Below are 112300 nucleotides of genomic sequence, written 5' to 3'. Positions count from 1 at the left end.
CAAGGGGAAAGTGATGGAAGAGTTCCACAAGGTTCGCAGGCTACCGCCCTACGTGTTCGAGCAGGTCAATCGGCTCAAGGCGGCGGCGCGAGCGGGTGGGGCCGACATCATCGATCTCGGCATGGGCAATCCCGATCTTCCGACGCCCAAGGCGATCGTCGACAAGCTGGTCGACGTCGTCCGCGACCCGCGCACCCATCGTTATTCATCCTCGCGCGGCATTCCCGGCCTGCGCCGGGCGCAAGCCAATTATTACGGACGCCGCTTCGGCGTGAAGCTCGATCCCGAGCGCCAGGTCGTCGCCACGCTCGGCTCCAAGGAAGGCTTCGCCAACATGGCGCAGGCGATCACCGCGCCTGGCGACGTCATCTTGTGCCCGAACCCGACCTATCCGATCCATGCCTTCGGCTTCATCATGTCCGGCGGCGTCATCCGCTCCATGCAGGTCGAGCCTGACGCAGGGTTCATCCCGGCGCTCGAGCGCGCCGTGAAGCATTCGATCCCGAAGCCGCTGGCGCTGATCATGAACTACCCGTCGAACCCGACGGCCTATGTCGCGACGCTCGACTTCTACAAGGACGTCGTCGCCTACGCGAAGAAGAACGACATCATCATTCTCTCGGATCTCGCTTATGCCGAGATCTATTTCGATGGCGCGCCGCCGCCATCGATCCTGCAGGTGCCGGGCGCGATGGACATCGCGGTCGAGTTCACGTCGATGTCGAAGACCTTCTCCATGCCCGGCTGGCGCATGGGCTTCGCCGTCGGCAACGAGCGCCTCATTGCAGCGCTGACGCGGGTAAAATCCTATCTCGACTACGGCGCCTTCACCCCGATCCAGGTGGCGGCGACGGCGGCGCTCAACGGCGACGGCGCGGAAGTCGATGAGGTGAGGTCCATCTATCATCGCCGCCGCGACGTCATGGTTGACGCGTTCGCGCGGGCCGGCTGGGAAATTCCCGCGCCTGCGGCGACGATGTTCGCCTGGGCGCCGATACCTCCCGCCTTCCGCCACCTCGGCTCGCTCGAATTCTCGAAACTTCTGGTCGAGCATGCCGACGTTGCCGTCGCGCCGGGCATCGGCTTTGGCGAGCACGGCGACGATTATGTCCGCATCGCGCTGGTCGAGAACGAGCACCGCATCCGCCAGGCTGCGCGCAGCATAAAGCGTTTTCTCGGCTCCGCCGGGCAGACGCCCGACAACGTCGTCGCGCTGAATGCGCGCCGTTGACTTCATTTGAACTGAGACTTTGGAACGGGGTGCCTGGGGCATGAGCGAAGCATTGCGTGTGGGAATAGCCGGTCTCGGCACGGTGGGCGCCAGCGTGGCGCGGGTCCTGGCCGAAAAGGCAGCCGAGCTCACCCGCCAGTGCGGCCGCCCCGTGACCGTCACCGCAGTCTCCGCGCGCGACCGCACCCGCGACCGTGGTGTCGAAATGTCGGGCATGTCGTGGTTCGACGATCCGGTCGAGCTCGCGACGAGCAATGGCATCGACGTCTTCGTCGAGCTCATCGGCGGCGACGAGGGGCCGGCGCACGACAGCGTCAAGGCCGCGCTCCAGGCCGGCCGCCATGTCGTCACTGCCAACAAGGCGCTGCTGGCGCGTCACGGTCTCGCGCTTGCCGCCATCGCCGAGGAAAAGGGCGTGCTCCTGAACTACGAGGCGGCTGTCGCCGGCGGCATCCCGGTCATCAAGACGATGCGCGAAGCCATGGCCGGCAACACCGTCTCGCGCGTCTTCGGCATCCTCAACGGCACCTGCAACTACATCCTGACGCGGATGGAGGACGAAGGAATCTCGTTCGAGGATTGCCTCGCCGACGCGCAGCGCCTCGGTTACGCAGAAGCCGACCCCACCTTCGACATCGAGGGCAACGACACGGCGCACAAGCTGTCGATCCTCACCAGCCTCGCCTTCGGCACGCAGATCGCGGCCGACGACATCTATCTCGAGGGCATCTCCAACATCACCCAGGCCGACATTCGCGCCGCTTCCGAGCTCGGCTATCGCATCAAGCTGCTCGGCGTCGCCCAGCGCACCGAAAGCGGCATCGAACAGCGCGTCCACCCAACCATGGTGCCCACCGCCTCCGTCATCGCCCAGGTCCACGGCGTCACCAATGCGGTGGCCATCGAGACCGACATCCTCGGCGAGCTTCTTCTGTCGGGGCCGGGAGCGGGGGGCAACGCTACCGCCTCGGCCGTGATCGGGGACATCGCCGACATCGCCAAGAGCCGACCCGGTTTCCAGCACGGTCCGGTCTTCGGCCGCCCGGTGAAGGAGCTCTCGCCCTATACCCGCGCCCAGATGCGCAGCCACGAAGGCGGCTATTTCATCCGCCTCACGGTTCACGACCGCATCGGCGTCTTTGCGGCGATCGCGCGGCGCATGGCCGAGAACGAGATATCGCTGGAATCCATCGTCCAGCACGCCAACGGCGCCAATGGCAGCGAGCAGAAGACGGTCATTCTCGTCACCCACGAGACCACCGAAGCCGCCGTCCGCGAAGCCGTCGACGGCATCACCCAGGACGGCCATCTTATCGACAAGCCGCAGGTCATTCGCATCGAGCGCGCAGGCTAGACTAGCACCAGCGCTTCAGGTCAGGCCGGCGTCGCGGATATCCTTCATCCGTGCCCGGCTGACCGGCAGTTTTTCCCCATTGCGCATTTCCAGTGTCATCCGCTCGCCGCTCCGCTCGACCCTTGCGACCGCATGGCGCGCGACCCAGTGCGAGCGGTGTATCTGCAGACCGTCGATGCCCTGCGTTTCTGCGATGGCGTCGGAAAGGCGCAGCAGCAACAGGTGCGAACCTTTGTCGGTGACCACTTCGACGTAGTGGTCCTGCATTGAAAGGTGGGACAGCGTGCCGCGCAGATGCGCCGGCAGCCTGTCCATCAGCGCGGCTCTTGCACGCTCTGGATTGCCCGCTGGCGTCACGTCGCCGGCCAGTCGCTTGGAAAACAGCGCGATCGTTCCGGACGCGACCGCAGCGACCACCGACACGTTGACCACCAGTATCCAGTACCCGATGACGCTCGCCTCGAACACCCAGCGGTTGATCAGCCACACGACGCCGGCCACCGGCGGACCGCTCAGCGCCCCGAGCAGCGCGAATGCGAGCGGGTGCGGGCGCTCGCGAAACAGCAGGCCCTCAAGCACCACCACCGTGCCGAAGCCGGTGAAATAGGTCGCAACCACCACGAGGCTCCAAAAGCCGAGCCTGCCGGGCAATGCAAGCGCCTCGTAGGTGCCGAACGGTCCCGCGAGGCCCAGCACGATCGACGCGCTGGCCAGCGCCCACCACATCAGCGGCGACGATGCGTTCCGGCGCAATTCGCGCATCGTGAATTGCAGAAGCCTGTCCTTCACGAATGCTACCCGTCTGCTCGCGAAATCCCGTTTGAACAAAGGCGCTCGTCCCTGCCAGGTCAAGCGCGCATTCCGCTTCGCGCAGCTTGTCCGCAAGCCTCTGACCCAAGACCGCAGGAGACCCGCCATGACCCTCACGCCGCTTCTGGAAGCGTCCTTCGCCATCAAGCTTCACGTTCTGGCCGCCACACTGGCCTTCCTGCTCGGCGGACTGGTGCTCTTTCGCCGCAAGGGTGGTCCGTATCATCGGCTTGCGGGACGCGTCTGGGTCGGGCTCATGCTCGTGGTGGCGCTGTCCTCCTTCTTCATCCACATGATCCGCCTGGTCGGCCCGTGGAGCCCGATCCACCTCCTGTCGATCGCAACGCTCTGGTATCTTTATCGCGGGGTTCAGGCCGCGCGTCAGAAACGCATCCCTCACCATCGCGGCATCATGCAGGGGCTCTTTCTCGGCGCGCTCGTCGGCGCCGGCCTGTTCACCTTCCTGCCGGGACGCATCATGCACGAGGTTTTTTTCGGCGGATCGCAGCCCTGGATCGGCGTGGGTGTGGCCGCCGCTCTCGTCGTCGCGGTGGCGTTACTCCTCTGCAAGATGCTGCGCGACAGCAGCCTGTTATCCCGCTTTGCGCGAGCCCGCTGAGGCGTGCCCGCGACCACCGGTTCATTCAATCGATTCATGTTCGTTGGACCGTCGATTTCGGCTGTTGCGACACTTGCCCGCCAGAGCCGCCTTTGACACAAGGAGACGCTTCCAATCGAAGAAAAGTCTCCTTGCAGGAATATCCGCCATGGCAAAAAGCGCATCGCCCGGTCTCGACCGCATCCTGACCCTCGAACTGGTTCGCGTCACCGAGCGCGCCGCGGTGGCTGCGGCACGGTTGCGCGGGCGCGGCGACGAGAAGGCGGCCGACCAGGTCGCCGTGGACGCGATGCGCTCCGAACTGAACCGCCTGCCGATCAAGGGTACGGTGGTGATCGGCGAGGGCGAGCGCGACGAAGCGCCGATGCTCTATATCGGTGAAGAAGTCGGCACTGGCGACGGACCGGGCGTCGACATCGCGCTCGACCCGCTGGAGGGCACGACTATCTGCGCCAAGAACCTGCCCAATTCGCTGGCCGTCATCGCCATCGCTGAGAAAGGCAGCCTTCTCTACGCACCGGACGTCTACATGGACAAGATCGCAGTCGGCCCCGGCTATCCCGCAGGTGTCGTCGACATCGATGCGCCCGCGCAGGAGAACATCGAGAACCTGGCCAAGGCGAAGGGTGTTCCGATCGCCGAGATCACCGCCTGCATCCTCGACCGGCCGCGCCATGCCCGCCTCATCGAGGCGGTGCGTGCCACGGGTGCCTCGATCCGGCTGATCGGCGATGGCGATGTCGCCGGCATCATCCACACCACCGATCCTGACGAGACCGGCATCGACATCTACCTTGGCACCGGCGGCGCGCCGGAAGGCGTTCTCGCCGCCGCGGCGCTGCGCTGCATCGGCGGGCAAATGCAGGGGCGTCTGCTCCTCAACAGCGAAGACAAGGTCGCCCGTGCCGCCAAGATGGGAATTTCCGATCCCAACAAGGTCTACGCGATGGACGAGATGGCGCGCGGCGACGTGCTTTTCGCGGCGACCGGCGTCACCGACGGCAACATGCTTGCCGGCGTCAAGTTCGGCCGCGATTCTATCCAGACCCACACCATCGTCATGCGCTCGTCCTCCGGCACGGTGCGTGAGATCAAGGCCCGCCACCAGGACCTGGACAAGTTCTGAGCAGGTCGATGGCAAGAGTGGTCCGCATTGCCGAACTGGAAATCGATCCAAGGCACGCCGACAGCTATCGCGCTCTGCTGTCGGAAGAGATCGAAGCCTCGGTTCGGCTGGAGCCGGGCGTGCTCTTTCTCTTTGCGATGTCGGTAAAAGGCAGTCCGCACTGCATACGCGTGGTGGAGGGGTATGCCGATCAGGCAGCCTACGAAGCGCACCTTCTCACGCCCCACTTCCTGACATACAAGACCCAGACTGCCGACATGGTCCTTTCGCTTCGGCTGATCGAAACAGACCCGATACTGCTGAAGGCCAAGGATGGCCGGTATTCCGGCTGAGGCCTATCCAAAGCTGCTGCGGGAACCTACCTTCGCGGTTCTGAACCTGGGACCGAAATGACCGAAAAGCGCTACTTTCTTGACGTGAGACAGTCGGCGACCGGACTTGCCTGGGCACACCGGCTCGACCCGCGCCAGGAGAATGCCGCGCTGGCCATCGCTCAGGGCCACGGCGTGCCGGACATCGTCGCGCGTGTGCTCGCCGGGCGCGGCGTCGGCCAGGACGATGCCGCGCGCTTCCTCGATCCGACGATCCGCGACCTGCTCCCCGATCCTCGATCGCTCACCGACATGGACGCCGCCGCCGCCCGCATCGCCGACGCCGTCATGCGGCGCGAGAAGGTTGCGATCTTCGGCGACTACGACGTCGACGGCGCGGCATCGTCCGCGCTGATGAAGCGCTTCTTCGCCCACTACGGCGTTGAGGCGGAGATCTACATTCCCGATCGCATCTTCGAAGGCTACGGCCCCAATCCGGACGCCATGCGTGACCTCGTGTCTCGTGGCGCGAGCCTCATCGTCACGGTCGACTGCGGCACCAACAGCGCGCCTTCCGTCGCTGCGGCCAACGAAGCGGGCGCGCAGGTCGTCGTTCTCGACCATCACCAGGTTGGAGGGCCGCTCCCCGACGCCGTCGCCATCGTGAACCCGAATCGCGAGGACGATCTGTCGGGGCAGGGACATCTGTGCGCCGCCGGGGTCGTCTTCGTGACGCTCGTGCGCGTCACCAGCGTGCTGCGCGAGCGCGGCGGGCCGGCACCTTCTGCCGACCTGCTCGGCTGGCTCGACCTCGTCGCGCTCGCAACGGTGTGCGACGTCGTCCCGCTAACCGGCGTCAATCGCGCCTTTGTCGTCAAGGGGCTGTTGGCGATGCGCCGGCTTGGCAATGCCGGCCTTGCAGCGCTGGCGCGCGTTTCACGCATCGGCGAGCCGCTCAACCCCTACCATTTGAGCTTCATCCTCGGCCCCCGCATCAACGCCGGCGGCCGCATCGGCGATGCCGCGCTCGGCAGCCGGCTTCTGGCCAGCGACGACGCGCTGGAGGCGCGCCAGATCGCCGAGACGCTCGACCGTCTCAACCAGGAGCGCCAGGCCATGGAGCACGTCATGCTGGCCGAAGCCCGCGCGGAAGCCGATGCCGAGCTTGCCGCCGGTGACGGGCCGTCCGTCATCGTCACCGCCAGCGACACCTGGCACGCCGGCATCGTCGGCTTGCTGGCCGCGCGGTTGAAGGAGCATGCGCGTCGGCCGGCCTTTGCCATATCGTTCGGCGCCAACGGCGTCGGCTCGGGTTCGGGGCGGTCGATACCCGGTTTCGATCTCGGCCGCATGGTACGTGCCGCGGTCGACAAGGGCCTGCTCGTCAAGGGTGGTGGCCATGCGATGGCGGCCGGCATCACCATCGAGCGCGACAAGCTTGGCGCCGTGCGCGCATTCTTCGAGGATTGGGCCTCGGCCGAGATCACCCGGCTTCGTCACGAGGAGTGTCTGGAGATCGACGCGGCGCTGTCCGCCGATGGCGCCACGTTCGAGCTTCTCGATGCGCTGGAAAGTGCCGGCCCGTTCGGATCCGGTCATCCCCAGCCGATCCTCGCGCTTCCGCGCCACACGCTGGCCGACGCGCGCCAGGTCGGCGCGAATCACCTCCGCCTCGAGCTGCGCTCGCAGACCGGTGCGCGTCTCCAGGCCATGGCCTTTCGCGCTGTCGATACCGACCTCGGCCACTTCCTCTACGCCAATCGCGGTCGCGCCATTCACCTTGTGGGCAACCTGTCCGCAAACTGGTGGAACGGTGCGCGATCGGCCCAGTTCCGCGTCGTCGACGCCGCACCCGCGCTCTGATCCTATTGTCGCGCCGAGTTGTTGGTCCAGTGCGCTCGCGCCGCTGGACTCGCCCTCGCCACAGGCATATCCCGGCAACTGATGGGAGGACATGCAATCTCCGGCTGTGTCGGAGGACAAGAAGCGAAAGATCGAATCATGTCCGAAAGAACCGCAGGATCAGGCTGGGCTCCCTGGCCCGTTTGGCTGGTCGTCCTGCTGATGGTCGTCGGTGGAGCCTATCTCCTCTATGGCGGCATTCAGCTCATTTCACTTGGAGGCTCGTGGTACTTCGCACCCACCGGTGCGGGCCTCGTCATTTCCGCGTTGCTGCTGGCGCGCCGCAACCTGCTGGGCCTCTATCTCTTCGTCCTGATTTTCCTCGCCACCATAGTCTGGGCGCTGTGGGAAGTCGGACTTTCATTCTGGCCGCTCGTGTCTCGCCTCGTGGCGCCCGCGGTGCTCGGCATACTGGTGTTCCTGTGTGCCCCGACGCTTGCGCGGGGCGGCGCCCGCCTCGGTTGGACACCGGCGCTCGTCGTCAGCGCATTGCTGGCGGTCGGCCTTGCCGCGACCGGCTATCGCGCCTTCCAGCCGGTACCGTTCGTCGCCGCGATCTCCGCGCCGGAGATCGTTGCCGAAGTCCAGCCCCCGGCGGACTGGCTCCACTATGGCCGAACTCCCAACGGAACGCGCTATTCCCCGGATACGCAGATCACGCCGGAAAACGTCGCCAGCCTCGAGGTCGCATGGACCTTCCGCCATGGCGATGTCCCGATCGATCCGACCGGCAGCGGCGCGCAGGACCAGAACACGCCGCTCCAAATCGGCGACACGATCTACGCCTGCACCGTTCGCAACGTCGTTCACGCGCTTGACGCCGATACTGGCGAACAGCGCTGGAGCTTCGATCCCGAGGCGTCCTCGCCATTCTGGCAGCGCTGCCGCAGCGTCGGCTATTACGAATCGACGGGCGAGGTTTCCGCCGGTCTCCAGGCGATCCGCGATCAGGAGGCAGCCGAACAGGCGGCACTCCAGGACGGCGAGGACGCAGCCGCCACCGGAGATGAAACCGGTGAGGCGGGAGACGAACCCGCCGTGGCTCAGGCGCCGACGACCGAGCCCGAGGCCCCGGCTGACCAGGCTCAGTCGACCGAAGAGGCGATCTGCCAGCGGCGCATCGTGCTCGGCACGATCGACGCGCGCCTGATCCAGCTCGACGCCGACACCGGCGCGCTCTGCCCGCAATTCGGTGACAACGGTACGGTCGATCTCAAGGTCGGCATGGGCGACGTTCGCCCGGGCTTCTACTTCCAGACCTCTGCGCCCACCGTTGCCGAAGGCATCATCATCATCGGCGGCTGGGTGGTCGACAACGTCGCCGTCGGCGAGCCCTCGGGTGTCGTGCGCGGCTTCGATGCGGAGACGGGCGAACTCGTCTGGGCCTGGGACCTCGGCAACCCGGACATCACGCGCTTTCCGCCGGAAGGAGAGACCTATACGCGCGGCACGCCCAACGTCTGGACGACACCCGCCTTCGACGCGGAACTCGGCCTCGTCTATCTGCCGACCGGCAATGCGACGCCGGATTTCTATGGCGCACACCGCACCGAACTGGATGAGGAATACACAGCCACCGTCGTGGCGCTCGATATCCAGACCGGCCGCGAACGCTGGCATTTCCGCACGGTCAATCACGATCTGTGGGACTACGACCTGCCAGCCCAGCCGGCGCTCTACGACATTCCCGACGGCAATGGCGGCACGATCCCGGCGCTGATCCAGACCACCAAGCGTGGCCAGATCTTCGTGCTGGACCGCGCCACCGGCGAACCGGTCTACGATGTCGAGGAGCGGGCGGTGCCGCAGGGTGCGGTCGAGGGCGACTGGACGGCTGAAACGCAGCCTTACTCGGTTGGCATGCCGGCGATCGGCGCCGAGCCTCTTACCGAGGCGCGCATGTGGGGCACCACGCCGTTCGATCAGCTCTACTGCCGAATCGAGTTCCGCAAGCTGCGCTATGACGGCGACTTCACGCCGCCGGGGCTCGACCCGTCGCTGCAATGGCCGGGGTTCTACGGCGGCATGAACTGGGGAAGCTCGTCGATCCACGAGCCGAGCGGTTATCTGGTCTTCAACGACACGCGCTCTCCGCATCGGATCCAGCTCGTGCCGCGTGAGCAGGCCGACGCCGAGGATGCAAGCGGCTCGCATGAGGGTCTGTCCGGCCAGCTCGGAACGCCATACGGTGCATCGAAGGTCACCTTCATGTCGCCGCTTGGCGTGCCGTGTCAGGAGCCTCCCTACGGCACGCTGACGGCGATCGATCTGAAGACCCAGACCGTCGCGTGGCAGGTGCCTCTCGGCACGGTCGAAGACAACGGGCCCTTCGGCATCAAGATGCATGTGCCCATGCCGACCGGCATGCCGACCGTCGGCGGCCCGGTCACCACCGCCTCGGGCCTGATCTTCTATGCGGGGACGCTCGACTACAATATCCGGGCGTTTGACCTGGCCACCGGCAAGGAGGTCTGGAAGCACCGGCTTCCTGTCGGCGCGCAGACGACACCGCTCGTCTACACGTCGCCGGAGACCGGGCGCGAATACGTTGTCGTCTCGGCAGGTGGCGCCCGCACGTCGCCGGAACGTGGCGACTACCTCATCGCCTTCGCTCTTCCGCAATAGGCGCTAAATAGACGAAGCCCGCGATCACTGGATCGCGGGCTTCGCTTGTCAGGTAACGCTGGACTATCCCAGCACCGTCTGCAGTCGCTCGAGATCGGCGAGATGAACCTTCGTCACCTCGTAGCCGATGCGAATCGCTTCGTCTGCGCGGTGAAACTCCGTCAGTCCGATATGGCCGAGCTTTGGCAGCAGTGAAAGGTCTGGCGGGTCGCCTGCCATGCGCGCCCGCGATATCCGATCCTGGATGATGTTGAAGGCCTCGACCATCACGCCGGTGATGCCGAGCCGCGCCTCGCGCTCGCTCGGTCCCTTGTCGACCACCAGTTCAGCGGACGAGTCCGGAGCATCCGCGCTGTGCTTGATCACCGCCGCGCGGCCGAAGAGGTCGTAGTGCAGGTTGACCGCCACCACCAGCGGCTGCTCGTGCGCCCGGCACACCGACACCGGCACGGGGTTGACCAGCGCGCCGTCGACCAGCACGCGCTTGTTGCACAGCACCGGCTCGAACACGCCCGGCAGCGCGTAGGATGCGCGCATGGCGTTGATCAGCGAGCCGCTGGAGAGCCAGATTTCATGGCCGGTGCGGATTTCCGCCGCCACGCAGACGAAAGGCTTTGGCAGGTCGGCGAAGGTCAGGCCCGCCATGTGCTCCTGCATCCGCGCCGTCAGCTTCATGCCGCCCAGCAGCCCGTTGCCGCCGAAGCTCAAATCCATGAGGCCGAACATGCGGCGCTTGGTCAGCGAGCGCGCGAAATCCTCCAGTTCGTCGAGCTTGCCGGCCAGGTAGCATCCGCCCACCAGCGCGCCGATCGAGGTGCCGGCGATCATGTCGATTTCGATACCCGCCTCGTCGAGCGCCCGCAGCACGCCGATATGCGACCAGCCGCGTGCCGCTCCACCGCCAAGCGCCAATGCGATGCCGGATTTCCGCGGCGGCTTTTTTTCGTGAATGACCGGATCGGCGGGAAGGTCTCCTCCGTTCCCGCCTTCATGCCTGCTGCGCAAGGACGCCCATTCAAGCATCGTCAATACTCCCTATCCCCGTGCGCACCATACACGGCCGGTCGTATCGAAATGATGAATCCTTGTGCAGTCGGCCGGCAGGCCCTTCAGGCCTTGTCTCCGTAAACCGTTGATGGATCGAACTGCGGTCTCGTGCCGTCGTCGACAAGTCTTGCTTCCCCATCCTGCAAGATGATCGTCCTGTAAAAGCAGGAACGCCGCCCAGTGTGACAGGTTGCATCATGCCCGGCAACTTCGACCTTGAGCCAGACCGCGTCCTGGTCGCAGTCGGTGCGCATCTCGACGACGCGCTGCAGGTTGCCGGACGTCTCGCCTTTCTTCCACAGCGTGCCGCGCGAACGCGACCAGTAGTGGGCGATGCCCGTTTCGAGCGTCAGGCCGAGAGCCGTCGCGTTCATGTGCGCCACCATCAGCAGCGTGCCGTCGCGGGCGTCGGTGACGATTGCGGTCACGAGCCCGTCGCGGTCGAAGCGCGGCGAAAATGCCGCCCCTTCCTCGAGCTGGCCCTTGTCCGCGGGCGGAGCGGGGAATTCCATCGGGATGTTCGTCCTCAGGCGGCGAAGCCGCGCAGCATCATCAGGAACCGCGCCTGCTCTTCGGGATGGTCCTTGAACGAGCCCGTAAAGGTGGTCGTCAGCGTCGTCGACCCCTGCTTGCGAATGCCGCGCATGGCCATGCACATGTGCTCGGCCTCGATCATCACCGCGACGCCGCGCGGGTTCAGCACCGTCTGGATGACGTCGGCGATCTGCGCCGTCATTGCTTCCTGGGTCTGCAGGCGATGGGCGAAGATATCGACGGTACGCGCGATCTTCGACAGGCCGACGACCTTGCCGTCGGGCAGGTAGGCGACATGCGCCTTTCCGATGATAGGCACCATGTGGTGCTCGCAATGCGAATGGAACTGGATGTCCTTGACCAGCACGAGATCGTCATAGCCCTGGACTTCCTCGAAGGTGCGCCCGAGTTCCGCCGCCGGGTCCTGGTCGTATCCCCCGAACATCTCGCGATAGGCGCGGGCAACGCGTGTCGGCGTGTCGACGAGCCCCTCGCGGTCAGGATTGTCGCCGGTCCAGCGCAACAGTGTGCGCACGGCGGCCTCGACCTCTTCTTGCGAAGGGCGCTGGGCAGGCGGCGTGCCGGCGGGTTCGGTCTGCGTGTTGTCCGCGCGCGGCGGAAAGGTCTTGACGACAGCGTCCATGAAAGGCGTCTCCCGTAGTCCCTTTCTACGAAGGGACGAGTTGAACGGACCACAGCCTTTCTCGGAAATTTCGGCCATGAAAAGGCATTTCCGGAAGCGGCGTGCATTCCTCCCGCGCGCCTCGTTCTGCTCGACTTGTAGCATGCGGGATCAGCCCATTATATAAGGGGCGATGCGATGATTGGAAGACACGGAAACGGCAATCGTTTCTCTTTGAGCGCCGCTAGGTTGGAATGCCATGATCAACGATGTCTACAACGCGAAAATTCTCGGTTTTGCAGGAAATATCGGCTGTCTCGGTCGCCTGGACGACGCCGATGCCTCCGCGACCGCGCATTCGAAGCTGTGTGGCTCAACCGTCACGGTCGACATCCGCATGGACGGCGACGTGGTCACCGGCTTTGCCCATGACGTGAAAGCCTGCGCGCTCGGCCAGGCGTCCTCTGCCATTATGGCCGAACATGTCGTCGGCGCGACCGGGCAGGAACTGCGCGAAGTCCGCGAGGCGATGCTGAAGATGCTCAAGGAAAACGGCGCCCCGCCGCAAGGCCGCTTCGAGGACCTCAAATATCTGGAGCCCGTGCGCGACTACAAGGCGCGGCACGCCTCCACCATGCTGACCTTCGATGCTGTCGTCGACGCCATCGGCCAGGTCGAGAAGAAGCGCTCCGGCCAGGCGGCATGATCGCGAAATAGCGCGAAATGGCCCATAAGAGCCGCAACTTCTCCGGCGCATGGCCGAGGACGCCCGGCCGCATCGCGGGCACCGCGCTCGTGCGGCTCTATCAGCTCACCCTGTCCGGCTTCATCGGCAATTCCTGTCGCCATTTCCCCACCTGCTCGGAATACGCCTACGAGGCGATTGCGCGCCACGGGCTATGGGCCGGTGGTTTCATGGGTCTATTCCGCGTCCTCAGATGCGGACCTGGCGGCACTCATGGCATCGATCTGGTGCCAGAAAGGCTGGCCGAACAGTACCGCTGGTATATGCCCTGGCGATACTGGTCGATTTCTTCGAAGCGCGACTGATACCGGTTGACGCAGGGACATCGACACTTGCCCACTGGCTCTTGTGTTGGCACATTGCACCAGAACGCTACCAAGAGAGGGGAAAGCGCCATGGCTCACAAGTTCGAAATCTACAAGGACAAGTCCGGAGAGTTCCGGGTTCGCTTCAAGTACAACAGCGAGGTCATGTTCTCCACGGAAGGCTACGCCTCCAAGGCGAGCGCCCAGAACGCCATCGATTCGATCAAGAAGAATGGCCCCGAGGCACCCGTCGAGGACAATTCCTGACCGTCCGTCCGGCCTGATCGACAGGCAGCTTCGTCCGCACGCCTTCACAGGGACCTTTACGCTCGGCGTTGGTGCGTTTAAGACTGCGCGCCGCCGCCGGGCCCTCATACGTTCCCGCGGCCATCACAATGCAACCACCCGCGCTCGTAGGCGGGACTGGATGAAGAGGACGCATCATGGCCAACGCCATTTCCCTGACATTCCCCGACAATTCGGTTCGTGAGTATCCCGCCGGCAGCACCGGCCGCGACATCGCCGAATCCATCTCCAAGTCGCTTTCCAAGAAGGCTGTCGCGATCGCGATCGACGGCGAACTGCGTGATCTCGCCGATCCCGCCTCGTCTGGCCGCATCGAGATCGTCACTCGTGACGATCCACGCGCGCTGGAGCTGATTCGCCACGACACCGCCCATGTGCTGGCGGAAGCCGTGCAGGAACTTTGGCCCGGCACCCAGGTGACGATCGGCCCGGTGATCGAGAACGGCTTCTATTACGACTTCGCCCGCAACGAGCCGTTCACCCCGGACGATTTCCCTGCCATCGAAAAGAAGATGCGCGAGATCATCGCGCGCAACCAGCCTTTCACCAGGGAGGTCTGGGACCGCGACCGTGCCAAGAAGGTCTTTTCCGACAAGGGCGAGAGCTACAAGGTCGAGCTGATCGACGCCATCCCGCAAGGCCAGGACCTGAAGATCTACTATCAGGGCGACTGGTTCGACCTGTGCCGTGGTCCGCACATGGCTTCGACCGGGCAGATCGGCAGCGCCTTCAAGCTGATGAAGGTCGCCGGTGCCTATTGGCGCGGCGATGCCAACAATCCGATGCTGACGCGCATCTACGGCACCGCCTGGGCGTCGCAGGAGCAGCTCGACCAGTATCTCCACATGCTGGAGGAGGCCGAGAAACGCGACCATCGCCGCCTTGGGCGCGAGATGGACCTGTTCCATTTCCAGGAGGAGGGGCCGGGCGTCGTCTTCTGGCATGCCAAGGGCTGGAAGATGTTCCAGAACCTGATCTCCTACATGCGGCGCAGGCTTGGCGACGACTACCAGGAGGTCAACGCCCCGCAGGTGCTCGACAAGGCGCTGTGGGAGACGTCGGGCCACTGGGGCTGGTACCAGGAGAACATGTTCGCGGTGAAATCCGCCCATGCCTTCACCCATCCCGACGACGAGGAGGCCGACCAGCGGGTCTTCGCGCTGAAGCCGATGAACTGCCCGGGTCACGTCCAGATCTTCAAGCATGGCTTGAAGTCCTACCGCGATCTGCCGATCCGGCTTGCGGAATTTGGCAATGTGCACCGTTACGAGCCGTCAGGCGCCCTGCACGGGTTGATGCGCGTGCGCGGCTTCACCCAGGACGATGCGCACATCTTCTGCACCGAGGACCAGCTTGAGGCCGAGATCCTCAAGATCAACGACCTCATGATGTCGGTCTACAAGGATTTCGGCTTCGACGAGGTGGTGATCAAGCTCGCCACGCGTCCGGAAAAGCGTGTCGGCACCGACGCCATGTGGGACCATGCCGAGGATATCCTCAAGCGTGCGCTGGAGCGCATGGCGCGCGAGGACAATCGCATCAAGACCGGCATCAACGAGGGCGAGGGCACGTTCTACGGCCCGAAGTTCGAGTACACCTTGCGCGACGCAATCGGCCGCGAATGGCAATGCGGCACGACGCAGGTCGACTTCAACCTGCCGGAGCGGTTCGGCGCCTTCTATATCGGTGCTGATTCGGAAAAGAAGCAGCCGGTGATGATCCATCGCGCCATCGTCGGCTCGCTGGAGCGCTTCCTCGGCATCCTGATCGAGAGCCATGCGGGGCATTTCCCTCTGTGGTTCGCGCCGCTGCAGGTCGTGGTCGCCACGATCACCTCGGACGCGGACGACTACGCCAAAAGCGTCGTCGCGAGGCTCAAGGCCGCCGGCCTGACGGCCCAGCTCGACCTGCGCAACGAGAAGATCAACTACAAGGTGCGCGAGCATTCGCTCGCCAAGGTGCCGGTCATTCTCGTCTGCGGCCGCCGCGAGGCGGAGGAGGGCACCGTCAACATGCGTCGCTTCGGCTCCCGCGACCAGGAGTCGATGACGTTGCAGGCCGCGCTCACCGCGCTTGCCGAGGAGGCGACGCCGCCCGACCAGCAACGCGTCGAGGCGCTGCCGGCAATCTGACGCCTGGCGGGCGGGTGGTTCTCCATCCGCCCGTTCACACGAGTGTCATGAACCTGCGTCATCGCTTGCTCATGAAGCTCCTGTTCCGCCGCGCACCGAGCCACGTTCCGGACCTGTCCTACGCCAACGCGAACCAGCCGCCGTTGAAGCGCTGGGTCATACGCTCCATAGAAGGCGTGTCCGGGCGCCGCCGCTTCATGAAGCTCTATGACACATGGCGGCGCGAGATCGTGCCGTCGCGCGACCGCGTGTTTTCCCGCATGCTCGCCCTGCTCGGGATCACGGTGCGCACCCATGGCGCCTGGCCGCCCGCCAATCTTCCCGACTGTCCGCTGGTGATGATTGCAAACCACCCGTTCGGCATCGGCGATGGCATTGCCATTCTGTCGCTCGCAGAGCAGTTGGGGCGCCCGTTCAAGGTGATGATCCACGCCGACCTGCTGCGCGTTCCCGAGATTCGCGACTATTCGCTTCCCGTCGATTTTTCCGAAACGCGGGAAGCGACGAAGAACAATCTGGCGGTCCGCCATGAGGCGGTGCGACTGCTCAGGGAGGGCGTCACCATCGTCATCTTCCCGTCCGGCGGGGTTGCCACCGCGCCCAAAGGCTTCGGCGCGGCGGAAGATCTGCCGTGGAAGCTGTTTCCGGCCAAGCTGGTCCAGGAGACCCGGGCCTCGGTCATTCCGGTGCATTTTTCCGGTCAGAACGGGCCGCTGTTCCACTTGGTCAGCCGTTTCTCGATCACCCTGCGCCTGTCGCTGCTGATCCGCGAGTTCGCGCGGCTCGCTGGCCGGTCGATCGACGTGACGCCGGGCGCCGTCATCTCCTGGGAAGACCTGGCGCGCGAGGACGGCCGCCATGCGCTCACCCGGCGCCTGCACCGCGCCGTGTTCGATCTGGCGTGTCCGGCCAAACGGCCGCCACGGCTTGGATTTCTTCGCAAGGTGGTGCAGGTCGCGCCGCGCAGGGCTGCGTGAAGCAAGCGTTCAGTCGAGTGCCGCGTCGTCGGCCTCGTTCTCCGTGGCCAGCACCTCGACGTCCTGGTTGCGGCCTGCGACTACCTTGAAGTCGCGCTGGTAGATGCGGTCGCGGTTCTTGGCGACGATGGCGTAGTCGCCTTCCGACAGGACCATCGAGGCAAACGCGCCGACGCTTTCGCGCACGATATCGCCCGAATCCGTCAGCACCGCCCATGACGTGTCGGCGATCGCCTCGCCGCCATTCTCGCGCACGAGCTTCAGCGTGAGCTGGGCGGCCCTGTGCTCCACCGTCGCCTCGGTCAGCTTGCCGGCTTCCACGCGAATGTCGGAGCGGATCACGGCGTTGACCGCGCCGTAATTCGACACGACGTGATATGTGCCGGAATTCAGCCGCACGACGGCGCCTGGCTTGACGTTGGGAATGATCAGCGCGCGATCGCCATTGATGTCCGGTTCCGCTTCGTAGATGGCGAAGCGCAGCTTGTCGCGCGGGATGCGCTGGCCGCCGGAAATCACCGCGTCGAGCTTCATGCCGCCGGCATCGAGCACCATTGATTCGGAACGCGACTGGGAGCCGATGGTGATCCGCTTGGTCGCGCCGGCACGACCGAACGAGGCGTGCACCAGATAGCTTCCGGGTTCGAGGTCGAAGACGCCCGACCCGCCTTGCGCCGAGGCCACCAGCGGCAATTTGCCGTCCTGGTCGGGCACTGGCTTGAAAACCCGCCACACGAGGCCGCGTGTGATGTCGGGACCTTCCTCGGTCAGGCGTGCCGAAAGCGTGATCTCGCCATTGCCGGCGGTTGCCAGCGGACGCTGCACGCTTGGTGGCGCATAGCTTGAAATGCCAGGAACTTTCAGGGATTCGATCGGATCGGCCGCGTCCTGCGCGCCGGCTGGGCCGGACGCGATGCCCAGCAGCGCCATGCTGGCTGCCAGTGTGAACGGTCTGGCTCTTGATTTCGCCCCTGTCATGGCTTGCTTTGAAGCCCAGACCGGTGGCAATTTCAAGGCGCAAAAGCGCAGGCCTTCAGCTTCGCGCAAGCAAGGCATCCGGCTTTCCGTCGGTACCAATTCCTCCAAGCCGGCCCGGGAGCCTCCATTGTCTTCATCCGTCATCGATTTTCTGCTCGCGCGCAAATCCGCGCCCATTGCCGAACTCAGGCAGCCAGGCCCCTCGCAAGACGAGATCCGCACGCTTCTGACCGTCGCCACCCGTGTGCCCGATCACGGCATGCTCGCCCCGTGGCGCTTCATCCTCTATCGCGGCGACGCCCGCATCCGCGCGGGCGAGCTCCTGGCTGCGCGCGCGGCAGAGCGCGAGGGCGAACTGAGCGAGGCCCGCCGCCAGCAGGAGCTGACGCGCTTTTCGCGCGCGCCGCTGGTGATAGGCGTGGTCTCGAACCCGCGCGAGCATCCCAAGATCCCGCAATGGGAAATGGTCCTGTCGGGCGCAGCCGCCGCCATGAACCTGGTGCTGGCCGCCAATGCGCTCGGCTACGGCGCCAACTGGATCACCAACTGGTATTCCGATGACGAGGAGGGACGCCGCATCCTCGGCCTTGCCCCGCACGAGCGCGTCATCGGCTTCGTCCATATCGGCACCCATGAAGGCGTGCCGTTCGAGCGCCCGCGCCCGGACATCGACGCCCTCGTCACCGACTACACCGGACCTTTTGAAGGATAAGCCAATGTTCTACGAACCCTCCAAGGGCCATGGCCTGCCGCACGACCCTTTTAAGGCCATCGTCGCCCCGCGCCCGATCGGATGGATCTCGACGATGTCGGCCGGCGGCGCGCACAATCTCGCGCCCTATTCGTTCTTCAACGCGCTCAGCACCCATCCGCATCTCGTGATGTTCTCGTCCGAAAGCGAGAAGGACAGCGTCACCTTCGCCCGCGAGACCGGCGAGTTCGTCTGCAACCTCGTCGGCAGCGCGCTGGTCGACAAGATGAACGCGTCGTCTGTCGATGCCCCGCGCGGCACGTCGGAATTCGACTATGCCGGCCTTGAGATGGAGCCTTCGCGCCTCGTCGCCCCGCCGCGCGTGCGCGGCGCGCTCGCCGCGCTCGAATGCAAGGTCACCGACATCATCCAGCCCAAGGGCCTCGACGGCCAGACCGGCGACCGCTTCGTCGTCTTCGGCGAGGTCGTGGGCGTCTATATGGACGAAGCGGCGATGACCGACGGCCTGTTCGACATCGTCAAGGCCGGCACCGTCTCCCGCCTCGGCTACATGGACTACGCCGCCGTGACCGAGACCTTCCAGATGCGCCGCCCGAAATGGGAGGGGTGACGGATGGGTTGGGTCGATAGCGCTGAGACCGACGGATTTCGAACCGGGCGTGGGCGCAATTGGCAATGAATGCTTTGGCACCGAAGCGTGCCCAACCGGCTAGATGGCTTCGTCGAAGGCGGAGCGTGCGGTCCTGATCGCGGCGTGACTGAGGTCCGCCCAACGGATGAGGACGGCCAGCGGCTCGAGGATCGTCTCGCCAAGCGGCGTCAGACGGTATTCGACACTTGGCGGCTTGGTCGGATAGACGGCTCTGGCGACCAGGCCATCGCGTTCCAGATCGCGCAGCGTCTGCGTCAGCATCCGCTTGGAAATGTCCGGGATTGCACGTTGCACGGCGCTGAAGCGGTGCGGGCCCTCGGCCAATGTGCCAAGGATCAGCGTCGACCACTTGTCGCCGATCCGGTCGAGGACATCGCGCACCGGACAATCCGCGTCGGACGACCATTGCGGTCGTTTTCCCGAGGAACCCGGAGCGGCGGCTCGTGGCTGTGGCGTGGTTACCTTTGCCTCACCATGTCCCAAAATTCTGCCTCCTTCACATCGGCGCTGGTCTCACATAGTTACCTTGTATCTGAAATGAACCGCAAGGAAGAACGACAATGTCCGATCTGCAAACAATCTTCGTCACCGGCGCAACAGGGCACCTTGGCGGCTTGGTCATTGATGCGTTGCTCGAGACGCGCCCCGCCAGCGCGATCGTCGCGGGCGTGCGCGATCCCGCCAAACCGTCTGCCATTGCACTGCGCGACAAGGGCGTCGCTGTTCGCGTTACCGACTATGACCGACCGGAGACGCTGGCGAGCGCGCTCGAGGGCATCGATCGGATGCTCCTGATCTCCAGCAGCGAGAACGGCAAGCGCAAGGTGCAGCACCGCAACGTCATCTCCGCTGCCAGGCATGCCGGTGTCGGCCTGATCGCCTACACCAGCATCCTTCATGCCGACACATCCCCGCTGCTTCTTGCCGAAGAGCACCGCGACACTGAGGCCGCCCTGGCGGAATCGGGCGTGCCTTACGTCCTGCTGCGCAATGGCTGGTACACCGAGGTCTTCACCTGGCGGCTGCCGATGGCTGTGGAGCAGGGAACGCTCATCGGCGCTGCGGGCGAGGGGCGCATCTCGTCGGCGGCCCGTGCCGACTATGCGGAGGCTGCGGCCAGCGTGCTGGTGGGCGGCGACCATGCCGGGCGGACCTACGAGCTGGCGGGCGATGCCGCCTTCACGCTGGAAGAGCTGGTCGCCGTGGTGAGCGAGGCGTCGGGCCAGCCGATGACCTACGAGAACCTGACACCGGATGATTTCAAGCAGGCGGTTCTGAGCGCTGGCTTGCCTGAAATGGTCGCGGCGATCCTCTCGAATACCGATGCGGGTATCGCCAAGGGCGCGCTGTTCAATGATGGCGGCGATCTCGGCCGGCTGATCGCGCGACCGACGACCCCGTTTCGCACAACGATAACGGCATTCATCGACAACCTGCCATCCGCAAAGACGCCGGCAACAGAACCCGCGCCTGGCTGAAGCACGCCGCCGCGGTCTTTCAACTACTCATCACCCGCGCTTGGTTGCAATCCAGATCATGTGCCGCGCGCCGCGGCCATGTGTGCTGGCCCGCACCGTGACTTCCTCGGCCGCGAACCCGGCGCGGCCGAGGCGGCGCGTGAAGGCGGGGCTCGGGGCTGACGACCAGACGGCCAGCAGTCCCGCCGGCCGCAGCGCCGCCCGGGCTTGCTGCAATCCCGTCTGGTCGTAAAGGCCGTTGTTCTGCTCCCTGCTCAGCCCTTCCGGGCCGTTGTCGACGTCCAGCAGGATCGCGTCGTACCCGAGTGAGTTGGCGGCGATGAGACTGCCGACGTCGTCGTTGACGATGCTCACCCTCGGGTCTGCAAGGCTGTCCGCGAACACCGGCGCAAGCGGCCCGTTCGCCCAGGCGATGACGGCGGGCACGAGCTCCGCGACGGTGATCTCGGCATCGGCGCTGAAGCGCCGGAGTGCGGCCCGCAGCGTAAAGCCCATGCCCAGCCCGCCGATCAGCAGCTTCGGCGCGGCTCTGTCGGCAATGCGTTCGGCCACGAGATCGGCCAGCGCCTGTTCGGAGCCGCTGAGGCGGCTGTTCATCAATTCGTTGGTGCCGAGCATGATGGAATATTCGTCGCCCCTGCGCTTGAGGCGCAACTGCGTCGTGCCTCCCGGCACATCGGCGGCATCGAGATGGACCCACGGCTTCATGGAGAGACCGGCATCGCCGTCTCATCGCGGCGCAGCGTCAGCACGTCGACGCCGTCTTTCGTCACCGCCACCGTATGCTCGAACTGGGCGGAAAGCTTGCGGTCGTTGGTCACCACCGTCCAGCCGTCGCTCGCGGTCGAGACCCTGCGCGTGCCCTGGTTGACCATTGGTTCGATGGTGAAGACCATCCCCTCGCGCAGCGTCAGTCCGGTCCCGGGCTTGCCGTAATTGAGCACCTGCGGCTCCTCATGCATCTCGCGTCCGACGCCGTGCCCGCAATATTCCCGCACCACCGAATAGCCGTTCTTCTTGGCGTGGCGCTCGATCGCAAAACCGATGTCGCCCAGTTGCGCGCCGGGCCGCACCTGCCTGATGCCCTTCCACATCGCCTCCTGGGCGACGCGCACCAACCGTCTGGCAGCCGGCGCGGCATCGCCGACCAGATAGGTCTTGCTGGAATCGGCGATATAGCCGTTCTTCTCCAGCGTGATGTCGAAATTGACGATATCGCCGTCGCGGATGATATCCTGCGGATTTGGCACGCCGTGGCAGACGACATGGTTGATCGAGCAGTTCAGCACATGCTTGAAGCCATATTGCCCCTTGCTTGCGGGCCGCGCGGCGAGGTCGTCGGTGATGAAGCGCTCGACGAGGTCGTCGACCTGCAATGTCGACTTGCCGACAAGATCCTGGCCATCCAGCATCTCGAACACCGAGGCCAGCAACCTGCCGGAAATGCGCATCAGCGCCAGTTCGTCCGGGGTCTTGACCATGTCAGGCGTCCGCGAGATCCGGCATCCGCACATGCGCGGCGGCGAACTGCATCTTGACGATCTCGTTGAACGACAGGGTCGGATTCGCTTCCGCCAGCATGCCGATCGTCATCCAGAATTCCGCCTGCGCATTGATCGAGCGGCACATCACCGTCGAAGCCCGGCGGGCCTCCTCATGCAGGTCGTCGTCGATTTTCACGATGCCCATTCACGTATCTCACACTTGTCCAATATACGAACCATATATGGATCGTATATTGCGTGGTCAACAGCAATACGGCATCGCGCCAGAACGACCCTTCACAGCACCCCTGCGGCCTTCGCCCGTTCCAGCAGGCGTTCGGCGCGTTTCAGGTGAGGGCGGTCGTACATCTTGCCGTCTATGCCGACGACCCCCGGGTTGCCGGCCGCTGCAAATGCCTCGACCACCGCGCGCGCATGCGCCACCGCGTCGCTGGACGGCGTGAATATCTCGTTGATGACCGGCACCTGCGCGGGGTGGATCGCCATGCGCGCGGTAAAACCGTCGCGCACGCCTTCGAAGCAGTCGCGCCGGAACGCCTGCTCGTCGCGGAAATTCGGAAAGACCGTGTCGATGGCCGCGACGCCGGCGGCGCTTGCCGCAAGAATGGTCGAGACCCGCGCCAGACGGAACAGGTCGGTATAGGCGCCGCCGGCATCGCGCGTGTCGCTGGCGCCGATCGCCGCCGACAGGTCTTCCGCGCCCCAGGTCAGCCCGGCCAGCCGTGTCCCGCCTTGTGAATAGGTCGCGGCGTTGAGCACGCCAAGCGGCGTCTCGGTGATGATCGGAATGATCCTCGTCGAGCCGTCCGGCAGCCCGTTTTCGGCTTCCGCGACGCGCAGCCGCACGGCGAGCCGCTCGACATCGTCGCGGCTGTTGGACTTCGGCAGCATGATGCCGGAAGGCGCCGACGGCATCACCGCTGCGAGGTCGTCGTCGGTCAGACCCGTCGACAGGTCGTTGACGCGCACGTAGATCCGCGGGCCGGACTTATTGGTGGCGATAAACGCGGCTGCCAGCGCGCGGCCAGCAGCCTTGTTGTCCGGCGCCACCGAGTCTTCCAGGTCGACGATCAGCACGTCGGCGCCGGATGCGAGACCCTTGGCGAGTTTCTTTTCCGAATCGCCCGGCACGAACAGCAGGGAGCGCATCAGGCCGTCACCTGCTTCTTCTGCACCATCGTCTGGCGGATGCAGCGGGCGACGAGGTCGCCATTCTGGTTGAACGCGCGGTGCTCCATCTCGACGATGCCGCGATCCGGCTTCGACTTCGATTCGCGGATCGAGCGGATTTCCGTTTCCACCCGGATCGTGTCGCCGTGGAAGACGGGGTGCGGGAAGACGACCTCGGTCATCCCAAGATTGGCGACGATGGTGCCGAGCGTCGTGTCATGGACGGAAATGCCGATCATCAGCCCCAGCGTGAACAGCGAGTTGACCAGCGGCTTGCCCCACTCACTCTTCGCCGCCGCGTCGAAATCGATGTGCAGCGGCTGCGGGTTCATCGTCATGGTGGAGAACAGCACGTTGTCCGCCTCGGTCACCGAACGCCGGATCGGGTGATGGATCACCTGGCCGACCACATATTCCTCCAGATAAAGCCCGGCCATGCGTCTCTCCTCGTCCTTCATGGTTGCCGGCAGGTTAATAGCCATGGTGAACCGTTCGTAAACCATTTTTCTCTAGCGTCGGCGTCAATTGGGGCGGAGTTGGCGTTGGCGTCCATGGTCATCAGACATTTCCTGAAATGGATCGGCAGTGCGAAGGTCGCCGAACGCGCGGCGGCCGCGACCGCGCTCGCCCGTGCCTTTCTCGACCACCAGCTTCCCTTCGAGGATCGCTGCGAGGCCGAAGCCGCGCTGACGCTGCTGCTCGACGATCCCTCTCCGAAGGTGAGGGCGGCGCTGGCCGAGGCCCTGTCGATGAGCAGCCAGGCGCCGGCGCAGATCGTCGCCGCATTGGCAGCCGATCAGCACGACGTGGCAGCCTGCATCCTCGTGCGCTCGCCACTCCTCGGTGACGCCGAACTCATCGATCGTGTCGCCTCGTCGGACGGCCCCATCCAGGCGCTTGTCGCCTCGCGGCCCTATGTCTCGATGAGCCTGTCGGCGGCCATCGCCGAAGTCGGCGAGCTCGAAGCCTGCCTCGCCCTCGTTTCAAATGACGGCGCCGACATCGCCCAGCTTACCTTCCGCCGCCTGGCTGAACGCCATGGCCACGAGGCCGCGCTGCGCGAGCGCCTTCTCACCAATCCGCGCCTGCCGGGCGACTGCCGCCATACGCTGCTGGTCAAGCTCGGCGAAGCCCTGCGAGAGGCACCGCTGGTGCGTGCGCTGATGGGCGCCCGGCGCGCCGAGCGCGTCACCCGCGAAGCATGCATGCGCGCATCTCTGACCCTCATCGAGCACACCCGCACCCACGAGCACGCGGCGCTGGTGGAGCATCTGCGCCTGCGCGGCGAGCTCACGGCATCGTTTCTCGTCCGCGCCGTCGCGCACGGCAAGGTCGACTTCTTCGGCTCGGTGCTGATGGCCTTGTCGTCGCAGTCGGAAACCCGCGTCCGGGCCGTGCTAGCCTCGGGTCGCGATGTCGCGGTGACGGCGCTGTTTCGCGCCGCCGGACTGGCTGCACCCATGCATGGCGTCTTCCTGCGGGCGCTGAAGGTCTGGCGCGAGGTTGCCGCCGGCCGCCGCGTCGCCGGCGCTCAGGAAGTGAGCTGGCTGATGCTCAGGGAAATCGAGAGCACCGCGGAAACGCAGGCCGGTTCCACCGCGCGCGGCGAACTCGCCGCGCTCGTCAAGTCGATCCATCTCGAAGTGCTGCGCGAGAATGCGCGCTGCCACGCGCTTGCCATCGCGGCCGCCTGACCGGGCTGGCTTACGTCAGATGTCGAGTTCGGCGACGAACTCGGCGCGGTCCTGGATGAACCGGAAGCGCGCTTCCGGCTTGGTGCCCATCAACGATTCAACCGACGCCTTCGTCGCCGCCTCGTCGTCCAGCACGTCGACCCGCAGCAGCGTGCGTTTCTTCGGGTCCATCGTGGTTTCCTTGAGCTGCGCCGCCATCATCTCGCCGAGGCCCTTGAAGCGCCCGATCTCGATCTTGCCGCGCCCGGTGAACTCGCTCTTGATCAGCTCGTCCTTGTGGGCGTCGTCGCGCGCATACATCACCTTGCCGCCCTGGCTCAGCCGGTAGAGCGGCGGCACCGCCATGTAGAGGTGCCCACCGCGTATCAGTTGCGGCATCTCCTGGTAGAAGAAGGTGATCAGCAGCGACGCGATATGGGCGCCGTCGACGTCGGCATCGGTCATGATGATGATGCGGTCGTAGCGCAGGTCGTCGTCGCGGTATTTCGACCGCGTGCCGCACCCTAGCGCCTGCACCAGGTCGGCTATCTGCTGGTTGGCGGCCAGCTTGTCGGAGCCGGCGCTGGCGACATTGAGAATCTTGCCGCGCAGCGGCAGCACCGCCTGCTTGGCCCGGTCGCGCGCCTGCTTTGCCGAGCCGCCGGCCGAGTCGCCCTCGACGATGAACAGTTCCGCGCCTTGCGCCGCACTTTGCGTGCAGTCGGCCAGCTTGCCGGGCAGCCGCAGCTTGCGCACTGCCGACTTGCGGCTGATTTCCTTTTCCTGCCGCCGTTTCAGGCGCTCGTCGGCCCGGGCGATCACCCAGTCGAGCAGCTTCGACGATTCGTTCGGATTGTCCGCCAGCCAGTGGTCGAACGCGTCGCGGATCGCCGTCTCGACGATGCGCTGCGCCTCCACGGTGGCCAGCCGGTCCTTGGTCTGGCCGACGAATTCGGGCTCGCGGATGAACACCGACAGCATGCCCGCCGCCGAGATCATCACGTCCTCGGAGGTGACGATCGACGCCCGTTTGTTGCCGACGAGTTCCGCATAGGCCTTCAGCCCACGCGTCAGCACGGTGCGGAAGCCCATTTCGTGGCTGCCGCCCTCCGGCGTCGGGATGGTGTTGCAATAGGAGTTCACGAAGCCGTCGCCGCCATGCCACGTCACCGCCCATTCGACGGAACCATGGCCGCTCTGCTTCTCGCTCTTGCCGGCGAAGATTTCCCGCGTCACCTGGAAGTCCGTCCCCAGCGACGCTGCCAGATAGTCCTTGAGGCCGCCGGGGAAGTGGAACACCGCCTTTGTGGGCGTCTCGTCCTTCTCGCCGATCAGCGCCGGATCGCACGTCCAGCGGATCTCCACCCCGCCGAATAGATAGGCTTTCGACCGCGCCATCTTCAGCAGCCGGGCCGGCTCGAACTTTGCGTTCTTGCCGAAGATCTCTGCGTCGGGATGGAACCGCACCTTGGTGCCGCGCCGGTTGTGCACTTCGCCGAGATTCTCCAGCGGCCCCTGCGGCACGCCGCGCGAGAAACGCTGGCGATAGAGCTTTCGGCCCCGCGCGACTTCCACCTCCAGCATGTCCGACAGCGCGTTGACCACCGACACGCCGACGCCATGCAGGCCGCCCGACGTCTCGTAGACCTTGGAGTCGAACTTGCCGCCGGCATGCAGCGTCGTCATGATGACTTCGAGCGCCGACTTGTCGCGGAATTTCGGATGCGGATCGATTGGAATGCCGCGCCCATTGTCGGTGACGCTCAACGAGCCGTCGGCTGAGAACTCCACGTCGATGAACGTCGCGTGGCCGGCAACAGCCTCGTCCATGCAGTTGTCGATGACTTCCGCAAACAGGTGATGCAGAGCCTTCTCGTCGGTGCCGCCAATATACATGCCGGGCCGCCGGCGCACCGGTTCAAGACCTTCCAGCACCTCGATGTCGGCCGCGCTATAGCCTTCGCTGCCGTCCTTCGTCTGCGGCTTGGTTGCCTTGGCCGCCTGCACCAGCGGATCGGTCGGGCGCGATGGCGGCGGCGTCTGTGGAGCCGGCATGCCGGAGAAGAGATCGTTTGCGTCTTCCATGAAGCCTGTCGTTCGATTGCCTGCGAATCACCGCCGATACTGCCATGGTTCATTGGCCATTGCGACGGGAGTTCCCGTTCCGTTCGGTGAGGCGACCCATCTGTCCACATAGCGGCAATTTTACGGACCGTGGTCGCAATTGGCTAACCAGTGCACCCGAAAGTCCCGGCGCGTCCGGCCCTCGCTACCGTCTTGTTTAGGTTTCCGCCCCAGGCTTGCCGTCAATCACACCAGGAATCCGATTGCCCGGGGGCAGGCGCTTGAAACGTAAAGTCATAGCCATGATCGGCATCGCCGCCGTGTTCGGTGCCGTCTCGATCTTCGTTGCGGACGTCTGGCTGCGCAGCCAGGCAAGCGCACGCATCGAGGCAGCGCCGGTGCTCGTCGCGTCGGCGCCGGACGTCGCGTTCGGCAAGATCGTCGTCGCCTCGGCGCCGCTGCGCTATGGCGCGCCGCTTGACGCCGCGCAGCTCGTGGAAATTCCGTGGCCGGCGCAATCGCGTCCAGAAGGCGCCTTCGCGTCGATTGACGACCTGATGGGCGAGGGGCCTCGCGTGGTCCTCTCGCCGATGGAGCCGAACGAGCCGGTGCTTCTGGCCAAGCTGTCCGGCCCCAACGGCCGGGCCTCGCTTTCCAATCTGCTGTCGCCGGGCATGCGCGCCGTCACGGTGCGCACCGACGAGATCGCCGGCGTCGGAGGCTTCATCACGCCCGGCGATCGGGTCGACGTCGTGCTGACCCGCGATGCCGGTGCGATCCAGGAAGTGTCAGGCAATGCGCGCGGTGCCTCGGGTTCGACGATCGCGACCGAGATCGTCGTTTCCAACGCGCGTGTGCTGACGGTTGGGCAGGGCGCCGACACCCGCGAGACCGGGCCTCAGGTGGTCGATTCCGTCACCCTCGAGGTGACGATGGAAGGCGCGCAGAAAGTGGCGCTGGCGCGCAATGTCGGCACGCTGTCGCTATCGTTGCGCTCGGCGGGCGAAGGTGGCCTGACGCCTGACGGGCTGACCACCATTTCCTCTTTCGGCGGCTCGCTGGGGAGCGGGGTGACGGAGGCTGTCGGCAGCCTGTTCGGCAACGCCGACGAGCCGGCGGGACCGCGCCTGACCACGGTGATCGTCACGCGGGGCATGACTGAAACACAAAGTTACGAAGTGGTGTCGCCTGTCCAGTGACGGGTGGCGGCATGGCTGGCTGGATGGGAGCCAAGGGGACCATGAGACAAAGCACGCCTGCGGGCAAGAATGGCTGGCTGCGCCACTTGCGCATGCCCCTGATATTCCTGGCGGCGTTCGCGCTCGCCTTCGGCGCGGCGCGCGTGGCGCGGGCCAACGGCGACACGATCCAGCTTGCCGCCGGCGGGCACACGCTGGTCAAGGTGGCGAAAGGCAAGCCGCGCACCGTGCGCACCGCCCAGACCTTCTACGAGATCGTCGTCGGCGATCCCGACATCGCCAATGTCACGCCGCTCACCGATCGTTCCTTCTACGTCCTCGGCAACGCGCTCGGCACCACCGGCATCGCGCTGTTCGACGAGAACCGCCAGCTCGTCGCCTCCGTCGACATCGAGGTGACGCTGGATACAGCGCGCCTCGCCAGCACCATCCGCGACGCGGTACCCGGCAGCGCCATCAAGGTCGATTCGGCCAATGGCCGGCTGGTTCTTTCCGGGTCTGCCGAAGACGCGGTCTCCGTCGAGAAGGCGACCAGCATCGCGGCGCGCTTCTCCGACGAGGAAGAGGTCATCAATTCCGTCGCCATCTCGTCCTCGCAGCAGGTGCAGCTCAACGTTCGCTTCGTCGAGGTCAATCGCCAGGTCGGCCAGGAGCTCAGCTCGCGGATCGGCGCGAGCTATGTCGGGCCCGCTGGTTCGTTCTCGTTGAACTCCGACCCGCAGGCCGGCGCGTCGACCGGCATCAGCGACATCCTGGGCAGCTACGCGTCCGGCGGCTTTTCCATCGACTGGGCGATCAAGGCGCTGGAGGATCGCGGTGTCGCGCGTCGTCTGGCCGAGCCGAACCTGATCGCACGTTCCGGCGAGCGCGCGAGTTTCCTTGCCGGCGGCGAGTTCCCCATTCCGGTCTCCACCGACGAGAACAAGGTCACCGTCGAGTACAAGCAGTACGGCGTCAGCCTCGGCTTCACGCCCAAGGTGCTGGCCGATGGGCTCATCAGCCTCGACATCGAGCCCGAAGTCTCGTCCGTCGATACCTCGGCCTCCTATCGCATCGGCGACATCGCGATCCCGGGCTTCATCGTGCGCCGCGCTCAGACCTCGGTCGATCTCAAGAGCGGCCAGAGCTTCATGATCGCCGGCCTGCTGCAGAGCCAGGGCGATCAGGTGATGCAGCGCATGCCGGGCATCGGGCGGCTACCCGTCATCGGCGCATTGTTCTCCTCCAAGGCCTACCAGCGTCGCGAGACCGACCTCGTGATCATCATCACCCCGTATCTGGTCAAGCCGATGGACCCGACCAAGCGCCCGGCGACACCGTTCGATGGCTCGAAGCCGGCCAGCAACACCGACTATTTCCTCGGCAATGTCGAGGAAGTGCGCGCCAATGGCCGTCCGGTCGGCGCGCTCGCTTACGCCCCCGGTGGTGGTGCCGGGGGCGCAAGCGCACCCCTTCCTTCCCACGGCCATTTCCTGGATCTGGAGTGACGCAATGGCCAGCAAGGTGAAACTCCTCCTGCTTTCCGTTGTCCTGCTGCCGCTGTCCGGTTGCATGACCGAGGACGTGTTGCGCTATGACGGCGTGACGCTTCAGGCCGGTGACGCGATTGCCGCCAACACCGCGATGCAGATGGTCGATCCCTGGCCCGTCGGCGTCGAGGACACGCATCTGCTGGTGCCGGCGGATCGCGGCGAGGCCGAGAGCAGCGAAGCCGAAGGAGAAAGCGAACTGGTGCGCGCCGCCACGGGTGTCGCCCGATGAGCACGGCCGCCGCCCGCCGCATTGTCCTCGTTTCGCCCGACCGCGCCTTCGCCCAGGAGGTGCGCTCCGCCTTTGCGACCTCCGAGGCGACGGAACTCGTGACCGTCGAAAAGCCGATCGCCGAACTGCGCGGCGAGCTCCAGGAGGCCGATTGTGGCGTCGTCATCATCGACATGGATGCTTCCAGGATCGACCAGATCGAGGCGCTCCAGCGCGTCATGCGCCGCCTTGACGGTCGCGCCCCGGTCGTCGTCGTCACCCAGGAATTCAACGCGGCCGCCGTGCGCATTCTGGTGCAGCTCCACGTTGCGGATTTCCTGGTCAAGCCGATCACCACCGCCGACCTCGTTCGCTCCTGCATACGTGCGATGCACGGGCCGGGCAGGGCGGAGAATGCCGATTCGCAGATCTACACCTTCATGCCCGCCGCCGGCGGCGTCGGCGCCACGACGCTGGCATTGCAGACCGCGTGGCAGCTCCATCATTCGATTTCGCGCCCTGCCTCCACCTGCATCGTCGACCTGAACTTCCAGCAGGGCGCCTGTGCCGAATATCTCGATCTCGAGCCGCTGTTCGACATCACCGAGATCGAGAACCAGCCGGAGCGCCTCGACCGCCAGCTTCTCGACGTCATGCTGTCGAAGCACGAGAGCGGCCTTTGCCTTCTCGCCGCTCCCACCCAGCCGGCCGAGATGCGCACCTTCAACACCGACGTGGTCCTGCGCATGCTCGATCTCGTCTCGGCCTATTTCGACAATGTCGTCATCGACCTGCCGCGCACCTGGTTCCCTTGGACCCAGACCGTGCTCCTGGGCTCGAACAAGCTCTACATCGTCGCCGAGATGACCGTTCCCTGCCTGCGCCACACCCAGCGCTTGATCAAGGCGATCCAGGAGACGGTCGGCAAGGAGGTCGAGCCGCAGGTGATCGTCAACCGCTTCGAGCAGCGCGCCTTCGACAACGGCGTCAAGCAGGCCGACGTGCAGGAAGTGCTGGGCAACTACTTCGCCGGCGGCATCGCCAACAACTACAAGCTCGTGCGCGAGGCGGTCGATCGCGGCGTGCCCCTGCAGGCGATCGATGCCAACGCCAATGTCGTCAACGACCTGAAGCGCATCATCCTGCCTGAAGAGGCGGCATCGCCGAAGAAGAAATCGCTGTTCGGCCTGCCGTTCATGCGAAAGTCGGGATAGCGCCCATGTCGGCAAGCCGTTTCTCCATGCTTCAGGCCCGCGCGGCCCAAGCCCCGCGTCCTTCCCGTTCCTCGGAGCGCGAAGTCGTCGTCACGATTCCCAACTCCCGCAAGCAGGAACCCGAGGTCAGGCAGGAGCAGTCCAAGGCGTCCAACCGGGTTCTCGAGGCGCGCATCCGCATCCACCGCATGCTCATCGAGGAGATCAATCTCGTCGCGCTGGAACGCCTTCCCAAGGACGAGATGCGCCGCCAGGTGCACGATTTCGTCACCGAGAAAACGCGCGAGGAGCGTATGGCGATCAACTCCGCCGAGCTCGACGCGCTGGTCGACGACATCGTCGACGAGATGGTCGGCCTCGGCCCGCTGGAGCCGCTGCTGAAGGACCCTACGATCAACGACATCCTGATCAACGGTCATGAGAACTGCTTCGTCGAACGGCGCGGCAAGCTCGAAAAGATCCACGTCCCGTTCAAGGACGAGGCGCATCTGCTGCGCATCATCAACAAGATCGTCGCCGCCGTCGGCCGCCGTGTCGACGAGAGCCAGCCTATGGTCGACGCGCGAATGCTGGACGGCTCGCGCTTCAACGCCGCCATCCGGCCCGTCGGCGTCGACGGCCCGCTGGTCTCGATCCGCAAATTTTCCAAGAACAAGCTCGGCCTGCACAAGCTGGTCGAGTTCGGCGCCATCACCCACACCATGGCGGAAGTGCTTGCCGCCGCCGTCTACGCCCGCAAGACCACGATCATCTCCGGCGGCACGGGCACCGGCAAGACGACGATGCTCAACGCGCTGTCGGCCTTCATTCCCGAGGACGAGCGCCTCATCACCATCGAGGACGCCGCCGAACTCCAGCTCCAGCAGCCGCACGTCGCTCGCATGGAAACCCGTCCCGCCAACATCGAGGGCCATGGCGAGATCCGCCAGCGCGACCTCGTCAAGAATGCGCTGCGCATGCGCCCCGACCGCGTCATCCTCGGCGAGTGCCGTGGCGAGGAGGCGTTCGACATGCTGCAGGCGATGAACACCGGCCACGAGGGCTCGATGGCGACCATCCACGCCAACACGCCGCGCGACGCGATCAGCCGCCTCGAACAGATGCTCGGCATGACCGGCATGCCGATGACGGTCGCCTCGATCCGCTCGCAGATCGCGTCGGCGCTCGACATCATCGTGCAGTTGACCCGCCTTGCCGACGGCCAGCGCAAGGTCACCAGCGTCGCCGAGGTCACCGGCATGGAGGGCGACGTCATCCAGATGCAGGAAATCTTCCGCTTCGTGCGCACCGGGACCGAAAACGACGGCCGTATCGTCGGCCATTTCGAAGCCACCGGCATCCGCCCGCGCTTCCTCGAAGACCTCAAGGCCATGGGCATCGAATTCGACGGCAAATATTTCGAGCCCGGAAAGCCGCAGGAGTGAACTGGTCGGAGATGGACACACCCTACGTTGCCCCCCTCTGTCCTGCCGGACATCTCCCCCACGAGGGGGGAGATTGGCCTTCATCACACCTTTCGTCCGTTCGTCAGCATGGTGGATTGCGCGTAACCAATGCGGCATCTGATCTCCCCCCTCGTGGGGGAGATGGCCGGCAGGCCAGAGGGGGCCAATGTCGAGCTCCATCCTCTGCGCCTTCGCCAACCACCGGCCTCGCAGGATCAGCGCCAAGAAATGTGAAGGCTGATCTCCCCCTTCGTGGGGGAGATGGCCGGCAGGCCAGAGGAGGCCAATGTCGAGCTCCATCCTCTCCGCCTTCGCCAACCGCCGGCCTCGCAGAATCAACGCCAAGAACTGTGAAGGCTGATCTCGCCACTCGTGGGGGAGATGGCCGGCAGGCCAGAGGGGGCCAATGTCGAGCTCCATTCTCTGCGCCTTCGCCAACCACCGGCCTCGCAGGATCAACGCCAAGAACTGTGAAGGCTGATCTCCCCCCTCGTGGGGGAGATGGCCGGCAGGCCAGAGGGGGGCGCCGTAGAGCTGCGGCCTTTCTGACCAGTGTCCCCGGGGTCCCCACATGACCGCGCTCTACCTCATCTACGCCGCCGCGGCGATCACCGGCATACTCATCGCCGAGGCCGTCTTCCTGATCTATTCCGGCCGCAACGACAGGCGCGTTGCCGTCAACCGCCGCATGCGGCTGCAGGACAGCATGCTGTCCCAGCAGCAGGTGCTCGTCCAGCTCCGCAAGGAGCGCGGCGTCGATGGCGCGAGCCTGTTCTCGCTCAACGGCCTGCGCAAGCTGCGCGCCCAGTCCGGCCTGGTGATGCCGATACCGCGCTTCCTTCTCACCACGACCGGCGCGGCGTTCGGCATCGCGCTGCTGCTCGCCTATTTCGGCGTGCCGTTGCGCATGGCGCTCCTTGCCGCGCTGCCGCTTTGCGCGATCCTGCCGCTCATGACGCTGCGCTTCCTGCGATCGCGGCGTCACAAGCTGTTCGGCATCCAGTTGCCCGAGGCGCTGGAACTGATCACGCGCTCACTCAAGGCCGGTCATCCGGTGCCGGTCGCGATTGCCATGGTCGCCCGCGAGATGCCCGATCCGATCGGCACCGAGTTCGGCCTCGTCGCCGACGAAGTCACCTTCGGTTCAGACCTCGTCACCGCTTTGCATGCGATGTACCAGCGCGTTGGCCATGACGACCTGCCGCTCTTCGTCACCGCCGTCTCGATCCAGTCGAGCTCCGGCGGCAATCTGCGCGAAATCCTCGACGGCCTGTCGACCGTCATCCGCGAGCGCGGCAAGCTCAAGCGCAAGGTGCGCTCGATATCCACGGAAGGCCGCATGTCGGCCTATATCCTGAGCGCCATCCCCGCTTTGCTGGCCGCCGGCATCATGGTCATGATGCCCGAATTCTATGCCTCCATCTGGCATGTGCCGATGACCTGGTATCTGCTGGGCGGTTCGGTGGCATGGCTGCTCCTGGGCAACGCGATGATGTTCAAGATGGCGAATTTCAGGTTCTGACGATGGGCGGCGTGGCTGAACTTTTCGGGTTTTCCGGGCCCCTGCCGCTGTGGCCGCTGGCGCTGCTGCTCCTGCTTGGCGGCGGGCTTGCCGCCGCATGGCCGCTTCTCGCCGGTTTCGGCGACCGGGGCGATATCAAGCGCCGGCTCCGGGCTGGCACCGACAAGGAGGCCCAGGCGCCGAAGAAGGACAAGCCCAGGGGCGCCAACGCCGTGCGCGAGCGTGCCGCCAAGTCCGCGCACGAATTCTACGCCAAGGCCGATCCGGAAAACGTCGCGCGCCTGCGCATGCGCCTTATTCAGGCCGGCTACATGGACCCCGGCGCCGTCGGCGTCTTCTTCCTCATCCGTTTCGTCGCTCTGGTCGTCGTCGGCATCGTCGCGTTGGTCATCGCCCGCGTCTATGGCGAGGCATCGACGGACATGAACCGCTGGATCTTCGTCGGCATCGCCGCGATCATCGGCTATTTCATGCCGTCGCTGATGCTGTCGCAGAAGATCAAGACCAAGATGATCGAGTACCGCAACGGCTTTCCAGACTTCATGGACCTGATGATCGTCTGCTCGGATGCCGGCATGAGCATGGAGGCGGGCATCGAGCGCGTCTCCAAGGAACTGGAGGCGACCTATCCCGCGCTCAGCCAGAATCTGCGGCTCGTCTCGATCGAGTTGCGCGCCGGGCGTAGCCTCGACGGCGCGCTGAAGTCGCTTGCCGACCGTCTCAGCCTCGACGAGGTTCGCTCCTTCGCCACGCTCCTCCAGCAATCCAAGGAACTCGGCACCAGCCTGTCGGGCGCTCTGCGCGTATTCTCGGACGAGATGCGCCACAAGCGCATGTCGCTTGCCGAGGAGAAGGCCCACGCGCTTCCCGCCAAGATGTCTGTGCCGGTGACGGTTTGCATCCTGCCCGTGGTGCTGATGGTCGCGATCATCCCGATCATCGTGCGCATGACTGCGATGGAATGATTCCGCGTTCCGCTCAATAGCCACGCTCTTTTGCTTAACGCGCGGTTACCGCGACCCTTCCAGATTGCGCCCATTCCCCCACCGAAGCTTAAGCGGCATCGGCTATGGTCGACCAAAGTCGGAATTCCGACAGGGGATGCCAGGGGCCATGTTTCGCAAGACAGGAATACTCGCGGCCGCGATCGTCGGCATGATGGTCTTGACCGGCTGCCAGACCGCCGCCATCGACACGACCACCACCAGCGCCTTCGGCGCGCCAAGGGCGATGCCCGGCGCCGGCGACCTCGCTTCGGCCAAGTCGCATTTCCGCCAGGCCAATTACGGGCTTGCCGAAAAGCATTTCCGCAAGGCGGTCGAGCTCGACGCGGCCAACGCCGAGGGCTGGCTCGGTCTCGCCGCTTCCTACGACCAACTCGGCCGTTTCGACTTCGCTGACCGTGCGTATGCACAAGCGCTCAAGCTGGCGGGCCGCCGCCCGAAGATCGTCAACAATATGGGCTATTCCCACCTCTTGCGCGGCGACAAGGCGCAGGCCCGCGCGTTGCTCATGGAGGCCAGGGCCGGCATGGCAGACAAGCGGCTCGTCGATGCCAATCTCAAGCTGCTCGGGGAAGGGTAGGACGCCAAGTTCCTCGGACTGCCGCCGCCTGCGTTAACAGGTGGTGAAGATTTTTGCGGGACGATCGTCCCGATCGCCAAGTCCGTCGGAGGCCCCAGCGCGGAGGATGCGCCGATGCTCGACATCAATTCGCTGCTTCTCGCCACGGCAATTTCGGGTCTGTGCCTGAGCTTCACCGTGATTTCCTTCTGGCGCGTCAATCGCGGCAGCGGCTTCATGGTGACCTGGGCTGCCGCCATCGTCGTCCTCGTCGGCCACGTCGCCGCCTTCTGGCTCTACGACCAGACCCTGTCGCCGATCTTTGGCACCGTCGCTTGCGCGCTGCTGCCCCTTGGCGCGATCGGCCTTTACGCCGCCAACCGGCAATATGCCCACAGCACGAGCCCGATCCCCATCATTCTCTCGATCGCCATTCCCTATCTCGTTCTGGTGCCGCCGGTCTTCGCGCTGGGCTATGACGGGCTGGCCCTGGTCGCCCAGAACGGGCTGACGGCAGCCATGTTCTATCTGTGTGCCTGGACCTGCTTCAGCGCCCGGCGCGGCGCCCTGTTTTCGCTCTCGTCGCTATCCGCGCTGTACCTTCTGCTTGGCGTCTCGTTCTCGCTCTGCGGCCTCGTCCTGCTTGCGCAGGGCCAGTGGTCCATCGGCTATCCGCCCACCAATTGGGCCGAGGACATCAATGTCGTCATGTCGGTCCTCGGCATGACCGGCGTCGGAGCCCTGACCTTGCTCCTCGACCAGTCGAGAATCGCCGACAGCTTCCAGCGGGCCGCAATGATCGACCCGATGACCGGGCTCTTGAACCGGAGAGCGCTTCAGGCAGCCCATGCCGGGCCCTTCGGTCCTCGGAAGGCGGTGGTGCTGTTCGACCTCGACCACTTCAAGCAGGTCAACGATCGTCACGGCCATGCCGTCGGCGACGAGGTCCTGAAGGGTTTCGCGCGCGCCTTCCAGGATAATGCCCGCAACGTCGACCATGTCATCCGTCTCGGCGGCGAGGAGTTTGCCATGGTCATGGACGGCGTGTCGCCTGAGCAGGCGCGCAAGATCGCCGAGCGCGTCCTGTCCGCCTTCGCCGCGATTGTCTTTCCCGGCGCCGAGGTTGAGAGTTTCTGCTGCACCGTCAGTGCCGGCATTGCCTTTGGCGACGACAACATGCCGAGCCTTGAGGACGTCATGGCCCGCGCCGACCGCGCGCTCTATACCGCCAAGCGGCTGGGCCGCAACCGCATCGAAGTCGGCGAATGGCGCCTCGCGGGCTAGGCTCCGCGATCACCCCCTCTGCTCATTTCCCCGTCCGCTCCGCAACGTGGCGGGCCAGCTTGTCCAGCGTCTGGCCGCCATATTCGACGGCGCCGAAGCCGATCCCGGCTTGCCGTTGCTCCCTCGACGGGTGCATCTGGCGCAGCGTGAGCACGGTCTTGCCATCGCTTTGCTCATCGAAAGTGACGAGCATCCTGAATCGGCCCGGGTCGTCATCCTGGTCCGAACCGTGCTCGACTTCGATCCGTGCGTCGGCATCCATGCGCAGGAAAACCATTCGGTTGGTGTAGCGCGTGCCATCGCGCGCGACCATGTCGAAGCGCCACATTCCTCCTGGACGCAGATCGATTTCCTTGGTTTCGATGACCATGCCTTCCGGTCCGAACCACTGTTGGATCTGGTTGGGGTCCGTCCACGCCGCGTAGACGACGCCCCGGCCGGCGTCGATCACGCGCGAGATGACGATTTCACGATCGATGGGCCAGTCTCGCCACGGTGAGTGGGTGTTCTCTGATGCTTCTCTCATGTTCTAGGCCTCCCTCTTCATGCGTTCGATGTGGGCTTCCATGCGGTCGAGGCGCGTTTCCCACGCGGCGATATGTTGCCGTAGCCACGCCTCGGTCGCGTGCAGGGCGTGTGGATCGATGCTGCAGGTTCGCACGCGTCCGATTTTCTCGGAGCTGACGAGCCCGCTCTCCTCGAGCACCCGCACATGCTTGAGCAGCGAGGGCAGGGCCATTTCGAACGGCTCGGCAAGCGCACTGACGGTTTTCGGCCCATCGCAAAGACGACCGACGATCGCCCGTCTCGTGGGATCCGCCAGAGCGGAAAATGCCCTGTCCAAGTCTGTAGAAAACTTAGCCATGGCGGAAAGTATTGAACACCGCGCGGCCGCGGTCAAGGAAAACTTTCAGACTTGGCTAACTGTTGCACCTCCTGCATTCATGCCGAGGTTCACGCCAGACAGAAAAGGCCCGCGCGCCGGCGCGGGCCTCTGATGGCTGCAACAAACGTCCCGCAGGTGGAAAACCGGCGGGGTTGCTTTCCTCAGCTCGCCAGCGCTTCCACGGGCGGGCAGGCGCAGACGAGGTTGCGGTCGCCCCCGACATTGTCGACGCGCGATACCGGCGGCCAGTACTTGCCGGCGAAGTTTCCATCGCCCTGCGGGAATGCCGCCACCTGCCGGGAATAGGGGTGCGTCCACGCGTCCGCCATCGTCTCCATCGCTGTGTGCGGCGCGTTGACCAGCGGGTTGTCGTCCTTCGGCCAAGTGGCGTCGGCAACCTTCGCCGCCTCCTCGGCGATGCCGATCATCGCCGCACAGAAGCGGTCGAGTTCGCGCTTCGGCTCGCTTTCGGTCGGCTCCACCATCAGCGTGCCCGCAACCGGCCATGACATGGTCGGCGCATGGAAGCCGTAGTCGATCAGCCGCTTTGCAATGTCCTCGACGCCGATCCCTGCGCTGTCCTTGAGAACGCGGGTGTCGAGGATGCACTCATGCGCAACCCGCCCGTTGCGGCCCTTGTAGAGCACCGGATAGTGCGCCTTCAGGCGTTCGGCGACGTAGTTGGCCGACAGGATCGCCGTCTCCGTCGCCCGCTTCAGGCCGGCGCCGCCCATCATCCGGATATACATCCAGGTGATCGGCAGGATCGATGCCGATCCAAACGGCGCCGCCGCCACCGCATGCGCCGATCCGATGTCGACATGACCGGGCAGGAACGGCGCCAGATGCGCCTTGACGCCGATCGGACCCACGCCCGGGCCGCCGCCGCCATGCGGGATGCAGAACGTCTTGTGCAGGTTCATGTGGCAGACATCCGCGCCGAGATCGCCCGGACGCGCGAGCCCGACCAGCGCGTTCAGATTGGCGCCGTCGAGATAGACCTGCCCGTCATGCTCGTGCACCGCCTTGCAGATGTCGCGCACCGCTTCCTCGAACACGCCATGCGTGGACGGATAGGTGATCATCAGTGCCGCCAGCCGGTCGGAGAACTGCGCAGCCTTGGCCTTGAGATCCTCGACGTCGATGTCGCCGTCGTCCGTGCACTTGACCACCACCACGTCCATGCCGGCCATCGCCGCGCTTGCCGGGTTGGTGCCATGGGCGGAGGAGGGGATCAGGCAGACGGTGCGGTTGGCGTCGCCGCGCTCCAGGTGAAAGCGGCGGATGGCGAGCAGCCCCGCATATTCGCCCTGGCTGCCGGCATTGGGCTGCAGCGACACTGCGTCGAAACCGGTGATCTCGGCAAGCCAGCCTTCCAGCTCGTCGGTCATCGCGGTGTAGCCGGCCGAGTGCGAGGCCGGAGCGAACGGATGCAGATCGGCGACCTGCGGCCAACTCACCGGCATCATCTCGGCCGCCGCGTTCAGCTTCATCGTGCAGGAGCCGAGCGGGATCATCGCGCGGTCGAGCGCCAGGTCCTTGTCGGCCAGACGCCGCAGGAACCGCATCATCTCCGTTTCCGAGCGGTTTTCATGGAAGACCGGCTGCGTCATGAAGGTTTTTCCGCGCGGTTTGCCGGGCAGCGTGCTCTTCGCCTCCGCCGCCGCCGCGACCCCGAAGAGGCCGGCAATCGTCTGCAGATCGGCCTCGGTCGAGGTTTCGTCGAAGGTGACGCCGATGCGATCCTCATCAATGACACGCAGCAGCAGGCCTGCTTCTTGTGCCTTTGCGGCGATCGTCTTCGCCTTGCCGGGAACGCTCACGGTCACCGTGTCGAACAGCGGCGCGTCGATACCCAACCCGGCCGCGAGCCGGCTCGCCAGCCCGTTCACCCTGCGTGCGATCGCCTGCAGGCCCTCTGGTCCGTGCCAGATCGCATAGGCGGTCGCCATGTTGGCCAGCAGCGCCTGCGCGGTGCAGATGTTCGACGTCGCCTTGTCGCGGCGAATGTGCTGTTCGCGCGTCTGCAGCGCCAGCCGATAGCCCGGCCGTCCATGCGCATCCGTGGATTGGCCGACGAGCCGCCCTGGCATCAGCCGCATCAGCGCGTCCGACACCGCGCAATAGGCGGCGTGCGGGCCGCCATAGCCCATCGGCACGCCGTAGCGCTGCATCGAACCGACGGCGATGTCGGCCCCGAGTGAAGCCGGCGCCTCGGTCAGCGTCAGCGCCAGCGGATCGGCCACGAAGATGACGATCGCGCCGGCGTCCTTCGCCTTGGCAATGATGTCCTTGGGGTTGCCGTAGACACCGTGGGTGTCGGGCCATGGCACGATCACCGCCGCCGTCTCCGCGCCGATCTCGTCCACGCCGATATTCATCCCCAGCGGCTCGGCGCGTGTCTTCACCACGTCGAGCGTCTGGGCGTGCAACTCGCCTGCCAGCACGATGTCGTTTCGCTTCGAGCGATGATGCCGCCATGCGATGCCTACCGCCTCGGCGACCGCCGTCGCCTCGTCCAGCAGCGACGCGGACGCGACCGGCAGTCCCGTCAGCTCGCTCACCAGCGTCTGGAAGTTGAACAGCATTTCCAGCCGGCCCTGGCTGATCTCGGACTGATACGGCGTATAGGCCGTATACCAGGCGGGGTTCTCGAACAGGTTGCGCTGGATCACCGGCGGCACGTGGACGCCATGATATCCCGCGCCAATAAAGCTCTTCAGCACCTTGTTCCGATTCATCTTCTCTGCCAGCTCGGCCAGTGCCTCGGCCTCCCCGGCGGGTGCGGGCAGGTCGAGCGGACGGTCGAGCCGGATCGACTGTGGCACCGCCTGGCTGATCAGCGTCTCCAGCGATGGCACGCCGAGCGCGGCGAGCATCGCGCGCATGTCGGCAGGTCCCGGGCCAATGTGCCGGTCGGCGAAAATGGCTTGTCTGTCGGTCATCGTGGCGCCTATCCAATCATCGCATTGTAGCCGGCTTCGTCCATCAGCCCTTCGAGCTGGGCCTCGTCGGCAAGCTTCATCTTCCACAGCCATCCGTCGCCGGTCGGCGACGAGTTCACCAGCGACGGATCGGACGAAAGCGCATCGTTCACCGCCGTGATCTCGCCATCGACCGGCGCATAGACGTCGGAGGCGGCCTTGACCGACTCGACCACCACGGCCGGATCGCCTTTCGAGACGGTCTTGCCGCTTTCCGGCAGTTCGACGAAGACGAGGTCGCCGAGCTGCTCCTGCGCATAGTCGGTGATGCCCACGGTCGCGATACCGCCCTCGACGCGGATCCATTCGTGGTCTTCGGTGAAATAGGTCGTTGCCATGCGGATTATCCTTTGCGGTAGCGATGCTGCGTGAAGGGAAGAGGATGGATGTCGACGGGCACGCGGTTGCCGCGCACCTCGGCGAAGATCGGTCTGCCTGCGGACACGTCGTCCGCGCCGAGGTAGCCCATGGCCACAGGGAACCCCGCGGACGGCCCGAACCCGCCTGACGTGACCGTTCCCACCAGCCTGCCCTCGCCATCGTACAGTTCCGCGCCGGCGCGCACCGGCTGGCGGCCCTGCGGCTTCAGCCCAACGCGCCTTCTTGCGGGCCCGGCGGCAATCGCCGCCCGCAGCGCGTCCGCGCCGATGAACGCGCCGCGTTCGCGCAAGCTCTTGGGGATCGCCCACATCAGCCCGGCATCCACCGGCGTCGTCTGCGGCGTGATGTCCTGCCCGTGCAGGCAAAGCCCTGCCTCGAGCCGCAGGCTGTCGCGCGCCGCCAGTCCGATCCACTCGACGTCTTTGGCTTCAAGCAGCGTCTCGGCGAACGCCTTCGCCTCGCCCGTCGGCATCGCGACCTCGAAACCGTCCTCGCCCGTATAGCCCGAGCGGCTGGCGAACCAGCCGTTCCGGGGCTCGATGCCGCGCATGAAGGTGAGGTGCGAAAGATCGAGCCCGGCATTGGCAAGCGCCGCTTCGGCTGCCGGTCCCTGCAGCGCCAGGAAGACGCGGTCGAGCGGCTCGACGGCGCAGTCGAACTCCGCTGCCACTGCCTTCAGGTGCGCCTCGTCCTCAGCCGCGTTTCCGGCGTTCGCCACCACCATGAACCGCGCGGAACCCAGCCGGGTGACGATCAGGTCGTCGATGATGCCCGCATCGTCGTTGAGGAAGAAGGTGTATTTCGACTGGCTTTCGTCCAGCGCGTCCGCCTCGATCGGGCAGGCGCGGGACAGCGCCTTTGCCGCGTCCGGCCCCGTCAGCAGGAAGAGCTTCATGTGCGAGATGTCGAACAGCCCGGCCTTCTCGCGCGTGTGCAGGTGCTCCTTGAGCACGCCCAGCGGATAGGTTATCGGCATCGACCACCCGGCAAAGCCTCCGAAGCGCGCGCCTGCGGCCTCGTGCAAGTCTTTCAGCGGAAGGTTTGAGAGTTCGCCCGTTTCCGTATCTGCCATCTGACCTCCAGAGCAGCACCAACCCGCCGCTGGATTGCGGCAAGTTCGCGCCCCTCTGTCGGAAGCCTGAGAGACTTGGCCAACCGGAACCCTGTCGGTCGACCTTACACCTTCGGCGCGGGAAAGCTGTTCAGCTTCCCGACTTTCCAGAGCGTCTTGACCGGCCTACGGTTCTTTTGCCTGAGAGATTTCGGGCGATTTCCCCTTCGGCGGCAGCAATGCTGCTCTCTCCCGCAAACCGGTAGGACTCCCTTGCGGAAGCCCTCGACGAATCCGTTCTAGCCTATGCCGGCAGCCGTGTCATCACGCGGCATCGACGTTTCTGATCGGCCGATAGCGCCGGTAGATCGCCGCTCAGCCCAGCCGCTGCGCGTGCCAGCGCAGATGGTCGTCCATGAAGGTCGAGATGAAGAAGTAGGAGTGGTCGTAGCCCTTGCGCAAGTTCAGCGTCAGCATCATCTCGGTGCCCTTGATGGCATCCTCCAGCAGCCACGGCCGCAGCCCGTCGTCGAGAAAACCGTCGGCGGTGCCCTGGTCGACCAGCAATTCCGCAAACCGCGCCCCGTCCTCGATCAGCGCGCAGGCGTCATGCGCGCGCCACGCCGCCGGGTTTGGCCCAAGATATTTTTCCAGCGCCGGCTTCGACCATTCCGCCGTCGAGGGTTGCACGATCGGTGCGAAGGCGGAGCACGAGCGGAAGCGGTCCGGGTTCTTGAGCGCGATCGTCAGGGCGCCATGGCCGCCCATCGAATGCCCGAAGATGCCTTGCCGGCCCATGTCGGCCGGAAATTCTGCCTCGATCAGCGCCGGCAGTTCCTGGGTGACGTAGGAATACATTTTGTAGTTCTTTGCGAACGGCTCCTGCGTCGCGTCGACATAGAAACCGGCACCCTTGCCGAACTGCCAGTTGTCCGGCTCGTCCGGCACGTCGTCGCCGCGCGGGCTGGTGTCCGGGCATACGATGATCAGGCCAAGCTCGGCGGCGAGCTGGCGATACTCGCCCTTGTCCATGACGTTCTGGTGCGTGCAGGTCAGGCCCGACAGGTACCACAGCACCGGGCAGGGGCCGTTCTCCGCCTGCGGCGGCACGAACACCGCGAACGTCATCTCGCAATTGCAACGATCGGAAGCGTGGGAATAGACACCCTGAACGCCGCCATGGGAATGGGAGGTGGAAAGCGTTTTCATGCTTCCGGGTTATCCGATGTGCGCGGCCAAGTCGATAAGCGGAATGCGTTCAGACCGCCCGCGTGACACCATCGCGGCGCCCGACTTCAAACGTTCACGCTGCCCCGCCTGTCTGCTGGCATCCTCTCCCCGTTTAAGTCGACGCACTCCCCAAAGCCCCTATGCGATAGTCCTGCCGTTTACGGGGAGAAGTGCCCGGCAGGGCGATAGTCCAGATCCATTGTCGTCCAGGTGGAGACCACACAACGCGCCACGCCTTGGGCAGCCCGCCGTCACGTCACCTTCATTGCCTCTTCGCGGATTTCCTCGGTCAACCGCACTTTTAGGTCGAGGAAGTCCGCTTCCGCCTTCATCCGGTAGTGGCGCGGATGGGGCAGGGGTATCGCGATGTCCGCCTTGATGCGCCCGGGCCGTGCGCTCATCACCACGCAACGGCTGCCAAGGAAGATCGCTTCCTCGATGTCGTGGGTGACGAACAGCACCGTCTTGCGGTCGGCTTCCCAGATGTCGAGCAGCAGTTCCTGCATAAGCCCGCGCGTCTGGTGGTCGAGCGCGCCGAATGGTTCATCGAGAAGCAGGATCGCCGGATCGTTGGCAAGCGCGCGCGCGATCGCCACGCGTTGCTGCATGCCGCCGGAAAGCTGCTTCGGCAGATGGTGCTCGAACCCCTTCAGCCCGATCTTGCCGACATAGCCGGCGACGATCTCGCGCCGCTGCGCCGCCGGCATGCCCTTTTCACGCAGCCCGAATTCTATGTTCTGCGCCACGGTCAGCCACGGAAACAGAGTGTAGGACTGGAACACCATGCCGCGATCGGCCCCCGGTCCGGTCACCTGCCGGCCCCGCACCGCGACGCTGCCTTGCGTCGGTTCGTCCAGCCCGGCAACGATGCGCAGCAGCGTGGACTTGCCGCAGCCGGACGGCCCGAGGATGGTGACGAAGTCGTTTTCCTTCACATGCATGTCGATCGGCGTCAGCGCGGTAACGGGGTCGCCGCCGCGCTGGCCCGGAAAGATCCGCTGGACGCCCTTGATGTCGACGGCCGCGCTCATGCCAGGCTCCACGGAAACATCCGGCGGTTGGCTTCCTTGAAGAGGAAGTCGGAGACCAGCCCGATGATGCCGATGACGATGATGCCGAAGATGATCTGGCCGGTGTTCAGCAGCGCCTGCGAATCGACGATCATGTGGCCGATGCCGGAGGATGAGCCGATCAGTTCGGCGACGATCACATAGGTCCATGCCCATCCGAGCACGAGCCGCAGCGTCTCGGCGATCTGCGGTGCCGACGCCGGCAGCAGCACGCGGCGCACGATGCCCGCGTCGCTCGACCCCAGCGTATAGGCGGCCTCGACCAGGTCGCGGCGGGTCTGGCCCACCGTCACCGCCACCATCAGGATGATCTGGAAGACGGCACCGATGAAGATGACCAGCAGCTTCTGCGTCTCGCCGATGCCCGCCCACAGGATCAGCAGCGGTATGAACGCCGACGCGGGCAGGTAGCGTGCGAAGGAAACGAAGGGTTCAAAGAACGCTTCCACCGTCTTCCACGCGCCCATCGCGATGCCGAGCGGCACGGCGATGATCGCGGCCAGCACGAAGCCGCCGAAGACGCGCCAGATCGTCATGCCGATGTCGTACATGAAGCCGAACCGGGTCAGCAGCAGCCAGCCTTCCTCGATCATCCGCGTCGGGCTGGCGAGGAAGATCGGCGTCACGAAGCCGCCATAGGTGGCGATCGACCACACGATGACGAACAGGACGAAGAAGCTGATGCCGAGCAGAACCCGGGTCGAGGGCGACACCGGCTGCAGGGGGCGCAGATAGCGGGGACGGGAACGGTCGGACATTGAGCGTTTGGCTCCGGCTGGGTCGCAGCCAATCAGGGCCTCTCCCCGATGTCTGGGGAGAGGCGGTCTGCAGGTGCATGGATGCGGGCTATTCCATCCAGCTCGTGTCGATCAGGGTCTCCGTGTCGGGGATCTCCCGGATGATGCCGATCTTTTCGAGCAGCGGCCCGGCCTTGGAGTAGAACTCCTGGATGCCGCTGCTCATGAATGCCTTGTTGGCTTCCAGATCCTGCCACTGCAGGTAGCCGGCCGACTTGCCGAATGCCTCGCCATCCTGGTTCACGTCGGCGCCCATGATCCGATACGCCTCTTCCTGGTCGCTCTCGATCATCGCCAGCGCGTCGTAATAGCTGGAGGCGAGCGCCTTCACGGCTTTCGGATTGGCCTCGATGAATTCAGGCGTGCAGCCGAATGAGTCCATCACGATGGGGTAGTCCAGCGTCGTCGCGATGATCTTGCCGGCGTCGGGATTGTCGCGCACCGTCGACAGATAGGGCTCGTAGGTCATGGCCGCATCGTTCTGGCCCGCCACGAAGGCCTGTGCCGCCGCCGACGGTTCGAGGTTCACCACCGTCACGTCATCCAGCGTCAGGCCGTTTTCGTTGAGCATCCATGCCAGCACGAAATAGGGCGAGGTGCCCGGCGCCGATGCCGCCACCGTCTTGCCCTTGAGGTCGGCGATCGACGCGATGTCGCTGCGCACCGCCATGCCGTCCGCGCCATACGACATGTCGAGCTGGAAGAGCTGCTTGATCGGCACGCCGTTGGCGTTCCAGATCATGAAGGTCTCCACCGTCGTCGCCGCGCACTGGATGTCGCCGGACGCGATCGCCAGGTGCCTGTCCTTCTGCGGGATCTTCTTGATGTCGACCGCCAGGCCGTTCTTCTCGAACAGGCCGGCCTCCTTGGCGAGCGTCAGGGGGGCAAAGCCGGTCCATCCGCTGATGCCGATGGTGACCGGGGTTTCCTGCGCCTGTGCCTGGCTCGCGGCCAGTGCCGTCCCCAGCGCCAGGGATGCTGCGATGATGGTCCGCTTCATGTCTGTCTCCAGTGTTCCCTTGTTCTTTTCTCCTCCCCGCGACGGATCGGAGCACGAGCCGCCGGAACCTGTCAATTGAAAGTGCACATTCGCAAACTGCCTAATTTCCAAGCGCCACCGCTGCGTTGACGGCGGCCGCCACCAGCACCGTGTTGAAGAAGAACGACACGATCGCATGCACCAGGTTGGTGGCCCGCATCAGATGCGTGGTGATCGCCACGTCCGAGGTCTGCGCCGTCATGCCTATGACGAAGGAGAAATAGGCGAAGTCGACGCCGCGCGGCGCGTTCGTGCCGGGGAAGTCGAGCCCGCCCAGCATGTCGTCCTCGTCCGGCGTGGCCGGCTGCGGCTGCCAGTAGAGATGCGCGTAGTGGATCGCCGCCATCATGTGGATCGTCATCCAGCCCAGGGGCACGGCGAGCAGCGTCAGAACGATTTCCGGCAGCGACGGCAGGCGCTCGGTGTTAAGCAGCACGAACAGCGCCACGACCGCGCTCGCCACGGCGGCGAAGGTCACCGCGAAGATCACCAGCACCGGCAGGTCGCTGCTCGCTGCGTTGGCGCGCAGGTAAGCCGCCGTCATCTTCGGCAGGAAGCTCACCGTCAGGGCGAGATAGGTGGCGAAGAACACGGTCGAGCCCAGCGGCAGTGCCACGCCGGGCTTCCAGGCAACCGCGCCGGCAGTGGCGACGAGCCCGGCCGCGACCGCGACGTAGAACGGCCAGTGCCGCCCGGCCGGCATCATTGCCCCGTCGAACGCACGGCGCGCCGCACCGTCTGGTCCAGCGCCGACAGGAAGGCCGAGCGGTCCTTTGCCGAAAACCCCGGATTGTAGCCCTTGATCTCGCCGCTCTCGCGCAGATGCTGCTTCAAGTCGCGCATGGCCACCGCCATGCCGATCGATTCCGGCGTGAAGGGCCGCCCGGTCGGACCCAGCACGTGCACGCCTTTCTCCACCAGCCGTGCGGCCAGCGGCACGTCCGCGGTGATTGCGATGTCGTTGCCGCCCGCGTTGTCGACGATCCAGTCGTCGGCAGCGTCAGCGCCCTTGCCGACCACGACATTGCGGATCATCGGGTCGCGCGACGGCCGCAGCCCGCCATTGGAGACGAAGGTGACCAGCAATCCGTGGCGCTCGGCCACCTTCACCACCTCGTCCTTCACCGGACAGGCGTCCGCGTCGACGAATATCTGGATTGTTTGCATGCACCCGCGCCGTGATTCTGGACCGGATCCGATCCTAGCCCCGCGGTGCCGGCCTGCGAAGCCTATTCAGGCAGATGGCAGCGCACCAGCGTCGCGGCATCGTCGATGGTCAGCATGTCGGCCTGGGGCATCTCCAGCGTGATCGCGCGCTCCTCCATATCGCCCTCGGCGATGCAAGACGCGGCCACCGTCGCGGAACCGTCGGTCATCGGTGTCTCGGCAAAGTTGCACACCGCTTCGTAGCGGCGGATGGTCGTCGGCGTGATCACCGCCATCAGCTCCACCGGCTCGACGTCGATGCGCGCGCAGGAGGCTGCATCGCCGGCCCACACGCCGACATAGTCCGGCCCGACACCTGCCGGACCTGCCTGGGCTGCGGCTCTCGTGTCGGCCCGCAGCTCGGCGGATGGTGCAAGCACGGCGTCCGCATCGCCGGTCACGGGTTCCACCGGGCGATCGGCCTCGTCGATGCGATCCTCCAGCGCGTCGACGCCGGCCGCGAAGTCCTGCATGGCGCGTTCCGTGATCTCGTTGATCACCACGCCGAGCTCGCGGGCATAGTCGCGCGCGCGCTCCAGCGCCGGCCCGGCATCCTCCAGCAGTTCCTCCGTGCGTTCGCGCGCATCGCGCGCCAGTTCGCCGGCACCCTCGAGGATCGAGCCGGCACCTTCCTCGATGCGATCGATCGCGTCGTCGGTCGAGTCGTCCTCGGCGGGCGGGGTCTGCGGCTCCTCGACCGCCGCCGGCGGCTCCTGTGCCTGCACGACGGTGTCGTCGTCATTGCAAGCCGCGAGCGCCAGCAGCGAAATACCGGCAGCCATCAGCGGAATCCTGGACCAGATCGTCATCGTTGAAACCCTCATTCAAACGCCCATCAGCCCCGTAAGAATGCTCCGGCGCAGGGGAAGTTCCCGCGCGGGCCGCTGGAGCTCATGCGCAACATGCATTGTTCCAGCATGGATCCCCGGGCGCCCACTGGAGGTCGATGCGCAGTCGGCATCGTTCCGGCATGGATGCTCGGGTCAAGCCCGAGGATGACCAAAGCGGGATGCCCATGCCAGGTTCAACCGTCCGAAGCTCCTCCCAACGCCCCCGCAATCGTCATCCCCGGGCTTGACCCGGGGATCCATGCCAGAACGCCAATCAAGACCGCAGCGGACGACCGAGTGGCCCCCAAATGCACCACCACCGAGCTGATCCAATCACCCGCCTGCATCCAGTCGCCGCCGCGCCGGTCCCGCGCGGTCTGCCTGGACCAGCACCCACCTCTCAACCTCGTCATCCCCGGGCTTGACCCGGGATCCATGCCGGAACGCCGATAAGACCGCGCCGGTCGCCCCCGTGGCCCCCAATGCACCACCACCAAGCGGATCCATTCACCCGCCTGCATCATGTCGCGGCCGCGCCGGTCCCGCGCGGTCCGCCGGAACTGGCACCCACCTCCCAACCTCGTCATCCCCGGGCTTGACCCGGGGATCCATGCCTGAACGCCGTTCAACACCGCAGCGGACGACCCCATGGCCCCTAATACACCACCACCGAGCGGATCGATTCGCCCGCATGCATCAGGTCGAAGCCCTTGTTGATCTCGTCCAGCGACAGCGTATGCGTGATCATCGGGTCGATCTGGATCTTGCCTTCCATGTACCAGTCGACGATCTTCGGCACGTCGGTGCGCCCGCGCGCGCCGCCGAAGGCGGTGCCCTTCCAGGTGCGCCCGGTGACGAGCTGGAACGGCCGCGTCGCAATCTCCTGGCCGGCGCCGGCAACCCCGATGACGATCGACTCGCCCCAGCCCCGGTGAGAACATTCAAGGGCTTGGCGCATGACCTTCACGTTGCCGGTGCAGTCGAACGTGTAATCCGCGCCGCCGATCTGGTCGGCGCCGCGCTTGGTCATGTTGACGATATGGGCAACCACGTCGCCGTCGATCTCGGTCGGGTTGACGAAATGGGTCATGCCGAAGCGCTCGCCCCATTCCTTCTTGTCGTTGTTGATGTCGACGCCGATGATCATGTCGGCGCCCGCCAGTCGCAGGCCCTGGATCACGTTCAGGCCGATGCCGCCGAGGCCGAAGACGGCCGCCGTCGCGCCGATCTCCACCTTCGCCGTGTTGATCACCGCGCCGATGCCGGTGGTCACGCCGCAGCCGATATAGCAGATCTTGTCGAACGGCGCGTCCGGGTTGACCTTGGCAACCGCGATCTCCGGCAGCACCGTGTGGTTGGCAAAGGTCGAGCAGCCCATATAGTGGAAGATCTTGTCCTTGCCGATCGAGAACCGGCTGGTGCCGTCCGGCATCAGGCCCTGGCCCTGCGTGGCGCGGATCGCGGTGCACAGATTGGTCTTGCGCGACAGGCAGGACGGGCACGTGCGGCATTCCGGCGTATAGAGCGGAATGACGTGGTCGCCCTTCTTCAGGGAGGTCACGCCGGGCCCGACATCGACGACGACGCCCGCACCCTCATGGCCGAGGATCGCCGGAAAGATCCCTTCCGGATCGGCGCCCGACAGCGTGAACTCGTCGGTGTGGCAGATCCCGGTTGCCTTGACCTCGATCAGCACCTCGCCCTCGCGCGGCCCCTCGAGGTCCACCTCCATGATTTCCAGCGGTTTTCCGGCGGCTGTGGCAACGGCGGCGCGTGTCTTCATCGGGCGATTCCTCATAAGGCTGTTGTTGGCCGCAACTTTTCAGGAAAGCGGGAAGGGGGCAAGGGTGAGGTTGGAGGTGTGCGTAGAGTGCGGAGGTGGTTGGAGGGGGAGGTGAGGTGGTGGAAGTGGGGGCGTGGGAGGTGCTTCAGTGGGCTAGGATAGCCATTGGAAAACTGACGGTATGTGGCGATCAAACTGAATGTTTGCGTCGGCGCGGTTGGTACCATTCACAGATAACTGAATCCGCTGTAACTTTTCTGTTTCAACTATCGTGAGCGATTAATGTCCACCAATGTCGTAAATCTTGATGCGCTGATTCCAAGAGAAGATTTGTTTATTGACCCAGCAGGGGAGCGGGTTGGAAATTCGGGACAGGAACGAATAGACATTCACCATCTGGACAATCATTTTTTTGCCACGCGACTTCGCAAGCCCGATTTTCAGCGTGAGACTGCCGATTGGTCGCCGGACAAGGTGGTTGACCTTATCCGTTCGTATGTAGACGCAGAACTCATTCCAGCGGTTATTCTTTGGTCCGCGGGGAATTTTTCCTTTGTCATCGATGGCGCACATCGCCTGAGTGCATTGCTTGCGTGGGTCACCGACGACTATGGCGACAATCGGATATCGCTGAATTACTTCGGTGGCCGCGTATCGGAGGATCAACGACGCGTTGCGGAACGCACGCGCAAAATGGTTAAGGCCACTGTCGGGAGTTACGGCGAATACGTCGGCGCCCGCAATAATCCGGCGGCGCTGCCCCCACCGATGCTCACCCGCTACAACAACCTTGCCACCCAATATATCACCGCACAATGGGTTCCTACGGTAGAACGGGAAGTCGCGGAAAAGTCATTCTTTAAGATCAATGAAGCCGCAACCCCAATCAACCCTACTGAGAAGAAGATACTCCGTTCACGCAAGTCTGCTAGCGCGATTGCGGCACGGGCGGTGACTCGCGCAGGTACCGGGCATCAGTATTGGTCACCGTTCAACGCTCCGGTTCAGGCTCAGATCATAGAACTTGGGAAGAGCATCTATCAGGCACTATACGAGCCACCGATTGATGAGGGTCCAGTAAAAACTTTGGATCTGCCGGTTGCGGGCAAAGGCTACAATGCCTTGCCTTTCGTATTCGACCTTATCAACCAGGTTAACAAAGTAACCGTTCCGTCCGGGAAGCGAAAGTCCGAGCCCCAACTAGCGGAGGAAGTTGATGGCAGTGAGACCATCCGCTTCCTCGAAAAAGTCGAGAAGCTTGTCCACCGCATCACCGGCAATCAATCGAGCTCATTCGGTCTTCACCCGGTCGTCTATTTCTACACCCGTACCGGCTCCTTTCAGCCCTCAGCGTTTTTTGCGACTTCGCGGTTCTTGGAGTCGATCATCGAGAGGGACAAGGTCAGAGACTTCCTAAAGGCCCGAGCGACGTTTGAGGCATTTCTCCTCGGCCACAAGGAACACGTCAGTCTGACAGTTCATAAATTTGGTGCCGGGGAGAGGAGTGTTCCGCAGCTTTTCCTGTACTTCCAAACCGTTCTGACGGCAGTTCAGAATGGGAAGGAGGCCAAAGACATCGTTACAGCGTTCGCCGAGGACCCGAATTTCCAATACCTGCTACCTGCCAAGCCGCCATTGTTGCGTACCCCAGAAGCGGAATCCGCAAAAAGAACGGGCTTTAGCAGAGGTACTAAGTCCGCGGCGTTCATCGATGCCGCGGTGGCGGGGGCGCCTAAGTGCAGCCTCTGCTCTGCCGTCATTCACAGGAACTCAATGCACATTGATCACAAGCAGCGATTGCGCCAGGACGGGAGCAATGAGTTTGCTAACGCTCAGATTACGCACCCCGTTTGCGATAGCATCAAGAGCTGATCCCCAATCATTGCGCCAATGCCGTGCCAACAAGACGCCAGAAAGTGGAGCGAGCTGAAACAGGGCGCGCCCCCTTCGAGGCTGTATGAATTTTGGTGGTTTCCACCAGATGCGCAACAGTGCCCGAAGCGCCGCCGCAATCTCCCATCCATCGCAACTAGCAGTTCCCTATTTGCCAATCATAGCTCCGCATAGCCTCCTACATTCCAATCCGGGACAACCCCCGTTCATTCTCCATCCCCACCGCCCCATTCCCCGAGCCCTCCATTTCAGCTACTTTCCACCTCGCTTCTCGCCTCCGGGGCTCCGTCATGCTGCACAATCTCGCCTTCGGCACCGGCATGATCGCCGCCACGGTGGTCGTTCACATGGTCGGGCTCATGATGGTCACCAGTCTCACCCAGCGCGTCACGCGCGGGCTGGGGCTGGAGAGGCGCCACGCGCATATGCTGGCGATGGTGCTGGTGGCGCTCGGCATCTTCGCCGTGCTCGGCGTCGAGATCTGGATGTGGGTCGGCGCCTATCTGGCGCTCGGCCTGTTCCCCGATCTCGATACCGCGCTCTATTTCTCCATCACCACCTTCTGCACGCTCGGCTATGGCGACGTCGTGCCGCCGGCCGAATGGCGGGTCTTCGCCGCGCTGGAAGGCGTCAACGGCTTCCTGATGATCGGCTGGTCCACCGCCTATCTCATTGCCGCCGGCATCCGCATCGGTCCGTTCAAGCCCGGCGAGCATTTTTGAGCCGCGCCTTGTTGGCAACCGTGCCTGCCGCCTAGACTCCCGCGCTCGGGTCCCGGACAATGGCGCCAGATTCTCCACCGGCGGCCAGAGGCAGCATCATGGCATCTTCACGCGATCCCCTCGTCAGGGCGGCGCAGGGCACGCCCGCGCCGAAGCCGGCCGCGCGCGCCTTCGTGCATCTGCGCGTGCATTCGCAATATTCGCTGCTCGAAGGCGCGCTGCCGCTCGGCAAGGTCATCGGCCACGCCATCAAGGACCGCGCGCCCGCCATCGCCGTCACCGACACCAACAACCTCTTCGGCGCGCTGGAATTCGCCCAGAAGGCGTCGAAGGACGGCGTCCAGCCGATCGTCGGCGTCCAGCTCGACGTGCTGTTTGCCGATGCGGCGGGCGAGGAGCAGCGCCACAATGGCGGCCGCAGGCAGGGGCCGCAGACGCATCAGCTCGTGCTGATCGCGGCGACGCAGCAAGGCTACGCCAACCTGGTCAGGCTCGTCAGCCGCGCCTATCTCGACGTGCCGACGGGCTTTGCCACCATGGTCGAGGCGGCGTGGCTGGCGCCGCTGGCCGAAGGCATCATCTGCCTCACCGGCGGCGAGAACGGACCCGTCGGCGCCGCCGTCAGGTCCGACCACCGCGCGCAGGCCGAGGAGCGGCTGCTGTTCCTCAAAGACGTGTTCGGCGACCGGCTCTATGTCGAGCTGCAGCGCTGGCATGGCTACGACAAGGGCGTCGAGGCCGCGATGATCGATCTCGCCTATGCCCACGACCTGCCGCTGGTCGCCACCAACGAGGCGTTCTTCCCCACCGCCGACGACTACGAGGCGCATGACGCGCTGCTGGCGATCGCCGAGGGCTCCGTCGTCGCCGTCGACGACCGCCGCCGGCTCACCCCCGACCATCATCTCAAGAGCCAGGCCGAGATGACGGCCCTGTTCGCCGACCTGCCGGAAGCGATCGATTCCACTGTCGAGATCGCGCGGCGTTGCTCCTATTTTCCGCAGACTCGCGACCCGATCCTGCCGCGCTTCACCGGCGCCGACGCCGCCGATCCGGTGGCGGCCCTTCAGGCGGAGGCCGACGAGCTCGCCCGCCAGGCCCGCGAAGGTCTCGCCCGCCGGCTCGCCGCCCATGGTCCCACATCTGGCTATTCGGAGGACGACTACCGCGAGCGGCTGGAATTCGAGATCGGCATCATCACGCGGATGAAGTTTCCCGGCTACTTCCTCATCGTCGCCGACTTCATCCAGTGGGCCAAGGCGCAGGACATTCCGGTCGGCCCAGGCCGCGGCTCGGGCGCGGGCTCGCTGGTCGCCTATGCGCTGACCATCACCGACGTCGACCCGCTGCGCTTCTCGCTGCTGTTCGAGCGCTTCCTCAACCCCGACCGCGTCTCGATGCCCGACTTCGACATCGACTTCTGCCAGGACCGCCGCGAGGAGGTGATCCGCTACGTGCAGGGGAAATACGGCCGCGACCAGGTCGGCCAGATCATCACCTTCGGTACGCTGCAGGCCCGCGCCGTCCTGCGCGATGTCGGCCGCGTCCTGCAGATGCCCTATGGCCAGGTCGACCGGCTGACCAAGATGGTGCCGGCCAACCCCGCCAACCCGGTCAAGCTCAAGGATGCGGTCGAGGCCGAGCCGCGCTTTGCCGAGGAGGTCGAGAAGGAGCCGGTCGTCCAGAACCTGCTCGACATTGCGATGAAGCTCGAGGGCCTCTATCGCCACGCCTCCACCCATGCCGCCGGCATCGTCATCGGCGACCGCCCGCTCTACGAACTGGTGCCGATGTACCGCGACCCGCGCTCCGACATGCCGGTCACCCAGTACAACATGAAATGGGTCGAGCAGGCGGGGCTGGTGAAGTTCGACTTCCTCGGCCTCAAGACGCTCACCGTGCTGGAGACGGCGGTCAAGCTCATCCGCCGTCGCGGCGTCGACATCGACCTCGCCACCATCCCCTATGACGACCAGCCCACCTACGAGATGCTGTCGCGCGGCGAGGTGGTCGGCGTGTTCCAGGTGGAATCGGCCGGCATGCGCAAGGCGCTGATCGGCATGAAGCCCGACCGCATCGAGGACATCATCGCGCTCGTCGCCCTCTACCGTCCGGGCCCGATGGAAAACATCCCCACCTACAACGCCCGCAAGCATGGCGAGGAGGAGATCGCCTCGATCCATCCCAAGATCGACCATCTGGTCAAGGAGACGCAGGGCGTCATCGTCTACCAGGAACAGGTGATGCAGATCGCGCAGGAGCTGGCCGGCTACACGCTCGGCCAAGCCGACCTGCTGCGCCGCGCCATGGGCAAGAAGATCCGCGCCGAGATGGAAAAGCAGCGCGCCATCTTCGTCGAGGGCGCCACGACTCGCGGCGTCGCCAAGCCGCAGGCCAACTTCATCTTCGACCTGCTGGCCAAGTTCGCCGACTACGGCTTCAACAAGTCGCACGCCGCCGCCTACGCCATCGTCTCCTACCAGACCGCCTATCTGAAGGCGCATTACCCGGTCGAGTTTCTCGCCGCGTCGATGACGCTCGACATGAACAACACCGACAAGCTCGCCGACTTCCGCGCCGACGCCATGCGGCTCGGCATCGAGGTCGTGCCGCCCTCGGTCAAGTCGTCGCATCGTCCCTTCGAGGTCGGCGAAAACCGCATCTACTATTCGCTCGCCGCCATCAAGGGCGTCGGCGAGGCGGCCGTCGACCACATCGTCGCGGCGCGCACCGAGCGCCAGTTCTCGTCGCTGGAGGATTTCTGCTCGCGCATCGATCCGCGCATCGTCGGCAAGCGCGTCTTCGAAAGCCTGATCGCAGCCGGCGCCTTCGACTGCTTCGGCTTCGACCGCGCCCAGCTCTTCGCCGGGCTGGAGCGCATGATGGGCATGGCAGCGCGCGCGCAGGAAAACGCCGCCTCCGGCCAGACCGACATTTTCGGCGCGGCCCTCGGCGCCCAGCCTGAAAAGCTCGTCCTGCCCGCCTGCGAGCCGTGGCTTCCGGCCGACCGGCTGCACCGCGAGTTCGCCGCCATCGGCTTCTACCTGTCCGCCCACCCGCTCGACGAGTACCGCGACCTCCTGGAAAAGATGCGGGTGCAGAACTGGGTCGAGTTCCAGGCCGCCGTCAAGCGCGGCGCCACCGCCGGCCGTCTCGCCGGCACCATCACCTCGAAGCAGGAGCGCAAGACCCGCACCGGCAACAAGATGGGCGTCGTCAACTTCTCCGACACTTCCGGCCAGTTCGAGGCGGTGCTGTTCTCCGAAGCACTCGCCCAGTTCCGCGACGTGCTGGAGGCGGGCCGTTCAGTGGTCATCACGGTGTCGGCGGAAGACCGGCCCGAAGGCGTCAATTTACGCATCCAGACCGCGCAGTCGCTGGAGGACGAGGCCTCCCGCATCCAGAAGCAGCTCCGCATCTACCTGCGCGATCCCGCCCCGGTGCCCACCGTCGCCGGCCAGCTCGGCACGCGCGGCGAGGGCCAGGTGTCGTTCATCGTCATCAAGCCGGAAGGGCAGGGCGAGATCGAGATCGAACTCCCCGACCGCTACCGCATCTCCCCCCAGATCGCCTCGGCGCTGAAAGCGGTGCAGGGCGTGGTCGACGTGGAGCTGGTATAGGGCGCGTCGGAGTTAAAGACTCTTCTCTCTACGCGACCGCAAAGCCAGTTTCTCTACGAGCTCGTCGGGGATCGGCTTGCTTGCCGAGAACGTGACGCCGGTCTTGGTTGCCTTGAGCTTCAAGGAAGCGATCTTGTCGGCGTGGGCGGCAATCGCGCCCGGATCGACATACAGGCCACATTGTTTGCTGAATGCGGCATAGCCGGCGATGACCGTATCGCCGATCTGAAATCCGGGCATGTCGTATTTGACGACTTCTTCGGCGTCCGGCAGCGCCTGCGCCAGCTGTGCGCGCAGTCGGTCCAACATGGCGCGAAACTGCTCCGGCGCGGCTTCTATGTAAGCGTCGTGATTTTCCGCCTTATTCATGCTGACAGAATGCCGTCTGGTATCTCTGAAGGCAACCGTGGGGGCGCTGAAGTTCTTCACCTGCGTTGTGCGTGACAATGTTCCCGAGATACAGATTGCGGGAATGGAACGGTTGGGACTTGAGGGGTTGGGGGATGGCCAGGAACGCGATTTATATTCGCATTGGCATATTGATGGCTTTCGCAATTGTGGCTGCGACGTCGCATGCCGGCTCTTCCAGCGAAGATGAGATCGTGTTCGATTTCGATGGACATCGCATCAGGCTCGAGCGCGACCAAGCGTACACCACAGGCCTAGGAACAAGAAGAAACTCGATCGACTATTGGGAGGTTGAGCCTGCCTATGGCAGAACAGTTAGCTATCTGACCGACGAGTTGGCGATCACTCAGACGGTGCCACAATGCCGGCGGCAACGCGTCCTCATATTTGCAAGCAGACAGATACCGGAAGCGCTCACGGCGCCTCCCCCCTCGCGACTGACAGAGGCGACCGACCATCCCGAGCTCGATCGATTCACAGTGGATGTAACCGGCGCCCCCGATGCGTCAGGTGGGAGCGACGTCTATCAGCTTAGATCTAGATCCCTGCGGAGCGGCAATGGTGTATTTCCGCGTCTTATATGCACATATGGTATATGTAACACAACTTTTGAGATAAATAGGCCGATGTTCGGGATAATGGGATATAGTACAAATATATGCAGCTTCTCAAATGTGGTAGAGACGATAAATTCAGTGCAGGAAAATCTGAAACGTAGGCTCAAGGAGTGATTTCAGAGATAAGTTTGATTGATAGAGTATTTATGACAGATCGATCCTCGCTGCTCGAAAGAAACTGTCTTATCAAGACGGCTCCAACTCCTCAAGCGTCGCCGGCCACCGGCACCGCCGCGTCAGACCCTACCGGCCCTGTCTGCCTCGAATCCATGAAAGCCACGCCGAGCACGACGATGCCGGCAGCCGCCATGGCCGCGCCGACCCAGCCGGTCGACGCCCAGCCGTAGCCGGCCGATAGCGCCATGCCGGCAAACAGTGGTCCCAGCGCGTTGGCGAGGTTGAACGCGGCGTGGTTCATCGCCGCGGCGAGCGTCTGCGCGTGGCCCGCCACATCCATCAGGCGCATCTGCAGCGGGATGAACAGGCCTGCCGTGATGCCCAGAATGAAGATGGAGAGCGTCATCAGCGGCCAGTTGCCCATCACCAGCGCGTAGAGGATGGGGGCTGCCGTCATGCCGCACAACAGCACCAGCGCGCCGCCGAAACGCGACCAGGAGGCAAGCCGGCTGGCCACCAGGTTGCCCAGCGTGGCGCCGATGCCGAACACCGACAGCACCAGCGGGATCGCGAAGGCGGGCGCGTTGCCGATGTCGATCATCGCGGCGGAAAGATAGGCGTAGACCGCGAACACGCCGCCGAAACCCACCGCGCCGGTCAGCAGCGTCAGCCAGACGGCGCGGTTGGCAAGGCCGCTGATCTGGCTGAGCGGCGATGCGCCGCGGTCCGCTTCGACATGCGGCGCAAATCGCGCTATCGACACCACCGAAACGACCGCGATGACTGCCACGATGACGAACAGGCTGCGCCAGCCCATCGCCTGGCCGATCAGGCCGGCCGCTGGAACGCCGATCACGTTGGCCACCGTCAGGCCCGTCATCACCTGCGCGACGCCGCGCGCGCGCCGGCCCTTCGGCAGCATGTCCGCCGCCGTCAGCATGGCGATCCCGAGAAACGCGCCATGCGGCAGCCCGGCGAGGAAGCGCGAAAAGGTCAGCATGTCCATCGTCGGCGCGAAGGCGGCGAGCAGGTTGGCGACACCGAAGAGCGCGATCAGTCCGATCAGGAACGGCTTGCGGGGCAGGCGGGCGCCTGCGATCGCCAGCACCGGAGCACCAATCACCACGCCGAAGGCATAGGCGCTGACGGCGTGCCCCGCCACCGGCTCGGTCACCTGGAACCCGGCGGCATAATACGGCAGCAGCCCCATCGCCGCGAATTCGGACACGCCGATGGCGAACGCGCCAATCGCAAAGGACAGGATCGCCATGCCGGGATGGCGCGCAACGATGGTCATGTGGTTTCCAGCAACTGAGGGGCGGGGCTGTTTGTGCACCGCAACAATGCGAGACTACCCCAACCGCCACCGGCGACAAGCCGGCATTGCGGTATGGCAGCCATGCACATGCCTCATGGGCGGGCGTTCTGCTGGCCGAGGGCCAGGCGCTTATGGCAAAGGACGGCGACGCGGCCCGAGGCCCATACAACCTGAATTATTGGCTATGGCATTACGCGAAATACAGGTCGCCAATAGCCGAGTTGCCGGTTGTGCTGACAGCCACGTCGGCATCAGGGCGCAGGTCAGGATCGTATTCTCCGGCATCGTGATAAGCGTATTCGGCGGCAACGCCATCATGCGGGTCATCCAGGCCGCCGGTGGCTGCCATGCTTGCGGCCCACACGGCTACTGCGCTGCCCGACGTTAGGCTATCGATCGCCTCTGCGATCTCGGACGCGGATGGGACCGTGTTCGTGACGCCTTCGAGCCATGCGCGTGCGAAAGCCGCCGCGTCATTGCCGGCGTAGGCGGCGATTTCGGTCGAGGTATCGAGTTGAGCGGTGAATGCGTCTGAGGCGGCAATCTTGTTGTCGATGATGGTCTTGTCCGACCCTTCCGCTCCGTTGAGAACGGCAATCGCGATATTGTTGATGCTGAGCGTCCCGTTGTCGAGCGCGTCGACGAAGTACGCCAGGCCAGCGGCTTCCGGCTCGCGGTCAAAAAGCGATGTGTAGATCGATGCAACGATCTGCGCGTTGCTCATGCCCTCGAAGCGCGACTGGTATTCCTGCGTTGAAGCCAGGTCCCCGATGGCGGAAAGGTCTGCACCATTGTTGGTGGCGTCGTTGAAGAATGCCAGACCCGACGGATCGGCAGGCCGGCCGAACAGCGCGACGAATACGCCTTGCACGCCATCGCCTGTTTCCGGCTCCAAGTTCTCACCGAAGTAGAAGATCTCGTTTGTCGGCAAGGGAATGGATTGGGGGACGGTGGCGGACGAAAGCGGCGGGCCGGAATAGATGACGACGTATCCCTCATAGACACCTTGCATAGTCCGTCCCTGGAACACGGGACACAGCAGCCCATTGATCGTCACCGTGCCCAGATATGGTCCAGTTGTCAGACCTTCGTCGCCCGCTTCGTATTGGTCGTCATTGTCCCAGTCTGGCCAATTCGCCGTGCTATCCGACAAGGTTCTTAAAGCCAGGTTTGGTCCATAGCTTATGAGATTATTGTATGGGAAGCTCGACATCTTGGCACCGCCTTGCAACGCAAATTCGTCAGCAGATGTTTCCAAAATGAAAATCTAGCATGTGCTCATCAGACGATCAACGCAATTCGACGACTGAACCACGCGAGGTGGCGACGCCAGTTTCCCCATGAACATCACGCATATTGTTCTGCGGAGATTCATGACGCCACCTACTCCCGCTCGCTCCACGTCACCTCCTGGCCGTAGAGCGGCACGGTCGAGATCGCCATCTTGGCCGAGCCGTCCTGCACCTGGCGGGCATGCGAGATGTAGATCAGCGTGTCGTTGGCCTCGTCGTAGATGCGCTTGACCAGCACGCTCTTCCAGATCAGCGACTGGCGCTGGCTGAACACTTCCTCGCCGCCGTCGCCCATGTCGATGTCGCCCACGACGAGCGGGCCGGTCTGCCGGCAGGCGATCGACGAGTTCGACGGGTCCTCGAACCAGTTGCCCTTCTGCAGCCGGTCGATGATTCCGCGCTCGAAATAGGTGACGTGGCAAGTGACGCCCTCGACCTTCGGGTCGTGCACCGCCTCCACGATGATGTCGTTGCCGAGCCAGTCGACGCCGACTTCGCCGACCTGTTCGGCGCGCGCCGGCGAGGCGGCAAGGGCAGTGGCGGCCACAAGGGTTGCCAGGAGAGGGCGGATGAAGCGCATGCGTGTACCTCGGCGGAGTGGTTGGAACGGGCTCTATATGGAAGCACCGACGCCCCATTGCAAAGAAGCTGCGCCCGCCGGCGCGCATGGGAGTCGCTTCCGCCGCCCAACTCCTCTACACTGCGCCGCAACGCAATGAACACGAATGCGCCCGCTCAAGGGCGCTCTGGCTGCAGCACATTGAAACCAGACAGCATATTGTCCCTTGACGAGGCCTTGCGATCCGCAACGCTTCACAGCTACGACATTCTGGATACGCCGCAGGAGCCCGAGTTCGACGACATCGCCGAGCTTGCGGCGGAAGTCTGCGGCACGCCGATCGCCGTCGTCAACCTGGTCGACACCCATCGCCAGTTCTTCAAGGCCGAGGTCGGCCTTGGCGTGCGCGAGACTCCGCTCGAAACCTCGTTCTGCGGCCATGCGATCCTCATGGAGGACATGATGGTCGTCAACGATGCGCGCGAGGATGCGCGTTTCGACGGCAACCCGCTGGTGCACACCGATGGCGGCCTGCGCTTCTATGCCGGTGCGCTGCTCAAGACCCGCGAGAACCGTGCCATCGGCACCGTCTGCGTGCTCGACACCGTGCCGCGCGAGCTTGACGCCCACCAGTTGCGCACGCTCAAGCTGCTGGCGCGCCAGGTGATGACCCAGCTCGAGCTGCGCCGCTCGCTGGCCGTCCACGCCGCCGCCGTGCAGCGGCTGTCGGCGCTGATGGAGCTGGGCGAGCGCTTGCGCCATTCCGACGACCTGGCCGAGATGGGCCGCATCGCCGGCGAGATCGTCGGCCGCATGCTCAACGTGTCGCGCGCCGGCTTCGGCCGCATCGACCAGGATGCCCGCACGATCCGCGTCGACGGCGACTGGCAGGCGCAGGGCCAGGCGAGCCTCGCCGGCACCCATGCCCTCGACGAGACCGGCCCGTTCGGCATCGCCGCGCGCCACGGCCGCGACCTGATCGTCCGCAATGTCGATGACGACGTCGAGACCCGTGACGATCCGGGCCCGCTGCGCGCGCTCGGCGTCGGCGCCATGGTCGACATCCCGCTCATCAGCCGTGGCCGCACCGTTGCGGTGTTCTTCGTCCATGATGCTGCGCCGCGCGACTGGAGCGTCGACGAGATCGACTTCATCCGCTCGGTCGCCGACCGCGTCCAGGTCTCCGTCACGCGGCTGCGCGCCCAGCAGGACCAGTCGGTGCTCAACCAGGAGCTCAACCACCGGCTCAAGAACACGCTCGCCATGGTCCAGGCGATCGCCACCCAGACGCTGCGCAACGCCTCCGACCGCCCGTCCGTCGACGCCTTCGTCGCAAGGCTGCACGCGCTGTCGACCGCCCATGACGTGCTCGTCCAGCGAAGCTGGTCGGCCGCGCCCATCCGCGAGGTCGTGGCCAGAGCCCTGTCGGCATTCCAGGACGACGATCGTTTCGAGATCGACGGCCCGGCGATCAACATCGGCCCGCGCGCCACGCTGGCGCTGACGCTCTTGCTGCACGAGCTGGCCACCAACGCTGCCAAATACGGCGCGCTGTCGACCAGCGACGGCACCGTGCGCATCGGCTGGCGGCTTGCGGCCGACGGCGTCGATCCCGACTTCACCATGGAATGGTCGGAGCATGGCGGCCCGCCCGTCACCGCCCCTGCGCGCAACGGTTTCGGCTCGCGGCTGATTAAGTTGGGCCTGGTCGGAACCGGCGGCGTCGACATCAGTTACGAGGCTAGGGGGCTGCATGCACGCATGCAAGCGAAGCTGTCCCAGCTTCAGCAGTCTTGAATAGACGGGAACATAATGGCCATCGCCCCACGCGATAGAATAGTCGTCCTCATCGTCGAGGACGAACCGCTCCTGAGAATGAGCGCCGTCGACATGATCGAGGATGCGGGCTTTGCCACGCTGGAGGCGGCCGACGCCATCGAAGCCATTCGCCTGCTCGAGACCCATCCCGAGATCCGCATCGTCTTCACCGATGTCGACATGCCGCGCGGCATGAACGGCATCGAGCTGGCGCGTGCCATCCGCGACCGCTGGCCGCCCGTGGCGCTCATCGTCACCTCGGGCAAGTTCGTGCCCACCGACACGACGCTGCCCGACGGCGCGGTGTTCTTCTCCAAGCCGATCCGCGAGGCCGAGGTGGTCTCGCAGATGCGCCTGATGGCCGGCTGAATCCAATCCCGTCGGGCGTCGAACGCGCCCCTGATCTAGTGGAACATGCGCTTGAAGATGTTGGGCTTCTTCGGCTTCACCCGGCCGAAGAACTCGTAGCGCGCCTCGCTGGCGCGGCCGCCTTCCACCTGCTTGGTGACGCCGCCGGTCGTCTCGCGCCGGCGCACATATTTGTGCGTGCCTTCCGAGCCGTCCTTTACGAAGCTGTCGATCGAGCCGTAATAGCCGAAGATGCGGCATTTGCGGTAGCCGCGCGACACCAGCTCGTCGGCGATGCGCTGGGCGAACGGGATGCCGCCGACCGCTTGCGGGTCGGTGCTGTTGGGGTCGCCGTTTTCCGCGCTGTGGCAGTTGTAGCACTTGATGGCGCCGGAAAACGTCTTGTGCAGCCCGGCGCTGATCAGCCGGTCGACCACCTCGTCGAAATCGACCCGCTCGCCGCCGCGCCCGCCCTCGATCGACTTGAAGCCCGGCATGCCGTGGCCGCGAATGTAGATCTGGCCGGTGTTCAGCGAGGAGACGAACGGGTCCTTCTTCTTCGGGTTCCACCAGGCCGAAAACGCCTTGTTGCCCTTGGCCAGCTCGTGGTCGATCTGCACTTTGTTCTTGTCCATTCCCCCACCCATGTTTCCATATTCGTACTGGGCCGAAAGAAAACTCGGATGGTTCGGGTCGAACGGCATGAAGAAGATCTTGTTCTGCATTTCTAAGGTGCCCCAGGGGAATGATCGCGGATCGTTACAGTTTCCGCATTTGCCGGTCAACGCGGATCATCGCGCCATCCCGCCCCCCTCGACGACAAGCCGATCTCCCCCCTTGAGGGGGAGATGGCCGGCAGGCCAAAGGGGGGTGTGCGGGGAGGGCTGCGAGATTGGAACAAACGCAAAATTGAGGTGCAGCCAGGCAAGACGACACCGCCGTTCCTGCCGCATCCTCCCATGACAACACCTTCGGGAGCGAATACAGTTGGCGCACGCGAGCCTTGGAGGTGCCAATGTTTCTACGAACGATTGAGCCTGCAGAGGCCGAGGGCGAAGTGGCGGCCATCTATGCCGGCGAGATGGCGTCTATGGGAAGCGTGATGCAGGCGACCCAATGCTGGACGGCAAGGCCGGATATCCTGGCGCCGGTCGAGCATCTCTTGCACCAGATCAGAGACGGATTTTCCCTGGGCCTGCTCAACTTCCGGCTCATCACCCTGGTGGCGGCCAGGCACGTGCCCTCCAGCTATTGCTCCCACGTCTACTTCAAGGTGCTGTCCGGCATGATCGGCAGGGAACAGGCGCTGGCCGTGCAACGCGATTATCGCAACGCCGGGCTGACAGACCAGCAGGTCGCCATGCTGGCCTATGCCGAGCAGATCACGCTCGACGCCTCCCGCATCAGCCAAGAGGACATCGATGCCCTCCGCGCCGTCGGATTGACGGATCTCAACATTGCCGACATCGCGCTCGCCGCCTCGTTCCGCAATTTCCTCAGCAGATATTTCGATGCGGTCGGCGCTCAGGCCGAGCCCGAATTCCTCGACGGCGATTTGAACGTGCGGGAGGAACTGGCGGTCGGCGGCCGCTGACCGGAAAGGCTCCCACCAAGCCAAAGACAAGCCGATCTCCCCCCTTGAGGGGGAGATGGCCGGCAGGCCAGAGGGGCGCATTGGCTGTCTCTAGGCATCCGTTTGTGCGCCACGATTTCGGGATAGTAGTGAAGGGGTGGGAAGCGGACAGACAGGTTTGAGCTAACTTCGCCGGGAAAGCTGTCATCGCAAACTTTGAGCGATAGTGACCGTGAATATCCGCCTCCTGCGGGCTCATGAAACCAACTCCGCAAGCCAGCTGTTCAGAGCCTCAACATGGACCGCGAAGTCCCTGCCTTCCTCGGGACCGCCTTTGTGGATCACGCCGGCCACAGCTCCATTGGCGTCAAGAAGCGGGCCACCGGACATTCCTTGCGTCAGCTTCTGGGTCACTTCGATGAGCCGAACCGCACTTTTGATCGTGACCGCGCTAACGAAACCAGGCCGAATGTTCAGTGGATCGCCGGGTGCCCACTTGGGATAGCCTACCGCCGTCATCGGGTCACCGGTGACTATCGTCAACGCGGCGCGATCCAACTCGTAATATTCGTTTGCAGGGATTTGATGGCCAAGAATCGCGAGGTCCCGGTGCTCGTCTCGTTGTAGGACTGTCGCTGTGAATGTGTTCGCGTGCTTGGAAGGATGGAATACCTCAACTTCCTTCTTGCCTGTCACGCAGTGCGCCGCCGTGACCAGACCCACCCCGCTCAGGAAAAAGGCCGTCCCTTGGCCATCGTCGTGCTCCACGATCCACACCGACCGATCGCGACGCTCGCTAGGCGTCGGCGTGACCGTGATCGCGCGATTGGGAAAGCACACGTTGAAACGTAGCGCAATACTGCGGACGACCGGGTCCGATGAGCCTTTGACATGGCTGATCCAGGCGATCTTGCTGCGCAGATGTGCAGCCAAACTACCCGTCCCGCCTAGACTCGCATATTTCGTCTGCGCTCCGGCCAATCCGAGCGTCTCCACAGAGCGCAGCGCCGCGCGAATGTTGCGAACATAGCGGCGATCGACGTTGAGAAGCTGATTGACCTTGAGGCCGGTTACCATCCGACGTGAGTGGCGATCGGCATAGTGAGCTTTCGTTGGATTGATCTTGAAGCCGTTCCCAACGACGATTGATGTCAACGTTGAACCGACAAGATCGTGAGCGAAACGCCCCGCTGGCGGGGGCGGCCCTTCGAAGAGCGCGTTCATCGGCTGGTGGCTCGAAAACGTTAGGTCGTCCGCGTAGCGCGTGTAAAAGCAGCGCGCGTCCTTCGCGTAGGCGAGTAAATCTTTGTCCAATCGGAAGCAGATCATGTTGGAGAGCACCGGGCTAGTTGGCGCGCCCTGCGGCAGATGGCCGTGGACGCAACACAATTGACCGATGACAATCGCAACCGGGCTACCGATCCCGATCGCCTTTAACATGCCGACAACGCGGTTTTCCGTGATTGTCGGGAAGAAGTCCTGGAGGTCAAGATTGAGGACAAAATGTCTGCGCAAGTGCGACTGCGCATTTGTCTTGACGGACCTGTGGAACACGAACCCGTGCACCGGATGGCGAATTTTGTACAGCTGATTAAGAAGGGGGAGGAGCTGCCGCTGGATGTGTTTAAGCCGTTTGTCCGGCGCGCTGATAGTCCTGGTCTTGCCCCCGCTCTTCCCTATCTCAAACGACTGGTACATACGTCCGCGGTACCAGCGAATCTTTTTCAGCTCGCCGACGGTCATTCCCAAGTAATCAAGTAACGCCGCTTCGCTTGCGAGTTCCGCAGGTACGGCAGCGCGAATCGATGGCCCAAATGGGTTGCGCAGGACGAGGTCTCCCTTCCAATCACGCCAAGTCACACCAAGTCAGATGGCGCGCACGATATTCAAAGACATTAGCTCTTACGCCGCAGTTGCACAGCGCGTATGCGAGGGGAGACCTCGTAGGAGATGTGTTAGCAGAAACCCCGCAAATTCTCCATGTGGGAATGATATCGGGTTACTTGCGTGATCGCGGCCGGCCGATCCCACCACGATAGATGACCCTAAGAGCCTTCTTTAGGCTCCACTCGGAGCGGTAGCTTTCGGCCCGGATGCCTTATCTGCCAAGTCTCGATGATAAATAAGGCGATCGCGGAAGCTGAGTGGATCGCGAGCTTAGCGATGCGTGCGTCTATTCGACGGAAGCCCTTCTCCTTGCCATGCGCGCCGCCGACGTGGGTTCGGAGGGAGCCGATGCCCTGCACCGCCGTCACCAGCCCCGAGAGCACCGCCTTGACGTCGTTAACGATCTCGATTGCCAGGCCTTCCTTCATGGGATCGAGGCCGAGTGGATCTCGGACCGCTCGATAGAGGCTTGTGATATCTTGCTTGGATGGGAAATCTACCTCAAGCTCAACCAAGATTGATCGGCACACACTTTCAACCACAGAACAAGCAGCGGTAACGGCAATTTCGGGGTCACTGTTGGCGGCGCGAAGGGCGCGATCAAGATCTCGGCTGACGGTGTCAAAATCGATGCCCGCTGCCATGGCCGACAACTCGCCAGTAACCGGGGCGGTTTCGACGATCTCCACTAGCTGCATGGTGCGACCAGCCTGCTCGAGTTTCAGACCATCGTAGAACAAATGCTTGTTGATATACTCCACGACTGCGGAGTGTCGCTCCGGTTCCTTTATGAAGTCGCGGGGATCTGCAGAGCTTTCTATAATCCGCTTAAGCAGTTCGCCATTACCAGGGTCGAGGAAGATGGCTCCCCGAATCGCGGTCTTGGTGGCCGGGAGTCGGCTCTCTCCCTTGATGTCGAATGGAACACCAAACGTCTTGAACCAAGCTTCGAGCCGCCAGCCCTGCCGATACAGGCCGATCGACGGCTCGTAACCGTTGGCTGCGCCGCCGGAGATGATTTCGGCGAGCGCGTCAATTGATTGCTCTGAGAGTTCGATTCGCATGCATCATTCTATCGCAAGTATATCGGATTTCTGATGTCGATCTGAGAAGAATCATAACTGGCGTTGGGCTAAGGGGCACCGTTGCGCCACTTGGTGGCAACGCTGAGATGGCGACACTGTTTTGCTCTTCTTGCTTGAATCGCAGCGGCCAAATTGGAGGCCGAGGCTACTTTAGATGATTGCCGCTCGGCATCTTTCGGCCGTGTTCAAGGCAAATCTGGCCATCTTTCGAATGGCCGGTTTCGGGTTGCGGAGAAACGACGCGGGCGACCGCCGTGGGGTAGGAACCTGCCCCCCCCAAAAAATCCCATCCACCCCCACCGCATCCTCGCGCACAATCCGCCTCATCACTCCGCGTGACGGGATCGCGGGTCCGGACCGAAGTCCAGCGGCGGGGTGACGGTGTCGGGATCGGCAGCGCCTTTCGGTGGCGGTGCTGGGCGGAGCCCTCAGATCCCGGCCGGCGCCGGAAACGGCCGACGCAAGGTCGGCACGACCGGCGTGGCACCCGCACCGGCGGGGCGCGGTCGACGCGCCTTTAATAGACAGAAACGAGACGGTGCCGACCCCGCGCCCCGCTGTCCCGTCGCCTCTAACCGCACGCTTGCGTGGCGGACGCCGTCGCGCGCCCATGCGCAAGCCGCCCCGCGCTCGAGCCCGGCACTTTGGCCCTGAACGCCAGCAAAGGAACCCGCATCATGGACATGAAGGACGGCTACACCATCGAGAACGTCACCGCCTGGTCGCGCAAGCGCAATGCCCGGCTCGACGCAATGCATCCGCCCGAAGGCACATTTTTGCCGAATCACGTGCTGGAGGTGCTGTTCGTCGCGCTGCGCTATGCCGCGACGGAGGAGGGGCGCCACCTGCAATGCTCCCGGCGCGACTGCCGCAGGCTCGGCCGCTGCCACGCGGTCCCGACGCGAAAAGGCGGCATCGAGTGCCCCGGCGGCATCACCGGCCGCGCGGTGGAGCGCGCCGTCGACATGATGGCTTTCGTCGTCGCCGCGCAGACGCCGCAATGGCGCGACGGGCTCGCCGAGCGCTTGCCCCGGGCGCCATTTCGCCTTAATCGGAAGGAAGAAGAAGGCGAGGGATGAGCGGCGCGCCTGCGCCGCGCTGAGACGACAATGAGGGAAATCATGATGAAGAAGATCGCGATCGCCGCCGCTGCGGCCACCATTCTGGCCGGCTGCACGACAGACCCCTACACCGGCCAGCAGCGCGTGTCGAACACCGCCGGCGGTGCCGCCATCGGCGCGCTGGCAGGTGCCGGCGTCGGGCTTTTGACCGGCGGCTATTCCGACCGCACCAACGCGCTCATCGGCGCCGGCGTCGGCGCGCTGGCCGGCGGCGCCATCGGCGCCTACATGGACAATCAGGAGTCCGAACTGCGCGGCTACCTGCAGGGCACCGGCGTGTCGGTCACCCGCCAGGGCGACAACATCATCCTCAACATGCCCTCCAACGTCACCTTCGCCACCGACCAGGACCAGGTCACGTCGAGCTTCTACCAGACGCTCAACGCCGTCGCGCTGGTGCTCAACAAATACGACCGCACGCTGGTCGATATCAACGGCCACACCGATTCGACCGGCAGCCTGCAGCACAACCAGGCGCTGTCGCAGCGCCGCGCCCAGTCGGTCGGCTCCTATCTGGTGTCGCAGGGCGTCGACGGCCGCCGCTTCGCCATCCAGGGGTTCGGCCCCTCGCAGCCGGTCGCCAGCAACGACACCCCCGACGGCCGCGCCCAGAACCGCCGCGTCGAAATCCACCTCGTCCCGCTCACCCAGCGCTGAGCCGAGGCGGGTTCTGGCGGCGGCGCTCGATGGTGCCCCCCTCTGTCCTGCCGGACATCTCCCCCACGCGGGGGGAGATCGGCAGTGTCGAGGATGGCATCAATCGCCAGCGCCGCAGGATGAGCAATAAGTGATATGAAATCCGATCTCCCCCCTCGCAGGCGAGTTCGGCGGCTTCGAGGCGATGGCATCAATCGCCAGCGCCGCAGGATGAGCGATAAGTGATATGAAGTCCGATCTCCCCCCTCGTGGGGGAGTTCGGCGGCTTCGAGGATGGCATCAGTCGCCAGCGCCGCAGGATGAGCGATAAGTGATATGAAGTCCGATCTCCCCCCTCGTGGGGGAGATGTCCGGCAGGACAGAGGGGGGCGCGAAGGAACGCCGTCATCAATCTGGACAGCTTGGTGACAAGCCCTCCACGCGCGTGATGCGACGTCACAGCGCTCCCGCAATCCTCGCAGCCAGGCGCGCATTGTTTTCCACCAGCGCGATGTTGGTGCGAAGGCTCGCCCCGCCGGTCAGTTCGAGGATGCGCGCCAGAAGCGTCGGCGTCACCGCCTTGCCGGTCACGCCATTCTTGTCCACCTGCGCCTGTGCCGCCGCAATATGAACCGCCATCGTCTCGGCGGCGATCTCCGCCTCCTCCGGCACCGGGTTGGCCACCAGCATGCCGCCGCTGATGCCCAGTTCCGCCCGCGCGGAGAAGAAGCGGGCGATGTCGGCGGCGCTGTCCAGCCGCAGCGGCGCGGGGTAGGGCGAGCTGCGCGACCAGAAGGCCGGCATGATGTCGGTGCCGAACGCCACCACCGGCACGCCGCGCGTCTCCAGCACCTCGAGCGTCTTTTCGATGTCGAGGATCGCCTTGGCGCCGGCCGACACCACGAGCACCGGCGTGCGGGCGAGTTCGTCGAGGTCGGCCGAGATGTCGAAGCTGCGTTCCGCGCCCTTGTGCACCCCGCCGATGCCGCCCGTGGCGAACACCCTGATGCCGGCCAGGTGGGCCGCGATCATCGTTGCCGCCACGGTCGTGCCGCCGGTGCGCCCCTGCGCCACCGCGAAGGCGATGTCGGCCCGCGACAGCTTCATCGCGTCCTTGGCCTGCGCCAGCGTCTCGCGCTCGCCGTCCGACAGGCCCACCTTCACCCGGCCGTCGATCACCGCGATCGTCGCCGGTACCGCGCCCTCGTCGCGGATGATCGCCTCAACCCGCGCCGCCATCGTGCTATTGTGCGGGTAGGGCATCCCGTGGGTGATGATGGTGCTCTCCAGCGCCACCACCGGCCGTCCCGAGGCCAGCGCGGCGCGCACGTCGGGCGAAATGTCTAGGTGGCGGGTGCTCATCGGGTGTCTCCTTGGGCAGCGGGCCTCATGCCACGGGACGGGCCTGCGCCACAAGCGCCAGCGTGGCTGAGAATGTCTCGTCGTCATAGGCGGCGACGACGGTCTCGCTCTCCACCGTCAGCCGCGCCGCCGCAATGCCGCGCCGCACCGCCTCGCGAAGCTCCATGCCGTCCATCAGCCCCGCCACCGTGACGCCGGCGATCGCGTCGCCCGCGCCGGTGACGTCGGCGATCCGTGCGGCGTGCGGCGGCGAAAGCGTGAAGATCCCCCGCGCGTCGAAACCGGTCAACGCCCTGCCGCCGTCGGTGATAATGCCGCTTGCCAGCCCCCGTGAGCGGAGCGCCCGGGCTGCCTCCGTCGCCGTCATCGCCGCGTCGCCTGTCAGTCTCCGTGCCTCGCGCAGGTTCATGAACAGGCAGGCGATGTGCTCCAGCGACGGTTCCAGCCGCGCCACCTTGGCCGGCGAGATGGCGATGGCGTAGAGCGGCGCGTCGCCGGCCAGCCGCGCCAGCCGCGCCACGGCGTCCGCCGGCAGGTTGGCGTCGCACAGCACCGCGTCGGCCGCCGCCACCGCGTCGCGGATCGCCCGCCGGCGCATCTGGCGCGCAAAGCCCGTCTCATACAGGCCCATGTCGGCAAATCCGGCGATCAGCTCGCCATGTTCGTCGAGCAGCGCCGTATAGCTCGGCGTCGTCCGGTCCAGAAACGTCGCCGAGCGATCCTCGATCCCCGCCGCCGCGATCGCGCGTGCCACGGCCTCGCCCGCCACGTCTCCTCCGCGCAGTGACATCAGGCTCCCCGCCACGCCGTGGCGCACCGCGTTGCGCATGGCGTTGAACGCGCCGCCGCCGATCTCCTCGCGCATCGTGCCGGGGTTCGACGCCCCCGCCACGTAAGCGGCGTGCACGCGCCCGCGTCGGTCCATATGCGCCGCGCCGGCGGCAAACAATCGAGGTTTCGTCATCGCCGTCGCCGGGGCCTGTTCATATGAGCGGCACCGTAGTTGCAGCGCGACTCCGGCGCAATCATCCGCGCCGAATCGAACGCCGCCGCGATCCCTTGCCCGGCGCAGGTCCCGCGACTGCATCCTGCGGCGTTTTGGAATACACCCCGCAACGCAGGGAGAAGACAAAAATAGAACAAATTGCAGAAGCGTATATATTTCAACAGGATGCCGCTCTTGCAAAATAAGAACAAAAAAGGTACAAAAAACTCAGGGACACCGGACTGACCGGCTTCGCTCACCACCAAGGGGTAAGGTATCATGGCTCAGAATTCATTGCGGCTTGTTGAGGATGGTTCGGTGGACAAATCAAAGGCTCTGGATGCGGCGCTCTCGCAGATCGAGCGTGCTTTCGGCAAGGGCTCGATCATGCGGCTCGGCGCCAACGAGCAGGTCGTCGAGATCGAGACGATCCCGACCGGCTCGCTGGGACTGGACATCGCGCTCGGCGTCGGTGGCCTGCCGAAGGGCCGCATCGTCGAGATCTACGGACCGGAAAGCTCCGGCAAGACGACCCTGGCGCTGCACACGGTTGCGGAAGCCCAGAAGAAGGGCGGCATCTGCGCCTTCGTCGATGCCGAGCATGCGCTCGACCCCGTCTATGCCCGCAAGCTGGGCGTTGACCTGGAAAACCTGCTGATCTCGCAGCCGGATACCGGCGAACAGGCGCTGGAAATCTGCGATACGCTCGTTCGCTCCGGGGCCATCGACGTGCTGGTCGTCGATTCCGTCGCCGCGCTCACGCCGCGCGCCGAGATTGAGGGGGAAATGGGCGACTCACTGCCCGGCCTGCAGGCCCGCCTGATGAGCCAGGCGCTGCGCAAGCTGACCGCGTCGATTTCGCGCTCCAACTGCATGGTCATCTTCATCAACCAGATCCGCATGAAGATCGGCGTCATGTTCGGCTCGCCCGAGACGACCACGGGCGGCAACGCGCTGAAGTTCTATGCCTCTGTCCGTCTCGACATTCGCCGTATCGGTTCGGTCAAGGATCGTGACGAGGTCGTCGGCAACCAGACCCGCGTCAAGGTAGTCAAGAACAAGCTGGCACCGCCCTTCAAGCAGGTCGAGTTCGACATCATGTATGGCGAGGGTGTGTCGAAGACGGGTGAACTCGTCGACCTCGGCGTCAAGGCCGGCGTCGTCGAGAAATCCGGAGCCTGGTTCTCCTACAATTCGCAGCGCCTCGGCCAGGGCCGCGAGAACGCCAAGCAGTTCCTGCGCGACAACCCCGAGATGATGCGCGAGATCGAACTGGCGTTGCGGCAGAATGCCGGCCTCATCGCCGAGCAGTTTCTTGAAAATGGCGGACCGGGCGACCAGGACGGCAACACCGACATGGACGAGGCGTCCGGCATGTAGCCGGCTGGCCGCATTCGATGGTTCAGGACCGCCGGCTCGATACAGCCGGCGGTCTTTTCCGTTTCTGAAGCGTGGTAGGCGGGATTTCTGGACAGGCGGGGGCTCGGACGCTAAAAGCCATCTCCGATTTCGTCCCATTTCCGCGCGAAGATCGCGGCATTTCACGAAGGCTTGAGCATGAGTGGCGTCAACGAGATACGGTCGACCTTTCTCGACTATTTTGCCAGGAACGGCCACGAGGTCGTCGCCTCCAGCCCGCTCGTGCCGCGCAACGATCCGACGTTGATGTTCACCAATGCCGGGATGGTGCAGTTCAAGAATGTCTTCACCGGCCTTGAGGCGCGCCCCTACCAGCGCGCGACGACCGCGCAGAAGAGCGTACGCGCCGGCGGCAAGCACAATGATCTCGACAATGTCGGCTACACCGCGCGCCATCTCACCTTCTTCGAGATGCTCGGCAATTTCTCGTTCGGCGACTATTTCAAGGAACGCGCGATCGAGCTTGCCTGGACGCTGATCACCAAGGAGTTCGGCCTCAAGAAGGACAATCTGCTCGTCACCGTCTATCACACCGACGACGAGGCAGCCGAATACTGGAAGAAGATCGCCGGGCTTTCGGACGACAAGATCATCCGCATCGCGACCAGCGACAATTTCTGGGCGATGGGCGATACCGGCCCATGCGGCCCATGCTCCGAAATCTTCATCGATCGCGGAGACCACATCTGGGGGGGGCCGCCCGGCAGCCCGGAAGAGGACGGCGACCGGTTCCTCGAATTCTGGAACCTGGTCTTCATGCAGTTCGAGCAGACGGAGCCGGGCGTGCAGGTGCCGCTGCCGCGACCATCCATCGATACCGGCATGGGGCTGGAGCGTATGGCGTCGATCCTGCAAGGCGTGGAGAGCGTCTTCGAGACCGACCTGTTCCGCCATCTCATCGACGCCGCCGCCTCGCAAATCGGCAAGGCGCCAACGGCCGAGACCGTGGCGTCCTATCGCGTCATCGCAGACCATTTGCGCTCATCCTGCTTCCTGATCACCGATGGCGTGCTGCCGTCGAACGAGGGACGCGGCTATGTGCTGCGCCGCATCATGCGCCGCGCCATGCGCCACGCGCAACTGCTGGGTGCCGGCGACCCTCTGATGCACAAGCTGGTGCCGGCCCTGGTGCGCGAGATGGGACAGGCCTATCCGGAACTGGTGCGCGGCGAAGCGATGATCGCCGAGACGCTCAAGCTCGAGGAGAGCCGCTTCCGCAAGACGCTGGCGCGCGGCCTCGGCCTGCTGGAAGATGCGACACGCGATCTGTCCGCAGGCGCGATGCTGGACGGTGAAACAGCCTTCAAGCTTTATGACACCTATGGATTCCCGCTCGATTTGACGCAGGATGCGCTGCGCCAGCGCAGCATTTCGGTCGACATTGCCGGCTTTACCGATGCGATGGAAAGGCAGAAGGCTGAAGCGCGGGCAAGCTGGGCCGGTTCCGGCGAGGCGGCGACGGAAACGGTGTGGTTTTCCGTGCGCGACAAGGTCGGCGCGACCGAATTTCTCGGCTACGAGACGGAGGCGGCGGAAGGTGTCGTCACCGCCTTGGTCAAGGACGGTGCCGTCATTGACGCTGCCGGGGAAGGCGACCCGGTTCTGGTCGTCGTCAATCAGACGCCGTTCTATGGCGAATCTGGCGGCCAGGTCGGCGATACCGGGATGATGAAGGGTGAGGGGTTCGCCATCGAGATCACCGATACGCAGAAGAAGGGCGACGGCCTGTTCGTGCATGTCGGCAAGGTCGTGTCGGGCAGCGTCAAGCTCGGCGCGCCGGTGGAGATGAAGGTCGACCACGCTCGCCGCGCCAGAATTCGCGCAAACCATTCCGCGACGCATCTCATCCACGAGGCGCTGCGCGAGATATTGGGCACCCATGTCGCCCAGAAGGGTTCGCTGGTGGCGCCGGAGCGGCTGCGCTTCGACTTCTCGCACACCAAGCCGATCTCGACGGAAGAAATGGACCGCATCGAGACGATGGCGAACGAGATCGTTCTGCAGAACGCGCCGGTGACCACGCGCCTGATGGCCGTCGACGACGCGATTGCCGAGGGTGCGATGGCGCTTTTCGGGGAGAAGTATGGTGACGAGGTGCGGGTCGTGCGCATGGGCACCGCGCTCGACGGCGACAGGGCGGGCAAGGCCTACTCCGTGGAACTGTGTGGCGGCACGCATGTATCGGCAACTGGCGACATCGGCATCATCAGGCTGGTTTCGGAAGGCGCGGTCGCCTCGGGCGTGCGCCGCATCGAGGCGCTCACGGGCGACGGCGCGCGCCGCCACCTCGACGAGCAGGACAAGCGGCTCAAGGCTGCGGCCGCAGCGCTCAAGGTGGCGCCGGCCGATGTCGTGGCACGGCTGGAAGTCGTGCTTGACGAGCGCAAGAAGCTGGAGCGCGAACTCTCCGACGCGCGCAAGAAACTGGCGCTTGGCGGCGGGGCGGCCGCCTCCGACGCGCAGCAGAGCGAGAACGTTGCCGGCATCGGCTTCATCGGCCGTGTTGTTGCCGGCGTCTCGCCCAAGGACCTGAAGCCGCTTGCGGACGAAGGCAAGAAGTCGCTCGGCTCGGGCGTCGTGGTGTTCGTCGGCACTGCCGAGGACGGCAAGGCGAGCGTCGTCGTTGGCGTCACCGACGATTTGAAGGACCGTGTCTCGGCGGTCGATCTGGTGCGCCACGCCTCGGCCGCGATCGGTGGTCAGGGCGGCGGTGGTCGGCCGGACATGGCGCAGGCCGGCGGTCCGGACGGCGCGAAGGCCGCCGATGCGATTGCGGCAGTGAAGGCCGCATTGGCCGGATAAGGCGACTGCTGCTGTCCAAGAAAAAGGGCCGCGCGAGCGGCCCTTATGCATTTTGGCACTCTATGGCGGGTCAGTCGGACCACTCTTCCATCTGCGCGGCGGCGGCAGGATCGGCGCGCAGCGTCAGCCGATCGCCGTCAAGCGTAAACTGGTCGAACGGGACCACGACGTCGCGGTCGGCGTAACCTTCATTGCCTTCGAGGTCGATCACCAGCGCCGTTGGCGTATTGGCATCCGTCCCGACGACCTCTTCGACTTCACCGATCACGCTGCCTCCGACATTGGAGACATCCCAATCGTCGATCTGGTCGACGGTCGCTTCGAACGTGGGAACCTGAATGGTGTCCTCGATCTCGACCCATGTGCCTTGAGCGAAGGCTGCGCCGCCCATCATCGATGCTGCGGCCACGGCGAGTGTGAACTGTCTGGTCTTCATGAATGTGCTCCCTTGATCGATACATGAATTGAATGCGCGGCTGGCCGAATGGTTCGCCGCGTTCACGCCGAATTCATGCGGGCAACAAAAAAGGCGGTACGAGACCGCCTTTCCTGAGTTCGATGCTGGCGTCCGGTCAGGCCGACATGGCCTTCTTCAGGTTCTCGTCGATCTTGTCGAGGAATCCGACGGTCGACAGCCAGGGCTGGTCGGCACCGATGAGAAGCGCCAGGTCCTTGGTCATGAAACCGGACTCGACCGTCTGGATACAAACCGTCTCCAGCGTGTCCGCGAAACGCTTGAGCTCGTCATTGCCGTCGAGCTTGGCCCGGTGGGCGAGGCCACGGGTCCACGCGAAGATCGAAGCGATCGAGTTGGTGGAGGTTTCCTCACCCTTCTGGTGCTGGCGATAGTGGCGGGTGACGGTGCCGTGGGCGGCTTCCGCCTCGACCGTCTTGCCATCCGGCGTCATCAGCACGGACGTCATCAGGCCGAGCGAGCCGAAACCCTGCGCCACGGTGTCGGACTGCACGTCGCCGTCATAGTTCTTGCAGGCCCAGACATAGCCGCCCGACCACTTCAGCGAGGCCGCCACCATGTCGTCGATGAGGCGGTGTTCGTACCAGATCTTCTTTTCCTTGAAGGCAGCCTCGAACTCGGCCTCGTAGATTTCCTGGAAGATGTCCTTGAAGCGGCCGTCATAGACCTTGAGGATGGTGTTCTTGGTCGACAGGTAGACCGGCCAGCCGCGCAGGAGGCCGTAGTTGAGCGAGGCGCGGGCGAAGTCGCGGATCGACTCGTCGAGATTGTACATGCCCATGGCGATGCCGGCTGCCGGCGCGTCGAACACCTCGTGTTCGATGACCTGGCCGTCTTCGCCGACGAACTTCATCGTCAACTTGCCCTTGCCGGGAAACTTGAAGTCGGTGGCGCGATACTGGTCGCCGAAGGCGTGACGGCCGACGACGATCGGCTTGGTCCAGCCGGGAACCAGCCGCGGCACGTTCTTCATGATGATCGGCTCGCGGAAGATGGTGCCGCCCAGTATGTTGCGGATGGTGCCGTTGGGCGACTTCCACATCTTCTTGAGCCCGAACTCTTCGACGCGGCCTTCGTCGGGCGTGATCGTGGCGCACTTGACGCCCACGCCGTGCTCCTGGATCGCATGGGCGGCGTCGATCGTGATCTGGTCGTCGGTCTCGTCACGCTTCTCGACGCCGAGGTCGAAATAGAGAAGATCGATGTCAAGATAGGGGTGGATCAGCTTGTCCTTGATGAACTGCCAGATGATGCGGGTCATCTCGTCGCCGTCGAGTTCGACGACCGGGTTTTCCACCTTGATCTTCGCCATAAGAAATGCCTCGTTTCTGAAGTGGGTCGCCGAGCGCCCCTGGGGATTCGAACTGGAAATGCGGCCCCTATAGCATCGTGCGGCGGGAAGGCAAAGCCGCGCGCGGCCGCTTGCGCGCCAGCCGCACGAAGAAAGAGCACGAATGGAAATTCGCTTCGAAAGCCATGACGTCGGAGCAGGGAGCCTGAACGTCGCCGTGGCCGGCGATGCCTCCGCGCCACTGATGATCTGCCTGCACGGATTTCCCGAATTCTGGGCCGGCTGGGCAGAAGTGATGCGCGAGTTGGCGGTCGATTTCCGGCTGGTGGCGCCCGACCAGCGCGGATTCAACCTGTCGTTCCGGCCCGCTGGCGTCGATGCCTACAGGGCCCGGCATATGGTCGCCGACCTGAACGCCCTCGCGGATCGGCTGTCGCCTGACCGGCCGTTCATTCTCGCCGGCCATGATTGGGGCGCGTCGGTCGCCTATGCCTATGCGATGGCGCATCCCGAGCGCTTGTCACACCTGATCGTCGCCAATGGCGTCCACCCGGTCTGCTTCCAACGCGCGATCCTCACCGATCCGGAACAGCGCTCCGCCAGCCAGTACATCAACCGGTTGCGGCAGCCGGATGCCGAGGCGTTGTTGTCGGAGGACGGGTTCAGGCGTCTTGCGCGCATGGTAGAAGGCTTTTCCGCCGCGCCGTTTTTCGACGAGGCGATGAAGGCGCGCTACGTCGAGGCGTGGTCGCGGCCCGGCGCGCTCACGACGATGCTGAACTGGTACCGCGCGTCGCCCATCGTGGTGCCGGCACCTGACGAGACGTTCGCGGGGCGGTCGCTGCTCGACATGCCGAACGACACCTTCATGGTGCCGATGCGCCATCTGGTGATCTGGGGAGACCGGGACCAGGCGCTGCTACCCTCCTGCCTGGAAGGCCTCGATCGATTTGCGCCGAACCTCCTCATTGAGCACATCGAGGATGCAAGCCACTGGGTGCTGCATGAGAAGCCGACGCATGTCGCGGCTGCCATTCGGCGCTTCGTGGGGCGGTGAGGCGTTCCGTTTTCTCACGAGCTGTGCCATTGGAGCAGGCTTTCAGAGCAGAGGCGCCCGATGGCAGGCACGCACCGTGAACTTCAATTGATCCAGGAAGGCCCGGCGATAATCCTGGTCGAACCGCAGCTTGGCGAGAACATCGGCATGGTGGCGCGCGCCATGGCCAATTTCGGCCTGGCGGAATTGCGGCTGGTCAAGCCGCGCGACGGCTGGCCGAACGAGAAGGCAAAGGCGGCAGCATCCAAGGCCGATCACGTTATCGACGGCGTCACGGTCTTCGATACGCTGGCCGAGGCGATCGGCGACCTGAACTACGTGATCGCGACGACGGCGCGCGAGCGCGACGGGTTCAAGCCGGTACGCGGGCCCGTGGAAGCGGGCCGCATCCTGCGGCGGCGGTTTGCGGGTGGCGAGCGCACCGGCATCCTGTTCGGGCGCGAGCGGTTCGGGCTCAACAATGACGAGGTCGGGCTCGCCGACGAGATCGTCACCTTCCCGGTCAATCCGGCCTTCGCCTCGCTGAACATCGCCCAGGCGGTGCTGCTGATGTCGTATGAGTGGATGAAGGCGGGGCTGGAGGACGAAAACGCGACGCCGTTCCAGGGGCCGGAGATGAGGCCCGCGCCCAAGGAGGTGCTGCAGGGTCTGTTCGACCATATCGAGGAGGCGCTTTCCGTGCGCGGCTATTTCCGACCCCCGGCGAAGAAGCCGACGATGGTCGACAATTTGCGCGCGGTGTTGACCCGGCCGGCTTTCGCCACCGCCGAGATCAAGCTGCTGCGCGGCGTGGTGAAGTCCCTCGACCAATACTCACCAAAGGAACCGCGCGGTCCCAGTGCCAGGGTGTCGAGGACAGATGAAGGCGATGCGGATGAATGACCGGCCGGTGCTGATCTTCGATTCGGGGGTCGGCGGACTCACGGTGCTGCGTGAGGCGCGGGTTCTGATGCCGGACCGGCACTTCGTCTATGTTGCCGATGACGCTGGCTTTCCCTATGGCGCATGGGAGGAACACGGACTGCGGGCACGCATTGTCGAGCTGTTTGGCGGCCTGATCGCCGAACACGACCCCGAGATCGCGGTGATCGCATGCAATACCGCCTCGACCCTGGTGCTGGGCGACCTGCGCGAGGCGTTTCCAGAAACGCCGTTTGTGGGCACGGTGCCAGCCATCAAGCCCGCCGCCGAGCGCACCCGTTCTGGCCTCGTCTCGGTTCTGGCCACGCCCGGAACGGTCAAGCGCCAATATACGCGGGACCTGATCGGCGAATGGGCCTCGAAGGTGCATGTGCGTCTTGTCGGCAGCGAGAGGCTGGCAGGACTCGCCGAGAACTACATGCGTGACGGCTTTGTCGACGAGGATGCGGTGCGAGCGGAGATTGCACCTTGCTTTTACGAACTGGACGGACGCCGCACCGACATCGTGGTGCTGGCCTGCACCCACTATCCGTTCCTGGTCAACCGCATGCGCAAGACCGCACCGTGGCCGGTCGACTGGATCGATCCAGCGGAGGCCATAGCGCGGCGCGCGCTCTCGCTGCTCGCGTCGACCGATCAGGCGGCTCCGCAGCGCCTAGATCTGGCAGTGTTCACGTCGAAAGCGCCCGCGCCATCGATGTCGAGGCTCGTCAAGGGCTTCGGGCTGACGCATGTCGCTCGTTAACATTTTAGCAATTCCCTAAATACTCGCGAAAATTCTTTCTGGCAGGGTGCGATCCGACGGTCGTGCGCCAGGCGCACGATGGCATGACGCCTACGTCCGCCGAATCTTTCCGGCATGTCCTCCGAAACGCCCCCGACAGAAAGTCGCAACGATGATGAAGTCGCTGCTTGCCTTGCTGAAGGCGCGCGTGTTCTCGGCCGCGGAGGAGAGCAGCGAGGACGACGACCATACGCTCGATTTCAAGGAGCATGTCGACCTGTCGCTCGGGATGAAGGACGAGATCACGGCGATTGGCGACACGATGGGCGAGGTTATCGGCATCGGACCGATCTCGGCGCTGGACATGAACGCGAACTCGGCGCGGATGTCGGCGCTGCAGGCGCAGAAACAGCTTGCAATGGAGACGATCAATATCGTCAACACCGCGCCGCAGATGCTGTTGAACCTGTTGACGTGAGTGCAACTACGATATTGATCGAGATTTACGAACGTAGTCGAAGATCGTCAGCGCGATGATGGATGCCAGGTGCTGCGTCGCGCGAATGCCGCCCGTCGCTTGACACCTTCGCCGATCTGTCATACTCACCCGCCAACTCCGCGCCGCAAGGCACGGTGTTTAAACGACGTGTCCCGTGGACGTCTTCGCAAAGCGTGCGTGAGAGGTCCTGTCAGGTTTCGAAAATGGAAGCCAGAGGAGGGCGCGTTTCCTTCACCCGATGCGTAAGCATTGGGAGCTAACTCCGTGAAAGGAAATGCGATGAGCAAGCGCGAATCCGCAAAATACAAACTCGATCGCCGCATGGGCGAGAATATCTGGGGCCGTCCGAAGTCCCCGGTCAACCGTCGCGAATACGGTCCGGGCCAGCACGGACAGCGCCGCAAGGGCAAGATGTCCGACTTCGGCCTGCAGCTCCGCGCCAAGCAGAAGCTGAAGGGTCACTACGGCGACATTTCCGAGAAGCAGTTCCGCAAGACCTATGAGGAGGCAAACCGCCGCAAGGGCGATACGCCGGACAACCTCATCGGCCTCTTGGAGTCGCGTCTCGATGCGGTCGTCTACCGCGCCAAGTTCGTGCCGACGATCTTTGCTGCGCGCCAGTTCGTCAATCACGGCCACGTCAACGTCAACGGCCGCCGCGTCAACATCGGCTCCTACCGCTGCAAGCCCGGCGACGTGATCGAAGTGCGCGAGAAGTCGAAGCAGCTCACCATCGTCCTCGAATCGGTGCAGCTCGCCGAACGTGATGTGCCGGACTACATCGAGACCGATCACAACAAGATGGTCGCGACCTTCAGCCGGATTCCCGGCCTCGCGGACGTTCCCTTTGCCGTGCAGATGGAACCGAACCTCGTCGTCGAGTTCTATTCGCGCTAATCCGCCAATCGCGGCTTGAACAATCCTGGCCGGGGTCGCAAAGTGCGATCCCGGCTAAGTTTTTTTTCAGGTACCGCTCACGAATGGCAGAACGACACGCTACACAGCACGAATGGCGAGATCAGCAGTCTCACTACTACTTCCTCATAGCCCTGTGTCTCTTGGGACTGGCCTTCGTCTTCGCGATTGCCTTCGCGCTCTCGGGCGAACAGCTCGACTTCTATGTCGGCGAAAGCGGGCCGGTCCAGGTTCTTTCCGCTGGCGGCTATCTGACCGCGATCGTTGCGATGTGGCGGGAAACCGGCAGCCGCTTCATATGGCGTCACCCCTATTTCGCGGTGATCCCGGCCGTCATGTGCATGCGCGAACTGGACATGCACAACAGGTTCACGACGGTCAGCCTGACCAAGTCGACCTTCTACACGTCGTCGCAGGTACCGCTGCTGGAGAAGGCGATCGGCATCGTGATCGTCGCGCTTCTCGCATGGTGCGTGATCGCCATGCTGGTCCGGCATACAAGGGCCTTCCTCGATGCTCTGCGCTCCGCTCAGGCCTATGCGTATGCGCTCTTCCTTGCGGGAGCCTTCGGCGTTGTGGCAAAGTCGGTGGACGGGATCGCCTCCAAGCTAGAACCGTTCGGAATAGCCATCACGCCCAAGCTGGAACAGGTGGCGATCGTTTCCGAAGAAGTGCTTGAGCTGGGCATACCGGTGTTCTTTCTGGTCGCCGTCTTCGCGTGGGCTACGCAGCGCAAGGCGTAGGCCCCATTGAGGAGTCTGCAGCCTTGAACCTGCATCTGCCGCCCGCGACCATCGAGGACGATGCGTGCCACCCGCTGTTCAAGGCGGTGCCGTCCACCGTCGAGTTCAACAAGCTGCGCAAACGGCTGCTGCGCGATACGCGCCAGGCGCTCGGCGATTTCGCCATGGTCCGGCCGGGCGACCGCTGGCTCGTCGCACTCTCTGGCGGCAAGGATTCCTACGGGATGCTGGCGCTGCTGCTCGACCTGAAATGGCGCGGCCTGCTGCCGGTCGACCTGCTGGCCTGCAATCTCGACCAGGGCCAGCCGAATTTCCCCAAGCACATCCTGCCGGACTACCTGACATCGATCGGTGTGGACCATCGCATCGAATATCAGGACACCTATTCGATCGTCACCGACAAGATCCCCCAAAACCGAACCTACTGCTCCCTGTGCTCACGACTGCGCCGGGGACACCTGTATCGGGTCGCGCGCGAGGAAGGGTGCGCGGCACTGGTGTTGGGACACCACCGCGAAGACATCCTCGAAACGTTCTTCATGAACATGTTTCACGGCGGCCGGCTGGCCGCGATGCCGCCGAAACTGCTGAACGACGATGGCGACGTGACGGTGCTCCGGCCGCTCGCCTACTGCGCCGAAGCCGACCTGGCGCGATTTGCCGAGGCGATGGCGTTCCCCATCATTCCATGCGACCTTTGCGGCAGTCAGGAGGGGCTCCAGCGCAACGCCATGAAGGCGATGCTGGACGACCTCGAGAAGCGCATGCCGGGGCGCAAGGATACGATGATGCGCGCGATGGGAAATGTGCGGCCAAGCCATCTGCTCGACCGCACGCTGTTCGACTTCGCTGCTCTCAGACCGGCGGGTTCTGAGGCTTGAACAGCCGGCCCTTCTCGGCGATGAGCACCATGATCAGGGCCAGAACGCCGGCGAAGAAATAGCCGGCGGCAAGCGGCACGATGGTGCCGTTGAACGCCTGGCCGATGCTGGCGCCGACCAGGCCGCCGCCAACCGTCTGGAAGAAGCCCTGCACGGACGACGCGGTGCCCGCCACATGGCCGAGCGGTTCCATGGCAAGCGAATTGAAGTTCGCTCCGATCCACGCGAAGGTCATCATCGACAGCGCGAATAGGCTGGTGAACGCCCATAGCGGCACCGGCCCCATCGTTGCCAGCACAAATGCGGCGCCGGTGAGCACGATGAAGCCCAGCAGCGCCCCATGCGCCATGCGCCGCATGCCGAAACGCCCGACCAGCCGCGAATTGGCGAACGACGAAAACGCCATCAGGCCAGCGACGACGGCGAAATAGAGCGGAAACATGGTGCCGACTTCGTAGATGCCGATATAGACCTGCTGGGCGGAGTTGATGAACCCGAACAGCGCCCCGAAAATCAGCGTCATCGCGATCGTGTAGCACACCGACATGCGGTTAGTGGCGACGATGCGGAAGCCTTCCAGAATGACAGAAGCGCGCAAGGGGCGGCGATACTCCTCCTTCAGGGTTTCGGGCAGGCGAGCCCAGGTCCAGAAGGTGAAGACAAAACCCATGATGCCCATGAACACGAAGATCGCCGGCCAGTCGAAGGCGAGCAGGAGCACCTGGCCAACACCGGGCGCGACCACCGGAATGACCATGAACACCATGAAGATCAGCGACATGACCTCGGCCATTGCGCGCCCGCCAAACGTGTCGCGCACGATCGAGACGGCGATGACGCGGGTGGCAGCGGCACCAAGCCCCTGCACGAATCGCAAGGCCAGAAGAATGCCGAAGCTCGGCGCAAACGCGCAGGCGAAGGCCGCGATGACATAGATGGTCATGCCGACGAGCAGCGGAACGCGTCGCCCGAAACGGTCGGATAGCGGACCAAAAACCAGTTGGGTGAGTCCGAACCCGGCGACGTAGGCGGTGATCACGAACTGGCGGGCATTCTCGTCGGCGACGCCGAGATGGCCGCCGATCTGCTGCAAGGCCGGCAACATGATGTCGATGGCCAGTGCGTTGAGGGCCATCATGGCGGCCGCAAGGGCAATGAATTCGAAACGCGGCAAAGCCAGTCCGGCTGCCGGTCGTTCTCCGGTCTCTTGCTGCATGACCGGTTCTCCTGTGCTGAAAGACGAAAAAATGCGCCGGGGGCCCGGCGCATCGCTCTATCTGATATTCCCCTTGGCTAGTCGGAGGGGAGGCAGCCGGCCATTCAGGCCGCGCCGCGGATGCCGACACCTTTCTCGGCAAAGAAATCCTGCAGTTCCCCGGCCTGGAACATCTCGCGGATGATGTCGCAGCCGCCGACGAATTCACCCTTCACGTAGAGCTGGGGAATGGTCGGCCAACTGGAAAACTCCTTGATGCCCTGGCGCAGCTCGTCGGAGGTGAGCACGTTGATGCCCTTGTAGTCGACCCCGAGATAGTCGAGAATCTGCACAACCTGACCGGAGAAGCCGCACTGCGGAAAACCCGGGGTACCCTTCATGAAAAGCACGACGTCATTGGCCTTGACTTCGTTATCGATGAATCCGGTGATCTCGCTCATATGGCTTGTCCTTTCCTGGCCGGGTTAAAGGCCCGGCGAATGAGGTGCTTGGTCCTCTATGTATTGCACCTGCGAGCAAGGTGCAATCGCGTGCTTCAGTCCGGCGCGCTGGTTTGCAACGCAAGCGCGTGCAGCACGCCGCCCATGTTGCCCTTGAGCGCATTGTACACCATCTGGTGCTGTTGCACCCGGCTCTTGCCCCGGAAGCTCTCGGCCACGACTTCCGCGGCATAGTGATCGCCATCGCCGGCGAGATCGCGGATCGTCACCACGGCATCCGGAATGCCTTCCTTGATCAGCCGCTCGATGTCGTGCGCGTCCATCGCCATGATCAACCCCCGTCAGTTTCCCATGAAGGCGGGAAACCAGCCTTCATGTGCCATCTTCAGCTCTGCCACCGATATGGCATGTGCTTCCGAGAGCTTCAAGGATTGGCCGCCCGTTGTTCCGATGCGCACGCAGGAGACACCCTTGAGCGGCGCCAGGCCGGCGAAGTCCGCCTCGGACATGGTGACGACGTAGCGTCCCTGGTCTTCGCCGAAGAGGCATGCAACGCCGTCGTTTCCGGATTGCAGGGCAAGCGTCGCGCCGATCCCCGATGCGATGGCCATTTCGGCGACCGCGACGGCCATGCCGCCATCCGAACAGTCGTGGACGGCGGTGGCGATGCCGCAGCGAATCAGGTCGCGGACGTGGTCCCCGACGCGCTTCTCATGCGCGAGATCGACGGCGGGCGCAGGACCCTCATTGCGGCCGAAGAGTTCACGCAGGTATGCCGACTGGCCCAGATGACCGCCCAGCTCGGCGGGCCCGCCAACGAGCACGATGACATCGCCTTCGGCCGCAAAGCGGATGCGCGCCATCTTCGACCAGTCGTCGATGAGCCCGACACCGCCGATTGTCGGGGTCGGCAGGATGCCACGGCCATTGGTCTCGTTGTAGAGCGAGACGTTGCCGGACACGATCGGGAAGTCGAGCGCGCGGCAGGCTTCGCCGATGCCTTTGATGGCATGGACCAACTGGCCCATAATCTCGGGACGCTCGGGATTGCCGAAATTGAGATTGTCGGTCGCGGCCAGGGGCAGGGCGCCGGTGGCGGTGAGGTTTCGCCAGCACTCGGCCACTGCCTGCTTGCCGCCTTCATAGGGATCGGCCTCGCAGTAGCGCGGATTGACGTCTGACGAAAAGGCCAGCGCCTTGGTATCATGACCCTCGACCCGCACCACGCCAGCATCTCCGCCGGGAAGTTGCAGCGAGTTGCCCTGGATCAGCGTGTCGTATTGCTCCCACACCCAGCGGCGCGAGGACAGGTTGGACGAACCGAGCAGCTTGAGCAGCGCTTCGGAGATGTCCATGACCGGCACGTCTTGTGCCGGGGCAGGTGCCTTCGGCTCCGTCCAGGGGCGATCATATTCCGGCGCTTCGTCGCCCAGTTCCTTGATCGGCAGGTTGGCCACCTCGCTGCCCTGGTGGAAGACGCGGAAGCGCAGGTCGTCGGTGGTTTCGCCGACGATGGCGAAGTCGAGACCCCATTTGCGGAAGATCGCCTCGGCTTCGGCCTCCTTTTCGGGCCGCAGCACCATGAGCATGCGCTCCTGGCTTTCAGACAGCATCATCTCGTAGGCGGTCATGCGCTCCTCGCGCACGGGAACCTTGTCAAGGTCGAGCCGGATGCCGAGATCGCCCTTGGCGCCCATTTCGACCGCCGAGCAGGTGAGGCCCGCCGCGCCCATGTCCTGGATGGCGATGACGGCGCCGGACGCCATCAGCTCAAGGCAGGCTTCGAGCAGGCATTTCTCGGTGAACGGGTCGCCGACCTGGACGGTCGGGCGCTTCTCCTCGATCGAATCGTCGAACTCCGCAGACGCCATGGTGGCGCCGCCAACGCCGTCGCGGCCGGTCTTTGCACCGAGATAGACGACCGGAAGGCCGACGCCCTCGGCTTTCGAATAGAAGATGGAATCGGCATCCGCCAGGCCCGCCGCAAAGGCGTTGACGAGGATGTTGCCGTTGTACCGGGCGTCGAACTGGACCTCGCCGCCGACCGTCGGGACGCCGAAAGAATTGCCATATCCGCCGACGCCGGCCACGACGCCGGAGACGAGATGTTTCGTCTTGGCGTGCGCGGGGTCACCGAAACGCAGCGCGTTCATTGCCGCGATCGGCCGCGCACCCATGGTGAACACGTCCCGCAAGATGCCGCCGACGCCGGTGGCGGCGCCCTGATACGGCTCGATGTAGGATGGGTGGTTGTGGCTCTCCATCTTGAAGACCACCGTCTGGCCGTCGCCGATGTCGACCACGCCGGCGTTTTCGCCCGGACCCTGAATGACGCGCGGACCGGTGGTCGGCAGCGTGCGCAACCATTTCTTGGACGATTTGTAGGAGCAATGCTCATTCCACATCGCCGAGAAGATGCCCAGTTCCGTGAAGCTCGGCTTACGACCGATCAGATCGAGAATGCGCTGGTATTCATCGGGCTTGAGGCCGTGCGAAGCGATGAGCTCGTCGGTGATGGCGATGTCGTTGCGAATGGTCATCTCGTCTTCCGAAGTTCAGGCCGTGCCGGCACAATCCGTACCGCCTGCCGACCACCGCCTTATGTCGGCGGAGATGCGCGCGGCGGATGGCCCGTCCATGAGTGGACCGAAACTCGTCACCGTGCCGGCAGCCCCCTCCGCCTGCACGACCAGCAACGGCCTGCCGCCATAATCGCCGCGCGGAACGAGCAGGAAGCGTGGCCTGCCGCTGAACGAGTTCAGCTCGTTGGCAAAGCTGTAGTCGCTGAAGGTTGCGTCCTTGCTGGCGAACCAGCAGCGATGCGCGGCGGTGGCGACCTGTTCCATGTTGCGCAGCGCCGCGCTCTTGCCGCCGCTGCTGGGAGCCGTCGGCGTGGGTGATGCCTGGCAGCCAGCCATCAGGGCAAGCCCGGCGAAACAGGCAGCGCCGGATATCATCCTCACGCGGCGGCCTCCAGCACGCTTTCGAACAGCGCGCGACCGTCGCTGCCGCCATGGGCCGCCTCGATGAGGTTCTCGGGGTGCGGCATGAGGCCGAACACGTTGCCACCTTCGTTGATGATGCCTGCGATGTCGTTCATCGAACCGTTCGGGTTCGTGCCTTCGGCGTAGCGGAAAACCACCCGGCCTTCGCCTTCCAGGCGGGCGAGCGTTTCCGCGTCGGCAAAATAGTTTCCGTCATGGTGCGCGACGGGGCAACGGATGATCTGGCCCTGGCCGTAGCCTCTGGTGAAGGCGGTCTGTGCGTTGGCGACTTCGAGCTTGACCTCGCGGCAGACGAACTTCAGCGACGCATTGCGCATCAGCGCGCCGGGAAGCAGACCTGCTTCCAGCAGGATCTGGAAGCCGTTGCACACGCCCATCACCTTGACGCCCTGCGCGGCCTTTGCGGCAATCGCCCGCATCACAGGCATGCGGGCCGCGATGGCGCCGCAGCGCAGATAGTCGCCGAACGAGAAGCCACCGGGGATGACGATCAAGTCAACATCCGGGATTTCCGTGTCGGTCTGCCATACGGTGGCCGGCGACTTGCCGCCAATCTTGGTCAGCGCCGCGATCATGTCGCGGTCTCGATTGAGGCCTGGGAGGAGGACGACGGCGGATTTCATTGCGGGTCGTAGGGCCTTTGGGGTTCTGCCAGTTCGCGCCGGTGTTCTATGCGATCGAGGCGTTCGTCATGACGTGACAGGATGCCGTAGATGTTGTGATATCCGTGTGTATTCCCATCACCGACAAGCGGATGGATACTATTTCCTGTTTGACTTCACCTAGGATCGCATCAACGCGATCCATGCGCTGGTGGATAGACTTCAGCAATTCGTACATCAGTTCGTTGGTGACTTCGGCCATCGGGGCCTCCTGTCAATAAATCAAGCGATACTGATGCTATAGTTCTCGATCACCGTGTTCGCGAGGAGCTTCTCGCACATCGCCGTCAGCTCCTTCTGGGCCGTGGCCTTGTCGGCGGTGTCCAGCTCGAGGTCGAAGACCTTGCCCTGGCGCACCGCGCCGACGCCCGAAAAATCGAGCGCGGCGAGCGCGCCCTCGATGGCCTTGCCCTGGGGGTCGAGAACGCCGTTCTTGAGCGTTACGGTCACGCGAGCCTTGATCATGTCGTTCCGTATTCAGACTTAGTGGACGCTGCCCTTGTCGGGCTTCGACGAGACCAGCACCGGTCCGGAGGGGCGCGGCGGGTCGTTTTCGTTCATGATGCCGAGCCGGCGCGCGACCTCCTGATAGGCCTCGACGAGGCCGCCCATGTCGCGGCGAAACCGGTCCTTGTCCAGCTTGTCGTTGGTGACGACGTCCCACAGGCGGCAGGAGTCCGGCGAAATCTCGTCGGCGACGACAATGCGCATCATCTCGTTTTCATAGAGACGGCCGCACTCGATCTTGAAGTCGACGAGCTGGATGCCGACGCCGAGAAACAGGCCCGAGAGGAAGTCGTTGACGCGGATGGCCAGGGCCATGATGTCGTCGAGTTCCTGCGGCGAGGCCCAGCCGAACGCGGTTATGTGCTCTTCGGAGACCATCGGGTCGTCGAGTGCATCGGCCTTGTAGTAGAATTCGATGATCGAGCGGGGCAGCATGGTCCCTTCTTCGATGCCGAGCCGCTTGGCCAGTGAGCCGGCCGCGATGTTGCGCACCACGACCTCCAGCGGGATGATCTCGACTTCCTTGATGAGCTGTTCGCGCATGTTGAGGCGTCGAATGAAGTGGGTCGGGATGCCCATCCGGTTGAGATGGGTGAAGATGTGCTCGGAGATGCGGTTGTTGAGCACGCCCTTGCCATCCACGACTTCGTGCTTCTTCTTGTTGAACGCGGTGGCGTCATCCTTGAAGAACTGGATCAGCGTGCCAGGCTCGGGCCCTTCGTAAAGGATCTTTGCCTTGCCTTCATAAATGCGGCGGCGACGGTTCATGGCTATCTCTGGTCTTGGAGCGGGACAGCGCCTGGCTCCTGTTGGAGCGCCGCGGTCGGCGGCGACGTGGATTCCCCGCGGTCTCTACCGCAATCGCGCGGTTTGCTCAATCGGCAATTGGAACGCTTCCAGCCTATCCAACAGCAATTCGCTTGCGGCTGCGGCATCGCGCGCATATTGACCCGGGCAGCGGCTTTTGATTTGTGATCGGCAGCCCCATATCGGGACCCAGGATTCGAGACCGACCGGAGGACTAACTCATGGCCAGCATGGACGATCGCAAGGATGCGTTCGAGAAGAAGTTCGCGCATGACGAGGAACTGAAGTTCAAGGCGCTGGCGCGGCGCAACAAGCTGCTCGGCCTGTGGGCTGCCGAAAAGCTCGGCAAGACCGGCGCGGATGCCGATGCCTATGCGCTCGAGGTCATCAAGGCGGATTTCGAGGAAGCCGGCGACGAGGACGTGTTCCGCAAGGTTCGGGCCGATTTCGACGCGGCGGGCGTCACCCAGTCGGATCACCAGATTCGCCGCACCATGGAAGAACTGCTGGCGCAGGCGGTGATGCAGATTCAGAACACCTGATCGCGACCTTGATCCAGTAGGCACCAAACCGCCCGCCAGCCGGGCGGTTTTCTTTGCCGCACCGGCCTTTTCTGGTTGAATGGCCGGATGCACAGAGAGGTTCTTCCGATATGACGCTTGCAGAACGCCTGAACGCCGGCGAAACGGTCTTTACCGCATGGTCGGGAATACCCGACGCCCTGACCATCGAAGCGCTGACCGCCGCGCCCGTCGACGCGGTGACGCTCGACATGCAACATGGCGGGCATCATGAGGACAGCGTCCTGCGCGGATTGATGCCGATCGTCGCTTCGGGCAAACCCGGCCTCGTGCGCATTCCCGTCGGCCGCTTCGACATGGCCAGCCGGGCCCTGGATTTCGGCGCCGAGGCGATCATCGCGCCGATGGTGAATTCGATCGAGGATGCGCGCGCATTCGCGGCGTCGATGAAGTATCCGCCCGTTGGCCAGCGTTCTTGGGGAGCCGGCTTTGCCATGCAGCGCGCCCAGCAGCCGGATTCCGCCCGATGGCTGGCTGAGCAGAACGCGCAGACGCTGGCATTCGCCATGATCGAGACGCGCGAAGCGCTGGCGATCGTCGACGACATTCTCGCCGTCGACGGTATCGATGGCGTGCTTGTGGGGCCGTCCGATTTCTCGATTGCATGGACCAAGGGAACGGTGATGGACCCGGCCCTGGAAGACATGATGGAGGCGGTCGGACAGATCGGCGCGAGCGCAAAGGCCGCCGGCAAGCATGCGGCGATCTATGTGGTCGATCCCAAGCTGGTCGGCCGCTTTGTCACGATGGGCTACCGGCTGATCGCCATGGGCAACGAGCAGCGCTACATGACGATGGGCGCGGCCAGCCTGCTGGATGCCGCACGCGCATCAATCAAATAGGTCAAAGCCGCGACAGGAAACTCGCGAAGGTCATGGAGCCCTCCGGCCATGGGCCGTGGCCGGACTCGGCGTTGAGATGGCCGGCTTCGCCAGCATCGATGAACAGCGAACCCCAGGCACCGGCAATGTCTTCGGCCACGTCGAAGGCACAGAACGGATCGTTGCGGCTGGCGACGGTGATGGAGGGAAATGGCAGCGGATCGCGCGGGTAGGGGCCGAACGTCATGAGATGCTTCGGCCTGATCGCCGGGTTGGCGACGTCTGGGGGCGCGACGAAGAACGCGCCCGCCACGGGTTTGCTGATTTCGCCCAGCGCGTGAATTGCAGTCGGGATGCCGAGCGAATGCGCCACCAGAACGACCGGACGTTCTGCGTTCTCGATCGCTTCCTTGACGTTTGCAACCCAGTCGTCGCGCACCGGCTTGGACCACTCGGCCTGCTCGACGCGGCGCGCGGTTGAAAGCTTTCGCTCCCAACGCGTCTGCCAGTGTCCCGGTCCCGAATTGGTGTAGCCCGGGATCATCAGAATGTCGGTGTCCTTGACCTTCATTGAATGCTCTTCGCTGTCGGGTTTGCGCAGGCCGGCTGAAGGCGGTCAGCCATGCCTGTCGTGGCCGCGCATGTGAACCGATGCATAGCGCGGCGGCTCGTAGTGATGTTCGGCGGTGAAGGGCGCCTGGAAGCGCTGGGCGTTACACAGATCGTCGCGAACGAAGAACGCGTTGACGCCATGGCCGTCGCAGGCAACCAGGCTGTAGCCCTTGTCGCGGCCGATCAGTTCCAGCGCCTTGAGGCTGGCGCCGAAACGCGTCGTTCCCTGCCATGCGCCGTCGGCCTGGTAGGGCACCTCGTAGGCGACGCTCGGTGGGTAGTGGCCGTTGTACTCGATGCAGACGACGCGAGGCCGCAAAAAGTCCATCGCGCGCCAGATATGGGACGTGTTGTAGTCGATGTCGAGTGACAGCAGGTCCGGCTCCGGGTCGACATTTGGTGCGACAAGGCTGCGGACATTCTCACGGTCGATACGCGAGTCGATGAAGGTGAGCGCGCCGCTGTCGATGAACGAGCCCGCCACCGCGCGAATGGATGCCGCTTCCTTGTCGCCGGCCTCGACCCACAGACCGCTCCAGCCCAGGTCGAGCAGCAGACGGGTGGTGTTTTCGATCCCGTCTCCGGCGGCGATCTCCACGAACTGGCGGTTCGTCTCGCCGATGCGACGAAAGATTTCGGCCAGGATGCCGTCCTCGTTGACCTGGCTGTAAACCTGGCCGGGCGCATGGGTCAGCGAGAGCGGATCACGGTAGCGTGCTGCATCCGTGCCGCGAAGATCCAAGGCCGCACCGAAGGCGGCCGCACCCTGTCGGCGCAATTCCGCAAGCAGCGCATCCTGGCGCGCGCTGATCGCCGCAATATCTTCGGCGGCGATCGCGACGGACCGCTCCATCGCGCGCACGCTCTCCGTCTGGGCGTCTATGGAGGCGCGCAGAGAGGCGAGTGCGGTTCTGGCGAATGTGAGCGGGTTCTTCAAGAGGTTCTATCCTGCACGATGGAAGCGCCGTAAGCTTCGCGACCATGTAGCGAGGCGGGTGCTGCGTGGCAACCGTCGCGGCAGTGTGAACACGGTGTTCGCCATCGGCATGGCTTGTGAAAGGCCTGGCGGAACCGCATGTGTTGATCTGGACGCACGATCCCGACATTCAAGCCGGTATGCCGGATGCGCCCCCCGTGGAGAATGAGATGGAACACCTGCCTTTTGCCGCAACGACCCCGATCAGCGTCGGTCGCGTGGGACTGCGCGCGCGCGACGCAAACCGCGTGGCGGATTTCTACAAGGGCGTGCTCGGACTGGATGAGATGCGCCGGTCGGGCAACGTGATAGCGCTTGGCGCAGGCGGTCGGGAAGTTCTTGAGATCGAGGGGTCCGCCTCGCTCAAGGAGGACGATCCGCGCAGCGCGGGGCTGTTTCACACTGCGTTCCTTCTGCCGCGGCGCGTGGACCTTGCGCGCTGGACCCAGCATGCGATCGATGATCGCATCGAGATCGATGGCGCTTCGGACCATGCGGTCAGCGAAGCGATCTATCTGACCGACCCCGAAGGCAACGGCGTCGAGATCTACGCTGACCGGCCCCGCGACGCCTGGCGCTTCGTCGGCGACACCGTCCACATGGGAACCGATGCGCTCAATTTTCAGGACCTGATGAGCGAACCCGGCAGTGGCGAACCCTGGACGGGCGCGCCCGAGGGCACGGTTATCGGCCACGTCCACCTGCGCGTCGGCGATGTGAAGGCTGCGGAAGCGTGGTGGAACGACCAGCAGGGTCTCGACACCATGCTCAACTATGGCGGGCAGGCGGTCTTCCTGTCTTCGGGCGGCTACCACCACCACATCGGTGCCAACTCCTGGCAAAGCCGGGGAGCGGGGCCGAGGGAGCGCGACAGGACCGGGCTCGGCTTCGTGGAACTGCTGTCGAAGGAGGCATCAGCCCAAAGCGTTTCGAGCGATCCGTGGGGCAACGAGGTCAGGGTGCTTCCGGCCCAAGGCGCATAAGGCGTTCTGGTCACGCCTCTCCGAACACCCGCCTGAAGATCGTGTCGACATGCTTGGTGTGGTAGCCAAGGTCGAACTTCTCGCGGATCGTCGCTTCGGGCAGGGCGGCGCGGACATCCTCATCGCCGAGCAGTTCCTCGAGGAAATCGGCGCCGCGCTCCCACACCTTCATCGCATTGCGCTGCACGAGACGGTAGGCGTCTTCACGCGACACACCTGCCTGGGTGAGCGCCAACAGGACCCGTTGCGAGTGAATGAGGCCGCGGAACTTGTTCATGTTGGCAAGCATCGTGTCGGGATAGACGACCAGCTTCTCGATCACGCCGGTAAGGCGGGCGAGGGCGAAGTCGAGCGTCACCGTCGCGTCCGGCCCGATCATGCGCTCGACCGATGAATGCGAGATGTCGCGCTCGTGCCAAAGCGCGACGTTCTCCATCGCCGGAAGCGCCATGCCGCGAACCAGGCGCGCCAGGCCGGTGAGGTTTTCCGTCAGCACCGGATTGCGCTTGTGCGGCATCGCCGAAGAACCTTTCTGGCCGGGCGAGAAATATTCTTCCGCTTCAAGCACTTCCGTGCGCTGCAGATGACGGATTTCTGTTGACAGCCGCTCGACCGAAGACGCGATGACGCCGAGCGCAGCGAAGAACATGGCGTGGCGGTCGCGTGGAATGACTTGTGTCGACACAGGTTCTGGCGTCAGGCCGAGTTTCTCGGCGACGTGTTCTTCCACCTTTGGATCGATGTTGGCAAAGGTGCCGACGGCACCGGAAATGGCACAGGTGGCGATTTCGGCGCGGGCATGGACGAGGCGCTCGCGGCAGCGCTCGAACTCGGCATAGGCCTGCGCCAGCTTGACACCGAACGTCGTCGGCTCGGCATGGATGCCGTGGCTGCGGCCGATGGTGACGCTGTCCTTGTGCTCGAAGGCGCGCTTCTTCAGCGCAGCCAGCAGCGCGTCGATGTCGGCGAGCAGAAGGTCGGAGGCGCGGACGAGTTGCACCGAAAAGCACGTGTCGAGAACGTCGGACGACGTCATGCCCTGATGGATGAACCGGGAATCGGGCCCAACGAACTCCGCCAGATGCGTCAGGAACGCGATGACGTCGTGCTTGGTCTCGCGCTCGATCTCGTCGATGCGGGCGACGTCGAACGTCGCCGCGCCGCCCTTTTCCCAGATCGTCTCAGCCGCTTCCTTGGGAATGACGCCGAGTTCCGCGAGAGCATCACAGGCATGCGCTTCAATTTCGAACCAGATCCGGAACTTGGTTTCCTGCGACCAGATGGAAACCATTTCGGGTCGCGAATAGCGCGGGATCATGGGGCTCGTCCTGAGTGCGTGGGAAGATGCGGGCTCCCTAGCAGAGCCCGTGCCATTCCTCAACTTGCGACAAGATCAAAGTCGTCCGGGCAAGGCGATCCAGCGATGATCGGGACCCTCGAATCCGAAAGACCGGACGCTGATCAATACGGCGAAGACCGGATCGCCGGCCTCGGGGAAGAACGTCTGGACGGCGCCGATACGGTAGCCGAGGGCGCAGTTGCGGCTGGCTGGGATCGAAGTGTCCTCATGCAGGAGAGCAGCGGTCTTGCCGGGCTCAAGGCCGGTACGCACCAGGCGGAAACCCATTGCCGGGCCAAAGGGTTCGCAGGTCTGCGACGCCTCAAACGGGATCTCATCAAGGCGGAACTCCACGGGTTGGTCGATCGGCGGCATGACCTTGCGCGGGTTCACGGTCATGCGATGCGGGTCTGCCGAAAGTTCGGTGATCGCATTGTAGCCCGCTGTGGTGCCACGGTTGGCAGCGAGTTCGGCCTCGGAGACGATCGCTTCGCCGCTGGTCCGCGCCTCGGCCCGTGCGTCTTCAAGGGAGGCGGCTTCATCGTCGATGCGCACGCGTATCGGCGTGCCTGGCAGGAACGCGTCCGTTGCGGTGTCGATATAGAAGCGATTGGCATACGGAAACCCGGAGCCGTCCTGGATACCGTATTCCTCGAAGGCGAAGACGCCGCCGTCGGCGGAGAAGCCGAGAATATTCAGCTCTGCGGCATCGCCGGCGCGGGCGGAAAGCGAAAGCGGAAGGATTGCGAGAGCAAGCAGCAGTGCAGCGAAGCGCTTCATGGCGGATACCTCCAGACTTTATCTGAATCCGTCATGGTAGAACGCGGTCTGTCAAGCCAGCAGCGGCAAGCGAATAACGGTCTTCAGCCCAGACGCGAGGACCAGACCGGAAAGAGGTCGCCGGCAGCGGGGGAGGCCTGATGGATGCCGCGCGCGATGGCGCGCGCCATCGTGGCACCAGCGATCGCGTGAAGCTCGAGCATGGCGAGCTCGTCAAGTTCCACGCCGCTTGCGCCGGTGGCGAGTGCAAAGACGAGATCGCCGTCGCCCATCGTATGCGACGGCCAGATCGACCGGGTCAGACCGTCATGGGTAGCGATCGCGAGCCGCTTGGCGGCAGCTTTGGTGAGGACGGCGTCGGTGGCGATGATGCCAATGGTTGTATTGCCCTCGGCCTGCTGCCTCTCGCCGAATTTCCATCGTATTTCGGCCGCGTCGCTAGGCATCGGCGAAGGCAGGCCGAGCCCGCCGAACTCGTCGCCGATCTCGAAGGGGGCTGCCCAGAAATGCGCGCTGCGGGACACGGTGACGGAGCCCAGCGGATTGGCCGCGACGAGAGCGCCAACGGTGACCCCGCCCGGCAGGACTGTCGAGGCAGAGCCGAGGCCGCCCTTGAGGCCGGCGGTCAGTGCGCCGGTTCCCGCACCGGCCGTGCCGAGGGCGAAGTCGAGCCCGGCTGACAACGTCGCCTCGTAGCCCATCTCGCGATAGGGAGGGTAGCGTCCCCAGTCCTTGTCGCCGCCATTGATGAGGTCGAAAAGGATCGCGGCCGGCACGATCGGCACGCGTTGGCCGCGCACCTCGACACCGACACCGGCCTCACGCAGGGCCGCCTGTGCGCCGGATGCGGCATCGAGGCCGAAGGCCGATCCACCGGACAGGACCAATGCGTGGATCGCGGCCAGCGAATTGTGCGGCTCCAGCGCGTCGGTCTCGCGGCTTCCGGGTGCGCCGCCGAGCACCTGGACGCCGGCGACGGCCGGAGCATCGGGAACCAGCACGGTGACGCCGCTCTTCAGTCGTTCGTCCTGGGCGTTGCCGACGCGCAGGCCGGCGACATCGGTGATGAGGTTTCGCGGACCGGTATTGAAGGGCATAGGCTACTCGATGGGAATAAAACGCTGGCCGTCATAGCGCAGAAGGCGGAACGGGTTGCCGGCAAGGTCGCCGTCCTCGTCGAAGGCGATATCGCCAAGCAGGGTGTCGAACGTCGTCCCGGCAAGAACGTCTGCGACCGGAACACCCTGCTCGTCAGCCATGCGCGATGCCTGGATCGCGATCTCGGTGGCGGCATGCGTGGGCACGACGTAGCCCTCGGGGATAATCCCCGCATTCCTGAAGCGCGCCAGGGCGTCGTCGTCGGCGCCGTCGGCCCATTCGGGAATAGCGATCATCAGCACGCCCGCGGCCAGCGGAACGTCGCCGGCGGCGCGCAAGGATTCCGGCCCGGCGATGGTCAGGTTGTAGTCGAGGCCGGCCGCATCGCGCGCCATGATGGCGATGTCGTCGCGATCTCCGCCAACGAAGACATGGGTGGCGCCGGCCCGCCGCAAACGCCCGACAAGGCCGATCTGGTTGTCGACCTGCGGTCGATAGGTATCGATGAAGACCGGCTCAAGCCCGGCGAGTTCGGCAGCCAGGCGCAATGACTCCGCCAGTTCGCGGCCGTGGATGGTGCCGTCGTCGACGATGGCGAAAAGTTCATCGCGCCAGCGATCGACGAGGATGTCGGCGACGGCGGCCAGTTCGGCATCCGCCCGCGGCGCGACGCGCCAGACCAGCCAGGCGTTGCGCTGCCGCCTGTCGGTGATGCCGTTGCTGCGCACGCCGGACGTTATGACCGGGATTTCCGCTTCCGCCAGGATCGGCAAGGCGGCTTCAAGCGATTGTGTGCACAGGAAGCCGACCGCCACCCTGACGCCCGCATCGCGAAAGGAGCGCGCGGCGACTTCGCCGCCTTCGGCCGTGCATTGCTCATCGACGGCGACCAGCTCGGCTCCTGCGGTTTGGGCCGCGAACCGTGCGCCCTGCCGCATCTGCTCGCCGAGAAGCGCTGTGGCCTCCTCCGTTGGCGCAGCGACCCCGATGCGTGGTTCCACGGCACCTGCGGTGCCGGACAGCGTGATCGCGCCGGCTAGGCTGAGCATGGAAAGGGTCAAGCGCATCAGAACTTTTCGTCCGGCCATCATCTGTGGAAGGAGCGTCAACTGGTAAAGGGTGGCAGCGGTGGGCGCAACAGGGTAGACGGCTCAGGAGGAATGCGGTTTGCCGGTCGCGGCGGCGCTTCCTATATGCGGTTTGTTCAAGGGATGCGGGTAGCGCGGTGCTGAAGAAGAATGCTGTAGAGCCACGTTTGTATCGCGAGGCGATGAGTCGCTTCGCGGGAGCGGTCCATATCATCACGACGGACGGACCGCATGGACGGCGCGGCGTGACGGTGATTGCCGCCTGTTCGGTGTCCGACGAGCCCCCGACGATCCTGGTGTGCCTCAACCGCACGAAGCCCGAGAACGACTGCTTCGCGGAAAACGGCGTCTTCGCACTCAACATCCTAGCGCACGACCAAAGGGATCTCGCCGATGCGTTTTCCGGATTGACCGGACTGACGCAGGAGCAGCGCTTTGCGCTCGGTCACTGGGAGACGGTGACGAGCGGCGCGCCGGTTCTGGCAGGGGCGCTCGCTACGCTCGATTGTCAGATCGTGGAGGCGAAGGACTTCGCCACCCACAGAGTTCTGTTCGGGAAGGTGACAGGTATCCGGATCGGCGATAGCCTCGACCCGTTGATCTATCACCACCGAGCCTATCGCGCACTCGAGGACATCACAGGATCGAAATGACCGATACGAAGCCGCGCCCAGTCCCCCAGTCGATCGACGAGACGGTGGCGCTGCTCGCGGGCGCCGACTATGTCGCCGATCGGGCGCTCGCGACCGTGCTCTTCCTGAGCCTGCGCATGCAGCGGCCGCTGTTCCTCGAAGGTGAGGCAGGGGTCGGCAAGACGGAGATCGCCAAGGTTCTGGCCGACTCTTTGGGTCGTCGGCTGATCCGGCTGCAATGCTATGAGGGCCTCGACGTTTCCTCGGCGGTGTATGAGTGGAACTATGCCGCCCAGATGATCGAAATCCGCATGGAGGAGGCAACCGGCGAGACGAGCCGCAAGGCAATGGAGCGCAATGTCTTTTCCGAAAAATACCTGATCCGAAGGCCGGTCCTCGATGCACTGACGGGGGACCACGGCGCGGCACCCGTTTTCCTGATCGACGAACTCGACCGGACCGACGAGGCTTTCGAGGCATTTCTGCTCGAAATCCTGTCCGACTGGCAAGTGACTGTCCCCGAGCTTGGCACCATCAAGGCGGTCGAGCCGCCGCTCGTCGTGATCACCACCAACAGGACGCGCGAAATCCACGACGCGCTCAAGCGGCGCTGCCTCTACCACTGGGTCGATTATCCGGACGCGGCGCGCGAACTGGAGATCGTGCACCGCAAGGTGCCGCGCGCCAATGCGCGGCTTTCTGCGGAAGTCGTCGCATTCGTGCAGAAGCTGCGCGAAATCGACCTGTTCAAGGTCCCCGGGGTCGCCGAGACGATCGACTGGGCCGGCGCACTGACGGAGCTCGACAAGGTGGCGCTCGACCCGGAGACCGTGTCGGACACGATCGGCGTATTGCTGAAGTACCAGGACGACATCGCCCGCATCGGGCAGGGCGAAGGCCGGCGCATCCTCGATGAGGTCAAGGCCGGGCTCACGGCCGCCGAATAGGCTATGACCGGCGAACCGACACAGCGCGGGGCAGATCCCGACGGCAGGATCGCGGACAATATCGTCTATTTCGCTCGCGCGCTGCGCAAGGCGGGTATGCGGGTCGGGCCGGCATCGGTGAAGGACTCGATCGAAGCAGTATTGGCGGCGGGCCTGGGCGGCCGAGACGATTTCTACTGGACGCTCCATGCCGTGCTGGTGAAGCGTCGCGAGGACCACGCGACCTTCGACGAGGCGTTCCGGCTGTTCTGGAAGTCGCGCGAGCTGATCGAGAAGATGATCGCGATGTTTTCGCCGGTCGCGCCGGAAACCCGCGAGAAACGCAAGAACCGCGCGGCCGAGACGCGGGTTGCGGATGCGCTCTTCGAGGGCCACCGGAAGAACCAGCCGCCGCGCGAGATACCGGAAATCGAAGTCGACGCCCGCTTTACCGTCTCCGGGAGCGAGGTGCTGCGCGAAAAGGACTTTGCGCAGATGAATGCGGCGGAGATGGCGGACGCCAGGAAAGCGATCGCCCAGCTTCGGCTGCCACAAGACCTGGTGGCGACGCGGCGCTACCGCGCCAACCCGCATGGCGCACGGGTGGATCCGCGCGCCATGATGCGCACGGCGCTTCGAACCGGCGGCGACCTGATCCTGCCGCGCTTTCGTTCTGTTCGTCAGGTGCACCCCCCGCTGGTGGTGCTTGCCGACATTTCCGGTTCGATGAGCCAGTACACGCGCATTTTCCTGCATTTCCTGCACGCGCTTTCGGAAAGCCGGGGCAGGGTGCACACTTTCGTCTTTGGCACGCGGCTGACCAACCTGACGCGCCAGATGCGCCGCCGCGACCCCGACGAAGCGCTGGCCGAATGCGCTGCCGCTGTCCGCGACTGGTCGGGCGGAACGCGCATCGGCGAGACCCTGCACGAGTTCAATCGGCTGTGGTCCCGCCGTGTGCTGGGCCAGGGCGCAGTCGTGCTGTTGATCACCGACGGGCTCGAGCGCGATGATGTCGCCACGCTCGCCAAGGAGATGGAACGGCTGAGAAAATCCTGCCGCCGCCTGATCTGGCTCAATCCGCTGCTGCGGTTCGACGGATTCGAGGCGCGGGCGCGCGGCGTGCGTGCAATGCTGCCGCATGTCGATGAATTTCGACCGGTGCATACGCTGTCGGCATTGGCCGACCTCGTCGCATCGCTTTCGGCGGCACGGTCGACGGGGTCCGACCCGCGCAAATGGATGGGTCTTGGCAACCCCGCCGCCGCATGACCATATTCACCGTGGAAGGCAGGCCATGACCGAGACACCATCGCATGAACACACCATCGACCCGCTGACCGTCGCCCAGGACTGGATGCGACAGGGACGGGCCGTGGCGATCGCCACGGTCGTGGAGACGTGGGGCTCTGCGCCGCGACCTGTCGGCAGCCACCTCGTCATCGATTCCCAGGGCAATTTCGAGGGTTCGGTCTCCGGCGGGTGTGTGGAAGGCGCCGTGGTCGCCGAGGCGGTGGACGTCATCGATGCCGGTGCATCGCGGATGCTGGAATTCGGCGTCGCCGACGAGACCGCGTGGCAGGTCGGGCTTTCTTGCGGCGGGCGCATAAAGGTCTATGTCGAGCGGCTGGGCTGAGCGCAGATGGACCCGCGATCGCTTGAGCACTTGAACGAAGATCGCCGGGCAAGGCGCGCGGTGATGCTCGTCACCGACCTGAGCGCGGGCACGGACAGGGTCGTACGCGAGGGCGAGGCGATCGACAGCGCGCTTGGAGAGGCGGTCGCCAAGGCGTTCCGCACCGGGCGCTCGCAGGCCATTGAAGCGGATGGCCGCTCGCTGTTCTTGAACGTCCACCTTCCGCCGCCGCGCATCGTCGTCATTGGAGCCGTGCATATCAGCCAGGCGCTGGCGCCGATGGCGCGGATCGCCGGGTTCGACGTCGAGATCATCGATCCGCGCACCGCATTCGCAACGCCGGAGCGATTTCCGGACATTCCGCTGCATGCCGAATGGCCGCAGGACGTGCTCGGCGCAAGGCCGCTGGACGCGTTCACCGCGCTTGCCGCCGTCACCCACGATCCCAAGATCGACGATTTTCCGCTTCAGGCGGCCCTCGAGGCGGGCTGCTTCTATGTCGGTGCGCTCGGCAGCCGCAAGACGCATGGCAAACGGCTGGAGCGCCTGTCGGCAAACGGCGTGAGCGATCAGGACCTGGCACGAATCCGCGCGCCGATCGGCCTCGACATTTCCGCATCCAGCCCCGCCGAGATCGCGGTGGCGACGCTGGCGCAAATCATCGAGGCCCTGCGCACGCGTGGAATGGCGGGCACGCAGGCATGAAATTCGGCACTGTTCCGCTGGAGGCCGCGCAAGGGGCGATTCTCGCCCACGCCGTTTCGGTCCAGGGGCGGACATGGCGCAAGGCGACGGTCCTTTCACACGAAGACATCGCAGACATGGCCGCAGCCGGCATAGCCGAGGTCGTCGTCGCAAGCCTCGACGCAGGTGACCAGGACGAAGATGCGGCTGCAGAGCGGCTAGCGGCGGCACTCGCGGCGGCCGGCATCGAGGTGCGGCCGGCGGCGACCGGGCGTGTCAACCTGCATGCGGCGGCTGCCGGCGTGCTCACGGTGAATCGCGCAGCCGTCGATGCGATCAACGGGATCGATCCGGCGATCACGCTCGCCACGCTGGCTGAGTTTGCGCGCATCGATGCCGGGCAAATGCTTGCGACCGTCAAGATCATCCCGTTCGGCGTCGATGGTGCGCTTGTACAGCGCGCAGCGGACATCGCGTCGGCCAGCAGCGTGCTTGCCGTCCATCCCTTTTGCGCTCGAAGAGTCGGCCTGGTGCAAACCGTGCTGCCGTCGATAAAGCCGAGCGTGCTCGACAAGACCGCCCGGCTGACGGCGCAACGCCTGGAACGCTGCGGCAGCATGATCACGAGCGAGATGCGCACGGCCCACCAAGCGGCCGAGGTCGCGCAGGCGGTCGCCGACCTGGCGCGTGACAACGACATGGTCATCGTCTTCGGCGCATCGGCGGTCTCGGATGCGCGGGATGTGATTCCCGCGGCGATCGGCCTTGCGGGCGGCAGCTTGATCCGCGTTGGCATGCCGGTTGATCCCGGAAATCTCCTGGTGATCGGGCGGGTCGGCAATGCCGACGTGATCGGCGCGCCGGGCTGCGCGAGAAGCCCCAAGCTCAACGGCTTCGACTGGGTCATCGAGCGGATGCTGGCAGGCCTCGACATCGGCGACCGGGAAATCGCTGCGATGGGTGTCGGCGGACTGCTGATGGAGATCGAGACGCGGCCGCAACCGCGCGAGCCCAGACCACGGCGTGCGGTGGCCGTCGACGCCGTGCTGTTGGCCGCAGGCCGCGGACAGCGCATGGGAGGGCCGAACAAGCTGCTGGCTGAGTTCGACGGCAAGCCGCTGGTGCGACGCATGGCCGACACGCTCGCCGCGTCGAAGACGCGCGCCGTGGTGGCCGTCGTCGGGCACCAGGGCGAACGCATCGAAGCCGCTCTCGGCGACGCGAGCGCCAGGATCGTTGCCAATGCCGACTATGTCAGCGGTCTCGCATCATCGCTGAAGGCAGGCGTCGCTGCGCTCCCCCCCGATGCCGCCGGTGCGCTGATCGTGCTCGGCGACATGCCCGGAGTCACCGCCCGCGACATCGACGCCCTGATCCAGGCCTTCATCGGGGCGCGAGGCAACGCAATCGTGCGCGCCACGCATGCGGGAAAGCGCGGCAACCCCGTCATCCTGCCGCGGGCTCTTTTCGACGCGGTCTCGCGGTTGTCGGGCGACACCGGCGCGCGCCACATCGTCGAGGGCAGCGACATGGAGGTGATCGACGTCGAGATCGGCCCGGCGGCCAGCCTCGACGTGGATACGCCGGAGGCGATGGCGCGGGCAGGCGGCGTGCTGGCGGAGTGAAGAGAGCGCTATGGTATGGCAGCCATCCGTTCGGGTAGGATGTGCGGATGTCGATTCCCGCCGGACTGCATCGCCTCGCGCCACTTTCGATCATCCTGCTGCTGGCCCTGTGCCTGCCCGGTCTGGCCCGAGCCGAGATGCTTGCCCCGTTCAAGGATCAGCTCTTCGCCTATCCCGCCGTGCTTGGCCTGGATGATGGCGGGCGCCGCGTCACGGTCGACTATCGCTCGCAGCGCGACATCAACGAACGCGATGAAGTGCCCGAACGGCGGGTGAAGCGTGCCTATATCGACCTGGCCCCACGCCGCAGCCAGCAAGACCTCTTGGTGGCGACCGAGGTGGCGCGCGTCCCGCATATCGCTGTCGGGACGCTTCAGAATGCCCGTTTCATCGTGATCTATCTCTACGGGCAGGGCGGCAACCGCAAGCAGGGGATGAACGACTATACGTTCGGCGGCAATTTCAACCGGATAAAGAACCTGGCGTACCGCAATGGCGGGCTGTACCTGACGACCGACTTCTCGGATTTCGGCGATACCGGGGCCCGGCAGGTCGCCAGCCTCATCTCCTTCTACGCGACGTCTTCGCCGCGCGCACCGATCTATGTCGCCTGCGGATCGATGGGCGGCGGCATCTGCTGGCGTCTGGCCGACGACCCGGATGTCGCGCCGCGCCTTGGTGGCCTGATGCTGCTGGGATCGCACTGGGACGAAGGCTTTCTCTCCAGCCGCGCCTTTGCCGGCCGCGTACCGGTGTTCTTCGGCCATGGCAGCGACGACACGGTTTTCCCCGTCGCCCAACAGGAACGCTTTTTCCGCTCGATCCTCGCCAAGGCGCCCGACTATCCGGTGCGCTTCGTGCGGTTTGAGACGGGAAGCCACGGCACGCCGATCCGCATGACGGATTGGCGCGACACGCTCAACTGGATGAACAGCGTGCGATAACTTCAGGGGGACTTGCGCCGCGCCATTTCGCGCGCCACACGCGGGAAATCCGCCGGTCGGATACCGATATCGGCACGGTCCGCGGGGCTCATCGATTCAAGCATCGCGAGCGCGTTGCGGAAGCGTTCCACGTCGCTGGGACGCGGGCGGGCGAAGAATTCAGTGAAAAAGGCCATGACCAGACTCCGATTAGAAGTCCTCCCGATAGGACGCAAGATAGCAGGATTCGTCTCGTTGTGCAGTGCAGCATCTGCATGACTGCCATGCGCTCGGCTGCGTGCCGGAGACCGTCATGCCGGCCTTGCAAAACCTCGATCCGGGAAAATCCACTGCAGTTCGAGGGAACCTTTTTAACTTAATGCGGCTTAGTGTCGAGAAAAGCGCAATCGCCTGTGACAGGAGGCATCAGTGGGCGGAAATGCGGATCTCGACTTCACCTCGCTGCTCGATGAGCTGATGGAGGCCACTCGCCAGGCGGAAGAGCGCGAAAGCGCGGGACCGGCGCCGTCGCTGCAGGTGGACATGCTCGCTCAGATCGAACGGCTGCAGGCTGAAAACGTCGCCCTGTTTCCTGACCGCGTGATGCGCGAATACGGAAGCCATGCGGAGGAACAGGCTGCTCGGGCTCAGAAGCCATCCGTCGAGATGCCAGGCGAACTGCAGCCTGCTCTTGAGGACTTGTTCTTCCTCGACCCTGATACGATTTCACGCGAGCTGGGCATCAAGGCGAAGAGCAAGCCAGAGGAACTGGACAAAGCGCGCCGCAGCTTCGCGATGCGCTACCATCCTGATCGCGTGCCTGAAGAGTTCCGGGCCCGGGCCGCTATGCGCATGCAGATCGCCAACATGCTGATCGACGAGGCGAAGCGCGGCAAGCGCTAACGCCGACTACGCGCCGCCGGCTGCCGCGAGCCGGGGCAGGTCGCTGATGCCGAGGCGATCGCGCAACGAAAAGCGGGCCTTCGCCAAGTCCTCGATCGTATAGCTGGCCAGCACCTCGAAGAATGCTCCGAGCGCCTTCCGCAACGCTTCGTTGAGCGCGCAGGAATCCACCAAGGGGCATTCGGTTGCGTCATTCTCGAAGCATTCCGCCATGGCGAAGTTCTCTTCGGTAACGCGCACGACATCGAACAGCGTGATTTCGACCGGCGGCCGAGCAAGGCGCACACCGCCATTGCGGCCACGCACCGTCTCGACCAGCTTGTGCTCGACTAGCGGCTGCAGGATCTTGAAGAGAAAGAGTTCGGAAACCGAGTAAGCCGCAGCGATCTCGGGAATCCGGCTGAGCCGGCCTTCGTTGGCCGCGCAATACATCAGAATGCGAATTGCGTAATTGGTCTGGCGGGTGAGCCGCATGGATAAGCCCTTCGCGAGTCGGGGGAGCCAAGTTTCCTTGAATATGGTGCATAGCTTAGAACAATTCCAGAGTGGAATCAACTAAACTGGACTCAATCTTTCAACTTTGATTGTCACACTGGCGCAGCAGCCTCTTGCATTTCATGCTGCAGTGCACAATATACGGGGCGGTCGAGTTGCGATGACTCGGGGAGGACCCACGAGGATCGCGCAATGCAAATGCCCGCAGCCCGCGCCGCCGCCCCGCTTTCGGGGACGATCCGGCTCCTGAGACGTTCCGAACTGCCGCAGTTCAAGGCGCATCTCTTGCGTCTGGATGCCGAGAGCAGACGCGACCGCTTCAACGGCCCATCGAACGATTCGTTCGTCGCCGCTTATGCCGATCGCTGCTTTCACGACGGAACAATCGTCATTGGCTATGTCGACAACGGCTTGGTACTGGGAGCCGCCGAACTGCATGAGCGGCCCGAAGAACGCGAGCCGACCGGCGAGATCGCCTTCAGCGTCGAGCGTGAACTTCAGCACCGTGGGTTGGGTGCGCTGCTTTTCGCCCGGTTGATCGAAAGCGCGCGGGCCTTTGGCTATGAACGCTTGCGGGTGACCACCCATCCGCAGAACAGCGCCATGAAGCGCCTTGCCCGGCGGTTCAATGCTTCTCTGCGATTTGAGGACGGCGAAACCGTCGGCGTTATCGGACTGTCGCCGCTCCCGCCACTGCCATCGCGGCCCGGCGCTGGCGATTTCGTCTCTCCCGGCGCCGGCGCATTCTGATTTTCTGTCCATTATCGCAGCGCCGCACGTGACGAATGGCGCGCAACGTCCCACATTGACCGAATCCAGGCATTCGGCAGAGCGAGGGGCAGGCGATGGCGGCGACACAGATTACGGGGCCGGACGATGCAGCCAAGCTCGCAGCACTCCGCCGCACCAAGGCGATCGCCACCGGCGCGCTGGTGCTGTGCGTCGCGGTCTTTCTCGGCGCCCGTGCGCTTCAGGACAGCTATCCGGCCTTCGCCTACCTTGCCGCATTCGCCGAAGCGGCTGCGATCGGCGGACTCGCCGACTGGTATGCCGTCGTGGCGCTGTTCAAACGGCCGCTCGGCCTGCCGATCCCCCATACCGCGATCATCCCTGAAAACAAGGACCGCATTGCCGACAATCTCGGACGGTTCATCGAGGTGAATTTTCTCGCGCCCGGTCCCGTGCGCAAGAAGCTGGAGCAGGTAGATTTCGCGCAGCTTGTGGCCGATTGGCTTTCCGACAGCGCGCGGTCGGCCGAGCTTTCCCGTTTTGTGGGCCGGCTGGCGCCGCAGGCGTTATCGGCGGTTGAGGGCTCAGGACTGCGCGACTTCGTGTCGAAACGCATCACCGAGCAGCTCGAAAAGGTGCAGGTCGCACCGTTTGCCGCGGACATGCTCAGCACCTTCACCGCCGACCGTCGCCACCAGCGACTGTTCGACCAGATCCTGCACGTGTTCGGCGGGTTCCTCACGGATGAGGAGGCGCAAGATGCGCTGCGCGACAAGATCCGGCAGGAATTGCCCAGCCTCGCCAATCTGTTCCGTGCCGATGCGTATCTGCTGAAGAAGATCGTCGCGTCGGCGGCAACGTTGATTTCCGACGTGGAAGCGGACCCGGAACACGCGTTGCGGCGTGAATTCGACCGCTTCGTCGAAGGGTTCATCCAGGACCTGCGCACGTCGCCCGAGCATGCCGCGCGCGCGGAGAGGCTGAAGCGCGACCTTCTGGCGCGTCCGGAACTGAGCGGGCTGGCAGGCGACTTCTGGAAGAGCCTGCGCAGTTTCATCGAACAGGACCTCGCAAGCGACGAGTCGGCCGTGCGCCGGCATCTTGCAGAGATGTTCGCGGAAGTGGGCCGGCAACTCGCCGCCGACCCACGCATCCGCGCGGAGATGAACCAGGGTTTCGTCGTCGCCCTGGCGTCCTTCGTCGAGAACCAGAAAAGCGGCGTCTCGACCTTCATCGCCGACCAGGTTCGGGGCTGGGACATGCTCCAGCTTACCAACCTCATCGAGCTCAATATCGGCCGGGACCTGCAATATATCCGCTTCAACGGCATGCTCATCGGCGGCATTGCCGGGCTGGCGCTGCATGTCGGCGAGCGGCTGATCTTTCACTGAGGCGAGGGGGAGGACGAGCCATGACCGAGACCAGCGAGCCGCAGGCCCCGACGCAGCCGGGGCGGATGCGCCAGATGCAGGTCTATGTCACCGGCGCAGGAGGCGCGCGACCACGCGTCCCGACCACTCCACGCCTTCTGGAGGAAAGGGCCGCGTCGGCGATGAGCCGGCGCGCGGCCGCCTACATCATCGGCGGTGCCGGCAGCGAGGCGACGATGCGCGCCAACCGCGACGCCTTCGAGAAGCGCCAGTTCGTGCCGCGCGTGCTGCGCGATGTCTCGCGGCGCGACCTGTCGGTGGAGCTGATCGGCCGTCGGCACCGCGCGCCGTTCCTGCTGGCGCCAGTGGGCGTGCTGGAAATGGTCCATTCGAAGGCCGATCTCGCCGTTGCGCGGGCAGCGAAATCGGAAGGCATCGGATACGTCTTTTCCAACCAGGCTTCGGTGGCGATGGAGGAGTGTGCCGCAGCGATGGGTGACGTGCCTCGCTGGTTCCAGCTCTACTGGTCGAGTGACGACGATGTGGTGCGCTCGCTGGTTTCTCGAGCCGAGCGCTGTGGCGCGGAAGCGATCGTCGTCACGCTCGACACGACGCTGCTGGGCTGGCGGCCGCGCGATCTCGATCTGGGCTACCTGCCGTTCCTGCGCGGCCTGGGATTGGCGCAATATCTGAGCGACCCGGTGTTTCGCGCGCGGATGCCGCAAAATGCACCGGACACAGGAATCCGGCCCAAGGGCCTGGGCATAGTGGAGACCGCCTTTCGCCTGAGCCGCAAGGGGCGGCAGTATGGCCTGTCTCTCGGCCAGATGCGCGCGGCGGTGGCGCATTTCACTGCGACCTATTCCCGGCCTGACCTGAACTGGACGGATATCGCACGTCTGCGTGAGATGACGCGGCTGCCGATCCTGTTGAAGGGGTTGCGGCATCCCGACGATGCGGCGCTTGCCGTGCAACACGGCGTCGACGGGCTGGTCCTGTCGAACCATGGCGGCAGGCAGGTTGATGGAGAAGCGGCGACGCTGGACATGCTCCCGGCCGTAGTGGCCAAGGCAGGCCACGTTCCCGTACTGCTGGATTCGGGTGTGCGGTCTGGCGCCGACATCGCCAAGGCGCTGGCGCTGGGTGCGCGCGCTGTTCTCGTCGGCCGCCCCTACGTGTACGGTCTCGCGCTCGCCGGAGAGGACGGTGTGGCGGAGGTGATCCGCAACCTGATCGCGGAATTCGACCTGACGCTCGCGCTATGCGGCCTGACACATGCCACCGACCTCAACGCCGATTGCCTCGCGGGACAAGCGTAAGTGTACGCTTACTCAGTGTCGGGTTGGTTGGAAGGTGAGGCCTTCACGAATGCCGGGATCTCCATGCAGCGGTCGTGGATGGCGCGGATGGTGGGGTAGGGGGTCATGTCGACACCGAACCGGCCATTGTTGGCGACCTGGGCAACCAGGCAGATGTCGGCCATCCCCGGAAGGTCCCCATGGCAGAAGGTGCCGGTTTCGGGGCTTTCAGCCAGCATTTTTTCAAGTGGACCGAACGTTTCTCTGACCCAATGCCTGAACCAGTCGGCGACCTCCGCGTCGTCGGCACCGTAGCGGCTGCGCAAGGCGCTGAGGATCCGGAGGTTGTTCACCGGATGAAGGTCGCAGGCGATCATCTGCGACATCATTCGAACGCGCGCCCGTCCCGCGGCATCGGAAGGCAGAAGGGGCGGCTCGGCGATCGTTTCGTCGAGAAACTCGATGATCGCCAGCGACTGCGCGATCATCGTGCCGTCGTTCCAGATCATCGCCGGCACGAGGCCCTGAGGATTGATGGCCAGATAGCCTGGCTCACGATGTCGGCCATGACGCAGATGATGCGGAACATAGGCGTAGTCGACACCCTTCATTTCGAGTGCGATGCGCACGCGGTAGGACGTGGACGAGCGGAAATAGTTGTGCAGGACCACTTCGTTCACGATCGTCTCCTCCCCGTCGCGGCAGTCAGGTTTTCAGCGCGGCAAGCTCGTCGAGCATGTCCAGCAGCCTGGAGAGCTTCTCGGCACCGTAGCGCGTTTCGATCTCGGCATAGATCGCGCGGCTTTGCGGTGCGACCTTGCTGATCAGCGCGCGGCCGTCCGGCTCGATTGCAAGAAGCACGCGGCGCGCATCCACTGTATCGCGTTCGCGCGTGATCAGCCCGCGATCCTCCAGCGTCTTGATGATGCGGGTGAGGCTCGGCGCCAGCACGCATGCGCGCACGGCGACGTCTGTAGCGTCGAGCGGGCTTTCTTCAGCGAGGATGCGGATGACGCGCCATTGCTGCTCGGTGACGTCGTGCGAGGCCAGCACCGGCCTGAATCGCACCATCAGCGCCTCGCGGGCCCGCAGGAGCGCGATGGGAAGTGATCGCCGCGTATCGCGCGGCATCAGCGCATCATCCAGCAATCCGTCCAGCATCGTATCGACTTCGCTCATGCGCCAGCTTTGACCGGTTTCCTGCTTTCCGGCAAGGGCATGCGTCAATCGCCGTAAGGGACCCAGACATTCTTGACCTCGACGGCGCGGCGCAGGAAGGCGCCGAGGGCGCCCTCCGGTCCGTTCCAGTCGATCGCATGGCCGCCGCAGGTCCATACACGCTTGAGGTTGTCGGCCGATTCAGCTTCCGCCTGCGCGCAAGTGTCGGCGTCGGCGACGACCCACAACCCGTCGACGTCGCCGTGCTTTGCCAGCACGCCGGCAAGCTCGCTCGTCCGTCCTGTGACGATGTTGATTGCACCGGCGGGAATGTCGGAGGTTTCCATGACCTGATAGAGGTCTGTGGCGATCAGCGGCCAGCGCGAAGAGGGGACGGCGACGACGCTGTTGCCCATGGCGAGAGCGGGCGCCAGAAGCGCGATCAGGCCGAGCAGCGGTTGGTCGTCGGGCGCCACGATGCCGAGCACGCCCACAGGCTCGTTGAGCGCCAGCGTGACCGCGCGGGCAGGTGGATTGTGGACCGTACCCTCGACTTTGTCAGCCATGCCGGCCGCCTCGAACAGTCTTTCGATGGAGGAATCCACTTCCGTCCGCGCCGCTTTGGCCGATGCGCCGGTCAGCGCCGTCAGGCGCGCCGTGAATTCGTCGGCGCGAAGTGCCAGGTTCTCGGCGAAAAAGTACAGCACCTGCGCGCGGTTATAGGCGGTCGCGGTTGCCCAGCCCTTTGCCGCTCGCGCGGCCGAGACTGCGTCGCGGATATCCTTGCGGCTGCCAAGCCCGACTTCGCCCGCTTGCCTGCCCTTCCTGTCGAGGACCGCCATCGAATAATTGCCGTCGGGGCGAACCTGCTTGCCGCCGATGAACAGTTTCGGGGTGCGATCGATGAACGCGTCGTCACCGGCGCCGCGCTCGAAGACGCCGCCTGGCGCGTCGAACGGCTGGAGCAGGGCGCCTTTCGGCTTGCCTGCGCTCAGATACTCGAACATGCCTTCACGCCCGCCTTCGCGCCCGAAACCGCTTTCTCGGTAGCCGCCGAAGCCGCAAGCGGCGTCGAACATGTTGGTGCCGTTGATCCAGACGACGCCGGCCTTGAGCTTTGGCGCGACGTCGAGCGCCAGATTGACGTTTTCGCTCCACACCGAGGCCGCGAGCCCGTAGCGGGTGTTGTTGGCGAGTTCGACCGCTTCTTCGGTGTTGCGGAACGTCATCGCGGCCAGCACCGGGCCGAACACCTCTTCCTGCGCCAGGATGTTGGCCGGCGCCACGTTGGTGGCGAGCACGGGCAGGTGATACCAGCCCGTCGCGGGCACCTCGCCCGCCGGCCGCCAGCACGTCGCACCCTGGCTTTCGCCCTCGGCCACCAGACCCGTCACGCGTTCGAGTTGGGTGCGGTCGACCAGCGGACCGATATCGGTGTTCTTGTCGAGCGGGTCGCCAAGGCGCAGCTTCTCCATGCGCGCGCGCACCTTGGCAAGGAACGCGTCGGCGACGCCTTCCTGCACCAACAGCCGCGATCCGGCGCAGCAGACCTGGCCCTGGTTAAACCAGATGCCGTCCACCAGCCCTTCGACGGCGGAATCGAGATCGGCATCCTCGAAGACGATGAAGGCCGACTTGCCGCCGAGCTCCAGCGACAGTTTCTTGCCCGTCCCGGCCGTTGCCTTGCGGATGATCTTGCCGACCTCGGACGAGCCGGTGAAGGCGATCTTGTCGATACCGGGATGGTTGACGATGGCAGCACCGGCCTCAGGCCCGCCATGGACAATGTTGACGACCCCCTTCGGAACGCCAGCCC

The 112300-nt window shown here is 64.5% G+C and carries 112 protein-coding genes and 1 riboswitch (1 of these 113 cut by a window edge); of the genes, 56 read left to right on the top strand and 56 right to left on the bottom strand.

Annotated features, from left to right (window positions below; translation table 11 throughout):
• Positions 1–13 precede the first annotated feature (13 nt).
• Positions 14–1231, top strand: a complete 1218-nt coding sequence (locus AAFN84_RS14745) for an LL-diaminopimelate aminotransferase (RefSeq protein WP_347515362.1) — start codon at positions 14–16, stop codon at positions 1229–1231.
• Between the two features lie 40 nt (positions 1232–1271).
• Complete coding sequence (locus AAFN84_RS14740) at positions 1272–2585, top strand: homoserine dehydrogenase (RefSeq protein WP_347515361.1); 1314 nt, start codon at positions 1272–1274, stop codon at positions 2583–2585.
• A gap of 15 nt (positions 2586–2600) precedes the next feature.
• Here AAFN84_RS14740 and AAFN84_RS14735 read toward each other — a convergent pair whose 3' ends face one another.
• The gene (locus tag AAFN84_RS14735; RefSeq protein ID WP_347515360.1) at positions 2601–3374 is read right to left on the bottom strand and encodes a LytTR family DNA-binding domain-containing protein; all 774 of its coding nucleotides are present in this window, start codon (positions 3372–3374) and stop codon (positions 2601–2603) included.
• Positions 3375–3501: 127 nt separating this feature from the next.
• Between AAFN84_RS14735 and AAFN84_RS14730 the strand changes: the two genes are divergently transcribed.
• The 5 genes from AAFN84_RS14730 to AAFN84_RS14710 all read left to right on the top strand — a co-directional run bounded on the left by AAFN84_RS14730 (position 3502) and on the right by AAFN84_RS14710 (position 9978).
• Positions 3502–4014, top strand: a complete 513-nt coding sequence (locus tag AAFN84_RS14730) for a DUF2306 domain-containing protein (protein WP_347515359.1) — start codon at positions 3502–3504, stop codon at positions 4012–4014.
• Between the two features lie 148 nt (positions 4015–4162).
• On the top strand, positions 4163–5140 hold the full coding sequence (glpX, locus tag AAFN84_RS14725) for a class II fructose-bisphosphatase (RefSeq protein WP_347515358.1): 978 nt from the start codon (positions 4163–4165) through the stop codon (positions 5138–5140).
• 8 nt (positions 5141–5148) lie between these two features.
• Positions 5149–5472, top strand: coding sequence for a putative quinol monooxygenase (locus tag AAFN84_RS14720; protein WP_347515357.1), 324 nt, complete (start codon positions 5149–5151; stop codon positions 5470–5472).
• Positions 5473–5529: 57 nt separating this feature from the next.
• The gene (recJ, locus tag AAFN84_RS14715; protein ID WP_347515356.1) at positions 5530–7314 is read left to right on the top strand and encodes a single-stranded-DNA-specific exonuclease RecJ; all 1785 of its coding nucleotides are present in this window, start codon (positions 5530–5532) and stop codon (positions 7312–7314) included.
• A gap of 138 nt (positions 7315–7452) precedes the next feature.
• On the top strand, positions 7453–9978 hold the full coding sequence (locus AAFN84_RS14710; protein ID WP_347515355.1) for a membrane-bound PQQ-dependent dehydrogenase, glucose/quinate/shikimate family: 2526 nt from the start codon (positions 7453–7455) through the stop codon (positions 9976–9978).
• 63 nt (positions 9979–10041) lie between these two features.
• Here the strand turns inward: AAFN84_RS14710 and AAFN84_RS14705 are convergent, their stop codons facing one another.
• The 3 genes from AAFN84_RS14705 to folE all read right to left on the bottom strand — a co-directional run bounded on the left by AAFN84_RS14705 (position 10042) and on the right by folE (position 12202).
• The gene (locus tag AAFN84_RS14705) at positions 10042–11001 is read right to left on the bottom strand and encodes a patatin family protein (protein WP_347515354.1); all 960 of its coding nucleotides are present in this window, start codon (positions 10999–11001) and stop codon (positions 10042–10044) included.
• An 86-nt stretch (positions 11002–11087) separates the two neighbouring features.
• Positions 11088–11537: a phosphoribosyl-AMP cyclohydrolase gene (hisI, locus tag AAFN84_RS14700; RefSeq protein WP_347515353.1), complete on the bottom strand. Its 450-nt coding sequence runs from the start codon at positions 11535–11537 to the stop codon at positions 11088–11090.
• Between the two features lie 14 nt (positions 11538–11551).
• A complete protein-coding gene (folE, locus tag AAFN84_RS14695) occupies positions 11552–12202 on the bottom strand; it encodes a GTP cyclohydrolase I FolE (RefSeq protein WP_347515352.1) in 651 nt (216 codons plus the stop codon).
• Between the two features lie 238 nt (positions 12203–12440).
• Here folE and AAFN84_RS14690 point away from each other — a divergent pair, with 238 nt between their 5' ends.
• The 5 genes from AAFN84_RS14690 to AAFN84_RS14670 all read left to right on the top strand — a co-directional run bounded on the left by AAFN84_RS14690 (position 12441) and on the right by AAFN84_RS14670 (position 16646).
• Positions 12441–12887, top strand: a complete 447-nt coding sequence (locus tag AAFN84_RS14690; protein WP_347515351.1) for an iron-sulfur cluster assembly scaffold protein — start codon at positions 12441–12443, stop codon at positions 12885–12887.
• A gap of 17 nt (positions 12888–12904) precedes the next feature.
• Complete coding sequence (gene yidD, locus AAFN84_RS14685; protein ID WP_347515350.1) at positions 12905–13231, top strand: membrane protein insertion efficiency factor YidD; 327 nt, start codon at positions 12905–12907, stop codon at positions 13229–13231.
• Positions 13232–13321: 90 nt separating this feature from the next.
• Entirely contained in the window at positions 13322–13498 is a 177-nt protein-coding gene (locus AAFN84_RS14680; protein WP_347515349.1) for a YegP family protein, read from the top strand.
• Between the two features lie 176 nt (positions 13499–13674).
• Positions 13675–15669, top strand: a complete 1995-nt coding sequence (gene thrS / locus AAFN84_RS14675) for a threonine--tRNA ligase (protein WP_347515348.1) — start codon at positions 13675–13677, stop codon at positions 15667–15669.
• A 47-nt stretch (positions 15670–15716) separates the two neighbouring features.
• Entirely contained in the window at positions 15717–16646 is a 930-nt protein-coding gene (locus tag AAFN84_RS14670; RefSeq protein WP_347515347.1) for a lysophospholipid acyltransferase family protein, read from the top strand.
• A gap of 9 nt (positions 16647–16655) precedes the next feature.
• Here the strand turns inward: AAFN84_RS14670 and AAFN84_RS14665 are convergent, their stop codons facing one another.
• Positions 16656–17576 (bottom strand): hypothetical protein, encoded by a 921-nt coding sequence (locus AAFN84_RS14665; protein ID WP_347515346.1) that lies wholly within the window; start codon positions 17574–17576, stop codon positions 16656–16658.
• Positions 17577–17751: 175 nt separating this feature from the next.
• On the opposite strand from AAFN84_RS14665, the gene AAFN84_RS14660 reads away from it, so the two are divergent.
• Together AAFN84_RS14660 and AAFN84_RS14655 are read left to right on the top strand one after the other, a co-directional pair.
• Positions 17752–18336, top strand: coding sequence for a nitroreductase (locus tag AAFN84_RS14660; RefSeq protein WP_347515345.1), 585 nt, complete (start codon positions 17752–17754; stop codon positions 18334–18336).
• Positions 18337–18340: 4 nt separating this feature from the next.
• Complete coding sequence (locus tag AAFN84_RS14655; RefSeq protein ID WP_347515344.1) at positions 18341–18946, top strand: flavin reductase family protein; 606 nt, start codon at positions 18341–18343, stop codon at positions 18944–18946.
• A 99-nt stretch (positions 18947–19045) separates the two neighbouring features.
• Here AAFN84_RS14655 and AAFN84_RS14650 read toward each other — a convergent pair whose 3' ends face one another.
• The gene (locus AAFN84_RS14650) at positions 19046–19369 is read right to left on the bottom strand and encodes a helix-turn-helix domain-containing protein (protein WP_347515343.1); all 324 of its coding nucleotides are present in this window, start codon (positions 19367–19369) and stop codon (positions 19046–19048) included.
• Between the two features lie 179 nt (positions 19370–19548).
• Between AAFN84_RS14650 and AAFN84_RS14645 the strand changes: the two genes are divergently transcribed.
• Entirely contained in the window at positions 19549–20466 is a 918-nt protein-coding gene (locus tag AAFN84_RS14645; RefSeq protein ID WP_347515342.1) for an SDR family oxidoreductase, read from the top strand.
• A gap of 30 nt (positions 20467–20496) precedes the next feature.
• On the opposite strand, the gene AAFN84_RS14640 is transcribed toward AAFN84_RS14645, so the two are convergent.
• From AAFN84_RS14640 to AAFN84_RS14620, 5 genes are all read right to left on the bottom strand, one after another.
• The gene (locus tag AAFN84_RS14640; RefSeq protein WP_347515341.1) at positions 20497–21174 is read right to left on the bottom strand and encodes a hypothetical protein; all 678 of its coding nucleotides are present in this window, start codon (positions 21172–21174) and stop codon (positions 20497–20499) included.
• On the bottom strand, positions 21171–21947 hold the full coding sequence (gene map / locus AAFN84_RS14635; protein ID WP_347515340.1) for a type I methionyl aminopeptidase: 777 nt from the start codon (positions 21945–21947) through the stop codon (positions 21171–21173). The genes AAFN84_RS14640 and map overlap by 4 nt, the downstream gene beginning before the upstream one ends.
• Position 21948: 1 nt before the next feature.
• On the bottom strand, positions 21949–22155 hold the full coding sequence (locus AAFN84_RS14630; RefSeq protein ID WP_347515339.1) for a ParD-like family protein: 207 nt from the start codon (positions 22153–22155) through the stop codon (positions 21949–21951).
• Positions 22156–22247: 92 nt separating this feature from the next.
• Positions 22248–23120: a CoA ester lyase gene (locus tag AAFN84_RS14625; RefSeq protein ID WP_347515338.1), complete on the bottom strand. Its 873-nt coding sequence runs from the start codon at positions 23118–23120 to the stop codon at positions 22248–22250.
• Entirely contained in the window at positions 23120–23623 is a 504-nt protein-coding gene (locus tag AAFN84_RS14620) for a MaoC family dehydratase (RefSeq protein ID WP_347515337.1), read from the bottom strand. The genes AAFN84_RS14625 and AAFN84_RS14620 overlap by 1 nt, the downstream gene beginning before the upstream one ends.
• A 69-nt stretch (positions 23624–23692) precedes the next feature.
• Here AAFN84_RS14620 and AAFN84_RS14615 point away from each other — a divergent pair, with 69 nt between their 5' ends.
• A complete protein-coding gene (locus AAFN84_RS14615; RefSeq protein ID WP_347515336.1) occupies positions 23693–24835 on the top strand; it encodes a DUF2336 domain-containing protein in 1143 nt (380 codons plus the stop codon).
• A 15-nt stretch (positions 24836–24850) separates the two neighbouring features.
• Here the strand turns inward: AAFN84_RS14615 and parE are convergent, their stop codons facing one another.
• Positions 24851–26899: a DNA topoisomerase IV subunit B gene (gene parE, locus AAFN84_RS14610; RefSeq protein ID WP_347515335.1), complete on the bottom strand. Its 2049-nt coding sequence runs from the start codon at positions 26897–26899 to the stop codon at positions 24851–24853.
• 260 nt (positions 26900–27159) lie between these two features.
• On the opposite strand from parE, the gene cpaB reads away from it, so the two are divergent.
• The 9 genes from cpaB to AAFN84_RS14565 all read left to right on the top strand — a co-directional run bounded on the left by cpaB (position 27160) and on the right by AAFN84_RS14565 (position 36845).
• A complete protein-coding gene (cpaB, locus tag AAFN84_RS14605) occupies positions 27160–28077 on the top strand; it encodes a Flp pilus assembly protein CpaB (protein ID WP_347515334.1) in 918 nt (305 codons plus the stop codon).
• Positions 28078–28169: 92 nt separating this feature from the next.
• On the top strand, positions 28170–29564 hold the full coding sequence (locus AAFN84_RS14600; RefSeq protein ID WP_347515714.1) for a type II and III secretion system protein family protein: 1395 nt from the start codon (positions 28170–28172) through the stop codon (positions 29562–29564).
• 4 nt (positions 29565–29568) lie between these two features.
• The gene (locus AAFN84_RS14595) at positions 29569–29838 is read left to right on the top strand and encodes a hypothetical protein (protein WP_347515333.1); all 270 of its coding nucleotides are present in this window, start codon (positions 29569–29571) and stop codon (positions 29836–29838) included.
• Entirely contained in the window at positions 29835–31031 is a 1197-nt protein-coding gene (locus AAFN84_RS14590; protein ID WP_347515332.1) for a response regulator, read from the top strand. Before AAFN84_RS14595 ends, AAFN84_RS14590 begins: the two co-directional genes overlap by 4 nt.
• 5 nt (positions 31032–31036) lie before the next feature.
• The gene (locus tag AAFN84_RS14585; RefSeq protein ID WP_347515331.1) at positions 31037–32455 is read left to right on the top strand and encodes a CpaF family protein; all 1419 of its coding nucleotides are present in this window, start codon (positions 31037–31039) and stop codon (positions 32453–32455) included.
• Positions 32456–33047: 592 nt separating this feature from the next.
• On the top strand, positions 33048–33998 hold the full coding sequence (locus AAFN84_RS14580) for a type II secretion system F family protein (protein ID WP_347515330.1): 951 nt from the start codon (positions 33048–33050) through the stop codon (positions 33996–33998).
• An 11-nt stretch (positions 33999–34009) separates the two neighbouring features.
• Positions 34010–34963 (top strand): type II secretion system F family protein, encoded by a 954-nt coding sequence (locus AAFN84_RS14575; protein ID WP_347515329.1) that lies wholly within the window; start codon positions 34010–34012, stop codon positions 34961–34963.
• Positions 34964–35111: 148 nt separating this feature from the next.
• On the top strand, positions 35112–35582 hold the full coding sequence (locus AAFN84_RS14570; protein WP_347515328.1) for a hypothetical protein: 471 nt from the start codon (positions 35112–35114) through the stop codon (positions 35580–35582).
• A gap of 114 nt (positions 35583–35696) precedes the next feature.
• Complete coding sequence (locus AAFN84_RS14565; protein ID WP_347515327.1) at positions 35697–36845, top strand: GGDEF domain-containing protein; 1149 nt, start codon at positions 35697–35699, stop codon at positions 36843–36845.
• Between the two features lie 22 nt (positions 36846–36867).
• On the opposite strand, the gene AAFN84_RS14560 is transcribed toward AAFN84_RS14565, so the two are convergent.
• The 13 genes from AAFN84_RS14560 to AAFN84_RS14500 form a co-directional block, all read right to left on the bottom strand.
• Positions 36868–37371, bottom strand: coding sequence for an SRPBCC family protein (locus tag AAFN84_RS14560; RefSeq protein ID WP_347515326.1), 504 nt, complete (start codon positions 37369–37371; stop codon positions 36868–36870).
• A 3-nt stretch (positions 37372–37374) separates the two neighbouring features.
• A complete protein-coding gene (locus AAFN84_RS14555; protein WP_347515713.1) occupies positions 37375–37710 on the bottom strand; it encodes a metalloregulator ArsR/SmtB family transcription factor in 336 nt (111 codons plus the stop codon).
• Positions 37711–37892: 182 nt separating this feature from the next.
• On the bottom strand, positions 37893–40676 hold the full coding sequence (gene gcvP, locus AAFN84_RS14550) for an aminomethyl-transferring glycine dehydrogenase (protein WP_347515325.1): 2784 nt from the start codon (positions 40674–40676) through the stop codon (positions 37893–37895).
• A gap of 8 nt (positions 40677–40684) precedes the next feature.
• Entirely contained in the window at positions 40685–41053 is a 369-nt protein-coding gene (gcvH, locus tag AAFN84_RS14545) for a glycine cleavage system protein GcvH (protein WP_347515324.1), read from the bottom strand.
• Positions 41054–41058: 5 nt separating this feature from the next.
• The gene (gene gcvT / locus AAFN84_RS14540) at positions 41059–42168 is read right to left on the bottom strand and encodes a glycine cleavage system aminomethyltransferase GcvT (RefSeq protein WP_347515323.1); all 1110 of its coding nucleotides are present in this window, start codon (positions 42166–42168) and stop codon (positions 41059–41061) included.
• Between the two features lie 158 nt (positions 42169–42326).
• Positions 42327–42412: riboswitch (glycine riboswitch) on the bottom strand.
• A 110-nt stretch (positions 42413–42522) separates the two neighbouring features.
• Positions 42523–43356, bottom strand: a complete 834-nt coding sequence (gene fghA, locus AAFN84_RS14535; RefSeq protein ID WP_347515322.1) for an S-formylglutathione hydrolase — start codon at positions 43354–43356, stop codon at positions 42523–42525.
• Positions 43357–43628: 272 nt separating this feature from the next.
• Complete coding sequence (locus AAFN84_RS14530; RefSeq protein WP_347515321.1) at positions 43629–44408, bottom strand: ABC transporter ATP-binding protein; 780 nt, start codon at positions 44406–44408, stop codon at positions 43629–43631.
• Entirely contained in the window at positions 44405–45178 is a 774-nt protein-coding gene (locus AAFN84_RS14525) for an ABC transporter permease (protein ID WP_347515712.1), read from the bottom strand. Before AAFN84_RS14525 ends, AAFN84_RS14530 begins: the two co-directional genes overlap by 4 nt.
• A 115-nt stretch (positions 45179–45293) precedes the next feature.
• The gene (locus AAFN84_RS14520; RefSeq protein WP_347515320.1) at positions 45294–46244 is read right to left on the bottom strand and encodes an ABC transporter substrate-binding protein; all 951 of its coding nucleotides are present in this window, start codon (positions 46242–46244) and stop codon (positions 45294–45296) included.
• 100 nt (positions 46245–46344) lie between these two features.
• On the bottom strand, positions 46345–46986 hold the full coding sequence (locus AAFN84_RS14515; RefSeq protein WP_347515711.1) for a DUF1345 domain-containing protein: 642 nt from the start codon (positions 46984–46986) through the stop codon (positions 46345–46347).
• On the bottom strand, positions 46986–47450 hold the full coding sequence (locus AAFN84_RS14510; RefSeq protein WP_347515319.1) for a YaiI/YqxD family protein: 465 nt from the start codon (positions 47448–47450) through the stop codon (positions 46986–46988). The genes AAFN84_RS14515 and AAFN84_RS14510 overlap by 1 nt, the downstream gene beginning before the upstream one ends.
• Before the next feature lie 62 nt (positions 47451–47512).
• Complete coding sequence (locus AAFN84_RS14505) at positions 47513–48271, bottom strand: hypothetical protein (RefSeq protein WP_347515318.1); 759 nt, start codon at positions 48269–48271, stop codon at positions 47513–47515.
• A 703-nt stretch (positions 48272–48974) separates the two neighbouring features.
• Positions 48975–50102, bottom strand: coding sequence for an S-(hydroxymethyl)glutathione dehydrogenase/class III alcohol dehydrogenase (locus AAFN84_RS14500; RefSeq protein ID WP_347515317.1), 1128 nt, complete (start codon positions 50100–50102; stop codon positions 48975–48977).
• A 282-nt stretch (positions 50103–50384) separates the two neighbouring features.
• Here AAFN84_RS14500 and AAFN84_RS14495 point away from each other — a divergent pair, with 282 nt between their 5' ends.
• From AAFN84_RS14495 to dnaE, 3 genes are all read left to right on the top strand, one after another.
• The gene (locus tag AAFN84_RS14495) at positions 50385–51974 is read left to right on the top strand and encodes a DUF262 domain-containing protein (protein ID WP_347515316.1); all 1590 of its coding nucleotides are present in this window, start codon (positions 50385–50387) and stop codon (positions 51972–51974) included.
• Positions 51975–52285: 311 nt separating this feature from the next.
• Positions 52286–52717 carry a potassium channel family protein gene (locus tag AAFN84_RS14490; RefSeq protein ID WP_347515315.1) on the top strand — a complete coding sequence of 144 codons (432 nt, stop codon included), beginning with the start codon at positions 52286–52288 and terminating at the stop codon, positions 52715–52717.
• A 98-nt stretch (positions 52718–52815) separates the two neighbouring features.
• Positions 52816–56337 carry a DNA polymerase III subunit alpha gene (gene dnaE, locus AAFN84_RS14485; protein ID WP_347515314.1) on the top strand — a complete coding sequence of 1174 codons (3522 nt, stop codon included), beginning with the start codon at positions 52816–52818 and terminating at the stop codon, positions 56335–56337.
• Positions 56338–56349: 12 nt separating this feature from the next.
• Here dnaE and AAFN84_RS14480 read toward each other — a convergent pair whose 3' ends face one another.
• The 4 genes from AAFN84_RS14480 to AAFN84_RS14465 all read right to left on the bottom strand — a co-directional run bounded on the left by AAFN84_RS14480 (position 56350) and on the right by AAFN84_RS14465 (position 60669).
• Positions 56350–56706 (bottom strand): DUF1801 domain-containing protein, encoded by a 357-nt coding sequence (locus AAFN84_RS14480; RefSeq protein WP_347515313.1) that lies wholly within the window; start codon positions 56704–56706, stop codon positions 56350–56352.
• A gap of 861 nt (positions 56707–57567) precedes the next feature.
• Positions 57568–58776 carry an MFS transporter gene (locus AAFN84_RS14475; RefSeq protein ID WP_347515312.1) on the bottom strand — a complete coding sequence of 403 codons (1209 nt, stop codon included), beginning with the start codon at positions 58774–58776 and terminating at the stop codon, positions 57568–57570.
• Positions 58777–58987: 211 nt separating this feature from the next.
• The gene (locus tag AAFN84_RS14470) at positions 58988–60010 is read right to left on the bottom strand and encodes a DUF4214 domain-containing protein (protein WP_347515311.1); all 1023 of its coding nucleotides are present in this window, start codon (positions 60008–60010) and stop codon (positions 58988–58990) included.
• Positions 60011–60180: 170 nt separating this feature from the next.
• Positions 60181–60669: a CreA family protein gene (locus AAFN84_RS14465; RefSeq protein ID WP_347515310.1), complete on the bottom strand. Its 489-nt coding sequence runs from the start codon at positions 60667–60669 to the stop codon at positions 60181–60183.
• Positions 60670–60804: 135 nt separating this feature from the next.
• On the opposite strand from AAFN84_RS14465, the gene AAFN84_RS14460 reads away from it, so the two are divergent.
• Together AAFN84_RS14460 and AAFN84_RS14455 are read left to right on the top strand one after the other, a co-directional pair.
• Positions 60805–62445: a GAF domain-containing protein gene (locus tag AAFN84_RS14460; protein WP_347515309.1), complete on the top strand. Its 1641-nt coding sequence runs from the start codon at positions 60805–60807 to the stop codon at positions 62443–62445.
• A 15-nt stretch (positions 62446–62460) separates the two neighbouring features.
• Positions 62461–62835: a response regulator gene (locus tag AAFN84_RS14455; protein WP_347515308.1), complete on the top strand. Its 375-nt coding sequence runs from the start codon at positions 62461–62463 to the stop codon at positions 62833–62835.
• Between the two features lie 35 nt (positions 62836–62870).
• On the opposite strand, the gene AAFN84_RS14450 is transcribed toward AAFN84_RS14455, so the two are convergent.
• Positions 62871–63539: a hypothetical protein gene (locus AAFN84_RS14450; RefSeq protein ID WP_347515307.1), complete on the bottom strand. Its 669-nt coding sequence runs from the start codon at positions 63537–63539 to the stop codon at positions 62871–62873.
• A 290-nt stretch (positions 63540–63829) separates the two neighbouring features.
• On the opposite strand from AAFN84_RS14450, the gene AAFN84_RS14445 reads away from it, so the two are divergent.
• Positions 63830–64408, top strand: a complete 579-nt coding sequence (locus AAFN84_RS14445; RefSeq protein WP_347515306.1) for an alkylhydroperoxidase — start codon at positions 63830–63832, stop codon at positions 64406–64408.
• A 234-nt stretch (positions 64409–64642) separates the two neighbouring features.
• On the opposite strand, the gene AAFN84_RS14440 is transcribed toward AAFN84_RS14445, so the two are convergent.
• On the bottom strand, positions 64643–66130 hold the full coding sequence (locus AAFN84_RS14440; RefSeq protein WP_347515305.1) for a reverse transcriptase domain-containing protein: 1488 nt from the start codon (positions 66128–66130) through the stop codon (positions 64643–64645).
• Between the two features lie 302 nt (positions 66131–66432).
• Positions 66433–67338 carry an abortive infection family protein gene (locus AAFN84_RS14435; protein ID WP_347515304.1) on the bottom strand — a complete coding sequence of 302 codons (906 nt, stop codon included), beginning with the start codon at positions 67336–67338 and terminating at the stop codon, positions 66433–66435.
• Positions 67339–68036: 698 nt separating this feature from the next.
• Between AAFN84_RS14435 and AAFN84_RS14430 the strand changes: the two genes are divergently transcribed.
• Entirely contained in the window at positions 68037–68438 is a 402-nt protein-coding gene (locus AAFN84_RS14430; RefSeq protein ID WP_347515303.1) for a hypothetical protein, read from the top strand.
• 42 nt (positions 68439–68480) lie between these two features.
• Positions 68481–69137, top strand: coding sequence for an OmpA family protein (locus AAFN84_RS14425; protein ID WP_347515302.1), 657 nt, complete (start codon positions 68481–68483; stop codon positions 69135–69137).
• Positions 69138–69572: 435 nt separating this feature from the next.
• Here AAFN84_RS14425 and AAFN84_RS14420 read toward each other — a convergent pair whose 3' ends face one another.
• Positions 69573–70478 carry a pseudouridine-5'-phosphate glycosidase gene (locus tag AAFN84_RS14420; protein WP_347515301.1) on the bottom strand — a complete coding sequence of 302 codons (906 nt, stop codon included), beginning with the start codon at positions 70476–70478 and terminating at the stop codon, positions 69573–69575.
• A 25-nt stretch (positions 70479–70503) separates the two neighbouring features.
• Complete coding sequence (locus tag AAFN84_RS14415) at positions 70504–71442, bottom strand: carbohydrate kinase family protein (RefSeq protein WP_347515300.1); 939 nt, start codon at positions 71440–71442, stop codon at positions 70504–70506.
• A 300-nt stretch (positions 71443–71742) separates the two neighbouring features.
• On the opposite strand from AAFN84_RS14415, the gene recA reads away from it, so the two are divergent.
• Both recA and alaS read left to right on the top strand, forming a co-directional pair.
• Positions 71743–72843 carry a recombinase RecA gene (gene recA, locus AAFN84_RS14410; protein ID WP_347515299.1) on the top strand — a complete coding sequence of 367 codons (1101 nt, stop codon included), beginning with the start codon at positions 71743–71745 and terminating at the stop codon, positions 72841–72843.
• Between the two features lie 177 nt (positions 72844–73020).
• On the top strand, positions 73021–75684 hold the full coding sequence (alaS, locus tag AAFN84_RS14405; protein ID WP_347515298.1) for an alanine--tRNA ligase: 2664 nt from the start codon (positions 73021–73023) through the stop codon (positions 75682–75684).
• Positions 75685–75754: 70 nt separating this feature from the next.
• Here alaS and AAFN84_RS14400 read toward each other — a convergent pair whose 3' ends face one another.
• Positions 75755–76120 (bottom strand): PRC-barrel domain-containing protein, encoded by a 366-nt coding sequence (locus AAFN84_RS14400; RefSeq protein WP_347515297.1) that lies wholly within the window; start codon positions 76118–76120, stop codon positions 75755–75757.
• Between the two features lie 136 nt (positions 76121–76256).
• Positions 76257–77471 (bottom strand): NADP-dependent isocitrate dehydrogenase, encoded by a 1215-nt coding sequence (locus tag AAFN84_RS14395; protein ID WP_347515296.1) that lies wholly within the window; start codon positions 77469–77471, stop codon positions 76257–76259.
• A gap of 142 nt (positions 77472–77613) precedes the next feature.
• On the opposite strand from AAFN84_RS14395, the gene AAFN84_RS14390 reads away from it, so the two are divergent.
• The 7 genes from AAFN84_RS14390 to ttcA all read left to right on the top strand — a co-directional run bounded on the left by AAFN84_RS14390 (position 77614) and on the right by ttcA (position 83190).
• Positions 77614–78507 carry an alpha/beta hydrolase gene (locus tag AAFN84_RS14390; protein WP_347515295.1) on the top strand — a complete coding sequence of 298 codons (894 nt, stop codon included), beginning with the start codon at positions 77614–77616 and terminating at the stop codon, positions 78505–78507.
• A 60-nt stretch (positions 78508–78567) separates the two neighbouring features.
• The gene (locus AAFN84_RS14385) at positions 78568–79389 is read left to right on the top strand and encodes an RNA methyltransferase (protein ID WP_347515294.1); all 822 of its coding nucleotides are present in this window, start codon (positions 78568–78570) and stop codon (positions 79387–79389) included.
• Positions 79382–80173: a glutamate racemase gene (gene murI, locus AAFN84_RS14380; RefSeq protein WP_347515293.1), complete on the top strand. Its 792-nt coding sequence runs from the start codon at positions 79382–79384 to the stop codon at positions 80171–80173. The genes AAFN84_RS14385 and murI overlap by 8 nt, the downstream gene beginning before the upstream one ends.
• 151 nt (positions 80174–80324) lie before the next feature.
• The gene (locus AAFN84_RS14375; RefSeq protein ID WP_347515292.1) at positions 80325–80630 is read left to right on the top strand and encodes a flagellin; all 306 of its coding nucleotides are present in this window, start codon (positions 80325–80327) and stop codon (positions 80628–80630) included.
• Positions 80631–80930: 300 nt separating this feature from the next.
• Entirely contained in the window at positions 80931–81548 is a 618-nt protein-coding gene (rpsD, locus tag AAFN84_RS14370) for a 30S ribosomal protein S4 (RefSeq protein ID WP_347515291.1), read from the top strand.
• 83 nt (positions 81549–81631) lie between these two features.
• Complete coding sequence (locus tag AAFN84_RS14365) at positions 81632–82309, top strand: hypothetical protein (protein WP_347515290.1); 678 nt, start codon at positions 81632–81634, stop codon at positions 82307–82309.
• Positions 82310–82332: 23 nt separating this feature from the next.
• Entirely contained in the window at positions 82333–83190 is an 858-nt protein-coding gene (gene ttcA / locus AAFN84_RS14360; protein WP_347515289.1) for a tRNA 2-thiocytidine(32) synthetase TtcA, read from the top strand.
• Here the strand turns inward: ttcA and AAFN84_RS14355 are convergent.
• From AAFN84_RS14355 to purC, 9 genes are all read right to left on the bottom strand, one after another.
• Positions 83165–84406: a multidrug effflux MFS transporter gene (locus tag AAFN84_RS14355; protein ID WP_347515288.1), complete on the bottom strand. Its 1242-nt coding sequence runs from the start codon at positions 84404–84406 to the stop codon at positions 83165–83167. The genes ttcA and AAFN84_RS14355 overlap by 26 nt on opposite strands.
• A gap of 104 nt (positions 84407–84510) precedes the next feature.
• Positions 84511–84846, bottom strand: a complete 336-nt coding sequence (gene grxD / locus AAFN84_RS14350) for a Grx4 family monothiol glutaredoxin (protein ID WP_347515287.1) — start codon at positions 84844–84846, stop codon at positions 84511–84513.
• 95 nt (positions 84847–84941) lie between these two features.
• Positions 84942–85175 carry a BolA family transcriptional regulator gene (locus AAFN84_RS14345; protein WP_347515286.1) on the bottom strand — a complete coding sequence of 78 codons (234 nt, stop codon included), beginning with the start codon at positions 85173–85175 and terminating at the stop codon, positions 84942–84944.
• A 12-nt stretch (positions 85176–85187) separates the two neighbouring features.
• Positions 85188–87386, bottom strand: a complete 2199-nt coding sequence (gene purL, locus AAFN84_RS14340) for a phosphoribosylformylglycinamidine synthase subunit PurL (RefSeq protein WP_347515285.1) — start codon at positions 87384–87386, stop codon at positions 85188–85190.
• A gap of 15 nt (positions 87387–87401) precedes the next feature.
• A complete protein-coding gene (locus AAFN84_RS14335) occupies positions 87402–87803 on the bottom strand; it encodes a hypothetical protein (protein WP_347515710.1) in 402 nt (133 codons plus the stop codon).
• 2 nt (positions 87804–87805) lie between these two features.
• Positions 87806–88474, bottom strand: coding sequence for a phosphoribosylformylglycinamidine synthase subunit PurQ (purQ, locus tag AAFN84_RS14330; protein WP_347515284.1), 669 nt, complete (start codon positions 88472–88474; stop codon positions 87806–87808).
• A gap of 46 nt (positions 88475–88520) precedes the next feature.
• On the bottom strand, positions 88521–88715 hold the full coding sequence (locus AAFN84_RS14325; protein ID WP_347515283.1) for a hypothetical protein: 195 nt from the start codon (positions 88713–88715) through the stop codon (positions 88521–88523).
• Positions 88716–88735: 20 nt separating this feature from the next.
• On the bottom strand, positions 88736–88978 hold the full coding sequence (gene purS / locus AAFN84_RS14320; RefSeq protein WP_347515282.1) for a phosphoribosylformylglycinamidine synthase subunit PurS: 243 nt from the start codon (positions 88976–88978) through the stop codon (positions 88736–88738).
• Positions 88979–88996: 18 nt separating this feature from the next.
• Positions 88997–89788, bottom strand: coding sequence for a phosphoribosylaminoimidazolesuccinocarboxamide synthase (gene purC, locus AAFN84_RS14315; RefSeq protein ID WP_347515281.1), 792 nt, complete (start codon positions 89786–89788; stop codon positions 88997–88999).
• Between the two features lie 260 nt (positions 89789–90048).
• Here purC and AAFN84_RS14310 point away from each other — a divergent pair, with 260 nt between their 5' ends.
• Both AAFN84_RS14310 and AAFN84_RS14305 read left to right on the top strand, forming a co-directional pair.
• Entirely contained in the window at positions 90049–90369 is a 321-nt protein-coding gene (locus AAFN84_RS14310; RefSeq protein WP_347515280.1) for a DUF1476 domain-containing protein, read from the top strand.
• Positions 90370–90479: 110 nt separating this feature from the next.
• Positions 90480–91250 (top strand): aldolase/citrate lyase family protein, encoded by a 771-nt coding sequence (locus tag AAFN84_RS14305; RefSeq protein WP_347515279.1) that lies wholly within the window; start codon positions 90480–90482, stop codon positions 91248–91250.
• A gap of 1 nt (position 91251) precedes the next feature.
• Here AAFN84_RS14305 and AAFN84_RS14300 read toward each other — a convergent pair whose 3' ends face one another.
• Positions 91252–91800 carry an alpha/beta hydrolase gene (locus AAFN84_RS14300; RefSeq protein ID WP_347515278.1) on the bottom strand — a complete coding sequence of 183 codons (549 nt, stop codon included), beginning with the start codon at positions 91798–91800 and terminating at the stop codon, positions 91252–91254.
• Positions 91801–91845: 45 nt separating this feature from the next.
• Positions 91846–92778: a hypothetical protein gene (locus AAFN84_RS14295; protein ID WP_347515277.1), complete on the bottom strand. Its 933-nt coding sequence runs from the start codon at positions 92776–92778 to the stop codon at positions 91846–91848.
• Positions 92779–92987: 209 nt separating this feature from the next.
• Here AAFN84_RS14295 and AAFN84_RS14290 point away from each other — a divergent pair, with 209 nt between their 5' ends.
• Positions 92988–93800 (top strand): VOC family protein, encoded by an 813-nt coding sequence (locus tag AAFN84_RS14290; RefSeq protein WP_347515276.1) that lies wholly within the window; start codon positions 92988–92990, stop codon positions 93798–93800.
• Between the two features lie 10 nt (positions 93801–93810).
• Here the strand turns inward: AAFN84_RS14290 and purB are convergent, their stop codons facing one another.
• The 4 genes from purB to AAFN84_RS14270 form a co-directional block, all read right to left on the bottom strand.
• Positions 93811–95118: an adenylosuccinate lyase gene (purB, locus tag AAFN84_RS14285; RefSeq protein WP_347515275.1), complete on the bottom strand. Its 1308-nt coding sequence runs from the start codon at positions 95116–95118 to the stop codon at positions 93811–93813.
• Positions 95119–95193: 75 nt separating this feature from the next.
• Positions 95194–95919, bottom strand: coding sequence for a DUF2259 domain-containing protein (locus AAFN84_RS14280; protein WP_347515274.1), 726 nt, complete (start codon positions 95917–95919; stop codon positions 95194–95196).
• Between the two features lie 83 nt (positions 95920–96002).
• Positions 96003–97016 carry a P1 family peptidase gene (locus AAFN84_RS14275; protein WP_347515273.1) on the bottom strand — a complete coding sequence of 338 codons (1014 nt, stop codon included), beginning with the start codon at positions 97014–97016 and terminating at the stop codon, positions 96003–96005.
• Between the two features lie 3 nt (positions 97017–97019).
• On the bottom strand, positions 97020–98084 hold the full coding sequence (locus AAFN84_RS14270) for a branched-chain amino acid ABC transporter substrate-binding protein (RefSeq protein ID WP_347515272.1): 1065 nt from the start codon (positions 98082–98084) through the stop codon (positions 97020–97022).
• A gap of 158 nt (positions 98085–98242) precedes the next feature.
• Between AAFN84_RS14270 and AAFN84_RS14265 the strand changes: the two genes are divergently transcribed.
• The 7 genes from AAFN84_RS14265 to AAFN84_RS14235 all read left to right on the top strand — a co-directional run bounded on the left by AAFN84_RS14265 (position 98243) and on the right by AAFN84_RS14235 (position 104552).
• Positions 98243–98758: a flavin reductase gene (locus tag AAFN84_RS14265; protein WP_347515271.1), complete on the top strand. Its 516-nt coding sequence runs from the start codon at positions 98243–98245 to the stop codon at positions 98756–98758.
• Positions 98755–99684: a MoxR family ATPase gene (locus AAFN84_RS14260; protein ID WP_347515270.1), complete on the top strand. Its 930-nt coding sequence runs from the start codon at positions 98755–98757 to the stop codon at positions 99682–99684. The genes AAFN84_RS14265 and AAFN84_RS14260 overlap by 4 nt, the downstream gene beginning before the upstream one ends.
• A 3-nt stretch (positions 99685–99687) precedes the next feature.
• The gene (locus AAFN84_RS14255) at positions 99688–100935 is read left to right on the top strand and encodes a VWA domain-containing protein (protein WP_347515269.1); all 1248 of its coding nucleotides are present in this window, start codon (positions 99688–99690) and stop codon (positions 100933–100935) included.
• A 25-nt stretch (positions 100936–100960) separates the two neighbouring features.
• On the top strand, positions 100961–101299 hold the full coding sequence (locus AAFN84_RS14250; RefSeq protein WP_347515268.1) for an XdhC family protein: 339 nt from the start codon (positions 100961–100963) through the stop codon (positions 101297–101299).
• 6 nt (positions 101300–101305) lie between these two features.
• Positions 101306–102004, top strand: a complete 699-nt coding sequence (locus AAFN84_RS14245) for an XdhC family protein (protein WP_347515267.1) — start codon at positions 101306–101308, stop codon at positions 102002–102004.
• Complete coding sequence (locus tag AAFN84_RS14240; RefSeq protein ID WP_347515266.1) at positions 102001–103608, top strand: molybdopterin-binding/glycosyltransferase family 2 protein; 1608 nt, start codon at positions 102001–102003, stop codon at positions 103606–103608. The genes AAFN84_RS14245 and AAFN84_RS14240 overlap by 4 nt, the downstream gene beginning before the upstream one ends.
• Positions 103609–103745: 137 nt before the next feature.
• Complete coding sequence (locus AAFN84_RS14235; RefSeq protein ID WP_347515709.1) at positions 103746–104552, top strand: alpha/beta hydrolase; 807 nt, start codon at positions 103746–103748, stop codon at positions 104550–104552.
• A gap of 2 nt (positions 104553–104554) precedes the next feature.
• Here the strand turns inward: AAFN84_RS14235 and AAFN84_RS14230 are convergent, their stop codons facing one another.
• Positions 104555–104728 (bottom strand): hypothetical protein, encoded by a 174-nt coding sequence (locus tag AAFN84_RS14230; RefSeq protein ID WP_347515265.1) that lies wholly within the window; start codon positions 104726–104728, stop codon positions 104555–104557.
• Between the two features lie 232 nt (positions 104729–104960).
• On the opposite strand from AAFN84_RS14230, the gene AAFN84_RS14225 reads away from it, so the two are divergent.
• The gene (locus AAFN84_RS14225) at positions 104961–105434 is read left to right on the top strand and encodes a hypothetical protein (RefSeq protein ID WP_347515264.1); all 474 of its coding nucleotides are present in this window, start codon (positions 104961–104963) and stop codon (positions 105432–105434) included.
• A 6-nt stretch (positions 105435–105440) separates the two neighbouring features.
• Here the strand turns inward: AAFN84_RS14225 and rirA are convergent, their stop codons facing one another.
• Positions 105441–105908: an iron-responsive transcriptional regulator RirA gene (gene rirA, locus AAFN84_RS14220; RefSeq protein ID WP_347515263.1), complete on the bottom strand. Its 468-nt coding sequence runs from the start codon at positions 105906–105908 to the stop codon at positions 105441–105443.
• A gap of 213 nt (positions 105909–106121) precedes the next feature.
• On the opposite strand from rirA, the gene AAFN84_RS14215 reads away from it, so the two are divergent.
• The 3 genes from AAFN84_RS14215 (at position 106122) to AAFN84_RS14205 (ending at position 109347) form a co-directional block, all read left to right on the top strand.
• Positions 106122–106679: a GNAT family N-acetyltransferase gene (locus AAFN84_RS14215; RefSeq protein ID WP_347515262.1), complete on the top strand. Its 558-nt coding sequence runs from the start codon at positions 106122–106124 to the stop codon at positions 106677–106679.
• 95 nt (positions 106680–106774) lie between these two features.
• A complete protein-coding gene (locus tag AAFN84_RS14210; RefSeq protein ID WP_347515261.1) occupies positions 106775–108049 on the top strand; it encodes a DUF445 family protein in 1275 nt (424 codons plus the stop codon).
• Positions 108050–108069: 20 nt separating this feature from the next.
• Complete coding sequence (locus tag AAFN84_RS14205; RefSeq protein WP_347515260.1) at positions 108070–109347, top strand: alpha-hydroxy-acid oxidizing protein; 1278 nt, start codon at positions 108070–108072, stop codon at positions 109345–109347.
• Positions 109348–109355: 8 nt separating this feature from the next.
• On the opposite strand, the gene maiA is transcribed toward AAFN84_RS14205, so the two are convergent.
• The 3 genes in view from maiA to AAFN84_RS14190 are tightly spaced (at most 44 nt apart) and all read right to left on the bottom strand, a layout consistent with a single transcriptional unit that may run on beyond the window.
• The gene (gene maiA, locus AAFN84_RS14200; RefSeq protein ID WP_347515259.1) at positions 109356–110006 is read right to left on the bottom strand and encodes a maleylacetoacetate isomerase; all 651 of its coding nucleotides are present in this window, start codon (positions 110004–110006) and stop codon (positions 109356–109358) included.
• Between the two features lie 25 nt (positions 110007–110031).
• A complete protein-coding gene (gene hpaR / locus AAFN84_RS14195) occupies positions 110032–110505 on the bottom strand; it encodes a homoprotocatechuate degradation operon regulator HpaR (protein WP_347515258.1) in 474 nt (157 codons plus the stop codon).
• A gap of 44 nt (positions 110506–110549) precedes the next feature.
• Positions 110550–112300, bottom strand: partial view of an aldehyde dehydrogenase family protein gene (locus AAFN84_RS14190; RefSeq protein ID WP_347515257.1) — the 3' portion only. The gene runs 628 nt beyond the window's last position; the window shows 1751 of its 2379 coding nt (coding positions 629–2379); the start codon falls outside the window, past its right edge — the gene reads right to left on this strand; its stop codon occupies positions 110550–110552.

The organism is Mesorhizobium sp. CAU 1741 (assembly GCF_039839275.1).
GTDB lineage: Bacteria > Pseudomonadota > Alphaproteobacteria > Rhizobiales > Rhizobiaceae > Aerobium.
The sequence above is the reverse complement of the archived record's forward strand: the minus strand, read 5'-3'. Positions and strand labels throughout refer to the sequence as shown.

Coding starts and splice junctions, on each gene's coding strand:
- AAFN84_RS14745 (WP_347515362.1), top strand. CDS start 14: ATGGAAGAGTTCCACAAGGTTCGCAGGCTACCGCCCTACGTGTTCGAG.
- AAFN84_RS14740 (WP_347515361.1), top strand. CDS start 1,272: ATGAGCGAAGCATTGCGTGTGGGAATAGCCGGTCTCGGCACGGTGGGC.
- AAFN84_RS14730 (WP_347515359.1), top strand. CDS start 3,502: ATGACCCTCACGCCGCTTCTGGAAGCGTCCTTCGCCATCAAGCTTCAC.
- glpX (WP_347515358.1), top strand. CDS start 4,163: ATGGCAAAAAGCGCATCGCCCGGTCTCGACCGCATCCTGACCCTCGAA.
- AAFN84_RS14720 (WP_347515357.1), top strand. CDS start 5,149: ATGGCAAGAGTGGTCCGCATTGCCGAACTGGAAATCGATCCAAGGCAC.
- recJ (WP_347515356.1), top strand. CDS start 5,530: ATGACCGAAAAGCGCTACTTTCTTGACGTGAGACAGTCGGCGACCGGA.
- AAFN84_RS14710 (WP_347515355.1), top strand. CDS start 7,453: ATGTCCGAAAGAACCGCAGGATCAGGCTGGGCTCCCTGGCCCGTTTGG.
- AAFN84_RS14705 (WP_347515354.1), bottom strand. CDS start 11,001: ATGCTTGAATGGGCGTCCTTGCGCAGCAGGCATGAAGGCGGGAACGGA.
- hisI (WP_347515353.1), bottom strand. CDS start 11,537: ATGGAATTCCCCGCTCCGCCCGCGGACAAGGGCCAGCTCGAGGAAGGG.
- folE (WP_347515352.1), bottom strand. CDS start 12,202: ATGGACGCTGTCGTCAAGACCTTTCCGCCGCGCGCGGACAACACGCAG.
- AAFN84_RS14690 (WP_347515351.1), top strand. CDS start 12,441: ATGATCAACGATGTCTACAACGCGAAAATTCTCGGTTTTGCAGGAAAT.
- yidD (WP_347515350.1), top strand. CDS start 12,905: ATGGCCCATAAGAGCCGCAACTTCTCCGGCGCATGGCCGAGGACGCCC.
- AAFN84_RS14680 (WP_347515349.1), top strand. CDS start 13,322: ATGGCTCACAAGTTCGAAATCTACAAGGACAAGTCCGGAGAGTTCCGG.
- thrS (WP_347515348.1), top strand. CDS start 13,675: ATGGCCAACGCCATTTCCCTGACATTCCCCGACAATTCGGTTCGTGAG.
- AAFN84_RS14670 (WP_347515347.1), top strand. CDS start 15,717: ATGAACCTGCGTCATCGCTTGCTCATGAAGCTCCTGTTCCGCCGCGCA.
- AAFN84_RS14665 (WP_347515346.1), bottom strand. CDS start 17,576: ATGGCGCTGCTGGGCATCGCGTCCGGCCCAGCCGGCGCGCAGGACGCG.
- AAFN84_RS14655 (WP_347515344.1), top strand. CDS start 18,341: ATGTTCTACGAACCCTCCAAGGGCCATGGCCTGCCGCACGACCCTTTT.
- AAFN84_RS14645 (WP_347515342.1), top strand. CDS start 19,549: ATGTCCGATCTGCAAACAATCTTCGTCACCGGCGCAACAGGGCACCTT.
- AAFN84_RS14640 (WP_347515341.1), bottom strand. CDS start 21,174: ATGAAGCCGTGGGTCCATCTCGATGCCGCCGATGTGCCGGGAGGCACG.
- map (WP_347515340.1), bottom strand. CDS start 21,947: ATGGTCAAGACCCCGGACGAACTGGCGCTGATGCGCATTTCCGGCAGG.
- AAFN84_RS14630 (WP_347515339.1), bottom strand. CDS start 22,155: ATGGGCATCGTGAAAATCGACGACGACCTGCATGAGGAGGCCCGCCGG.
- AAFN84_RS14625 (WP_347515338.1), bottom strand. CDS start 23,120: ATGCGCTCCCTGCTGTTCGTGCCGGGCGATTCGGAAAAGAAACTCGCC.
- AAFN84_RS14620 (WP_347515337.1), bottom strand. CDS start 23,623: ATGGCTATTAACCTGCCGGCAACCATGAAGGACGAGGAGAGACGCATG.
- AAFN84_RS14615 (WP_347515336.1), top strand. CDS start 23,693: ATGGTCATCAGACATTTCCTGAAATGGATCGGCAGTGCGAAGGTCGCC.
- parE (WP_347515335.1), bottom strand. CDS start 26,899: ATGGAAGACGCAAACGATCTCTTCTCCGGCATGCCGGCTCCACAGACG.
- AAFN84_RS14600 (WP_347515714.1), top strand. CDS start 28,170: ATGCCCCTGATATTCCTGGCGGCGTTCGCGCTCGCCTTCGGCGCGGCG.
- AAFN84_RS14595 (WP_347515333.1), top strand. CDS start 29,569: ATGGCCAGCAAGGTGAAACTCCTCCTGCTTTCCGTTGTCCTGCTGCCG.
- AAFN84_RS14590 (WP_347515332.1), top strand. CDS start 29,835: ATGAGCACGGCCGCCGCCCGCCGCATTGTCCTCGTTTCGCCCGACCGC.
- AAFN84_RS14585 (WP_347515331.1), top strand. CDS start 31,037: ATGTCGGCAAGCCGTTTCTCCATGCTTCAGGCCCGCGCGGCCCAAGCC.
- AAFN84_RS14580 (WP_347515330.1), top strand. CDS start 33,048: ATGACCGCGCTCTACCTCATCTACGCCGCCGCGGCGATCACCGGCATA.
- AAFN84_RS14570 (WP_347515328.1), top strand. CDS start 35,112: ATGTTTCGCAAGACAGGAATACTCGCGGCCGCGATCGTCGGCATGATG.
- AAFN84_RS14565 (WP_347515327.1), top strand. CDS start 35,697: ATGCTCGACATCAATTCGCTGCTTCTCGCCACGGCAATTTCGGGTCTG.
- AAFN84_RS14560 (WP_347515326.1), bottom strand. CDS start 37,371: ATGAGAGAAGCATCAGAGAACACCCACTCACCGTGGCGAGACTGGCCC.
- AAFN84_RS14555 (WP_347515713.1), bottom strand. CDS start 37,710: ATGGCTAAGTTTTCTACAGACTTGGACAGGGCATTTTCCGCTCTGGCG.
- gcvP (WP_347515325.1), bottom strand. CDS start 40,676: ATGACCGACAGACAAGCCATTTTCGCCGACCGGCACATTGGCCCGGGA.
- gcvH (WP_347515324.1), bottom strand. CDS start 41,053: ATGGCAACGACCTATTTCACCGAAGACCACGAATGGATCCGCGTCGAG.
- gcvT (WP_347515323.1), bottom strand. CDS start 42,168: ATGGCAGATACGGAAACGGGCGAACTCTCAAACCTTCCGCTGAAAGAC.
- fghA (WP_347515322.1), bottom strand. CDS start 43,356: ATGAAAACGCTTTCCACCTCCCATTCCCATGGCGGCGTTCAGGGTGTC.
- AAFN84_RS14530 (WP_347515321.1), bottom strand. CDS start 44,408: ATGAGCGCGGCCGTCGACATCAAGGGCGTCCAGCGGATCTTTCCGGGC.
- AAFN84_RS14520 (WP_347515320.1), bottom strand. CDS start 46,244: ATGAAGCGGACCATCATCGCAGCATCCCTGGCGCTGGGGACGGCACTG.
- AAFN84_RS14515 (WP_347515711.1), bottom strand. CDS start 46,986: ATGCCGGCCGGGCGGCACTGGCCGTTCTACGTCGCGGTCGCGGCCGGG.
- AAFN84_RS14510 (WP_347515319.1), bottom strand. CDS start 47,450: ATGCAAACAATCCAGATATTCGTCGACGCGGACGCCTGTCCGGTGAAG.
- AAFN84_RS14505 (WP_347515318.1), bottom strand. CDS start 48,271: ATGGCTGCCGGTATTTCGCTGCTGGCGCTCGCGGCTTGCAATGACGAC.
- AAFN84_RS14500 (WP_347515317.1), bottom strand. CDS start 50,102: ATGAAGACACGCGCCGCCGTTGCCACAGCCGCCGGAAAACCGCTGGAA.
- AAFN84_RS14495 (WP_347515316.1), top strand. CDS start 50,385: ATGTCCACCAATGTCGTAAATCTTGATGCGCTGATTCCAAGAGAAGAT.
- AAFN84_RS14490 (WP_347515315.1), top strand. CDS start 52,286: ATGCTGCACAATCTCGCCTTCGGCACCGGCATGATCGCCGCCACGGTG.
- dnaE (WP_347515314.1), top strand. CDS start 52,816: ATGGCATCTTCACGCGATCCCCTCGTCAGGGCGGCGCAGGGCACGCCC.
- AAFN84_RS14480 (WP_347515313.1), bottom strand. CDS start 56,706: ATGAATAAGGCGGAAAATCACGACGCTTACATAGAAGCCGCGCCGGAG.
- AAFN84_RS14475 (WP_347515312.1), bottom strand. CDS start 58,776: ATGACCATCGTTGCGCGCCATCCCGGCATGGCGATCCTGTCCTTTGCG.
- AAFN84_RS14470 (WP_347515311.1), bottom strand. CDS start 60,010: ATGTCGAGCTTCCCATACAATAATCTCATAAGCTATGGACCAAACCTG.
- AAFN84_RS14465 (WP_347515310.1), bottom strand. CDS start 60,669: ATGCGCTTCATCCGCCCTCTCCTGGCAACCCTTGTGGCCGCCACTGCC.
- AAFN84_RS14460 (WP_347515309.1), top strand. CDS start 60,805: ATGAACACGAATGCGCCCGCTCAAGGGCGCTCTGGCTGCAGCACATTG.
- AAFN84_RS14455 (WP_347515308.1), top strand. CDS start 62,461: ATGGCCATCGCCCCACGCGATAGAATAGTCGTCCTCATCGTCGAGGAC.
- AAFN84_RS14450 (WP_347515307.1), bottom strand. CDS start 63,539: ATGCAGAACAAGATCTTCTTCATGCCGTTCGACCCGAACCATCCGAGT.
- AAFN84_RS14445 (WP_347515306.1), top strand. CDS start 63,830: ATGTTTCTACGAACGATTGAGCCTGCAGAGGCCGAGGGCGAAGTGGCG.
- AAFN84_RS14440 (WP_347515305.1), bottom strand. CDS start 66,130: ATGACCGTCGGCGAGCTGAAAAAGATTCGCTGGTACCGCGGACGTATG.
- AAFN84_RS14435 (WP_347515304.1), bottom strand. CDS start 67,338: ATGCGAATCGAACTCTCAGAGCAATCAATTGACGCGCTCGCCGAAATC.
- AAFN84_RS14430 (WP_347515303.1), top strand. CDS start 68,037: ATGGACATGAAGGACGGCTACACCATCGAGAACGTCACCGCCTGGTCG.
- AAFN84_RS14425 (WP_347515302.1), top strand. CDS start 68,481: ATGATGAAGAAGATCGCGATCGCCGCCGCTGCGGCCACCATTCTGGCC.
- AAFN84_RS14420 (WP_347515301.1), bottom strand. CDS start 70,478: ATGAGCACCCGCCACCTAGACATTTCGCCCGACGTGCGCGCCGCGCTG.
- AAFN84_RS14415 (WP_347515300.1), bottom strand. CDS start 71,442: ATGACGAAACCTCGATTGTTTGCCGCCGGCGCGGCGCATATGGACCGA.
- recA (WP_347515299.1), top strand. CDS start 71,743: ATGGCTCAGAATTCATTGCGGCTTGTTGAGGATGGTTCGGTGGACAAA.
- alaS (WP_347515298.1), top strand. CDS start 73,021: ATGAGTGGCGTCAACGAGATACGGTCGACCTTTCTCGACTATTTTGCC.
- AAFN84_RS14400 (WP_347515297.1), bottom strand. CDS start 76,120: ATGAAGACCAGACAGTTCACACTCGCCGTGGCCGCAGCATCGATGATG.
- AAFN84_RS14395 (WP_347515296.1), bottom strand. CDS start 77,471: ATGGCGAAGATCAAGGTGGAAAACCCGGTCGTCGAACTCGACGGCGAC.
- AAFN84_RS14390 (WP_347515295.1), top strand. CDS start 77,614: ATGGAAATTCGCTTCGAAAGCCATGACGTCGGAGCAGGGAGCCTGAAC.
- AAFN84_RS14385 (WP_347515294.1), top strand. CDS start 78,568: ATGGCAGGCACGCACCGTGAACTTCAATTGATCCAGGAAGGCCCGGCG.
- murI (WP_347515293.1), top strand. CDS start 79,382: ATGAATGACCGGCCGGTGCTGATCTTCGATTCGGGGGTCGGCGGACTC.
- AAFN84_RS14375 (WP_347515292.1), top strand. CDS start 80,325: ATGATGAAGTCGCTGCTTGCCTTGCTGAAGGCGCGCGTGTTCTCGGCC.
- rpsD (WP_347515291.1), top strand. CDS start 80,931: ATGAGCAAGCGCGAATCCGCAAAATACAAACTCGATCGCCGCATGGGC.
- AAFN84_RS14365 (WP_347515290.1), top strand. CDS start 81,632: ATGGCAGAACGACACGCTACACAGCACGAATGGCGAGATCAGCAGTCT.
- AAFN84_RS14355 (WP_347515288.1), bottom strand. CDS start 84,406: ATGCAGCAAGAGACCGGAGAACGACCGGCAGCCGGACTGGCTTTGCCG.
- grxD (WP_347515287.1), bottom strand. CDS start 84,846: ATGAGCGAGATCACCGGATTCATCGATAACGAAGTCAAGGCCAATGAC.
- AAFN84_RS14345 (WP_347515286.1), bottom strand. CDS start 85,175: ATGGCGATGGACGCGCACGACATCGAGCGGCTGATCAAGGAAGGCATT.
- purL (WP_347515285.1), bottom strand. CDS start 87,386: ATGACCATTCGCAACGACATCGCCATCACCGACGAGCTCATCGCTTCG.
- AAFN84_RS14335 (WP_347515710.1), bottom strand. CDS start 87,803: ATGATATCCGGCGCTGCCTGTTTCGCCGGGCTTGCCCTGATGGCTGGC.
- purQ (WP_347515284.1), bottom strand. CDS start 88,474: ATGAAATCCGCCGTCGTCCTCCTCCCAGGCCTCAATCGAGACCGCGAC.
- AAFN84_RS14325 (WP_347515283.1), bottom strand. CDS start 88,715: ATGGCCGAAGTCACCAACGAACTGATGTACGAATTGCTGAAGTCTATC.
- purS (WP_347515282.1), bottom strand. CDS start 88,978: ATGATCAAGGCTCGCGTGACCGTAACGCTCAAGAACGGCGTTCTCGAC.
- purC (WP_347515281.1), bottom strand. CDS start 89,788: ATGAACCGTCGCCGCCGCATTTATGAAGGCAAGGCAAAGATCCTTTAC.
- AAFN84_RS14310 (WP_347515280.1), top strand. CDS start 90,049: ATGGCCAGCATGGACGATCGCAAGGATGCGTTCGAGAAGAAGTTCGCG.
- AAFN84_RS14305 (WP_347515279.1), top strand. CDS start 90,480: ATGACGCTTGCAGAACGCCTGAACGCCGGCGAAACGGTCTTTACCGCA.
- AAFN84_RS14300 (WP_347515278.1), bottom strand. CDS start 91,800: ATGAAGGTCAAGGACACCGACATTCTGATGATCCCGGGCTACACCAAT.
- AAFN84_RS14290 (WP_347515276.1), top strand. CDS start 92,988: ATGGAACACCTGCCTTTTGCCGCAACGACCCCGATCAGCGTCGGTCGC.
- purB (WP_347515275.1), bottom strand. CDS start 95,118: ATGATCCCGCGCTATTCGCGACCCGAAATGGTTTCCATCTGGTCGCAG.
- AAFN84_RS14280 (WP_347515274.1), bottom strand. CDS start 95,919: ATGAAGCGCTTCGCTGCACTGCTGCTTGCTCTCGCAATCCTTCCGCTT.
- AAFN84_RS14275 (WP_347515273.1), bottom strand. CDS start 97,016: ATGCCCTTCAATACCGGTCCGCGAAACCTCATCACCGATGTCGCCGGC.
- AAFN84_RS14270 (WP_347515272.1), bottom strand. CDS start 98,084: ATGCGCTTGACCCTTTCCATGCTCAGCCTAGCCGGCGCGATCACGCTG.
- AAFN84_RS14260 (WP_347515270.1), top strand. CDS start 98,755: ATGACCGATACGAAGCCGCGCCCAGTCCCCCAGTCGATCGACGAGACG.
- AAFN84_RS14255 (WP_347515269.1), top strand. CDS start 99,688: ATGACCGGCGAACCGACACAGCGCGGGGCAGATCCCGACGGCAGGATC.
- AAFN84_RS14250 (WP_347515268.1), top strand. CDS start 100,961: ATGACCGAGACACCATCGCATGAACACACCATCGACCCGCTGACCGTC.
- AAFN84_RS14245 (WP_347515267.1), top strand. CDS start 101,306: ATGGACCCGCGATCGCTTGAGCACTTGAACGAAGATCGCCGGGCAAGG.
- AAFN84_RS14240 (WP_347515266.1), top strand. CDS start 102,001: ATGAAATTCGGCACTGTTCCGCTGGAGGCCGCGCAAGGGGCGATTCTC.
- AAFN84_RS14235 (WP_347515709.1), top strand. CDS start 103,746: ATGCTTGCCCCGTTCAAGGATCAGCTCTTCGCCTATCCCGCCGTGCTT.
- AAFN84_RS14230 (WP_347515265.1), bottom strand. CDS start 104,728: ATGGCCTTTTTCACTGAATTCTTCGCCCGCCCGCGTCCCAGCGACGTG.
- rirA (WP_347515263.1), bottom strand. CDS start 105,908: ATGCGGCTCACCCGCCAGACCAATTACGCAATTCGCATTCTGATGTAT.
- AAFN84_RS14215 (WP_347515262.1), top strand. CDS start 106,122: ATGCAAATGCCCGCAGCCCGCGCCGCCGCCCCGCTTTCGGGGACGATC.
- AAFN84_RS14210 (WP_347515261.1), top strand. CDS start 106,775: ATGGCGGCGACACAGATTACGGGGCCGGACGATGCAGCCAAGCTCGCA.
- AAFN84_RS14205 (WP_347515260.1), top strand. CDS start 108,070: ATGACCGAGACCAGCGAGCCGCAGGCCCCGACGCAGCCGGGGCGGATG.
- hpaR (WP_347515258.1), bottom strand. CDS start 110,505: ATGAGCGAAGTCGATACGATGCTGGACGGATTGCTGGATGATGCGCTG.